The 110879-nt window shown below is 61.6% G+C and carries 112 protein-coding genes, 1 tRNA gene and 3 pseudogenes (2 of these 116 only partly in view); 63 read left to right on the top strand and 53 right to left on the bottom strand.

Annotated features, from left to right (window positions below; genetic code table 11):
* Window positions 1–1241, top strand: the 3' portion of a protein-coding gene (locus tag ACLGL5_RS32310) for a GcvT family protein (protein WP_069092913.1). The gene continues 1198 nt to the left of window position 1, outside the view; only the last 1241 of its 2439 coding nucleotides appear in the window; its start codon lies beyond the left edge, outside the window; it ends in the stop codon at window positions 1239–1241.
* A 26-nt stretch (window positions 1242–1267) separates the two neighbouring features.
* Here ACLGL5_RS32310 and ACLGL5_RS32305 read toward each other — a convergent pair whose 3' ends face one another.
* From ACLGL5_RS32305 to ACLGL5_RS32295, 3 genes are read right to left on the bottom strand one after another with little or no spacing between them, the layout of a single operon-like run.
* Complete coding sequence (locus tag ACLGL5_RS32305; protein WP_083246869.1) at window positions 1268–3562, bottom strand: xanthine dehydrogenase family protein molybdopterin-binding subunit; 2295 nt, start codon at window positions 3560–3562, stop codon at window positions 1268–1270.
* Window positions 3555–4919 (bottom strand): c-type cytochrome, encoded by a 1365-nt coding sequence (locus ACLGL5_RS32300; RefSeq protein ID WP_069092912.1) that lies wholly within the window; start codon window positions 4917–4919, stop codon window positions 3555–3557. Before ACLGL5_RS32300 ends, ACLGL5_RS32305 begins: the two co-directional genes overlap by 8 nt.
* Before the next feature lie 2 nt (window positions 4920–4921).
* The gene (locus ACLGL5_RS32295; RefSeq protein ID WP_019860467.1) at window positions 4922–5380 is read right to left on the bottom strand and encodes a (2Fe-2S)-binding protein; all 459 of its coding nucleotides are present in this window, start codon (window positions 5378–5380) and stop codon (window positions 4922–4924) included.
* A 429-nt stretch (window positions 5381–5809) separates the two neighbouring features.
* On the opposite strand from ACLGL5_RS32295, the gene ACLGL5_RS32290 reads away from it, so the two are divergent.
* Together ACLGL5_RS32290 and ACLGL5_RS32285 are read left to right on the top strand one after the other, a co-directional pair.
* Window positions 5810–6559 carry a DUF4142 domain-containing protein gene (locus ACLGL5_RS32290; RefSeq protein ID WP_064980460.1) on the top strand — a complete coding sequence of 250 codons (750 nt, stop codon included), beginning with the start codon at window positions 5810–5812 and terminating at the stop codon, window positions 6557–6559.
* A 25-nt stretch (window positions 6560–6584) separates the two neighbouring features.
* A complete protein-coding gene (locus ACLGL5_RS32285) occupies window positions 6585–7187 on the top strand; it encodes a general stress protein (protein ID WP_038648854.1) in 603 nt (200 codons plus the stop codon).
* Between the two features lie 53 nt (window positions 7188–7240).
* Here ACLGL5_RS32285 and ACLGL5_RS32280 read toward each other — a convergent pair whose 3' ends face one another.
* From ACLGL5_RS32280 to ACLGL5_RS32250, 7 genes are all read right to left on the bottom strand, one after another.
* Window positions 7241–8407: an extracellular catalytic domain type 1 short-chain-length polyhydroxyalkanoate depolymerase gene (locus ACLGL5_RS32280; RefSeq protein WP_069092911.1), complete on the bottom strand. Its 1167-nt coding sequence runs from the start codon at window positions 8405–8407 to the stop codon at window positions 7241–7243.
* Between the two features lie 136 nt (window positions 8408–8543).
* Window positions 8544–8777, bottom strand: a complete 234-nt coding sequence (locus tag ACLGL5_RS32275) for a hypothetical protein (RefSeq protein ID WP_027047260.1) — start codon at window positions 8775–8777, stop codon at window positions 8544–8546.
* A gap of 114 nt (window positions 8778–8891) precedes the next feature.
* Window positions 8892–9686 (bottom strand): ATP-binding cassette domain-containing protein, encoded by a 795-nt coding sequence (locus tag ACLGL5_RS32270; RefSeq protein WP_019860462.1) that lies wholly within the window; start codon window positions 9684–9686, stop codon window positions 8892–8894.
* Complete coding sequence (locus ACLGL5_RS32265) at window positions 9686–10783, bottom strand: ABC transporter permease (RefSeq protein WP_019860461.1); 1098 nt, start codon at window positions 10781–10783, stop codon at window positions 9686–9688. Before ACLGL5_RS32265 ends, ACLGL5_RS32270 begins: the two co-directional genes overlap by 1 nt.
* 155 nt (window positions 10784–10938) lie before the next feature.
* Window positions 10939–11895, bottom strand: coding sequence for a rhizopine catabolism ABC transporter substrate-binding protein (locus ACLGL5_RS32260; RefSeq protein ID WP_019860460.1), 957 nt, complete (start codon window positions 11893–11895; stop codon window positions 10939–10941).
* 257 nt (window positions 11896–12152) lie between these two features.
* On the bottom strand, window positions 12153–13052 hold the full coding sequence (gene iolE / locus ACLGL5_RS32255; protein WP_069092910.1) for a myo-inosose-2 dehydratase: 900 nt from the start codon (window positions 13050–13052) through the stop codon (window positions 12153–12155).
* On the bottom strand, window positions 13049–14146 hold the full coding sequence (locus ACLGL5_RS32250; protein ID WP_245307213.1) for a Gfo/Idh/MocA family protein: 1098 nt from the start codon (window positions 14144–14146) through the stop codon (window positions 13049–13051). Before ACLGL5_RS32250 ends, iolE begins: the two co-directional genes overlap by 4 nt.
* Window positions 14147–14264: 118 nt before the next feature.
* Between ACLGL5_RS32250 and mocR the strand changes: the two genes are divergently transcribed.
* On the top strand, window positions 14265–15734 hold the full coding sequence (gene mocR / locus ACLGL5_RS32245; RefSeq protein ID WP_069092908.1) for a rhizopine catabolism transcriptional regulator MocR: 1470 nt from the start codon (window positions 14265–14267) through the stop codon (window positions 15732–15734).
* Window positions 15735–15783: 49 nt separating this feature from the next.
* Here the strand turns inward: mocR and ACLGL5_RS32240 are convergent, their stop codons facing one another.
* A complete protein-coding gene (locus ACLGL5_RS32240) occupies window positions 15784–17490 on the bottom strand; it encodes an AfsR/SARP family transcriptional regulator (protein ID WP_069092907.1) in 1707 nt (568 codons plus the stop codon).
* A 146-nt stretch (window positions 17491–17636) separates the two neighbouring features.
* On the opposite strand from ACLGL5_RS32240, the gene ACLGL5_RS32235 reads away from it, so the two are divergent.
* Both ACLGL5_RS32235 and ACLGL5_RS32230 read left to right on the top strand, forming a co-directional pair.
* Entirely contained in the window at window positions 17637–18305 is a 669-nt protein-coding gene (locus ACLGL5_RS32235; RefSeq protein WP_038648836.1) for a peroxiredoxin, read from the top strand.
* Window positions 18306–18342: 37 nt separating this feature from the next.
* Window positions 18343–19476 carry an NAD(P)/FAD-dependent oxidoreductase gene (locus tag ACLGL5_RS32230; RefSeq protein WP_069092906.1) on the top strand — a complete coding sequence of 378 codons (1134 nt, stop codon included), beginning with the start codon at window positions 18343–18345 and terminating at the stop codon, window positions 19474–19476.
* A gap of 53 nt (window positions 19477–19529) precedes the next feature.
* On the opposite strand, the gene ACLGL5_RS32225 is transcribed toward ACLGL5_RS32230, so the two are convergent.
* Window positions 19530–20732: an MFS transporter gene (locus ACLGL5_RS32225; RefSeq protein ID WP_069092905.1), complete on the bottom strand. Its 1203-nt coding sequence runs from the start codon at window positions 20730–20732 to the stop codon at window positions 19530–19532.
* A 144-nt stretch (window positions 20733–20876) separates the two neighbouring features.
* Complete coding sequence (locus ACLGL5_RS32220) at window positions 20877–21335, bottom strand: Lrp/AsnC family transcriptional regulator (RefSeq protein WP_064980448.1); 459 nt, start codon at window positions 21333–21335, stop codon at window positions 20877–20879.
* A gap of 171 nt (window positions 21336–21506) precedes the next feature.
* On the opposite strand from ACLGL5_RS32220, the gene ACLGL5_RS32215 reads away from it, so the two are divergent.
* Complete coding sequence (locus tag ACLGL5_RS32215) at window positions 21507–22241, top strand: AzlC family ABC transporter permease (protein WP_069092904.1); 735 nt, start codon at window positions 21507–21509, stop codon at window positions 22239–22241.
* The gene (locus ACLGL5_RS32210) at window positions 22238–22537 is read left to right on the top strand and encodes an AzlD family protein (protein WP_038648827.1); all 300 of its coding nucleotides are present in this window, start codon (window positions 22238–22240) and stop codon (window positions 22535–22537) included. The genes ACLGL5_RS32215 and ACLGL5_RS32210 overlap by 4 nt, the downstream gene beginning before the upstream one ends.
* A 54-nt stretch (window positions 22538–22591) precedes the next feature.
* On the opposite strand, the gene ACLGL5_RS32205 is transcribed toward ACLGL5_RS32210, so the two are convergent.
* On the bottom strand, window positions 22592–23224 hold the full coding sequence (locus tag ACLGL5_RS32205) for an FMN-dependent NADH-azoreductase (RefSeq protein WP_019860448.1): 633 nt from the start codon (window positions 23222–23224) through the stop codon (window positions 22592–22594).
* A gap of 107 nt (window positions 23225–23331) precedes the next feature.
* Here ACLGL5_RS32205 and ACLGL5_RS32200 point away from each other — a divergent pair, with 107 nt between their 5' ends.
* Window positions 23332–24291 (top strand): LysR family transcriptional regulator, encoded by a 960-nt coding sequence (locus ACLGL5_RS32200; RefSeq protein ID WP_038648821.1) that lies wholly within the window; start codon window positions 23332–23334, stop codon window positions 24289–24291.
* 72 nt (window positions 24292–24363) lie between these two features.
* Here ACLGL5_RS32200 and ACLGL5_RS32195 read toward each other — a convergent pair whose 3' ends face one another.
* Window positions 24364–24969, bottom strand: coding sequence for a TetR/AcrR family transcriptional regulator (locus tag ACLGL5_RS32195; protein ID WP_027047256.1), 606 nt, complete (start codon window positions 24967–24969; stop codon window positions 24364–24366).
* 66 nt (window positions 24970–25035) lie between these two features.
* On the opposite strand from ACLGL5_RS32195, the gene ACLGL5_RS32190 reads away from it, so the two are divergent.
* The gene (locus tag ACLGL5_RS32190) at window positions 25036–25461 is read left to right on the top strand and encodes a VOC family protein (protein WP_019860445.1); all 426 of its coding nucleotides are present in this window, start codon (window positions 25036–25038) and stop codon (window positions 25459–25461) included.
* Between the two features lie 3 nt (window positions 25462–25464).
* Here ACLGL5_RS32190 and ACLGL5_RS32185 read toward each other — a convergent pair whose 3' ends face one another.
* Window positions 25465–26415: a S1C family serine protease gene (locus ACLGL5_RS32185; protein WP_027047255.1), complete on the bottom strand. Its 951-nt coding sequence runs from the start codon at window positions 26413–26415 to the stop codon at window positions 25465–25467.
* A gap of 225 nt (window positions 26416–26640) precedes the next feature.
* On the opposite strand from ACLGL5_RS32185, the gene ACLGL5_RS32180 reads away from it, so the two are divergent.
* The 3 genes from ACLGL5_RS32180 (at window position 26641) to ACLGL5_RS32170 (ending at window position 29125) form a co-directional block, all read left to right on the top strand.
* Window positions 26641–27513, top strand: a complete 873-nt coding sequence (locus tag ACLGL5_RS32180; RefSeq protein ID WP_069092903.1) for a S1C family serine protease — start codon at window positions 26641–26643, stop codon at window positions 27511–27513.
* An 8-nt stretch (window positions 27514–27521) separates the two neighbouring features.
* Window positions 27522–28157: a helix-turn-helix transcriptional regulator gene (locus ACLGL5_RS32175; RefSeq protein WP_038648811.1), complete on the top strand. Its 636-nt coding sequence runs from the start codon at window positions 27522–27524 to the stop codon at window positions 28155–28157.
* A gap of 101 nt (window positions 28158–28258) precedes the next feature.
* Window positions 28259–29125: an SDR family oxidoreductase gene (locus tag ACLGL5_RS32170; protein ID WP_069092902.1), complete on the top strand. Its 867-nt coding sequence runs from the start codon at window positions 28259–28261 to the stop codon at window positions 29123–29125.
* A gap of 82 nt (window positions 29126–29207) precedes the next feature.
* On the opposite strand, the gene ACLGL5_RS32165 is transcribed toward ACLGL5_RS32170, so the two are convergent.
* Together ACLGL5_RS32165 and ACLGL5_RS32160 are read right to left on the bottom strand one after the other, a co-directional pair.
* Complete coding sequence (locus ACLGL5_RS32165; protein ID WP_494372834.1) at window positions 29208–29726, bottom strand: TIGR00645 family protein; 519 nt, start codon at window positions 29724–29726, stop codon at window positions 29208–29210.
* 314 nt (window positions 29727–30040) lie between these two features.
* The gene (locus ACLGL5_RS32160) at window positions 30041–32227 is read right to left on the bottom strand and encodes an OmpA family protein (protein ID WP_069092900.1); all 2187 of its coding nucleotides are present in this window, start codon (window positions 32225–32227) and stop codon (window positions 30041–30043) included.
* 198 nt (window positions 32228–32425) lie between these two features.
* Here ACLGL5_RS32160 and ACLGL5_RS32155 point away from each other — a divergent pair, with 198 nt between their 5' ends.
* Window positions 32426–32872, top strand: a complete 447-nt coding sequence (locus ACLGL5_RS32155) for a YcgN family cysteine cluster protein (protein ID WP_019860437.1) — start codon at window positions 32426–32428, stop codon at window positions 32870–32872.
* Between the two features lie 205 nt (window positions 32873–33077).
* Window positions 33078–33464 (top strand): hypothetical protein, encoded by a 387-nt coding sequence (locus ACLGL5_RS32150; protein ID WP_083246865.1) that lies wholly within the window; start codon window positions 33078–33080, stop codon window positions 33462–33464.
* A gap of 303 nt (window positions 33465–33767) precedes the next feature.
* On the opposite strand, the gene ACLGL5_RS32145 is transcribed toward ACLGL5_RS32150, so the two are convergent.
* Complete coding sequence (locus ACLGL5_RS32145) at window positions 33768–34478, bottom strand: SIMPL domain-containing protein (RefSeq protein WP_494372833.1); 711 nt, start codon at window positions 34476–34478, stop codon at window positions 33768–33770.
* Between the two features lie 135 nt (window positions 34479–34613).
* Here ACLGL5_RS32145 and ACLGL5_RS32140 point away from each other — a divergent pair.
* Window positions 34614–34689 (top strand) — tRNA-Ile (locus ACLGL5_RS32140).
* Window positions 34690–34805: 116 nt separating this feature from the next.
* Here ACLGL5_RS32140 and ACLGL5_RS32135 read toward each other — a convergent pair.
* The 8 genes and pseudogenes from ACLGL5_RS32135 to ACLGL5_RS32100 form a co-directional block, all read right to left on the bottom strand.
* Window positions 34806–35996 carry a tyrosine-type recombinase/integrase gene (locus ACLGL5_RS32135; protein ID WP_069092899.1) on the bottom strand — a complete coding sequence of 397 codons (1191 nt, stop codon included), beginning with the start codon at window positions 35994–35996 and terminating at the stop codon, window positions 34806–34808.
* A gap of 24 nt (window positions 35997–36020) precedes the next feature.
* On the bottom strand, window positions 36021–36227 hold the full coding sequence (locus ACLGL5_RS32130; protein WP_083246863.1) for a helix-turn-helix domain-containing protein: 207 nt from the start codon (window positions 36225–36227) through the stop codon (window positions 36021–36023).
* 57 nt (window positions 36228–36284) lie between these two features.
* Window positions 36285–36536: a hypothetical protein gene (locus ACLGL5_RS32125; RefSeq protein ID WP_069093505.1), complete on the bottom strand. Its 252-nt coding sequence runs from the start codon at window positions 36534–36536 to the stop codon at window positions 36285–36287.
* A 474-nt stretch (window positions 36537–37010) separates the two neighbouring features.
* Complete coding sequence (locus ACLGL5_RS32120; RefSeq protein ID WP_069092898.1) at window positions 37011–37550, bottom strand: hypothetical protein; 540 nt, start codon at window positions 37548–37550, stop codon at window positions 37011–37013.
* A gap of 3 nt (window positions 37551–37553) precedes the next feature.
* Window positions 37554–37940: a hypothetical protein gene (locus tag ACLGL5_RS32115; protein WP_141700975.1), complete on the bottom strand. Its 387-nt coding sequence runs from the start codon at window positions 37938–37940 to the stop codon at window positions 37554–37556.
* 623 nt (window positions 37941–38563) lie between these two features.
* Window positions 38564–39217, bottom strand: a complete 654-nt coding sequence (locus tag ACLGL5_RS32110; protein ID WP_069092896.1) for a hypothetical protein — start codon at window positions 39215–39217, stop codon at window positions 38564–38566.
* A gap of 225 nt (window positions 39218–39442) precedes the next feature.
* Window positions 39443–41071: an ApeA N-terminal domain 1-containing protein gene (locus tag ACLGL5_RS32105; RefSeq protein WP_069092895.1), complete on the bottom strand. Its 1629-nt coding sequence runs from the start codon at window positions 41069–41071 to the stop codon at window positions 39443–39445.
* Window positions 41068–41154 (bottom strand): annotated as a pseudogene (locus ACLGL5_RS32100) (sunset domain-containing protein); the annotation flags it as partial. The gene ACLGL5_RS32105 and the pseudogene ACLGL5_RS32100, both read right to left, overlap by 4 nt.
* A 502-nt stretch (window positions 41155–41656) precedes the next feature.
* Here ACLGL5_RS32100 and ACLGL5_RS32095 point away from each other — a divergent pair.
* Entirely contained in the window at window positions 41657–42409 is a 753-nt protein-coding gene (locus ACLGL5_RS32095; protein WP_069092894.1) for a DUF5677 domain-containing protein, read from the top strand.
* A gap of 13 nt (window positions 42410–42422) precedes the next feature.
* Window positions 42423–43286 (top strand): hypothetical protein, encoded by an 864-nt coding sequence (locus ACLGL5_RS32090; RefSeq protein ID WP_141700974.1) that lies wholly within the window; start codon window positions 42423–42425, stop codon window positions 43284–43286.
* 465 nt (window positions 43287–43751) lie between these two features.
* Here the strand turns inward: ACLGL5_RS32090 and ACLGL5_RS32085 are convergent, their stop codons facing one another.
* Window positions 43752–45080 (bottom strand): AlbA family DNA-binding domain-containing protein, encoded by a 1329-nt coding sequence (locus tag ACLGL5_RS32085; protein ID WP_069092891.1) that lies wholly within the window; start codon window positions 45078–45080, stop codon window positions 43752–43754.
* Window positions 45081–45150: 70 nt separating this feature from the next.
* Window positions 45151–45372, bottom strand: coding sequence for an H-NS family nucleoid-associated regulatory protein (locus ACLGL5_RS32080; protein WP_069092890.1), 222 nt, complete (start codon window positions 45370–45372; stop codon window positions 45151–45153).
* Between the two features lie 47 nt (window positions 45373–45419).
* Here ACLGL5_RS32080 and ACLGL5_RS32075 point away from each other — a divergent pair.
* The 3 genes and pseudogenes from ACLGL5_RS32075 to ACLGL5_RS32065 form a co-directional block, all read left to right on the top strand.
* A pseudogene (locus ACLGL5_RS32075) lies at window positions 45420–45770 on the top strand (transposase); the annotation flags it as partial.
* Window positions 45771–46665: 895 nt separating this feature from the next.
* Window positions 46666–46932: a metal-sensing transcriptional repressor gene (locus tag ACLGL5_RS32070; protein WP_069092888.1), complete on the top strand. Its 267-nt coding sequence runs from the start codon at window positions 46666–46668 to the stop codon at window positions 46930–46932.
* On the top strand, window positions 46929–47966 hold the full coding sequence (locus ACLGL5_RS32065; RefSeq protein ID WP_083246860.1) for a cation diffusion facilitator family transporter: 1038 nt from the start codon (window positions 46929–46931) through the stop codon (window positions 47964–47966). The genes ACLGL5_RS32070 and ACLGL5_RS32065 overlap by 4 nt, the downstream gene beginning before the upstream one ends.
* 276 nt (window positions 47967–48242) lie before the next feature.
* Here ACLGL5_RS32065 and ACLGL5_RS32060 read toward each other — a convergent pair whose 3' ends face one another.
* Both ACLGL5_RS32060 and ACLGL5_RS32055 read right to left on the bottom strand, forming a co-directional pair.
* Window positions 48243–48671, bottom strand: a complete 429-nt coding sequence (locus tag ACLGL5_RS32060) for a rhodanese-like domain-containing protein (RefSeq protein ID WP_069092887.1) — start codon at window positions 48669–48671, stop codon at window positions 48243–48245.
* Between the two features lie 21 nt (window positions 48672–48692).
* Window positions 48693–49358: an ArsR/SmtB family transcription factor gene (locus ACLGL5_RS32055; RefSeq protein ID WP_069092886.1), complete on the bottom strand. Its 666-nt coding sequence runs from the start codon at window positions 49356–49358 to the stop codon at window positions 48693–48695.
* Between the two features lie 121 nt (window positions 49359–49479).
* On the opposite strand from ACLGL5_RS32055, the gene ACLGL5_RS32050 reads away from it, so the two are divergent.
* Both ACLGL5_RS32050 and ACLGL5_RS32045 read left to right on the top strand, forming a co-directional pair.
* Window positions 49480–50211: an MBL fold metallo-hydrolase gene (locus ACLGL5_RS32050; RefSeq protein WP_069092885.1), complete on the top strand. Its 732-nt coding sequence runs from the start codon at window positions 49480–49482 to the stop codon at window positions 50209–50211.
* Window positions 50208–51467 carry an MFS transporter gene (locus tag ACLGL5_RS32045; protein ID WP_069092884.1) on the top strand — a complete coding sequence of 420 codons (1260 nt, stop codon included), beginning with the start codon at window positions 50208–50210 and terminating at the stop codon, window positions 51465–51467. Before ACLGL5_RS32050 ends, ACLGL5_RS32045 begins: the two co-directional genes overlap by 4 nt.
* On the opposite strand, the gene ACLGL5_RS32040 is transcribed toward ACLGL5_RS32045, so the two are convergent.
* The 3 genes from ACLGL5_RS32040 to ACLGL5_RS32030 are packed head-to-tail and all read right to left on the bottom strand — an operon-like array spanning window position 51464 to window position 53055.
* Window positions 51464–52132, bottom strand: coding sequence for a tetratricopeptide repeat protein (locus ACLGL5_RS32040; protein ID WP_069092883.1), 669 nt, complete (start codon window positions 52130–52132; stop codon window positions 51464–51466). The genes ACLGL5_RS32045 and ACLGL5_RS32040 overlap by 4 nt on opposite strands.
* Before the next feature lie 53 nt (window positions 52133–52185).
* Window positions 52186–52548 (bottom strand): hypothetical protein, encoded by a 363-nt coding sequence (locus tag ACLGL5_RS32035; protein ID WP_069092882.1) that lies wholly within the window; start codon window positions 52546–52548, stop codon window positions 52186–52188.
* A gap of 12 nt (window positions 52549–52560) precedes the next feature.
* Window positions 52561–53055: a winged helix-turn-helix domain-containing protein gene (locus tag ACLGL5_RS32030; protein ID WP_494372832.1), complete on the bottom strand. Its 495-nt coding sequence runs from the start codon at window positions 53053–53055 to the stop codon at window positions 52561–52563.
* Between the two features lie 133 nt (window positions 53056–53188).
* Between ACLGL5_RS32030 and ACLGL5_RS32025 the strand changes: the two genes are divergently transcribed.
* The 4 genes from ACLGL5_RS32025 (at window position 53189) to ACLGL5_RS32010 (ending at window position 54798) form a co-directional block, all read left to right on the top strand.
* Window positions 53189–53407, top strand: coding sequence for a hypothetical protein (locus ACLGL5_RS32025; RefSeq protein WP_069092880.1), 219 nt, complete (start codon window positions 53189–53191; stop codon window positions 53405–53407).
* Window positions 53408–53514: 107 nt separating this feature from the next.
* A complete protein-coding gene (locus ACLGL5_RS32020) occupies window positions 53515–53832 on the top strand; it encodes an ArsR/SmtB family transcription factor (protein WP_069092879.1) in 318 nt (105 codons plus the stop codon).
* Complete coding sequence (locus tag ACLGL5_RS32015) at window positions 53829–54332, top strand: SRPBCC family protein (protein ID WP_069092878.1); 504 nt, start codon at window positions 53829–53831, stop codon at window positions 54330–54332. The genes ACLGL5_RS32020 and ACLGL5_RS32015 overlap by 4 nt, the downstream gene beginning before the upstream one ends.
* A 52-nt stretch (window positions 54333–54384) precedes the next feature.
* Window positions 54385–54798, top strand: a complete 414-nt coding sequence (locus ACLGL5_RS32010; RefSeq protein ID WP_069092877.1) for an MAPEG family protein — start codon at window positions 54385–54387, stop codon at window positions 54796–54798.
* 238 nt (window positions 54799–55036) lie between these two features.
* On the opposite strand, the gene ACLGL5_RS32005 is transcribed toward ACLGL5_RS32010, so the two are convergent.
* Complete coding sequence (locus tag ACLGL5_RS32005) at window positions 55037–55264, bottom strand: helix-turn-helix domain-containing protein (protein ID WP_069093504.1); 228 nt, start codon at window positions 55262–55264, stop codon at window positions 55037–55039.
* A 245-nt stretch (window positions 55265–55509) separates the two neighbouring features.
* Between ACLGL5_RS32005 and ACLGL5_RS32000 the strand changes: the two genes are divergently transcribed.
* The 4 genes and pseudogenes from ACLGL5_RS32000 to ACLGL5_RS31985 form a co-directional block, all read left to right on the top strand.
* Window positions 55510–55938 (top strand): hypothetical protein, encoded by a 429-nt coding sequence (locus ACLGL5_RS32000; protein ID WP_069093503.1) that lies wholly within the window; start codon window positions 55510–55512, stop codon window positions 55936–55938.
* Between the two features lie 208 nt (window positions 55939–56146).
* On the top strand, window positions 56147–56407 hold the full coding sequence (locus tag ACLGL5_RS31995; protein WP_141700969.1) for a hypothetical protein: 261 nt from the start codon (window positions 56147–56149) through the stop codon (window positions 56405–56407).
* A complete protein-coding gene (locus tag ACLGL5_RS31990) occupies window positions 56404–58116 on the top strand; it encodes a recombinase family protein (RefSeq protein WP_494372831.1) in 1713 nt (570 codons plus the stop codon). The genes ACLGL5_RS31995 and ACLGL5_RS31990 overlap by 4 nt, the downstream gene beginning before the upstream one ends.
* 153 nt (window positions 58117–58269) lie before the next feature.
* Window positions 58270–59397: pseudogene (locus ACLGL5_RS31985) on the top strand (IS30 family transposase); the annotation flags it as partial.
* A gap of 227 nt (window positions 59398–59624) precedes the next feature.
* On the opposite strand, the gene ACLGL5_RS31980 reads toward ACLGL5_RS31985, so the two are convergent.
* Genes ACLGL5_RS31980 through ACLGL5_RS31970 form a run of 3 tightly spaced genes read right to left on the bottom strand, consistent with a single transcriptional unit; the run spans window position 59625 to window position 61617 of the window.
* Window positions 59625–60395, bottom strand: a complete 771-nt coding sequence (locus ACLGL5_RS31980; protein ID WP_210184890.1) for a molybdopterin-dependent oxidoreductase — start codon at window positions 60393–60395, stop codon at window positions 59625–59627.
* Complete coding sequence (locus tag ACLGL5_RS31975; protein ID WP_210184889.1) at window positions 60311–61357, bottom strand: cytochrome b/b6 domain-containing protein; 1047 nt, start codon at window positions 61355–61357, stop codon at window positions 60311–60313. Before ACLGL5_RS31975 ends, ACLGL5_RS31980 begins: the two co-directional genes overlap by 85 nt.
* Before the next feature lie 44 nt (window positions 61358–61401).
* Window positions 61402–61617 carry a hypervirulence associated TUDOR domain-containing protein gene (locus tag ACLGL5_RS31970; protein ID WP_069092875.1) on the bottom strand — a complete coding sequence of 72 codons (216 nt, stop codon included), beginning with the start codon at window positions 61615–61617 and terminating at the stop codon, window positions 61402–61404.
* 198 nt (window positions 61618–61815) lie between these two features.
* Here ACLGL5_RS31970 and ACLGL5_RS31965 point away from each other — a divergent pair, with 198 nt between their 5' ends.
* Window positions 61816–62382, top strand: a complete 567-nt coding sequence (locus ACLGL5_RS31965; RefSeq protein WP_069092874.1) for a DUF488 domain-containing protein — start codon at window positions 61816–61818, stop codon at window positions 62380–62382.
* 29 nt (window positions 62383–62411) lie between these two features.
* On the opposite strand, the gene pgm is transcribed toward ACLGL5_RS31965, so the two are convergent.
* The 5 genes from pgm to ACLGL5_RS31940 form a co-directional block, all read right to left on the bottom strand.
* The gene (pgm, locus tag ACLGL5_RS31960; protein WP_210184888.1) at window positions 62412–64073 is read right to left on the bottom strand and encodes a phosphoglucomutase (alpha-D-glucose-1,6-bisphosphate-dependent); all 1662 of its coding nucleotides are present in this window, start codon (window positions 64071–64073) and stop codon (window positions 62412–62414) included.
* Between the two features lie 10 nt (window positions 64074–64083).
* The gene (gene tkt / locus ACLGL5_RS31955) at window positions 64084–66195 is read right to left on the bottom strand and encodes a transketolase (RefSeq protein ID WP_069092873.1); all 2112 of its coding nucleotides are present in this window, start codon (window positions 66193–66195) and stop codon (window positions 64084–64086) included.
* A gap of 105 nt (window positions 66196–66300) precedes the next feature.
* Window positions 66301–67956: a glucose-6-phosphate isomerase gene (gene pgi, locus ACLGL5_RS31950; RefSeq protein ID WP_069092872.1), complete on the bottom strand. Its 1656-nt coding sequence runs from the start codon at window positions 67954–67956 to the stop codon at window positions 66301–66303.
* Window positions 67953–69056 (bottom strand): transaldolase, encoded by a 1104-nt coding sequence (gene tal, locus ACLGL5_RS31945; protein ID WP_069092871.1) that lies wholly within the window; start codon window positions 69054–69056, stop codon window positions 67953–67955. Before tal ends, pgi begins: the two co-directional genes overlap by 4 nt.
* Before the next feature lie 62 nt (window positions 69057–69118).
* Window positions 69119–69397, bottom strand: coding sequence for a DUF982 domain-containing protein (locus tag ACLGL5_RS31940; protein ID WP_245307211.1), 279 nt, complete (start codon window positions 69395–69397; stop codon window positions 69119–69121).
* 602 nt (window positions 69398–69999) lie between these two features.
* On the opposite strand from ACLGL5_RS31940, the gene ACLGL5_RS31935 reads away from it, so the two are divergent.
* On the top strand, window positions 70000–70602 hold the full coding sequence (locus ACLGL5_RS31935; protein WP_494372830.1) for a carbonic anhydrase: 603 nt from the start codon (window positions 70000–70002) through the stop codon (window positions 70600–70602).
* 162 nt (window positions 70603–70764) lie between these two features.
* Here ACLGL5_RS31935 and ACLGL5_RS31930 read toward each other — a convergent pair whose 3' ends face one another.
* Both ACLGL5_RS31930 and ACLGL5_RS31925 read right to left on the bottom strand, forming a co-directional pair.
* Complete coding sequence (locus ACLGL5_RS31930) at window positions 70765–73329, bottom strand: membrane-bound PQQ-dependent dehydrogenase, glucose/quinate/shikimate family (protein WP_069092869.1); 2565 nt, start codon at window positions 73327–73329, stop codon at window positions 70765–70767.
* A 602-nt stretch (window positions 73330–73931) separates the two neighbouring features.
* Complete coding sequence (locus ACLGL5_RS31925; RefSeq protein ID WP_245307209.1) at window positions 73932–74969, bottom strand: LacI family DNA-binding transcriptional regulator; 1038 nt, start codon at window positions 74967–74969, stop codon at window positions 73932–73934.
* A 199-nt stretch (window positions 74970–75168) separates the two neighbouring features.
* On the opposite strand from ACLGL5_RS31925, the gene ACLGL5_RS31920 reads away from it, so the two are divergent.
* Genes ACLGL5_RS31920 through ACLGL5_RS31900 form a run of 5 tightly spaced genes read left to right on the top strand, consistent with a single transcriptional unit; the run spans window position 75169 to window position 79889 of the window.
* Window positions 75169–76212 carry an ABC transporter substrate-binding protein gene (locus ACLGL5_RS31920; RefSeq protein WP_069092867.1) on the top strand — a complete coding sequence of 348 codons (1044 nt, stop codon included), beginning with the start codon at window positions 75169–75171 and terminating at the stop codon, window positions 76210–76212.
* Window positions 76213–76248: 36 nt separating this feature from the next.
* The gene (locus ACLGL5_RS31915; RefSeq protein ID WP_069092866.1) at window positions 76249–77286 is read left to right on the top strand and encodes an ABC transporter ATP-binding protein; all 1038 of its coding nucleotides are present in this window, start codon (window positions 76249–76251) and stop codon (window positions 77284–77286) included.
* On the top strand, window positions 77283–78170 hold the full coding sequence (locus ACLGL5_RS31910) for an ABC transporter permease (protein ID WP_069092865.1): 888 nt from the start codon (window positions 77283–77285) through the stop codon (window positions 78168–78170). The genes ACLGL5_RS31915 and ACLGL5_RS31910 overlap by 4 nt, the downstream gene beginning before the upstream one ends.
* Window positions 78163–78954 (top strand): ABC transporter permease, encoded by a 792-nt coding sequence (locus ACLGL5_RS31905; RefSeq protein WP_069092864.1) that lies wholly within the window; start codon window positions 78163–78165, stop codon window positions 78952–78954. Before ACLGL5_RS31910 ends, ACLGL5_RS31905 begins: the two co-directional genes overlap by 8 nt.
* Before the next feature lie 14 nt (window positions 78955–78968).
* Window positions 78969–79889, top strand: a complete 921-nt coding sequence (locus tag ACLGL5_RS31900) for a phosphorylase family protein (RefSeq protein WP_069092863.1) — start codon at window positions 78969–78971, stop codon at window positions 79887–79889.
* Between the two features lie 357 nt (window positions 79890–80246).
* Here the strand turns inward: ACLGL5_RS31900 and ACLGL5_RS31895 are convergent, their stop codons facing one another.
* Window positions 80247–81275, bottom strand: coding sequence for a LacI family DNA-binding transcriptional regulator (locus tag ACLGL5_RS31895; RefSeq protein ID WP_069092862.1), 1029 nt, complete (start codon window positions 81273–81275; stop codon window positions 80247–80249).
* Between the two features lie 356 nt (window positions 81276–81631).
* Here ACLGL5_RS31895 and ACLGL5_RS31890 point away from each other — a divergent pair, with 356 nt between their 5' ends.
* The 15 genes from ACLGL5_RS31890 (at window position 81632) to ACLGL5_RS31820 (ending at window position 97307) form a co-directional block, all read left to right on the top strand.
* The gene (locus tag ACLGL5_RS31890) at window positions 81632–83245 is read left to right on the top strand and encodes an extracellular solute-binding protein (RefSeq protein WP_069092861.1); all 1614 of its coding nucleotides are present in this window, start codon (window positions 81632–81634) and stop codon (window positions 83243–83245) included.
* A gap of 82 nt (window positions 83246–83327) precedes the next feature.
* Complete coding sequence (locus tag ACLGL5_RS31885) at window positions 83328–84188, top strand: carbohydrate ABC transporter permease (protein ID WP_023769530.1); 861 nt, start codon at window positions 83328–83330, stop codon at window positions 84186–84188.
* A complete protein-coding gene (locus ACLGL5_RS31880) occupies window positions 84185–85141 on the top strand; it encodes a carbohydrate ABC transporter permease (protein WP_069092860.1) in 957 nt (318 codons plus the stop codon). The genes ACLGL5_RS31885 and ACLGL5_RS31880 overlap by 4 nt, the downstream gene beginning before the upstream one ends.
* Window positions 85138–86229 carry an ABC transporter ATP-binding protein gene (locus ACLGL5_RS31875; RefSeq protein ID WP_069092859.1) on the top strand — a complete coding sequence of 364 codons (1092 nt, stop codon included), beginning with the start codon at window positions 85138–85140 and terminating at the stop codon, window positions 86227–86229. Before ACLGL5_RS31880 ends, ACLGL5_RS31875 begins: the two co-directional genes overlap by 4 nt.
* A gap of 1 nt (window position 86230) precedes the next feature.
* Entirely contained in the window at window positions 86231–87292 is a 1062-nt protein-coding gene (locus ACLGL5_RS31870) for an ABC transporter ATP-binding protein (RefSeq protein WP_069092858.1), read from the top strand.
* Window positions 87293–87327: 35 nt separating this feature from the next.
* Window positions 87328–88413, top strand: coding sequence for a Gfo/Idh/MocA family protein (locus tag ACLGL5_RS31865; RefSeq protein ID WP_069092857.1), 1086 nt, complete (start codon window positions 87328–87330; stop codon window positions 88411–88413).
* Window positions 88414–88468: 55 nt separating this feature from the next.
* Complete coding sequence (locus tag ACLGL5_RS31860) at window positions 88469–89383, top strand: sugar phosphate isomerase/epimerase family protein (RefSeq protein WP_069092856.1); 915 nt, start codon at window positions 88469–88471, stop codon at window positions 89381–89383.
* A gap of 66 nt (window positions 89384–89449) precedes the next feature.
* On the top strand, window positions 89450–90394 hold the full coding sequence (locus ACLGL5_RS31855; RefSeq protein WP_069092855.1) for a sugar ABC transporter substrate-binding protein: 945 nt from the start codon (window positions 89450–89452) through the stop codon (window positions 90392–90394).
* Window positions 90395–90452: 58 nt separating this feature from the next.
* On the top strand, window positions 90453–91457 hold the full coding sequence (locus ACLGL5_RS31850; protein ID WP_245307207.1) for an ABC transporter permease: 1005 nt from the start codon (window positions 90453–90455) through the stop codon (window positions 91455–91457).
* Entirely contained in the window at window positions 91454–92236 is a 783-nt protein-coding gene (locus tag ACLGL5_RS31845) for an ATP-binding cassette domain-containing protein (RefSeq protein ID WP_171903331.1), read from the top strand. The genes ACLGL5_RS31850 and ACLGL5_RS31845 overlap by 4 nt, the downstream gene beginning before the upstream one ends.
* A 10-nt stretch (window positions 92237–92246) precedes the next feature.
* Window positions 92247–93428 carry an aldose 1-epimerase family protein gene (locus tag ACLGL5_RS31840; RefSeq protein ID WP_069092853.1) on the top strand — a complete coding sequence of 394 codons (1182 nt, stop codon included), beginning with the start codon at window positions 92247–92249 and terminating at the stop codon, window positions 93426–93428.
* An 85-nt stretch (window positions 93429–93513) separates the two neighbouring features.
* Window positions 93514–94596: a fatty acid desaturase family protein gene (locus ACLGL5_RS31835; protein WP_494372962.1), complete on the top strand. Its 1083-nt coding sequence runs from the start codon at window positions 93514–93516 to the stop codon at window positions 94594–94596.
* A gap of 27 nt (window positions 94597–94623) precedes the next feature.
* Window positions 94624–94935, top strand: coding sequence for a MocE family 2Fe-2S type ferredoxin (locus ACLGL5_RS31830; protein WP_069092852.1), 312 nt, complete (start codon window positions 94624–94626; stop codon window positions 94933–94935).
* A gap of 31 nt (window positions 94936–94966) precedes the next feature.
* The gene (locus ACLGL5_RS31825; RefSeq protein WP_069092851.1) at window positions 94967–95767 is read left to right on the top strand and encodes a 3-methyl-2-oxobutanoate hydroxymethyltransferase; all 801 of its coding nucleotides are present in this window, start codon (window positions 94967–94969) and stop codon (window positions 95765–95767) included.
* A 496-nt stretch (window positions 95768–96263) separates the two neighbouring features.
* Window positions 96264–97307, top strand: coding sequence for a LacI family DNA-binding transcriptional regulator (locus ACLGL5_RS31820; protein WP_069092850.1), 1044 nt, complete (start codon window positions 96264–96266; stop codon window positions 97305–97307).
* A 15-nt stretch (window positions 97308–97322) separates the two neighbouring features.
* Here ACLGL5_RS31820 and ACLGL5_RS31815 read toward each other — a convergent pair whose 3' ends face one another.
* Both ACLGL5_RS31815 and ACLGL5_RS31810 read right to left on the bottom strand, forming a co-directional pair.
* Window positions 97323–98354 carry an L-idonate 5-dehydrogenase gene (locus ACLGL5_RS31815; protein WP_069092849.1) on the bottom strand — a complete coding sequence of 344 codons (1032 nt, stop codon included), beginning with the start codon at window positions 98352–98354 and terminating at the stop codon, window positions 97323–97325.
* A 14-nt stretch (window positions 98355–98368) separates the two neighbouring features.
* Window positions 98369–99289, bottom strand: coding sequence for a 2-hydroxyacid dehydrogenase (locus tag ACLGL5_RS31810; RefSeq protein ID WP_069093498.1), 921 nt, complete (start codon window positions 99287–99289; stop codon window positions 98369–98371).
* A 174-nt stretch (window positions 99290–99463) separates the two neighbouring features.
* Between ACLGL5_RS31810 and ACLGL5_RS31805 the strand changes: the two genes are divergently transcribed.
* From ACLGL5_RS31805 to ACLGL5_RS31765, 9 genes are all read left to right on the top strand, one after another.
* Window positions 99464–100201 (top strand): SDR family oxidoreductase, encoded by a 738-nt coding sequence (locus ACLGL5_RS31805; protein ID WP_069093497.1) that lies wholly within the window; start codon window positions 99464–99466, stop codon window positions 100199–100201.
* Window positions 100170–100748, top strand: a complete 579-nt coding sequence (locus tag ACLGL5_RS31800; RefSeq protein ID WP_069092848.1) for a gluconokinase — start codon at window positions 100170–100172, stop codon at window positions 100746–100748. Before ACLGL5_RS31805 ends, ACLGL5_RS31800 begins: the two co-directional genes overlap by 32 nt.
* On the top strand, window positions 100745–101629 hold the full coding sequence (locus ACLGL5_RS31795) for an NAD(P)-dependent oxidoreductase (RefSeq protein WP_069092847.1): 885 nt from the start codon (window positions 100745–100747) through the stop codon (window positions 101627–101629). Before ACLGL5_RS31800 ends, ACLGL5_RS31795 begins: the two co-directional genes overlap by 4 nt.
* A 78-nt stretch (window positions 101630–101707) precedes the next feature.
* Window positions 101708–103204 carry a sugar ABC transporter ATP-binding protein gene (locus ACLGL5_RS31790; protein ID WP_069092846.1) on the top strand — a complete coding sequence of 499 codons (1497 nt, stop codon included), beginning with the start codon at window positions 101708–101710 and terminating at the stop codon, window positions 103202–103204.
* A 19-nt stretch (window positions 103205–103223) separates the two neighbouring features.
* Window positions 103224–104279 (top strand): ABC transporter permease, encoded by a 1056-nt coding sequence (locus ACLGL5_RS31785; RefSeq protein ID WP_069092845.1) that lies wholly within the window; start codon window positions 103224–103226, stop codon window positions 104277–104279.
* Between the two features lie 28 nt (window positions 104280–104307).
* Complete coding sequence (locus ACLGL5_RS31780; RefSeq protein WP_069092844.1) at window positions 104308–105243, top strand: SMP-30/gluconolactonase/LRE family protein; 936 nt, start codon at window positions 104308–104310, stop codon at window positions 105241–105243.
* Between the two features lie 60 nt (window positions 105244–105303).
* A complete protein-coding gene (locus tag ACLGL5_RS31775) occupies window positions 105304–106419 on the top strand; it encodes an ABC transporter substrate-binding protein (protein ID WP_069092843.1) in 1116 nt (371 codons plus the stop codon).
* 81 nt (window positions 106420–106500) lie between these two features.
* Window positions 106501–106845: a hypothetical protein gene (locus ACLGL5_RS31770; RefSeq protein WP_069092842.1), complete on the top strand. Its 345-nt coding sequence runs from the start codon at window positions 106501–106503 to the stop codon at window positions 106843–106845.
* Window positions 106846–106998: 153 nt separating this feature from the next.
* A complete protein-coding gene (locus ACLGL5_RS31765) occupies window positions 106999–107412 on the top strand; it encodes a DUF6538 domain-containing protein (protein ID WP_494372829.1) in 414 nt (137 codons plus the stop codon).
* Here the strand turns inward: ACLGL5_RS31765 and ACLGL5_RS31760 are convergent.
* The 5 genes from ACLGL5_RS31760 to groES are packed head-to-tail and all read right to left on the bottom strand — an operon-like array spanning window position 107407 to window position 110373.
* Complete coding sequence (locus tag ACLGL5_RS31760; RefSeq protein ID WP_081295965.1) at window positions 107407–107655, bottom strand: DUF982 domain-containing protein; 249 nt, start codon at window positions 107653–107655, stop codon at window positions 107407–107409. The genes ACLGL5_RS31765 and ACLGL5_RS31760 overlap by 6 nt on opposite strands.
* Window positions 107656–107680: 25 nt before the next feature.
* Window positions 107681–108052: a DUF982 domain-containing protein gene (locus tag ACLGL5_RS31755; RefSeq protein WP_494372828.1), complete on the bottom strand. Its 372-nt coding sequence runs from the start codon at window positions 108050–108052 to the stop codon at window positions 107681–107683.
* Window positions 108053–108085: 33 nt separating this feature from the next.
* Window positions 108086–108316, bottom strand: coding sequence for a hypothetical protein (locus ACLGL5_RS31750; RefSeq protein WP_019859969.1), 231 nt, complete (start codon window positions 108314–108316; stop codon window positions 108086–108088).
* A 58-nt stretch (window positions 108317–108374) separates the two neighbouring features.
* A complete protein-coding gene (groL, locus tag ACLGL5_RS31745; RefSeq protein WP_064982207.1) occupies window positions 108375–110003 on the bottom strand; it encodes a chaperonin GroEL in 1629 nt (542 codons plus the stop codon).
* Window positions 110004–110058: 55 nt separating this feature from the next.
* A complete protein-coding gene (gene groES, locus ACLGL5_RS31740) occupies window positions 110059–110373 on the bottom strand; it encodes a co-chaperone GroES (protein WP_027047173.1) in 315 nt (104 codons plus the stop codon).
* Between the two features lie 340 nt (window positions 110374–110713).
* Between groES and ACLGL5_RS31735 the strand changes: the two genes are divergently transcribed.
* Window positions 110714–110879, top strand: partial view of a hypothetical protein gene (locus ACLGL5_RS31735; RefSeq protein WP_020628966.1) — the 5' end (the start) only. The gene runs 179 nt beyond the window's last position; the window shows 166 of its 345 coding nt (coding positions 1–166); its start codon is at window positions 110714–110716; the stop codon falls past the right edge of the window.

Here is a 110879-nt window from a genome sequence, read left to right as displayed (position 1 = left end):
AGGTGCGCGAGGCCTGGGGCACGCATGCGGAGCAGAAATATCCGGGACAGGACATGCCCGCCGCCCGACCGCAGAAGACCGCACCGTCCTATGCGCGGCTGACCGAACTGGGTGCGGTCTGGGGCGTGCTCAACGGCTGGGAAATGCCCAACTGGTTCGCGCCCAAGGGCGTCGAGGCCAAGGACCAGTACAGCTGGCGCTGGACCGAAAAGGGCGTGTTCGTCGGCGAGGAGGTGCAGGCCGTGCGCAACGCCGTCGGCCTGGTCGAGATGACGCCGATGACCAAGTTCGAAGTGTCGGGGCCAGGTGCGGCCGCCTGGCTCGACAGGATTCTCGCCAACCGGTTGCCTGCGACCGGACGGGCCGTTCTGGCGCATCACCTCACCGCCGCCGGTGGCGTGCAGGCGGAATATATGGTGGCGCGGCTTAGCGACGATAGTTTCTACCTGATTTCGACGCCGCGCGCCGAGCGCTGGAATTTCGACGATCTCACAAAACTGCTTCCCGCCGATGGCAGCGTCAGCCTGAAGAACGTCACCAACGAGCGCGGCTGCTTCACGGTCGTTGGGCCAAAGGCACGCGAAGTTCTACAGCCGCTGACCGAGATCGACCTGTCGAATGCGGGCTTTCCCTGGTTCGGCGTGAAGAGCGGCAGCGTGGCGCTTGCCAGCGACGTGCGGCTGTTGCGCGTCAACTACGAAGGCGAGCTCGGCTGGGAACTCTATCATCCCATGGCCTACCAGCGGCAATTGCTCGACGCGATGCTGGGAGAGGGCGAGAAGCATGGCATGCGCCTCGTCGGCCTGCATGCGCTGGAATCGCTGCGGCTGGAGAAATCCTACCGCGCCATGTATCGCGACATGAATCCCGAGCTCAACGCGCTGGAGAGCGGGCTTGAACGCTTCATCCGTCTCGACAAGGGCGATTTCGTCGGCCGCGACGCGGTCCTGAAATACAAGGCGAGGAACGATCAGCGCAGATCGGTGACGCTCAGAATAGAGACCGACGGCGCCAGCACGCTCGCTTCCGAAGGTCTGTACATCGGCGGCGAGCTGGTCGGGCGCATCACGTCGGGCGGCTATGGCTACACGCTCGGACATGATGTGGCGCTGGCGCTGCTGCCGGAACGTCTCGGCACGCCCGGCACGAGGCTCGACGTCGCGATCCTGGGAGAATGGAAGACCGCTGAGGTCATCGCGGATTCGCCCTATGATCCCACCTCGGCCAGGGCGCGGATGTAGCGCGCCCGCCATGAAGCGTTGATGCCTCAAACCGCCAGCGAATAGCCCAGATCGCGCAACGGCAGCCGGCGCACGCGTTCTCCGGTGGCGGCGAAGATGGCATTGCCAAGGGCTGGCGCCAGCGCCGGGAAGGCGGGTTCGCCCATGCCGGTCGGCGGATTGTCCGACTGGATGAAATAGGGATCGATGGTCATCGGCGCGAAGGGCATGCGCAGGATCGGATAGGCGTTGTAGTTCTGCTCCTGTATCAGGCCATTTTCGATGTTGATCTTGAGCCCCATGGCGGTCGAGAGCGCGTCGGTCGACGCGCCCTGCGCCTGGGCTTCGGATCCGGCCATGTCGATGATCGGGCCGACATCGAGCACCACCAGGATGCGTGCGATCTTGATCCGCTTGTTGGCGTCCACGCTGAGTTCGACCGCCTGCGCGACATGGCCGGCATGGGAATAACACCAGGCCAGGCCCAGTCCGCTGCCCTTCGGCAGCGTCTTGCCCCAGCCAGCCTTGTCGGCGCACATCTTGATCACGCCGGTGGCCCGGCTGGGGCTGAAGTTGACGGTTCTGTCCTTGGGCACCAGTTCAGGCACGTCGCGGTTCACCGCGTCGAGAAGGAATTCGACATGGTCGCGACCCGATGCAAGCGACAGTTCATGCATGAAGCTTTGCGCGGCGAAGACCTGGGCATTGTCGCCCGGCGCGCGCCAGGCGCCGGTGGGGATCCTCAGCGGGAACATGGTCTTGGCGCGGCGCAGGTTCGGCGCCTTGATCGAGTATCTCAGATTGTCGGTAAGGTTGGCGCCTGAAGCCTCTTTCTTCCCGTCGGCGGTGAAGGTGATGAAGTGTTCCTGCCAGGCGTCGAGCCTGCCCCCCTTGTCGATCGCGCCCTTGAACTGGTGGTAACCGGCGGGCCGGTAGAAGTCGTGGGCGAAATCGTCTTCCCGGGTCCACTGCAGCTTGACCGGGTCCTTGACCCTTTTGGCGATGGCTGCGGCCTCGCAGGCATAGTCGTTGACCAGCCGCCGCCCGAAACCGCCACCGACCCGGGTCTGGTGCATCACCACTTTTTCCGGCGCAATGCCTGCCACCTTGGCGACTATCGGCAAGCCCCGATCGGGTTGCTGGGTGGGCACCCACATTTCCATCACCCCGTCATGCCAATGCGCGGTGGTGTTCATCGGCTCCAGCGGCACATGCGCGGCGAAGGGATATTCGTAGTAGGCCTCCACGGTCTTGGCGGCATTGGCGAAGGATTTGTCGACGTCACCGATGTTGTCGTCGGGCTTTTGCGGGAAATTGGCCGCCTGCTTTCTAGCCTCGGCAGAGAATTGCGACGTCGAGTCCTTTGAAGCTTCGCTCAGATCCCAATCCACCTGAAGCTTGTCCTTGGCCTGGAACGCGCTCCAGGTATCCCTGGCGATGATGGCGACGCCCGGCATCACTTCGACCATCATGCCGGTGCCGTCCACAGCGAAAGCGTCGAGGACGCCGTGCAGGGCCTTGATCTCGTTCGCATTGAAGGACCTGACCTTGCCGCCGGCAGCCGGACATTTGGTGTAGGTGGCATAGACCATGCCGGGAAGCTGGACATCGATACCGAACAACGGCTGGCCGCTGACCACCTTGGGATCGTCGACGCCGCGATAGCGCTTGCCGATCAGGCGGTAGTCGGCGCGGCTCTTAAGCTTGAGGCTCTTGGGATCGGGCACGGGCATTTTCGCGGCGGCGACGGCAAGCGACCCATAGGTCGCGGACCTGCCGCTGGCGGCATGGGTCAAGACGGAATCCCTGGCGGTAATCTGCGAGGAATCCACCGCCCATTGCCCGGCGGCCACGGCGACCAGCATCGCCTTGGCACCGGCACCGGCCTGGCGCAGCTGGTCCCATGCATGCGGGATGGAGGTCGAGCCGCCAGCGCCCTGGCTGCCATAGACCTTGGGATTGATATCGGCCTGTTCCATGACGACATGGTTCCAGTCGGCGTCGAGTTCGTCGGCAATGATCACGCCGAAAGAGGTCTTGATGCCCTGGCCGATCTCCGGGCATTTGGAATAGATGGTGATCGTGTTGTCCGGAGCGATACGGATGAAGGCGTTCATCGCCTGGTCCTTGCCATCAGGCTCATCGACGTTCGCCGTTTCGGCGGCGAACGCTGTACCTCCCAGACGGAACCCCAGCACCAGCCCTGCGGCGCTTGCGCCGGCCAGCTTGAAGAAGGTGCGCCGTCCCATGGTCAGCGACACCCCGGCTGGCGGCACCGAACGGACCTCGCGTATCAGTGCCGAGAGGTAGGCGTCGGATTGGGCAAACTGTGTGTCAGCCATTGGGTGCCTCCTTGGATTGCTGCGCCGCCTGCTGTCGCAAAGCGCTCACATCCTTGCCTGTTAAGTCAGCGCCTTTGGCGCCGAACCGAGCGGTGACGTAGTTGGCCACCGCCGCGATGTCGTCGTCCGAATAGCCAGCGCCAAAGGCCGGCATGAAGATCCTGCCGTCGGTGGTCTTGCGGTTGACGCCGTTGATGACGGTCTGCGCCACATTGGTGGCGCTGGGGTCGTTCACCGCGCGCACGCCGGTCAGCGTGGCAAAGCCGGTGACCGGGCTGACACCGGTCCAGTCGTGGCAGGAGGCGCAGGCGCCGGCGAAGATCTTTTCGCCCCGCGAATTGGCATCCGCCGCCACGCCTTCCCTGTACGAGGCAGGTGCTGCGGTGGTGACGGTGCGCGGCAGGTCGCTCGCATGGGCGGGGATGCTGCGCAGATAGGTCACCAGGGCACGGGTGTCGTCCGGCACGAGATAGCTCAGACTGTCGTCGGCGGCTTCACCCATCGGGCCGGCGGCGCCGCCATGACCCTTGGCATGACCGGTGGACAGATAGGAAGTGAGATCCTCGTCGCTCCAGTCGCCGAGGCCGGAAACGTTGTCGCCGGTGATGTTGTAAGCGCGCCAGCCGGCGGTAAGGGTGCCGGCGAATTTGCCATGATTGTCCAGCGCAAAGGCCAAATTGCGCGGAGTATGACATTCGCCGCAATGGCCCATCGCTTCGGCAAGATAGGCGCCCCGGTTCCATTGCGGGCTCTCACTGGTGTTGGGGCGGAAGCGTTCATCGGGATTGAACATGACGTTCCAGAGCGCCAGCAGGCTGCGCTGGCTGAAGGGCCAGGAAAGCTGGTTTTGCCTGGCCGGGGCATTCACCGGCGCCAGCGTGAAGAGATAGGCCTTGATGGCCAGCGCGTCGGCATCCGTCATGTAGGTGTAGGAGCTGTAGGGCATGGCGGGATAGAGTTTCGCGCCGTCGGCGCGAATGCCCTTGTGCACGGCCGCGAGAAACTGGGTGTCGGTATAGTTGCCGATGCCGGTCTGCTTGTCCGGCGTGATGTTGGTCGAATAGATCGTGCCGAACGGCATGTTGAAGGCGAACCCGCCCGCAAAGGGCGCGCCGCCCGGAGCGGTATGGCAGGCCTGGCAGTCCGCCGCATGAGTCAGATATTCGCCGCGCTTCACCAGATCGGCGCTGGCAAGCTGAGCGGGGACGCCGGTGACATCGGCGCCATGGTAATCCGCCAACGCCACGGTCGAGCCGCCGGCAAAGGACATCGGATCGCGGCCGAGATAAAGCCAGCCCGCGAAACCAAGTGCGACGACGACGATGACCGCAACGACGATGCCGATGATTTTCTTCATGGTCAGGCCGATTTGGCGGCGGCGTTCTTGATGGCCCGGCGGATGCGGATATAGGTCCCGCAGCGGCAGAGATTGCCCGCCATGGCGGCGTCGATGTCGGCATCGTCGGGCTGCGGGTTCGCGTCCAGCAGCGCCGTGGCCGACATGATCTGGCCGGCCTGGCAATAGCCGCATTGCGGAACCGCGGCTTCCATCCAGGCCTTCTGCACCTTGGCGCCGTTGGGCGTGCTGCCGATCCCTTCTATCGTGACGATGGCGCGGGTGCCGACATCGCCGACGGTCAACTGGCAGGAGCGCACCGGCTTGCCGGCCACATGCACCGTGCACACGCCGCATTGGGCGATGCCGCAGCCATATTTGGTGCCGACGAGGCTAAGATGGTCGCGCAGCACCCACAGAAGCGGCATGTCTTCCGGCACATCGACGTCTCGCGACTGTCCGTTGATTGTAAGCGTGAGCATGTGTCCATCCCTGGCTGACGGCGTAATCGATCGAACGACAGATTTGCTCGTCAAAATGATAGGGGAGGGATGGCCGGCAAGTAGGGGACGGATCGTACACATTTCCGGCATCGCCGCTGCCGGGCGGCCGAGCAGAAGCAGAGGGTTGGCTTCGTCAGCCGCGGTTCTTTTGCTATCCCGTGCCGCGCGTCTCCGGCCCACTTCGCCAGTTCCCGTTCCAGGCCCACCAGAGCTGATACCAATGCAAGAAGGGGACCGTTAGCAAAAATCGTGCGCCAACCAGTTTCGCACACGTCAATTTCAGTGCCCCGCGCCCTCGTTAGATAAAACCAAAGCCGGCCACCGCCGGATAATCTCCGGTCGCCCGGAACAAAGCTGACTGGCGCAGGTTAGGTCCCCAGCACATGTGTGCATGAAAGGATCCTTCCCATGAAAACGCGCATACTTCTGGCCTCACTGGCCACAGCTACAGCCATGGCTTTTGCCTTGCCCGCGCTTGCCGCCGACAGCGCACAGGACTTCGTCGACAAGGCCGCGGCCGGCGGCATGTTCGAGGTCGATTCCAGCAAGCTTGCCGAAAGCAAGGTGCAGGATAAGAGCGTCAAGGATTTCGCCCGCAAGATGATCGACGATCACGGCACCGCCAACGCAAAGTTGGAAACAATCGCCGGCGAGCAGAAGCTGACGGTTCCGAAGGAGCTGGATGCCAAGCACAAGGGTGACGTCGACACTCTGCAGAACGGCAAGGATCCGATCGACGGCCCCTATGTGCAGATGCAGCGCGACGCGCATGCCGATGCCGTCAAGCTGTTCGAGAGTTACGCCAAGGACGGCGACAACGTCGAGCTGAAGACATTCGCCCAGCAGACCGTGCCGACGCTCAAGATGCACCAGGAGATGATCGAAAAGATCGCGGCGACCATGGGCACCCAGTCGTCAAGCTCGCAGACGCCAAAGGTCACGGTTGGTGACAAGCCCGAGCAAGCTCCTCCGCTTCCCGGTGCAAACAGCTTCACCGAAGACCAGGCGAAGGGCCGCATCCAGGATGCCGGTTTCGCCGATGTGTCAAAGCTGACCAAGGACGACCAGGGCATCTGGCGTGGCCAGGCCAACAAGGACGGCAAGAACACCACCGTGGCGCTGGACTACAAGGGCAACGTCGTTGCCGGCACCAACTGAAACTAAGATCCAGGAGATCGAAATCATGAAGACCGTAACCGGACTGTTCGACAATTATGACGATGCTTCCGACGCCGTCGGTGAATTGGAAGCCAGCGGTGTGCCGCATGACGATATCAGCATTGTTTCCAGCAATGCCGACAATCAGCACGACGATGACGGCTCCAAGGCCGCGGATGACGCCGCCGGCGGCGCAGGACTGGGAGCAGCGATCGGCGGTGCCGGTGGACTGCTCGCCGGACTTGGCCTGATGGCTATTCCCGGCGTTGGTCCCGTGGTGGCTGCCGGATGGTTGGCTGCCACTGCGGTTGGAGCCGTTGGCGGCGCGGTGGTTGGCGGCGCGGCTGGCGGCATCGTCGGAGCGCTCACCGATTCCGGTATCCCCGAGAATGATGCCCACGTCTACGCCGAGGGCGTGCGTCGCGGCGGCACGCTGGTCACTGCCAAGGTCGATGATCAGATGGTGCCGGCGGCCGAAAGGATCCTGGGCCAGGCTAAGTCCGTCAACCTCCAGGAACGGCGTGGCGAATACCAGGCCGACGGTTGGACCGGCTTCGATCCGGACGCGGAGAATTACCGCTCGAACGAAATCGGCCGCGACGGCGCTCGCGACGTGAACCGAGTTTGATCGACAGGGCCTCGCTGCCGAAAGGCGGCGGGGCCTTTCTGCCGAAGCTTGGGTCAGCGCATCAAGCCGGCCGCACGAAGCGCATCTTCAATGACCTTGCCAACGCCTGTAGCAGAAGCGCGTGAACCATCGGCCTCCGGTTGTTCGACAGGTTCCACACGCGCTGGCCTCGGCCTTTCCGGCGCAACATAGGTGCGCAAGGCCGCAGCTGCCGTGGGATGCGTCGCCGTAGCGTCAACTGTCGCCTCGCTTCGGGCATCGGCGCCTGCGAGATTCCAAAAAGCCGCCATGCGTCTCGTCGACGATATTCCAACATCCAGCATGAACGGCGCTGCGTGGCCCAAACCGTCCGGTCCCACCGTGTTCAAGGGGGTGCCATGGCCCATGCCGGCAATGGTGTATTTTTCGATCACCTCATTGCCATCGGCGTCGCACCAGACCTGCCGCGTTTGCACGTCGACAGTCTCCGTTCGACCATGGCCCGCATCGACGCGGTGAACGCCTTGCCATTGGGCGACAAGGGCATCCGCGTTGGACGGCGCCACCGTGCGATCGGCCGTGCCCTGCCAGATCGAAATCTTCGGCCAACGCCCTTTGTGCGATGACGCCTGCACCAGGCGCCGCTGGAGTTCCGACTTAGTCGGGCCACCATGCCCGCGCATGCGATCGAACGCTTCCGGAATCGTCGATGCGCTGCCATAGGCAAGGCCCGCAATGATCGCGCCGCCGGCGAACACGTCCGGATAGGTTGCCAGCATTGCCGCTGCCATGGCGCCGCCCGCTGAAAGACCGGTGATGAAAATGCGCTCTCGGTCCAGGCCATGCTTCGTCACCATGGCTTCGATCATCCGGCGGATGGAAAGCGCTTCACCGCGATCGCGGGTTACATCTTCGGGCACGAACCAGTTGAAGCAGAGATTGGCATTGTTGGCTCGCTGCTGTTCGGGGAACAACACCGCAAACCCTTCTTCGGCCGCCAGGCGCGACCAGCCAGCGCTGTGATCGTAGCCCGCCGCGGTCTGCGTGCAGCCGTGCAGGACGACAACCAAGGCTGCTCCCCTCGGCAAGTCCTCGGGTGCGTACAAACGCGCCCGCAGGGCACCCGGATTGGATCCGAACTCGGCGAGATCGCACAGACTGTCGGGGTGGTTTTGTTGGGAAAATGCCGTCCTGCCTCGCATGGCCGAAAGGCGAGCGATCGTATCTGAGATATTCCGCAAATCGAAATCCTAGCCGCCGGAGTGGCGGAAGCCCGAGCACAATGCACTTGCAGCAACATCGTTGCTGCACTGCACAATAACAAGCTTACGCAGGGGTAGGTGAGAGGCGGATGCTCCGTTCGAGGCCGTTCCGATTCTACTGGTCCGAAAAACTCACGCTCACGCCGCGCTGGCGAAAATAGGCCTGCATCAATTTGCGGCCCGAGCGGTTGTTTTGCGCCAACTTGGCCGGATCGAACACAGCCTGTTTCATCCCCTCGCGTGTCAGCGCGGCCTTGAGTGTCGCGATATGTGCGTCGATGTCGGCATTGTCCGCCCGAAGCGATGCATAGATATTCTCGGTCGCCTCGGCCACGGTCAGTTCGCTCACAGCTGTCGTCCTCTTGTTGATTGGGCGGCGGCTTAGCACAGATTCGCGGCGCCGCCGATACTGATGCGTAGCGGCCAGACTGGTCAGCCACACGGATCCGATCGGCGCCGCGCCCTAGGCCGGGCTGCTCCTGGCCGATTTGGCCAGTTCCTGCTCCAGATCCACCAGTTCCTTGCCGCCTGCCATCAGGTTGAGCAGCTGGTCGCGGGTGATTTCGCCCTTGGCGTAGGTGCCGGTGCTCCGACCTCGCTTCAACAGCGTGAAGCGGTCGCCGACGACATAGGCGTGATGGACGTTGTGGGAAATGAAGATGACGCCGATGCCGCGCGCCTTGGACTGCACAATGAGCTTCAGCACCACCGATGCCTGGTGGACACCCAGCGCCGAGGTCGGCTCGTCCAGGATCAGCACCTTGGCGCCGAAATAGACGGCGCGCGCTATAGCCAGGCATTGCCGTTCACCGCCCGACAGCGTGCCGACCGGCTGTTCGGGGTCGCGCAGTTGGATGCCCATCGCCGACATTTCGTCATAGGCGGTGCGGTTGGCGAATTCGGCGTCGAACTGGCTGATCGGCCCGAATTTGCGCATCGGCTCGCGCCCGAGGAAGAAGTTGCGCGCCACGCTCATCAGCGGCACCAGCGCCAAGTCCTGGTAGACGGTCGCGATGCCGCTGTCGCGCGTATCGGCGGGCGAGGCGAACCGCGTCGGCTTGCCCTGCACGCGGATTTCGCCTTCGTCCGGCGTGTAGACGCCCGACAGGGTCTTGATCAGCGTCGACTTGCCGGCGCCATTGTCGCCGAGCAGGCAATGCACCTCGCCGGGGCAGACATCGAAGGACACGTCCTTCAGCGCCACGACTGAGCCGAAATATTTGCTGACCGATTTCAGTTCGACATAGGGCTCGGCCATCACCGGCTCCTCATGGCGCGGTTGCGCACATAGCTGTTGAACAGTACCGCGATGACCATCATGGCGCCCATGAACAGCTTGAACCAGTCGGTGTCGATGCCGGTGTAGAAGATGCCCATCTGAACCACGCCGAAGATGAGGGCGCCGAACATGGCGCCGATGGCTGACCCGTAGCCACCGGTGAGCAGCGTGCCGCCGATGACGACGGCGATGATGGCCTCGAATTCCTTTTGCGTGCCGCGCAGCGTGTCGGCGGAGCCGGTGACCAGCACCTGGATCGCCGCGAACAGGGCGGCCGCGAGTGCCGTCATGACGAACAGCGTGATCTTGGTGCGCGCCACCGGCACGCCGAGATTGCGCGCGGCATTGGCTTCGCCGCCGGCGGCGAAAATCCAGTTGCCGAAGCGGCTCCGCGTCAAGAGCCAGGTGCAGGCCAGTGTCAGCACGATCCACCACACGATCGACACCGGAATGCCTGATATCGACGGCATTCCGTCCGCCCGCTTGCCGATCAGGCCGAGGTCGGCCAACCAGGCGATCAGGCCTGAGAATACCTGGCCAGAGAACAGGCTGTTGAGCGGATCGTTCTGCGCCAGCTCGTGCACGCCCGACACCTGGGTCCGCCCTGAAATGCCGCGCGTGAGGCCAAGAGTGAGGCCGCGCAGCATGAACAGGCTGCCAAGCGTCACGATGAAGGAGGGCAGTCCGGTCCTGACGACGGCGAGTCCGTTCAGAGCGCCGATGCCGCCGCAGACGGCGAAGGTGAACAGCAGCGAAAGCCAGATCGGCCAGCCCCAGAACACGGCGGGGATGGCGATGAGGATGCCGGCAAAACCGATCATCGAGCCGACCGACAGATCGAACTCGCCGGCGATCATCAGCAAGGCCACGGGTGCGGCGAGAATGCCAAGCTGGGCCGAGACTTCGAGGAAGTTGACGATGCCCTTGGCGCTGAACAGTCCCGTGTTTCCCGCCGTGATGGCGAAGAACACGAAGACCAGCACGGTGCCGGCGGCCGCGCCAAGCTCCGGCCTGCTCAGCAGGCGGCTGAGGCGTGAGACGGACCGGACCCGCTCGTCGCGAATCTCTGAAACCATGGCTGCTTGCCCTTCACATAGAGCCGTTCACCGTTTCACGGAAACGCCGAACAGGACTATCTCCTTGCCTTGACGCAATTCCGGACGGAAAACCGTTCACACTTTTCCTGGAATTGCTCTGATGAAACGGCCGGGGCGGGACCCGGCCGTCTGTGTTAGCGCTTGCCTTGTTTCGACAGCTCGATGACCGAGGCGGCGGTGTCCTTCGTGACGAAGCCTGGGCCGGTCGGATAGTCGGCGATCGGCATGATCTTGTACTTCTTCCAGAGATCGAACATCGCGACCGGGATATAGCCCATGGCATATTGCTGGGCGTCGATGCCCCATTCCATCTTGCCGCCGACGACGGCCTGCAGGATCGTGGGCGAAAGATCGAACGTGCCGGTCTTCACCTTGCCCGACAGGCCCAATTCATCAAGCGCGGCCAGCGTCGGTTCGGCGCCGCTGGCGCCGACGGCGAGGATGAATTGTGTATCGGCATGAGCGGTCATGTAGGCGATCACGCGGTTCTTCATTTCGGTCGGGTCGATGACGCCGTTCATCACCGGCACGTCGACGCCCAGACCCTTGGCGAAGCCGGCGCAGCGGTCGTCGAGGCTCGAATTGCCGACCTCGTGGTTGGCGCAGACCGCCTTGGTGAGGCCGAGCGCCTTGATGCGCTCGCCGGCCATGACGCCCGCCTGGAATTCATCCTGCCCCATGAACAGCAGGCCGCCAAGGTCGTGGGTGAGCTTCGAGCCGCCGGAATCGATGACGATCACCGGGATGCCGGCGGCGACGGCGTTCTTGACCGGAGTTGTAAGGGCGGCCGCGTCGGGGATCGAGACGACCAAGCCGTCGGGCTTCGAGGCCGCGATGGCGTCGATCATTTGCCCCATCTTGGCCATGTCGAAGGTCTCGGGCGCCAGATATTCGGCCTTGACGCCGAGCGTCTTGGCGGCATCGTCCATGCCGTTCTTGACGACCGACCAGTAGGGATCGCCGCTCTGGCCATGGGTGACGAACACCACCCGCGTTTGGTCGGCGGCCGCAAGGGTCGTGGCCGCCGCCATCATCGTGAAGCCGGCCAGCAGGCCGAGCGCAGGCTTTATTAATTTCGCAAGCACAGACATAACAACCTCCTGTTTGTTTTTCGCCGCCGCAATTACGGTCGGCAGTCCAGTTGCTCCTTTAAGCTGTGTTGATATTCAGCTGATGCCGGCCTGCAAATGGCAGCTTTCTGCGCTTCCGGTGCTCACGGACCTAATGTCCGCTCCGCTCCGGTTCTCGAAAGCCCTCATTTTCGGCTCGGCCTGACCTGAATCTCAACACACCTTTTCCAGTTTCATTCCTCAGCACTGGTTCCCTGGAGGCCGAATAGTGGCCTCGATCATTCCATGACGGTAAATCCGGCTTGCCTCGCCATGCGCGACAGGTTCTTAAATCCCATCGTCGCATAGGTCAGCGGGTTGGCCTTGTTGGGGTCCTGCTCGGCCTCGACGACCAGCCAGCCCCTGTAACCATTATCGGCCAGCACGCGCAAAATGGCGGGATAGTCGATGAAGCCGTCGCCAGGGACGGTGAAGATCCCTTCCATGACGGCGCCCATGAAACTCATGTCCTCGGCGCGGGCACGCTCGAGCACGGGTTTGCGCGCGTCCTTGCAATGCACATGCACGACGCGTTTGACCTGCGCCTTGATCAGGGCGAGCGGGTCGCCGCCCGAGAAGATCGAATGGCCGGTGTCGTAGAGCAGACCGACCGCCTCGCCGGTATGCCGCATCAGCAGGCCAACCTCGGCATCGGTCTCGACGATGGTTCCCATATGATGATGAAAGGCCATGCGCACGCCGAAATCCGCCATCCTTTCGGCGAGTGCCGTCAGCTTGCGGCCATAGGCCGGCCATTCTTCCGGGCTCAGGGCCGGGCGTTGCGAGATCGGTCCCCAGATGGCGTTGTGGCGCCCGCGCGAGGTGTCGGCATAGACGACATGGGTAGAGCCCATATCCTTCAAGAGCTGGAGATGCGGCGTGATCGCATCCATTTCCGCGCTGACGTCCTTCTCGTCGCAGCGGCCATCATACCAGCCGGAAATCACCGCGAGGCCATAGCGGTCCATGATCGGCTTCAGCTCGGCCGAGCGGCGCGGAAACTTGCCGCCAAGTTCGGTGCCGGCATAGCCGGCCTGCCTGGTTTCGCTGAGGCAGACTTCAAGCGGCGTATCGCCGCCGAGTTCCGGCACGTCGTCATTGGTCCAGGTGATCGGATTGATGCCGATGCGAACCGTCACGGGCGAACTCCTGATTGCTTCGATTGGGCGAGGTGGTGGCGGGTCAGCCCAGCCAGCAGCGTCATGTCGCGGCGCGCATGCTCGGCGGTGTTGCGCACCGGCGTACCCTCGACGATTGCCGACCAGAAACCCTTCAGCTCCTCGACGAAAGCCTCTTCATAGCCGCTGCGGATGTCGCGGCTGGAAAGCGTGTGGCCGTCGCCGGTGCGGACGGTCAGCCGCGTCGGCTGGTGGTTGAGATAGGGCGAGGGAAATTCCAGTTCGAGCGAGGCGTCGTCGAAATGGAGCGTGATGCGCTCGCGGTAATCGGGCAGGCCCGGAGTGGCGATATGCGCCATGGTCCACAATGCCTGGCCGCCGAGCAGCCGGACAGTGCCCTGGCCAGCTTCGCCTTTGGCGAAGAGCGAGGCACCGACGATTTCGCCATCGGCGACGCCGAGCGCATCGAGCAAGCCATGGACGGCGTTGACGTCGTGCACGATCGACGAGGAATAGGCGCCGACAAAGCCGCGAAAGGCGTGGGGATCGTCGATCCCGGGCACCGCGCGGTTGACCTGCTCGCGCTGCCTGGCTTCGGTCGAGGCAATCAGTTCCGGCGCGACGTCGTCACCCCGGCAAGTGGAGGCGTGCCGGATGAAGGGCCAGGCGTCGGGATCGTTGACCTCGACCGAAACGGAGCGAAGCGTCCGCGCCGTGCCGGGCAGCATGTTCAGCGCCGCCTCGTAGCTCGGGTCGAAACGCTTCATGTAGCCGACCTGGAGCACCTTTCCAGCGCGATCCCTGGCGGCGATCAGTTCGTCGATGTCCTGCGCGCCGTAGCAAAGCGGCTTTTCGCAGAAGACATGCAGGCCCCTGGCAAAGGCAGCGAGGCTCTGTTCGCGGTGCAGCGCATCCGGCGAGGCGATGACCACGGCGTCAAGCGGCATGGCGAGCAGCGCGTCGAGATCGGAAAATGTTTCGAGGCCGAATTCCTGTGCGACGAAAGCGCGGACTTTTCGCGACGGATCGTAGACGCCAAGGATCTTGAACTGCCGGTGCAGCTTGAGCAGGTTCGGAATGTGCTCGACCTGGGCGACGCCGCCTGCCCCGATCACTCCCACCCTTATGCACTGCATCGGCCAGCCCCATCTGAACCCGAACGCTTTTTTCTTGAGGGTAGGCCTCCTTTGGTTCCATTGTTAGAACCAGATTCTATTGATTTTCGGGAACCAGATGAAGACCAGCTTTCCCGTCGACGGCATCGCCCTGGATCGCGACAGCCCCGCCAATCTGCACCGGCAGCTCTATGTCCAGTTACGCGGCCTGATCGAACGGCGCGTGCTGCCGAGCGGCCACGCACTGCCCTCGACACGGGTCATGGCGCGGGATCTGAATGTCGGGCGTAACACGGTGATTGCCGCTTGCGACCAACTGGCGCTGGAGGGCTATCTGGCGATACGTCCGCGCAGACCCTCAGTGGTGATGGACCTACCGACGCGTTCGGTAGTTGCGGAACAAATGTCGGTCGAGGACGCCAATCCGCTATCGCGGCGCGGGCAGACCATGCTTGCCCAACCCTATCATCATGGCCGGCCGGGTATGCTTGCCTTCCATCCCGGCATGCCGGATCCGGACAATTTTCCGTTCAACACCTGGTCGAAACTGCTCAGCCGCCGCGCCAAGTTCGCCCATATCGATCTTTTCGGCACCTATCACGTCAAGGGCTATCCGCCGCTTTGCGAAGCCATAGCGCGCTATCTCACCGCCTCGCGCGGCGTGAAGTGCACCGCCGAGCAGATCGTCGTGACCAATGGCGCACAGTCGGCTTTCGATCTCCTGGCCCGGCTGCTGATCGATGATGGCGACACGGTGTGGATGGAGGAGCCTGGCTACTACGGCGCCGGCTCGGCCTTCGTCTCAGCCGGGGCGAAACTGGCGCCGCTGCGTGTCAGCAATGCCGGCTGGGATCTCGATCCGCCTGATGTCGTGCCCCGCATGATCTTCGTGACGCCCTCCTGCCATCACCCGCTCGGCATAACCATGCCGATGGAGCAGCGGCTCAACCTGCTGCACATGGCCGAGACCTGGCGCTCGTGGATCATCGAGGATGATTACGACGGCGAATATCGTTTTCAGGGCCAGCCCATTCCGGCACTGCAGGGCATCGGCGCGTCGAACCGCGTGGTCTATGTCGGCACTTTCGCCAAGATCCTTTTCCCGGCCATGCGTCTGGGCTTCATGGTGGCACCCAAGGCGATCGACCATACGATCGTCTCGGCGCTGAGCGTGAGCGGCCAGTTTGCCCCCTTGCTGACCCAGGCCGCGCTGGCGGACTTCATGAATGAGGGGCACTTCACCCGCCATCTCAGGCGGATGCGGCGGCTCTATGCGGAGAGACGGCAGTTCTTCCTGGAAAGCGCGCAACGGCACCTCGGAGAATGGCTGGATTTCCACGCGACCGAATCCGGCATCCAGGTCGTCGGCATTTTCCGCGACACATGCAGCGACAGGGCGGTTGCCGAGGCGGCGCTCCAGCAAGGCATCAACGTGTCGGCCCTGTCGATCCAGTACCGCCACGGCACGCAGCAGAACGGCCTTGTCATGGGCTTCGCGGCCGCCGATGCGCAGACGACCGAAAAGACGATGCAAAAGTTTCGCACCGTGCTGCAAGGCCATTTTTCGCGAATGAACAATTCAAGATAAGAAATTGAGATTATGTGCTTTTTAAGCCTGCATCGTGCTGCTGGCGGTGCTAGCCTAGATCTGCCATCCGTTCCCGACAGCGCACCTCGTCGATCGGCCTGCCAAGCGCAGCGAAGCGTGTGGCTGCTTCCTCGAACGCCGCGACGGCCCGGGTTTTGTTACGCTCGGCCCGGCGCTGCACGCCGCGTGCTTCCCAGACGGCCGCCACCCAGGGGCCGCCGTTCCACATGCCGGCGACCCGCTCAGCCTCGTCGAGCCGGCGATTGACCTGTTCGATCTCGCCCGCCTCGGCCAGGGCAACGGCGGCCGCCGTACGGAAGGTCATCGAGCAAGGCTGGCAATTGCAGCCCGATGACAGCATGCGGTCACCTTCGCGAATGGTCTCGGCGATCCTCTCGGAGGTGGCGGCGGCGCGCACCTCAAGCCCTTTCAGGCTGATCAGCAGGTGCGGCGCCAGCCAGGAAGAACGGGCAAGGTTGGTGGCGCGGTGGATCAACCGTCCTGCCTGCCATTTCTGGTGGCGGGCAAGCGCGAGTTCCGTCAGGCGCTGGAGCGCCAGTACGCGGCCGGCCACGGTTCCCACCTGCGCGTAGAGTCTTTCGGCGTCGGTCAACATGCGTTCGGCCTCGGCCAGCTGGCCCGAGAAGAGCGCTGCCTCGCCCAGCACGAGCGAGGCCAGGCCGCGCCCGGCGACCGAGCCGGCGCCTTCGGCCACCGACAGGAGCTCTCGTGCAGAGGCGGCTATGTCGTGGTGGCCCTTGGCACTGCAGAGGCAGAATTCGGCCAGGCATAGATGCCCGTCAAAAACGTTGGAGACGAAGGCTGGCTTGGAGCGGACCCATTCGATGAACTCCGCCCTGAACAGTTCGCGCCACTGGCCCTGCATGTGCGCCACCAGGCCGATCAGGGCGCTGGCCTCGCCAACCTCGCGAGCCAACCCCGCGCCCATGGCCAGTTCGCGGGTTTCCCGGCCAACCTGGCCGGCCTTGGCGAAGTCGCCGCTTTGCAGGTGCAGCAGGCCCCAGGCCAGCGAGGCGCGGATGCGGTCGCTCAAGCCGACGGGGTCCACAGAGGGCACGGCCAGCGCCTTTTCGAACAGCTTCACGGTTTCGGCGCCCGGGCCGACGCCGAGGTCGATCCGCAGGCTTTCGCTCAGCTGGTTGAACAGCCGGATCGCCTCGGCGCGGTTGCCGGCGTCGAGCGCCGATTGCATCAGGGCGCATTGTGCCTGCTCGTCGGCCGGGTCCAGCGCGATCAGGCGCTGCCAGAGCTTGCCGGCCCGCAGCACCTCGGCATAGCGCTGCCGCAGGGACTGGCGGGGCGTTTCGAACCAGTCGACATAGGGGTCGTCCGGCAGCAGGTCTCCCGTGTAGAGATCGGCGGCCGCTTCACAGGCGGCGGGATCTTCGCCGCGCAAGGCAAGCCTGGCGGCGGCCTGGAAGGTCTCGACGTCGATCTCGAGGTCGGCGGCCGGGGCGAGGGCAATGATATCGGCCGCCTGCTCGATGAGGTCATGGGCGCCCAGCGCGCGGCGGGCAAAGTGGATGGCCTTGCGCAGATTGGCGCCCGCGGCCTCCGGATCGAGATCGGGCCAAAAGGCCTCCATGACCTGTTCGCGGTGGATACGGTGGGAGCGGGCGACGGCCAGCAGCTTCACCAGCGCGGCGCCTCGATCCCGGCGCCACGCCGCGGCCGCTACGACCTGATCGTCCAGACTGACGCTGAAGCCGCCAAGCAATTGAATTCGGACACGCAATCGAAAGGCCCTTTCAGGATGCGAGGCCCGCGCGTGCCCGAAATCCGGCCGTCACAAACACCTGCGCGGCGGGGAACGCTGGCGGAACATAGGTTGCCTAGTCTGCACCCGTAGTCAATTCCAACCGTCTCTCGCAGGAGGATCAAATGTCTCTTCGTATCGCCGACATCGCGCCCGACTTCACCGCCGAAACCACCCACGGCCCAATCAGCTTCCACGACTGGCTAGGCAATTCATGGGGCATCCTGTTTTCTCATCCCAAGGATTTTACCCCCGTCTGCACCACTGAACTCGGTTACATGGCCAAGCTGAAGCCCGAGTTCGACAAGCGTAACGTCAAGATCATTGGGCTTTCCGTCGATCCGGTCGAGCGTCATGCCGGATGGGCTGATGACATTGCCGAGACCCAGGGACACGCGCCGAATTTCCCGATGATCGGCGACCCGATGCTGGCCATTGCCAAGCTCTACGATATGCTGCCCGCCACGGCCGGCGACAGCGCCGAGGGGCGTACGGCGGCCGACAACCAGACGGTGCGCCATGTCTACGTCATCGGGCCCGACAAGAAGATCAAGCTGATGATCGCCTATCCGATGACCACCGGCCGGAACTTCGACGAGATCCTGCGTGTGGTGGACTCCATGCAACTGACCGCCAAGCATCGCGTCGCCACGCCGGTGAACTGGCGGCAGGGCGACGACGTGATCATCGCGGGTTCGGTATCGAACGACGAAGCCAAGGTGCTCTATCCCGAGGGCTGGAAGCAGCCCAAGCCTTATATCCGCATCGTGCCGCAGCCTCACAGCAACGCCTGAGCGTTCCCGAAGACATCAGGCAACAGGAGGTGACAGTATGAAAACCCGTATCCTTATCCTCGGCGCCGGTTTCGGCGGGCTCGAGCTCAGCACGTCCTTGTCCGAAGCTTTGGGTGACAGCATTGCTGTCACCCTGATCGACAAGTCGGATTCCTTCGTGTTCGGCTTTACCAAGCTTGATGTGATGTTCGGCCGCGCAACCGAAGCGGCTGTGCGGCTGCCCTACGCCGACTATGCCAAGGCTGGCGTCACGATGAAGCGCGAGACCGTCACCGCCATCGACCCGGAACGGCGGCGCGTGACGACGGATAAAGGTGTGCATGAGGCGGACATATTGGTGATCGCTCTCGGCGCCGACTATGATGTCTCGGCCACGCCAGGCATCACGCTCGGCCGCAACGAATTCTACTCGGTTCCGGGCGCCGCCCATATGGCCAAGGTGTTGCCCGGTTTCACCCACGGTCATGCCGTGATCGGCGTCTGCGGTGCGCCTTACAAATGCCCGCCCGCGCCCAGCGAATGCGCCTTGATGCTGCATGACTACCTGACCGAGAGGGGCGTCCGGGGCGACTGCCAGATCACCTATGTGAACTCAATGTCGAGCCCGGTGCCGCCTTCTCCCGAAACGTCGAAGGCGCTTCTGGCCGCCTTCGCCGAGCGCGGCATCACCTTCATCCCCAGCACCCGGGTGGTTTCCGTGGACGAGGGCCGCAAGGTTGTGACGCTCGACAATGGCGGCGAACTGCCCTGCGATCTGTTCCTGGGCGTGCCCCGGAACCGCGCGCCCGATGTCGTCGTCGAGGCCGGCATCACGGAGGGTGGCTGGGTCACAATCGATCCGCGCACACTCGAAACCCGCTTTCCCGGCGTCTACGCGCTGGGGGATCTGGCCAATACGGGTGCGCCGAAGGCGGGCGTCTTTGCCGAGGGCGCCGCACGCACCGTTGCTGCGAACCTGATCGCCAAGCTCCGCCATGAGGAACCGACGGCCAAGAACCCGGGGGCAGGATCCTGCTACATCGAGTTTGGTGCCAACCGGATCGCCAGGGTGGATGTCGATTTCTTCTCCGGCCCAAAACCCACCGGTGCTTTCTATGAACCGTCTGAGGCTTTGCGGGTCGACAAGGTGAATTTCGGCTCCAGCCGCAAGGCCCGCTGGTTCGGGCATTGAGCTTCGACAAAAGCGGGCGCCGATGAATTGTCACCAGCGCCCGTCCATCCGCTTCAGGCCAACTGCAACTGCCTGCGCGGCAGGGGTGGGAAGGCGATCGCTATGCCCGCGGCGCCCAGGCCGACAAGGGCCGAGCCGATGAACAGCCAATGGTAGCTGGCATAGGCGTCGAACACCATGCCGCCGGCGAGCGGGCCGAGCGCCATGCCGAGGCTGGACAGCATGGTGGCGGCGCCGAACACGGTGCCGAGGATGCGCTGGCCGAAATATTCGCGCGCCAGCACGGCATAGAGCGGCATGACGCCGCCATAGGTGGCGCCGAAGATGACGGCCAGCACATAGAACTGGTCGAGCTGGCTGACCGAGAGATAGGCGGCAATGACGATCGCCTGGATTACCAGACCCGCGATCAGCACCGGCTTGACGCCGAGCCTATCGGCCAGCACGCCGTAGAGAAGCCGGCCGCCCAATCCAGCGAGGCCCTCGACACTATAGATTGTGACGGCCGCCATGGGGGCGACGCCGCACAGCATGGCGTAGCTGACCATGTGGAAGATCGGCCCGGAATGGGCGGCACAACAGGCAAAAAAGGTCAGCCCGAGCACGATGAATTGCGGCGAGCGCAGTGCCTGGGCCACGCTCATCCCGGTGCCCTCGGCGACCGGCGCGGAAGCCCCGCCCGCCATAGCGGGCTTTGGCGGCTGACGCACCAGAAGCACCGCCGGCAGCAGCAGCACCCAGGCCATGATGCCGATGTCGAACATGGCGGTGCGCCATTCATAGGCCGAGATCAGCCAGCGGGCGAAAGGCGAGATCGTCATCGGGGCAACGCCCATGCCGGCCGAGACCAGCGAAACCGCAAGGCCGCGGTTGGTGTCGAACCAGGCCGTGGTCAGCGCGATCATCGGTGCGAAGAAGGCGCTGGCGGCAAGCCCGACGAGGACGCCATAGCTGATCTGGAAGGTCAGCAGCGAGCCGGCGCGGCTCGCCACCACAAGTGCCAGGCCGAGCAGCACGGCACCGATCGCCACGACGATGCGGGCGCCGAAGCGGTCGGACAGCGCGCCCCAGGCGAAACCGCCGAGGCCCATGACCAGGAAGTTGAGCGTCATGGCGCTCGAAATGCCGGCGCGCGACCACTGCGTGTCGATCGCCATCGGTTCAAGAAAGATCGCCAGCGAAAACATCGTGCCGATGGCGACACAGGACATCAGCGCGCCTGCCGCGACGATGACCCAACGATAGGAAAGTTCCATGCAAATCTCCCATGCCAGAGGGCAGCGCTGCGCGCTGCTTGCGTCCGAAGGACGATGGCACCGAAACCGATCCTACAATCTGGTTGCATTTTTTATCCAGTCCGAAACGCTGCTCCAGGCATGCGGGCCGCTCTGTGGCACCAGTCAGATCGGCAGTTCCGACGTGTACTTGATCGTCCAGCTCGGCACGTCGGTCTTGACGTTCTGGACGCCCTTGATGCGGCTCAGATGCTCCGACTGGAAGCGGCGATAGTCGTTGACGTCGGCCGCCACCACGCGCACCAGGGCATCGCAGTCGCCGAGCATCAGGTAGCATTCCATGACCTGCGGTAGCTTGGCCACTTCGGTGGCGAAGTGCTGGATCGTGTCCTCGTCCTGCGTCTTCAGCCAGATGCGGGTGAAGAAGGTGAGGCCCTTGTCGATGCTGGCCGGGTTGAGCACGGCGACATAGCGGTCGATGACGCCTGCCTCCTCCAGCAGCTTGACACGACGCAGGCAAGGCGAGGGCGACAGGCCAACCTCGTTGGCCAAATCGTTGTTGGCCATGCGGCCGTTACGTTGCAGCGCCCGCAGGATGCGCCTGTCGATGTCGTCGAGTTTCATGGCTCTAGATTCCATATTTTTGATAATATGTGACATTCAGTGCCAAAAATGGATGAATTGCAACAATCTTCGCAACCAAATTGCGGAGAGGTGGGGGTATGTTTGCCGCCGGTATCATGAGAGTTCAAAACCCAGGGAAGCGGCGGCCGCGAGGCCGGCCAGCGGCAGAGCATGAGCATTTCACAGGCAGTCGAAGCGGCGGGCGATGGTTCGGGATCCGAGTTCCGCCGGGGCGTGGCGTCCTGCGCGCCGGTGCTGTTGGGCACCATCCCCTATGCGCTCGTGCTTGGCGCGCAGGCAACCCAGAAAGGGTTGAGCACGCTCGAACTGTCCATGATGACGGGGCTGAACTTCGCTGGCGGCTCGGAATTCGCTGCGATCCAGTTGTGGACAGCGCCGCCGCATATCCTGCTCATCTTCGTCATCACCTTCCTGGTCAACAGCCGCCATCTGCTGATGGGCGCAGCACTTGCGCCGTTCCTGCGCGATCTGCCGCGGCGCAAGGTGTTTCCAGCACTTTTCGTCCTGTGCGACGAAAGCTGGGCGCTGGGCTTGGCCGATGCCAAACAGCGCGCCGCGGCGGGCATCACGCCGGCCTTCAGCCCGCGCTACTATATGGGCGCGGCACTGGCGATGTACCTGACATGGTTTTCCTTCACCACGCTTGGCGCCTTGCTCGGCCCGATGCTCGGTCATGTCGAGACCTATGGTTTCGACATGGCGTTTCCAGCCGTCTTCCTGGTGCTGATGCGCGGCATGTGGAAAAGTGTTTCGGCGGCGCGGCCCTGGCTGGTCAGCCTGGTCATTGCTGCCCTTGTCTATCTCTTCATTCCTGGTGCCTGGTATGTCGCGGCGGGCGCGGTGTCGGGGCTGCTTGCCGCCTGGCTGATGGCAGGTGACGCATGATCGACACGGCGACCCTTCTCACCATCGTGCTGATGGCCGGCGTCACCTATCTCACCCGGATCGGCGGCTATGTCGTGCTGCGCAACCGCGTGCTCAGCGCGCGTGCGACCGCGGTGATGGAGGCAGCACCCGGTTGCGTGCTGATCTCGGTCATCGCGCCGGCCTTCGTGTCGCGCAATCCCGCCGACCTTCTGGCGCTGGCCATCACCTTCATCGCGGCGACGCGGCTTCCCATGCTGCCGACCGTGCTGATCGGCATCGCTTCGGCGGGGCTGCTCAGGCATTTCATCGGCTAAAATGAAAAAGGCAGGCGCGAACGCCTGCCTTTCGAGTTCAGATGATCGAGAGCCTTACGCGGCAACTGCGGCCTGCTGGCTGGCGACCACGGCGTCGACCTTGGCGGTCGCCTTGGCGAGCGCCGCGGTGACCGCGTCAGGACCCATGCCGACGCCTTCGATGCGGATGACGTCGACATCGGTCATGCCGAGGAAGCCGAGCACGCCGCGCAGATAGGGAATGGCGTGATCGAACTGAACGGCCGCACCTTCCGAATAGATGCCGCCCGAAGCCAGCACGATATAGACCTTCTTGCCGGTGACGAGGCCCTTGGGGCCGTTCTCGCCATAGGCAAAGCTCCGGCCGGAGCGGGCGATGTGGTCGACCCAGGACTTCAGCGTCGAGGAGATGTTGAAGTTGATGAAGCCGGTGGCGAGGATCACCGTGTCGGCGGCGAACAGTTCGTCGAGCACGACGTCGGAGACGCCGACGACTTCCGCCTGGCGCGGGGTGCGCGCTTCAACCGGCGTGTAGATGCCGGTCGCGTAGTCGGCATCGATATGCGGCAGCGGGTTGGCGACGAGGTCACGCACGACAAGCGTGTTTGACGGATCGGCGGCGAGGAGCTTTTCGGCGAATTCGGTGGCGATGCGGGTCGAGTGCGAGGCGGCGCCGCGCGGGCTCGAGGTAACGAGAAGAATGGACATAGCGGGTTTCTCCAGTGGAATGAATTGTCCCGCTAGATATGGGATATCCATCCATCAGATAAACTGGTATATTTTATATACGATCCATCCACAAAATAGATACAGCGATGCAGCCCAACCCGACACTCGACCAGCTTCAGATATTCGTTGCCGTCGCCGACAGCGGGAGTTTCTCGGCGGCCGGCCGCAGGCTCAACCGGGCGCAATCCGTCATCAGTTATGGCATCGCCAATCTCGAGGCGCAGCTGGGGCTGAAGCTGTTCGAACGCGAGGGCACGCGCGAGCCGCAACTGACCGAGATCGGCCGGTCGATGCTTGAGGATGCAAGGCGCATGATCGGGGTCCTGCAGCGTATGCGGTCGCGCGTCGATGGCCATCATCATGGACTGGAGGCCGAAGTGGCGCTGTCGGTCGACGCGACGTTGCCATCGCCCGTGCTGGTGCGGGTGCTGAAGGCGTTCGAGGCGCAGTTTCCGACCGTGATGCTGCGCCTGCATATAGGCTCGCTTGGATTGATCCCGGACCACGTCGTCAATGGACAGGCCGATCTCGGCATTGGCGGTCTGCTGGGCGAGGTCGACGTCCATCTCGTGCGCATCGGCTTCATGTCGATGGTGCCGGCGGCGGCCCCCGGCCATCCCCTGGCGCTGCTGCCGAAGCCGGTGAAGATCGAGGATGTGCGCGAGCACACGCAACTTGTCGTCACCGATCAGTCCGAACGCACCAAGGGGCGCGACTATGGCGTCTTTGCCTACCGCACCTGGCGGCTTTCGGACATGCGCACCAAGCATACGCTGATGCGCGAGGGGCTGGGCTGGGGTGGGCTGCCGCGCTGGCTGATCGCCGACGATCTGGCCACCGGCCGTTTGGTGGAACTTGATCTCGAACCCTACGAGGAAATCAGTTCGCCACTGTTTGCCATGCATCGCAACGATCGCAGCCCGAAACCGGCAGCCGCCTGGCTGATCGAACGGTTCAAAAGCGAACTCGGCTGCTTCAACGAGTTCAAGCCGGGCGAGGTGCCTACAGCGCCGCGCGTCCCTGGGGACGCGCAAAGGACGCTGTAGAACCTTGATTTTGCGCATGATCCCCAGCGAACATCGATTCCGATTTTGCTGATGCGAACCTTTGGTTCGGGGTCATGCGCTGGGACGAGCCGGAGACAATCCATCAATCAGCGCCATAAGCACGGCGCGGTAATCCTGCGCCGCGGCGCCGGCCTCGATGGCAAGTGCGGCGCGGTCGAAGGCGGAGGCAAGCAGCGCGGTCAATGCATCCACCGGCAATCTCGTCATCGTGTTGGCCCGCATCGCCGCGACGAGGCCCTCGCGCAGCGAGCGGTTGCCATGGCGGCTGTCGATCGCATCCATGGCGGCACGGCCAAGCACGGCCGGGCCATCAAGCAGCAGCAGCCGCGTGCGGCCGGGCGCGCGCATGGCGGCAAGATAGGCGTCGGAGCCGGCGATCAGCGCATCGCGGGCCTCGAGCGAAGGTGGCGAAGCGCGGTCGATTTCTTGCGCCACCGCCTGCGCCTCCTGCTCCACCACGGCGGCGAACAGCGCCTGCTTGTCGGCGAAGTGGTGGTAGAGCGCGCCGCGCGTCACGCCTGCCGCGGTGACGATCTCCGGCGTGCCGGTCTCGGCATAGGATTTTTCCGTGAACAGCTTTCGCGCCGCCGCGATCAAATCGGCGCGCGTCGCCTCGGTGCGGTCGCGGTTGGAACGGCGCGCGGATTCCTGTTGCATACATGCAGCCTGTATGTTATTTCGATTTACATGCAGACTGTATGTTATGTCCAGGGAGAAGGAAAGATGAAGACCACGAGCTATTACCCCGTGCTGATGACCGGCGACGTCGCCGGGACGGCGGCCTTCTATGTCGAGCATTTCGGCTTCCGGCCGTTGTTCGAAAGCGACTGGTATGTGCACCTGCAATCGGTGGATAATAAACGCGTCAATCTCGGCATCGTCCAGGGCGACCACGAGACGATCCCGGAGGAGGGGCGGGGGCGCAGTTCGGGCCTGTTGATCAATTTCGAGGTCCGCGACCCCGATCCGGTCTATGAGCGGATCCTCGCCGCTGGCCTGCCGATCCTGCGAACGCTGCGTGACGAGCCCTTCGGCCAGCGCCATTTCATCACCCGGGACCCCAACGGCGTGCTGATCGATGTCATCAAGCCGATCCCGCCCAGCGAGGAATTTCTGGCGCAATATGCCGAGGGCGCAGCGGGGGTTTGACCCTCAGCCCGCCCTTGCCACCGGCGTCACCGCCACCTGGCTGACGCCGGTGCGGCGTACCACCGTGCACAGCGTTTCGCGGCCGATGCGCTCGGCGTCGAGCATGCGCACGAGGTCGTCGACGCCGGTGACCGGGCGCCCATCGATAGCCGCGATGATGTCACCTTCCTTGAGGCCGGCCTTGGCCGCCGGGCCGTTCTTTTCGACGCTGCGCAGCCGCACGGCGGTGCTGGTCGACACTTGCGACAACAGCGCCGCGCGGCGCGGGAGATTGGTTGTATCGGCCGAGACGCCGATGAAGGCGCGCCGCACGCGGCCGAAGCGGATGATCTCCGAAATGACGAAATTGGCGGTGTTGGAGGCGACCGCGAAGGCAATGCCTTGCGCGCCGTGGATCATGGCGGTGTTGACGCCGATGACCTCGCCGGCCGACGACACCAGCGGCCCGCCGGAATTGCCGGGATTGAGCGCGGCATCGGTCTGGATGACGTCGTCTATCAGCCGGCCCGTAGAAGCGCGCATCGAGCGGCCGAGCGCCGAGACGACACCCGAGGTGACCGTCCATTCGAAGCCGAGCGGATTGCCGATGGCGATGGCGATCTGGCCGCGCCGCAGCCGCTTGGAATCGCCGAGCGGCGCGACATCAGTGAAGCTGCCGTCGGCGCGCACCAGCGCGATATCGGTGTCGGGATCGCGGCCGAGCACGCGGCCCTCGCTTGAGGCGCCGTCCGGCATCGACACGCGCACCGTCCTGGCATCTCCGACGACATGGAAATTGGTGACGACCAGCCCGTCCGGCGCGATGACGAAGCCCGAGCCATGTCCACCCTGGCCGCCAATGCGCTCGATGCGGCAGACGGCCGGACCGATGCGGTCGACTGCGTCGGCGACCGTCATCGAATAGGCGTCGAGCAACGTCTCGTCAGATTGGAATTTGGCGGCGGCGAGGGCCATGGATGGGCTCCGTGTTTTCAGGCTTGATCGTGATTTTTTCCTGTTCGTGCCGTTATCCCGAAACCGCTGAGCACTTTTGGGCGGCACGCACTATATGTGCGGAGCGGCCGGAACGGCCGCGACCTGACCAGATGGCCAGTCAAACCGCCAACTAGCCGTCAGGCGAGTACCTCCAGGGGCGCCGTCGGGCGATATCTGGGACATGACGAACCCCAGGAGACATCCATGAGTGATTTCAATCTGAATGCGTTTTCGCAAGCCGTTGCCGACCTTGCCGGGAAGGCTGCGCCGGCAATGGCGAGCTTCGCCACCCATCACCACCGCACGGCAAGCGCCTTCCACTGGAGCGACGGCTATTTCGTCACCGCCGAGGAGGCTGTCGAGGCCGGCGAGGAGATCGAGCTGACGCTGGCCTCTGGCGGGACGGTGAAGGCCGAATTGGTCGGTCGGGATCCGTCGACGGGCGTTGCCCTGTTGAAGCCCGCGGATGCGGCCGGCGCGCCTGTCCTTGCCAGGGCGGATGCCGTTCGACCTGGTAACATCGCCATTGCCATCGGCAACAGCCAGGGTTCCGCGCTGGCGGTGTCGGGCTCGGTCGGCGAAGTCGGTCCGGCCTGGCGCTCGATGCGCGGCGGCACGATCGACCGCCGCATCCATCTGGCTGTCGGCGCCGGCGGCCGCTTCGAGGGCGGCCCGGTGCTGGACGCCAAGGGCGCGCTGATCGGCATGCTGTTGTTCGGGCCGCGCGGCCGTGCGCTGGTCATGCCCTATGAGACGATCGAGCGGGCAGTGGCGACATTGAGCGAAAAGGGCCATGTCGCGCGCGGCTATCTCGGCGCCGGCCTGCATCCGGTGCGCGACCGCGACGCCCATGGTGCGATGGTGATGAGCCTCGACGACGCCGGTCCGGCCAAGGCCGCCGGCCTGTCGCTGGGCGACATCATCGTGGCCTGGAACGGCGAGGCCGTGCATGGCCCGCGCGACCTGATCCGTCGGCTCGGCCCTGACAGCGCCGGTGCTTCCGTGACGCTTGGCGTTGTGCGTGGCGGTGAACAGCGCGATGTGACATTGGCCATCGGCGAAAAGCCGCTGAGCTGAGAGGATCGATGGAAACGCTCGCCGGCGACCGGATCGTGAGCAACAGCGCCGCTTCGCGGCGGCTGGTGGTGCTGGTTGCGCTCGGCGATGCCGCGCGCGCCGAGCGCCTGGCCGCCACGCTTGCCGCCAGCGACGACCTGCTGCCAGTGGTGGCCGGCGGCGGCAGGGCCGATGTCGCCATCATCGATGACAGGAGCGGAGATGCCGCGCCGGCCTCCATACCGCGCGTGCTGCTGTCAGGACGCACCGGCGGCGAGCGGCCCGCCGGCGAGGTGTTCGCGGTCATGCCCGCGAGCGCCGACGATCTGCTGATCGCCGCGGCGGTGCGGCTGGCGGCGGCCGGCTATCGCGTCACGGGCGAGGGCAGAAGCGGGCGCCATGAGGATTTCCATGCCGGCCAGGACGAGCCGTTCGAGGATGAGGTCCTGGACGAGCATGCCGCCCGTCCAGCGCTGTCGCCGCGCGAGGCCGAAGTGCTGGCGTTGCTCGCCGAAGGCGCGCCCAACAAGGTGATCGCTCGGCGGCTCAACATTTCCGTGCACACGGCGAAATTCCATGTCGCGGCGATCCTGATCAAGCTGGGGGCGGCCAACCGCACCGACGCCATCGCCATTGCGATGCGGCAGGGGCTGGTGCTGGTTTAGCCTCCGCTGCGTAACCCACATCCGGGCATCTCGGGCCTTGCGCTGTGGTCGCCCGCCGCGCAAAGGTTCGCGCCTGCCATGTTGCAAGGGAGGCGCAAGGAATGTCGCTCAAGGGAAAGACGCTGTTCATCTCCGGCGGGTCGCGCGGCATCGGGCTGGCGATCGCGCTGCGGGCGGCGCGCGACGGCGCCAATGTGACGATCGCCGCCAAGACCGCCGAACCGCATCCCAAGCTGCCGGGCACGATCTACAGTGCGGCGCAGGAGATCGAGCAGGCCGGCGGCAAGGCGCTGCCTGTGCTTTGCGACATCCGCGAGGAGGCGCAGGTGGCCGAGGCTGTTGCAAAGACGGTCGAGAAATTCGGCGGCATCGATATCTGCGTCAACAATGCCAGCGCCATCCAGCTCACCGGCACGCTGGAGACCGACATGAAGCGCTACGACCTGATGCACCAGATCAACACGCGCGGCACCTTCCTGGTCTCCAAAATGTGCATTCCACACCTGAAGTTAGCCGATAATCCTCACATCCTGAATCTGGCGCCGCCGCTCGACATGAAGGCCAAGTGGTTCAAGAACCATGTCGCCTACACCATGGCCAAGTTCGGCATGTCGATGTGCACGCTCGGGATGAGTGCGGAGTTCGCCAAGGACGGCATCGCGGTCAATTCGCTGTGGCCGATCTCGACCATCGACACGGCGGCGGTGCGCAACCTGCTCGGCGGTGCGACGGTCGCGGCGATGAGCCGTTCGCCCGACATTATGGCCGACGCCGCGCATGCCATCTTCATGCGGCCCTCGCGTGAGACATCAGGCAATTTCTACATCGACGAAGAGGTGCTGCGCGCCGAGGGCGTCAGCGACTTTGCAATCTATGCGCCCGGCGCGACCGGACCGCTGGCCGGCGACTTTTTCGTGCCGGACGAGGTGTTTGCGAATTCGGAGACGAAGGTCAGAAGCATTTACTGACTGGAACCACGCCCTGCCGGCGCTGCCCTTCATCCGCCTGCCGGCACCTTCTCTCCGTATAGTGACGGGCGAGAAGGGAGCCTCACACCTCTTCCTTCTTGCCTTTGCTCAAACCCATCAGCCTGTCGATATAGGCCAGCATCAGCGCCGAGACGACGAAGGCAAGGTGGATCATGGTCAGCCACATCAGCTGGTCGGTCGAATAGGAGGATGAGTTGAGGAACACCTGCAGGAGGTGAATGGAGGAGATCGCGACGATGGTCGAGGCGACCTTGACCTTCAGCGAGCCGACATCGATCGTGCCCAGCCAGTGCACGCCGCCGCCGTCCTGGTCGTCGAAGCGGCTGACGAAGTTTTCGTAGCCCGAGATGATGACCATCACCACCAGCGAGGCGACCAGGGCGGCATCGATCAGGCCGAGCATCTTCAGGATGGTGTCGGTGTCGCCGAGCATGAATACCGTGGTGATGAATTCGTAGAGCTTCTTGCCGAAGGACAAGGCATAGACGGCCAGTGCCAGGCCGAGCCCGATATAGAAGGCGACCAGCAGCCAGCGCGAGGCGAGGATGATCAATTCGATGGCGAGTTCGAGACGCTTCATGAATGGTTCCGGTTGTTCCCTGGTCGGTGGCCGTATTTCGGCCAGGCCGATGCTTTTTGCAAGAGAGCAAAAAACCCCGCCGGAGAGGGCCGGCGGGGCTCAATGCATCCCGCTGGAGTCGGGACGGGGCAGGGAACGCCCAGCCCTGAATCTGGGGTCAGCAAGCCTGTGATTCAATGAGCCGGTTCCGATGCCGGTACAAATCTTCTTGAGCCCGGTGCCGGGATCCGAAGCTTTCCCATCCCCGATCGAGTCGGGGATGGGTGCTTCTCGCCTTGAGTCCGCAAACCAGGTCATGGTTTTGAAATCATGACCTAATTGTTGCTGGCGACCGGTGCCACCAGCGAGGTGATGCGGCGGATGGCGACGCGCCGGTTCTCGCGGTTGGGCGCCGAGGTGTTGACCTTCAGATACTGCTCGCCATAGCCCTGCGTCGTCAGGTTCTCCGGTGGGATGCCGAAGGCATTGGTCAGCGCTTCGGCAACCGCTTCGGCGCGGCGGTCCGACAGGGCAAGGTTGGCTTCCGGCGTGCCGACGGCGTCGGTGTGGCCCTCGATCAGGAAGGTCTCGGCCGGGTTCTTCTTCAGCAGTTTCTCCATGGCGCTAGCGACGCCCTCGAGCTTCTGCACCTCGGTGTCGGAGATCGAGGAGGAGCCGAATTCGAAGTTCAGCGTGTCGAGGTCGACGCGGCGTGCGATGTCGCGCACGCGGGCCGAACGCTTGACCTCGTCGATCGAATAGAGACGCTGGACCCTCTCCACTGGCGGCTGGTCGAGGAAGGTGTAGTAGTCGTCATCGCTTTGGACATCCTCGGAATCGAGGATGTACTGCCGGCGTGGGATGTTGAGCCGCATCGGCGGCAGGTCGTCGCCGGGATCGCGCCAGTCGCCGTCATCCTGATAGTTCCGCTCGTCGACATAGCTCAGCACATATTCGCGCCCATCCGGCGTGATGCGCGAACGCTGGATGACATCGCCGTAACGGTTGCGGATGGTGACGATCTGGACGCCATTGTCGCGTTGGACCGTCTCGCGTGTACGGCCCTGCGACAGATCCTCGTAATAGACGTCCTTGGCGCCGCGGTTCATCCGCGAGCCCTCATTGCTCTGGACGATCGTCTGGCCGCCGAGCTGGATGATGACGCGGTCGCCAATCTCCTTGAGCACGTCGACGCCCTTGGGACGACGGCGGTCGCGGATGTTCTCGTCGGGCGCCCGGTCGAGGCGCTTGCCCTTCTCTTCCGTTACCGGGACGAGCTTTTCAGGCTTGATCTCCTGCTGGGCTGCCTTGTCGTCGGCTGGAGGCGGACCCTGGTCGACAGGAGCAACCACCGGCTTCTGGCCCTGGTCGCCGCCTTGCTGGGCGTTCTGGCCACCATTCTGCTGTTCGCCATTCTGCTGGCCGTTCTGGTCGCCATGCTTGCGGCCGCCGCCCTTGCGCTGGGCATCCTTCTGGCTGTCGAGGATGGGTGCAGCGTTCTTGTCGGCGGGCGCTTCGCCCTGCACGGGGTTTTCCCCCTGGGCAGGCGCGGCCGTGTTGCCATTGGCGGGCTGTTCACCGGTTGCCGGCTTCACGCCATTGGCCGGTTGCTCGCCCGTCGCGGGCTGCTTGCCCGCCTGCGGTTGTTCGCCTGTCGCCGGCTGCTCGCCATTGGCGGGCTGTTCGCCCGCGGGCTTCCTGCCGTGCTTCTTTGTCTTGTCCTGGGGCTGCTCGCCCTGGGTCGCGGGCTGTTCGCCGGCAGGCGCGGGTTCAACCTTCGGCGTCACGGCTTGGCCAGCCGGAGCTTCCTTCGGCGTGGGTGCGGCTTCCGGCGTCACCGCCGGGGCAGTAGGCGCCTCCTTCTGCTGCTCCTGCTTGTGTTTCTTGCCGGGCTTGACTGGCTGGTTGTCGTTGGCGGGCTGTGTCTCACCAGCCGGAGCCTGTTCGGCTGGCGCCTGCTCGGTCTGCTGCTGCTGATCGCGCTTCTTCTTGCGCGGCTGCTGCTCTTCTGCGGGTGCCGCCTGTTCGGCCGGCGCCTGCTCGGTCTGTTGCTGCTGGTCGCGCTTCTTCTTGCGCGGCTGCTGCTCTTCTGCGGGTGCCGCCTGTTCGGCCGGCGCCTGCTCTGTCTGCTGCTGCTGGTCGCGCTTCTTCCTGCGTGGCTGCTGCTCTTCGGCGGGGGCTGCCTGTTCGGCCGGCGCCTGTTCGGCCTGTTGCTGCTGTTCGTGCTTCTTCTTGCGGGGCTGCTGCTCCTCGGCGGGTGGAGCAGGCTGTTCGGCAGCCGGGGCTGCCTGCTCGGCCGGCGCCTGTTGGGCCTGCTGATCGCGCTTCTTCTTGCGCGGCTGCTCCTGGTCGGTCGGCTGTGCCTCGTCGGTCGGTGCGTCCTGTGCCAGGATCAGCGGCGTTCCACCGCCTTGCGTGGGGTCGAACGCGGCACTTCCCTGAAGCGGGAACGCGCCCAACGGCGCGGATGCCATCAACAGGCCAAGTGCGGTGCCTGCCAGAATCCGTGGTTGGCGTTTCATCGAAAACTCTCCTTGTGGGGTCCCATCCTTGCCGAAACCGATCTTAGCCCGATTGGTTCCAGTTTGGCGGGGATAGACGCCGTAAAGGGCGTTTGGCCGGCCTTTTGAAGGCAACTTCGTGTCATTCGGCCCGGTTGCGGCCGCATTTCAACCGTTGTCGCGCTTGACCTTGGCGATGGCTGGGGCCACATCCCCAAAATGGAAACGCCGTTCTGGAAAACAAAGACGCTGGAGCAGATGAGCCCGGCCGAGTGGGAATCGCTGTGCGATGGCTGCGGCAAATGCTGCCTGTCGAAGCTCGAGGACGAGGACACCGGCGAGATTTACTGGACCAGCGTCGGCTGCCGGCTGTTCGACGCGCAGACCTGCCGCTGTTCAGACTACGCCAACCGGCTGGCGCGCGTCCCCGATTGCGTTGGGCTGACGCCGCAGAATGTGCGCACCATCAGCTGGTTGCCAAGCACCTGCGCCTACCGGCTGGTGGCCGAGGGCCGCGATCTCTATTGGTGGCACCGGCTGGTGTCGGGCAGCGCCGAGACCGTGCACGAGGCCGGCATCTCAATGCGCGGCCGGGTGAAGGCGAGCGAGACCGACCTGGCCGAGCCTGAAGACTATTTTGATTATATGCTCGACCACGAGCCTTGAGGTCCGTTCCGCACAGCTCCGAACAAGGAATACGAGCAACAACGTTTTGAGCGCGCATTGCTCGAAACCTGGCGAAGATTTCTTTTTCCCGCCATATGAACCGCAGATGAACGGCGGGTTCGTAAACAGTTCAGACAGGCTGGTGCATTCTCCCATCATCGCTTTCAAGAGGACGGGCACAAGCCCGCAACAAGGAGAGAAGACCATGTTCAACACGGTGAAAACGGCAGCCCTCTCGGCCCTGGTCGGCCTCAGCGCGCTGACAGCCATTCCCGCCCATGCCGACAGCCTCTATCTCGGCTTCGGCAACAACCAGGATCCGCGCTTCGGCGTCTACGCCGGCGACGACGGCTATCGGCATCGCCGCGATGAGCGCCGTGACGACTGGCGCGGTGACGATTGGCGCCGCGACGGCTGGCGCCGCGGCTGTTCGCCGGATCGCGCCCTCGACAAGGCGGAGCGCATGGGCCTCTACCGAGCCCGCATCGTCGACGTCAACCGCCGCGTGGTCAAGGTCATGGGCCGCCAGGACGGCGACCGCGTCGTCGTCGTGTTCGCCAACCAACGCGGTTGCCCGGTTATCTATCGCTGAGGCTTCAAATCGGAGTGGCATCATCTTCTTCGAAGATGAGCCTGGAGACGTGATCCCTACGGGGTCAGTCTGGAGACACGACCTTCTATGAAGGTCGGTCTGGAGGCATCATCTTCTTCGAAGATGAGCCTGGAGACATGACCCCTACGGGGTCAGTCTGGACTAGCGGAGCCCCCCTGTCCCATCGGGCGGGTGCGGCTCGAAAAAAAACCCGCGGGAGCGATCCCGCGGGGTTTTTCATGGATGCGCCGGCGGACAATCCACGGCTGGGCGAAGAGCCCGGCCATGGATTGTCGAAGCTGGTTACTTCAGTTCGAAGGTGACGGTCACCTGGACGTTATAGGCGTTCTCGCCGGCCTGCACCGGCGCGGCGCCTGCCGCGGCGTCGAAAGCCTTGGCGTTGATCGGCATCGGTGCCGGCCTGATGTTCTGATCCGTGATCTCGAGCACCTTGCCGAGGCTGACGCCGGCCGCCGCGGCAAGCGTCTTGGCCTTGGCCACGGCGTCGGCCACCGCTTTCTTGCGCGCCTCGGTGACGGTGGCCGCCGGATCGTCATTGGTGAAGGCGATGCCGCCGCCCTGGTTGACACCGAGCGAAACAGCCTTGTCGAGGATCTCGCCCGTCTTGTCGATGTCGCGCACGCGGACCGAAAGCGTGTTGGTCACCTGGTAGGCGACGAGCTCGCCTTCCTGGCTGCCATCGGGTTTGTTGGTGTAGTTGTAGCGCGGGTTGATCTGGATGCCCGCCGTCTGCAGGTCGCGATCCTTGATGCCTGCCGCCTTCATCGCCGCGATCACGGCGGCCATGGCGTCGTTGTTGGCATCGAGTGCGGCCCGCGCCGTCTTGGCTTCGCGCATCACGCTGAGCGACAGCAAAGCCAGGTCGGGAGGGGTGGTCGCTTCGCCTTCACCCGAAACAATGATGCGGGCGGGCGTCGGCGAATTGGCGGCTCCAGCCATCGCCGGAAAAGCGATTGCAGCGGCGAGCGCGAGGGGCAAAAGATGTCTGGTCATGAAAATCTCCTTGGTCTGCGATCCAGTCGCAAGAGCTCGCGTAGAGCGCGATTATGGGTTGATTTGGGCGTTCCGCGAAAGCCCGTCGGGAAAGCCTTGTGCCGGAAAGCGAAAGACATTAATCCAGCCCACGTGGGGCCTGTAGCTCAATGGTTAGAGCCGGCGGCTCATAACCGCTTGGTTGGGGGTTCGAGTCCCTCCGGGCCCACCATAAGCTTTGATTTTATTATATAAAAGGTGCCTTGGCCCAAAACGTTATGGGCCCATTATGGGCCCAACGAAAAAGGCGGCCAGAGGCCGCCTTTCAATTCGGTTCTGTTCAATCGCTCATTTGATGACGCGCAGCGGTGTCCTTTGGCGCATGGCATCGCGTTTTGCTTCTCGCTGGTTGATAGCTCGGGCGATATCGACGGCCATCCGCTTCTTGTTCGCCTGTCGCACGTATTCGTCGGTCACGGTCATCGAGGAATGGCCCATCGCGTCCATGATGGCACGCGCCTGAATGTTGCATTCGGCAAGGTAGGTGCCGAAGGTGCGACGTAGCCCATGGAGGGTGAATCCTTCGGGAATGCCGGCCTGCTTGTTCCAGTGCGCGATCATTCCAGTAAGGCTCTTTTCCGCGAACGGAAGCCCATAGGCATTCTTAAGTACCGCACCGCCTTCTGAACGATCCAATGGCGCCAATGTCTCGGCGAGCTTGTCGACGATTGGAATGAACATCTCGCGGCCGCCGTGGCGGTTGCGGTTCTTTTTTTGCCGAAAGTCGAAGGCCTCGATCACCTCGATCGAGCCGTCAAACAGCTCGACTTCCTGGACTACAAGATGCTCCCAATCAAGCGCCGCCACATCGCCGCGCCGGTTGCCCAGCCAGAAGCCCAGCGCATAGCACGTACGAGCAGCAGATCCGATCGGGTGGTGTGCTTCGAATTTCTCGCGGATAGCAATTGGCCAAGCTGGATTGGCCGTGGATTTGGGTATGCGGACACGGATGGACAATGACGGGTCGTTCTGCGGTTTGACCCATTTCTCGACATGAATCGCCACCCACAGGAGCTTCTTGATCGCAACCAGGATGTGTTTCGCAACAGTCCGATTGGTCGCGAAAATGGCCTCTACGATTACACGCAGCTGGTCGGCATCGAGATGTTCCACAGGGGTGTCGCGCCACTTCAGTGGGTAATCAGGGTCAACCTTCATCTCAAGGAAACGTTCAATCAGGCGCGCGTTTTTCCGCCGCGTGGCTTCATCGAAATCAAGCCACTCCATCGTCGTTTCAAGTCGTCGCGCAGCATGCCCAAAAGTTTTAGGCAGTGCCCGGCCTGGCAGGTCGATAATAATTGCCTTCAGGCCTTGGCCTTGCGTCGCTTTCTCATAGGCAGCCTCAAATTCGGGATCGCCTGGGCGCCCGGGCAAATGGATTTCGGGCATTCCCTTCGCACGATAGCGATAGACGGCCTTTCCGTTCTTGAGACGAAATGAAAGGCCGGGGTAGGTGGCATTCTTGAACGGCCGCGCCATCAAACCTCCTTCCAGTTTCCGCCGCTACTTTTTTCGGGACACCTGCGGCGAAAGAGTTTTGCTTTCGAAGGCAATGCGGAGGAGTTGCGGGTATGGGAATCCCCGACCTTGCTCTATGCCCTCGTACGTGCGTTTGGGTATCCCCAAGACCGTAGCTGCATTTTCAGCAGTGAAACCTTCCTTCGCCCGCCAGTTTTTTAGGTCCCGCGCGAGTTCTTCATTCTCATTCACGTGATCTTCCCCAACCGCTATTCTACTACGCTAACAGCGTATACGCAATATGCGTAGTCATCGTGGCTCTCTGTTTTGCATACTCCGCTCCAACAGCGTTTGGAGATTACTCTCCTTGTCGGGCAAGGAGGAGAAAGAGATGTCGAGATTGACACGATCCCAAATCGTGCGACTGTTGATGAGCTTGGGCTTCGGCATGCGACCATCAGCGACCATTTCGTCGAACAACGTCGGTCCAACGCCGACATAGCGCGCTGCTTCCTCGCGGGAGAGACCTCGCGGCGGATACGAAATTGCATCGCTCTTCACAATCCTTGCCTCGTAGACTGCGGGGGCGCCGTTGTGCGAGGCCTGATAACCTTGGCTATGGCTGATCTCGATGAAGATCGCCATAAAGCCGTTGATCGTCTAAGCCATACATCCCGCAATAGTCGGTCATCCATACGGGGATGCATCTTTGCCTGGTAGCTGCCCAACACTTCATTCGGCAAAAGGCAACAGTAGCGTGCAAATCGGATAAATAGCGTTCGGTCTCAACAAGACACCGACGCATCAAACTGGCGCCATGTCGTCCTAGGCAATGGCACACGACGGGATACGGCTGAGTCAATGAAATGACTGAAGATTCGAGGGGCAAGTTTTGTTCGAAACTGAAACCCAATATCGTGCGTCGGGGGTGCATTTCGGTAGACCGCTACATCGCGAGACCCACTATCGAAGAAGCACTCTTCTGCTATCGGCGACGATCAGCTTAGAGCGTAAACGTCGCCGAAATCGGTGCGATCAGCTTTGGACCCTACGCTGATCAAGCCAAGGCGGATCAGGCCTCTTGAACACCTCTCGGCCGGTTTGCTCGATTGCTTCACCGACGGCGAGCTCCAGCGCGTAGATGGTCTTTTCAAGCGGCAGCGTCGAGCGCGTGGCCTTCTTGCCAGTTCCCGGATCGAGGTCCAGTTCATATTCATATCGAATGCCGACTAAGGCGTTGTTGAGCGCGCATAGTCGGATGTACTTTTCAACATTGGCGGGGATCACGAGGCCGTAATTGTTACAGCAGTCCAGCATGTCACCCCACCTATGCCCAAACCCTTGGATCTTCTCCAGTTCTTGACTGTTCAAACGCAGGAAGGTCCGGAGGAAATGCTCGATCGCCTGGTAGTAAAGAAAGCGCCGGGGATGGTTCGATGTTCGGGGCAGAACGAGGATGTTCTCAAGGGCGTCAGCGGTGGCCCGGTAGTTTTGAGCCATCAAATACATGCCGTACGGCGTGACGCCGACGCCATAGACGACCTTTGGCTTTTTCTCTGTCTTATTTTCATCCATGACCTATTCCTTGGGCCAGCGATCTGTGTCGATCGGCATAAGAAATTCGAAGTCGTTGAGGCCGTCTTCGCCATCAATCCGATAGACCGCATCCTTTCCAACCAGGACAATGAGCGGCAGGAGATCCTCATGGTGGATGACCCACCAATAGCCTGGGCGGACAGCGGCGGGATCGACCGCGTAGTTTTCGTCAAGTAGTTCCCGCTCCGTCAGCTTTCCCTTCTGCGGCCAGGCGCTGGTATCGATATGCTGAAGCAGCTCGAATTCGCCGACATGGTAGGGCCAGTCATCGGTCATGCGTGACGCTCCCAAACCGTGCACTTCGATAATCTCCGGCTTGCGGTCCTCGTGTAAGTGGCTTGCCCACCAGTAGCCGTCGCTCGTCTGCATCGATCTCTCCATATGATCTATAAGGGCCGCGACACCTATAGGAGGGTGGCGAGAGCCAGTTGACTTGTGGGAGTGTCGTGGGGGCAGCCGTGCTGCTCGTTCTCTACGACGTAAGGGCTCCCCCATCGTCGGTTATCACGCGGCTTAGTCAAAGGCGCCAAGGGCCGCTTCTCTCAAGGCACGCCGTGGAAGGTATCTGAAGGGTTCAGGCAGTCAAGATGTGCGCGGTTCTCTCGAAATTTTCAGCCGGCCCGCGATACGATCCGCGCTACCCATGGACAACGAGATTACAGATTCAGTTGTCGACAAAGTTGATTGATGCACTCGCTTGGGGGCGAGCGTCTTTTCCCATCGGTGACGACAAACCGCCGCCCGCGGCAGCGCTGCCAACAATCCACTGAGAGCCAGAACCCATGGACAATGAACCCCTAGCTCGCCTTCACCCCTTACCGCTGGCGTCGTACTGGCACTGGCTTGGCCGTTCTGAGGAGATCCTGCATATAATCAGCTCTGCCGTTTCCGGCTGGTGGCTGCCGGCTGACGGTGGGCCGCTTTCGGTGCCGCCTGCTTCGCCGTGGCGGGCGCGGTCTTCTTGGCGGGCGCAGCCTTCTTCGCGGCAGTTATCATGACTGATCCGGATTGCGATGCCATCCGAATATGCGGGCTACTGCTCCGAGATGGCTTTTCTCGGTAGCTCGGATGAGGCTTTCAATTCTTTCCGATTGGCGCGACCCCTCGAACGGTCGAGCCATGACAAATAGATCTTCGGACCTTCCGACTGCAGCGTGACTCCATCGGTCGACGCCCGAAGTGTCAGTTTCCTCATCGTCAATACGAGCGATCAGTCCGTCAAAATAGAATCGGAAGGAACGCACTTGCTGTTCAGGAACTCCATCAACAGCTTCATAGGTTACATAATCCACTGTGGGACTGGCGGTGTGCCAAGGGCCGCGCGTTGCCAGTTGAGTGAGTGTTATTGGAAACACCGTCTGAGGCTCTGGATCACCGTCTGCCACCATCCTCCGAAGAACTTCTAGGCGGATGTCGCTCAGGGTTATCGAGGTGAACCCTGGGAGTTTTGTGATCGCTGCTCGCCAGAGAAGGCTAAGAAAGAACAGCCGAAGAAGCTTGAAATGTGGCGTCTTCAATCTTCGAAAGCCCCACTCCGGAACGGGCCATTCGATCTCTGAACCGTCGAGCCTGTCAGACTCACCGAAGGATTCCCATAGCAACTTAAGGCGCCTGAGCTCGACGATAGCGCGGTCGTCGTAGCGCATCAGGATATCCTCACCAGTTCGCGTAACGATTCCGCTGTCGTGCCAAGCGTCGAAACGTTGGCTTGGCCGGCGTCCCTCGCCAGCCTCGACCCTCGGCTCACCGGGGACCGGAGACTTCGTCAGAGCTTTCGGAAGCAGATGACTTCTCACAAGCTTGCCTGATTGGCCGGTTAGTTTGCAAATGCCATAGCGGCTTGATGCAGGTTTCAAGGGTGGTCGCGGCCTCTACTGTTTGTTGAACAAGAGTTTGAGCGCTGCCAGGTCGTCCTTATAGCCGTACTTAAATTCATAGGATGGATGCGACAGGCTGGAGCTTCGTGATGCCCAGCCCTTGATATCCCACCCAGCCTCGACCAGATCTGAGGTCGCGAATACGAACTCCAGGGTCTTGGTGAAGAATCCTGCTGTGTCAAGGAAGTTGGCGGCGTAGTCGACCTTTCCCTCCGTTCCGTGAACGTAGTGATTTCGGCAGTTCACAGCTTCGTCCAAAACCCAATTCAGATCCGGGAATTTGTCGCCGATTTCCGCTATGATTGGTGCTGCACGCCAACGGACTTTATTTTTCAACGCACTTTTGCCTAGCCTTCCGAGAGCGCTGAGAATGCTGCCGCGCTCCGCGCTTTCTGGAAGGTCCAAAAACAACTCCCTACTCTTGTCTCGGGCAGCTTTGAGATCGTCCGACAACTCGGCATCCTTTGGCACTGCCGATGCTGGAAGGATGTCAAACATGTTGGCAGAACCGACCAGTCGGTCGATATCGAAAACTTGGGTGCGCAACGAATTCGAATACCTCATACGCGCATCCATCCATGATGACGACCGTTTGACCCAGTCAGCCAAAACGTTCGAGTATTCTTGCGACCTTCGCACGGGATCGATCGGCAAATCCGAAGGCCGAGGCGCTGTCCCTGGGAAGCGCACAAATGGCTTCATTGTGCTGTACACTTCGAAAATCTTGGGCACGTCCGGCGCCGACGATACTATCAGCCGCATTTCTTCCATGCGCTGCGGTCTTCCAGCGATCATTGAAAAGAACGGCTCAAGCTCTTGGGCGGATGTCAGAGCTTCGCTGAAGGTTTGTGCCGATTTGAATTCGATCTCAACCCAAATCGAATTGACAAACCCGCTTCCTCCGGATCCTCCCATGGATACTAAAGGCCGGTGCTCTGCTGAAATTTTGCCGAGGGCGGTTGGAACTTGAATGATGGTGTGCTTGCCGGTGAAGTACGCAATTTCCGGATGCTCTCCCTTCGGGATCTCGCGGCCAATTGTTTTCGAGTCGGCAGCCAATATTTGATCGATAAACATATTTGGCTCTAGTGCGAGACCGAAAGCGTCGAAATCATAAAACAAACTTTTCGCGTCGGTCAATTTAAACGAAATTGAGGAAAATATCGACGCACTCTCATGGACGTGCTCGTCGCCAAATATTATGTGATGTGGAAATAACTCGATTCGATACTTTGACGCGTCGCCTTGGGAATCGACCCTGCGATCGGAACTCATCACAACGCAGTCGAGTAACGAAAGCTTAGTGGTATGGTCGATGACGCCATGTATTGTCGGGTAAGGCAATCCAAACTCATCAACATCGTGCAGCATCAGCTTGGAATCATTGTCCTCCAGTATAAGCTCGCCATACACCCCTTTTTGCCCCGGTAAGTCGAACTTTCCGAGCCCTCTAAAGCCGTCGATCCATTTGTTGGCCAACTGGTTTCTCCCGCTCCTACCTTCGCCGGCCTGTTTCGCCAGCTGTTTTGGCTGGGACAGAGCCGCCGATTGGGTGCCTGCGTACTTCCAGTACCAGATTGAAATCAGCACAAGGGCCGCCAAGGCGAGCCAAACGAATATCATCTTCTCGCTCGGCTCCAGCCGGAGGCAATCGCTTCGACCTCTGAGCAGAACCAGCGTTCGCCGTATTGAGGGCTGATCTTCGTCGTGTAATCTGCGCGATTAGCATCTTCTAATGTACAGTTTTTGCAAGCAAAATTTCCGATGAAATACATCGCAGGGCAGCGCGCTACGCAAACATGACTAGCGGACGCTGGTGCAGCGCATGGTTGGTGAGCTGGAGAGCGTTGGGCTCAGGCGGGCGAGGGCGCTTGCCCAAAATGCGGAGGAGCAAGGCGAAGAGGTGTTGCCTGTGGTTCATTGCTGGACCTCCTGATTGTGCCGAGTGATGCGCGAAACACAGCCGGAATGGCTTGGGAGTCGTCTGCACGTTGCCCCATCCCCTGACCGGCACGCGGATGATGAATTTCGGCTGGGAAGCAACAGCGTTCACTGGTATCCGGAAACACCACCAAACAGCCTAGCGCGGCTAAGCGGTCCAGATGGGTACGGTGAATAGTAGAGCGGCCTATCTTCCGCACAGACGGTAGTTCATGTGACTATTGGCCGCCGAAATCACGGCTTCGTCAATTATTTCCAGGTGGTCGAATGAGCAAAATCGAAGTGATGTTCGCCCTCCTGGTCGACACGATGAAAGACACGGTGCGCCTTGCGCCGGATATCAAGTTTGATAAGGGGAAACAGGTGCATCGCGCCATCATGGCGTTATACGTATCCATCATCGAGAACACCGACAGCGCCATCGTCCTTCACCGGGCCAAGAGGTCGGCAGGGCTGGAAACCATCCTGCGGACGAACCTCGAGGCCTTTGTCGACCTCAGTAACATGTGCAACGACCCGGCCTACTACAACCAGATGCTGGCGCTCTATCACAAGGACTCGCTTGACCTGATGCAGCACGGCTTGGCGGGCAACCCCTACCTTGATTTTTTCAAGAAGGACCCAGAAGCAGCCCACACGCTGGAGGAACACAAGACGGCGCTGGCCGAGCTGCAAAAGCTTGGGCCGACGTTGAATATATTCGACCGCTTTCGTTTGGCCGGGTTGGAGAACGAATATCGCGCGGTCTACAAGGATCTCTGCAGCCACAGCCACAACAACATCAAAGCCCTGTCCGACAAGCATTTTGCCGGGGAAACTGAGGCCGAAATCGAGGTGGTCCTTTTTGCTGACATCGGCAAGGAGGCTCTTCTGGCGTGCCTGGATTACTACGTGACAATCCTCAGCCAGGCGGCCTTTTTCGTCCACGACTATTTCAAATCCTCCAGCGCCGATGAGGTAAAGGCGTTTATGAAGCGGCGCACCGACCTAGAGGCGTTCTTTGCGAAGGATGGGGACTAAAGGAATTCTGCGGATGACATATCATGCAGTGACGCCGAACGCGCTGGAACAGGAGGCCATCATCCTCGGCGCTGTTTGGGGTATGATCGACAACATGGTGAACTACGGCCTCTTTATGAAAAATGAGAGGTTCTACGACACCAACCTCATGTTCGAGACACGCGTCTGTGCCAAGATGTTCAACATCCTGCTGGTGGACTTCCTGTCGCCGATCCAGATCAGGAATAAGGAAGGGATGCCATTCGGGCTTCCGACCCCGCCACCGGACACAAAGCCCAGCAATCTCACTTATCTGTTTTATGTTCGTCAGGTTTGCGCAAATCCGCAGCTGGGGGGCGTAGTCACAGAGCTCTCACGCGAGGTCGAAGCGTTCGGAGACTGGCTGGAGGCGACGGCGTTCGTGCCCAGGGTCTGGTTGCCATCGATCGACACCGAACTCGACATGCGAGTTACCCGAATTGAATTCTTGCGGATATGCGGCGACATCGCGAAGCACAATTTTTCGCGGATGAAAGGCAACGTCGTAAAAATCTGCAGAATAATGGCTGAAAACGGCCACCCTATCAGCGAGCGCGACGGCTATCTTATGCTGGAGGAGTTTTTCGAGTGGTTTCATACCCACCTGTTCATGTACCACTCCAGCACGATCGCCGAATTCCTGAACAACATCAGGTGGGAGGTTTTCGCGTATCTCAGGCCGGAATTCGAACGCTCGTACAAGCAGCTTCCTGAACCGCAGATGTATACCTACGATGTGCCGCCGCTCATCACTGATGAAATGGCAAGATCCATGTATTGGGACATTATGAACAAGAGCCGATCACGGCCATGGTTTCCGAGGTTCTCGGTCACGGAGTCATTGAAAAAAGAGTTTTAGCTGCGGCGTCGACGCCCGCCTGTCAGCTATATCCGGCAAACTTGTTCGGTGTTGACTTCCGCCGCCACTTCTCCCAGCCGCTGCCTTTGCCGCGATCGAGCTTATCGTAGGTTTTGCCACCGAACTCCTGTGCCATTTTCTCCGCCTGGAACGGCTCTTTGAAACGAAAGCCGAGGGTAATCCCTGTCTTCGCGAAGAATGAACACGTAGCGCCCAACGCGGTTCATCTCATGCGCCCGACTGTGGGAGGGTCGTAGTTTTCCTCGCAGCAGTTCCCCCACGGGACGACGGCGTGGTGGGGATAAAAAGTGGTCGAGGTAGGAATCCGTGTGAATTCCCTTGTGTCTGGAACAAGCTCGGGAGGGACCCGAGGCCAGCAGGGTGAACGTTGGATTGTCGCCGCTTCTAAGGCAAGTCCCACCGGAGGGCGCCCAGATTGCCGCCTCACCAGGGCATTTTGTATGCCTAGAAATTGCCCCCGCGCAGCCGGGCAACTTCTTGTGCGACTACATCCATGCGCAGTTCGTAAAGGTCGAAGGACTCGTAGAGTGGCAGCAGTATCGGGTGCAGCACCTCTGTGAGGTTGTCGTTGATTTGGAGCGCTGTGGCCATGAATTCCGTCTCGATCCAGTCGGTATGGCCCACGCGGTGGTTCATGGGCGCCCTCGATCCGGCATAGGTGCCAAGGACTCGACCTTGTAGACCGTAGTACCCGTACCGCGCCAGAATAGTGGGGTTTTCAGCGTATTGCATGGCGAACCGCGCGACATAAAGCAGCGCCTCTCCAAGCCGCCAAATCGGCATAGTGAGATCGAAGGCGAGGCCGGGAGTTGTGCGCTGCATGAAATCTTCATCTAACGATCGAAGAAGAAACAAGCGCCCATCTGGGTGAGCGCGCCAAAAATCCGAATGGCGCCCGTCTCGGCCTGCCTCATCCGGGTGACCTATCCACGCCTCTATAACGCCGTTGACTGGCACTGGGCCGATAGGCTTGCGATCGAACCATACAAAAGGCCCCCATCCGGTGTGCTTGATTGCCGATGCCGCGTCCAGCCGATCCTTCAGCTGTTTGAGTGATGCCGCCGGTGGGACATCCCTTATTTCGAATGTGTATTCGTAGCGGCCGAGCGGGATGTGGGCCGGATCATCGTTCGGCAGTGAGCGCTTCAGCACCGTCCAGCGGTCATGGGATTCCTTGGCAAATTCCAACAGCCGGTTGGCCAGTTCCACCTTGGCCGCTGCCGGCGCCGGTATGCCTTGGATGATGTTCCTAATGCTGTCTAGAAGGTTTTCACGGCCGGCGAGGACACAGCGGTTGAGAAGCGCCCGCCACTCTTCTGAGGTGTGCGGTTCTTCGCTTTGCGGGCCAGGCTTCCGGATATAGCAGCGGTGCTTGTAGATGGTCGTTCCCTGGTCCCGGACAGACATTATCGGCACGGTCGATAAGCCCGGCACGCTGACGAAGGCGTGTTCAACTCCAGTGTGCGGATGTTGCTTGAACTGGATGTCGCAATGGATTTTGGGGTCGGCGTAGCGGTTCACCGCCGAATTAATAAGGTCGGTGTCATACCGCTTCATGCCAGCCGGTAACGGAACGGATTGGAGCGGGGAGCCGGTGGGAGCGACCATCCCCAAAACGATCGTTCCGCCGCCATGGTTGGCGAGGGCAATCGCTGCCTTGGCCAGCGTCGCCTTGCCTTCGTTGGTGGTAAGATCCAGCCAGTTCTTATATTCGTTGGAGAGCGTCTCGTTCGGCAGCAAAAGCAAATTGATTAAGTCGGATTCGGTAGCCACGATCTATCCCTCAAAGAAAAACCCCGCCTGAGCCGGGGACATTCTGTGAAAATCGAAGGGGTGACCAGCGCTATACGGCGAAGTCCCCACGATTCCGGCCTTCCGCCTCATAGGCAGCCAACCACTTTGGCGTCGCGCCACGGCCCGTCCAGGCGTTGCCCTTGTCGTCCTTGTATTTCACACGCGGCTTGGCGCGCGTCCTGCCGTTGCCGCGCGCATCGTCCACAGTCTTTCCTTTTCCCTTGCCGCTGCCGACGAGCCGGACACCCGGTTTGCTGACGACATGGCTCAAGCTCTTGCCGTGCGTAGCGACGCCAATGCCACGCGGCAACAGCGGGAGCCGGCTTCGGGCTGACCTCGCGGCCCTGGCAGTCGGGCATCTCGATCGACGTTCAGGGTCGCATATCGAAAGCCGGCGATGCCGATGTACGACGCTCGTTTTACGAGGCGGCGTCGGGGTTGATGACGCGCTTGAAGGGCTCCGACAAGATCAAGAGACGGGGCCAGGCGATCGCCAAACGCTCCTGCCATCGCAAGGCCTGCGTGGCTGTGGCGCGCAAGCTGGCGGTGATCATGCACGCGATGTGGCGCGACGGCACGTTCTATGTCGGCGATCCGGCGGCAAGCCAGGCGGATGCCGGCCGGCGCGCGCACGACAAGGCCCGCAAGCTTTTGGGAGCGCATCGATGAGCAGAAGGCCGACAGTTGAAACGCATGGCGCCGGCACGCTGACGGACGCCATCTGAACCAGGAGATTCGCTCCGGCGGATGAGGACCGATGCAGATCAGGAACGACGGAACGCACGTTATCCTGCCTGCGGCCGCGCCAATCGACAGACGGCCGGACCGCGCCCGATTGCTTGTGACGATGCTCCGTCAGCCCGATGAAAAAATGCGCCACGACGGTTCGAGCGCTGCATTTGTGCAGCCAAAACACCCCGTCGCAGAGCGCGGAAGACTACACGGCGCATCGGAACTCAACGCCAGACTACGGAATCGTTGTATCGAGTATAGAATAGTGTATTATCGTACATTGGAGGTGGAACGACGATGGAAAGAAAGTCGCGAAAAATACGACCGATTAAGACGGCAAGATAAAAGGGCGCACATTGTGCGGCGGTCGGTTGGTTGTATTCGTTGGTATTTTCGTCGTTTTTCGCACATTGCTAACCTTTGCTGAAATGTGCGATTTCATAGTAAGCTATTGATCTGGTGTGAGAATCTGCAGGGTGCGAGGCGCATCCGTTTGCCAATACCAAGTTCGCCGCTTGTCGTTCAAACGTCTGCAATAGGGCCGAAAACGGAATGTGCCGTCTCCGGATAGCCGGCCAGAAACCTGACACTACGCCCATCACATCGCAGGTGGCTTTGCTTGCTGCTCATATAGCCGGCCTGCTGTCCTGCGGAGGACCGCTTTCGCGATCCTTCGCTATCGTTCGTGCTAGGCTCGCACGTCCATCGGCGCATCGGCCGCCCTCTTAAACGGACCGACGGATGGGCGATCTGAAAATAGAGACCATCGCGTCCACTTAGCGCATCTGGAACGGCTTGACTCTATCCTCCTGGGGAGGATATCAGGCGGCGCATGTCACACCCGATCCATGCCTCCCACCCCGCCATCGTGAAACGGCTGAAGCGTGCCCAAGGCCACCTCGCGGCGGTGCTCTCGATGTTCGAGGCGCATCGCCCCTGTGTCGACCTCGCGCAGCAGCTCCACGCTGTCGAAAGCGCCATCAGCAGCGCCAAGCGCGAACTCATCCACGACCACATTGAGCATTGCCTGGACGACACCGCCGAGGGAGGCTCGCATGACTCCTTGGCGGAGCTCAAGCAGTTGGCGAAGTATCTATGAGCGGTCTCGGTGGGTACATCCTTGACTGGCTTGGCTTCGGTTCACACGATCATGCCGGCCATGGCCATGATCATCACGGCCCACACGGCCACACCCACGGTGTGATCGATGCGACGATCGCGACGACCAACCGCGGCATTTGGGCGATAAAATGGTCCTTCATAATCCTGGCGGTGACGGCTGCGCTGCAGATGGTCGTGGTGGTCCTGTCGGGCAGCGTAGCGCTGCTTGCCGACACCATCCACAATATCGGCGACGCCACCACCGCCATTCCGCTATGGATCGCCTTCATGCTGGCAAGGCGCAAGCCGTCGCCGACCTTCACCTATGGCCTTGGTCGGGTGGAAGACCTCGCCGGCATCGTTATCGTCCTGGTCATCCTGTTCAGCGCCATCGTCGCCGGCTACCAGGCCGTCGAGCGCCTGATTCATCCGCAGACGGTGACACATCTCGGCTGGCTCGCGGCGGCTGGCCTGGTCGGGTTCCTGGGCAATGAAGCGGTCGCGATGTTCCGCATCCGTGTCGGCCGAGAGATCAACAGCGCCGCGCTCATTGCCGACGGCTATCATGCCCGCACCGATGGCCTTACTAGTCTTGCCGTGGTCATTGGTGCGATCGGTGTCTGGCTCGGCTTCCCGCTTGCCGATCCGATCGTCGGCCTCGTTATCACCATTGCCATCTTCGGCATCGTCTGGCAGTCGGCGCGCTCTGTGCTCACCCGCATGCTCGACGGCATCGAGCCGGGCATGATGGTCGAGATTCGGCATGCGGCGGAGCATGTGCCCGGCGCGCGGATTGTCGATGCCAAGGCCCGCTGGATCGGTCACAAGCTGCATGCCGACATTGCCATTGCCGCTGACGAAGCCTTGCCGCTGGCCGAAGCGAGCAAAATCGCCTCGGCACTCGAACAGGAGCTTTTCGAACACCTGCCAGCTTTGGCAGCTGCCAATATCCGGTTCTCGTCAGACGATGATCGCCCGAATGCGCATGGTCATCATCACGATCATGGCGACCATCCCGGCCACACCCACTGACGGTGGCGGGCGGTCGGCGGTTAGTCTCAGCCGAAATTCGGCAACGGGGCCACCATCATCCGCCTAGGCTCGCCACAAAGTGCGGCTTTTGCACGTCTCAGGCCTGTGAGCGCCCGAGGCTGCGACATTGGGACCGCTCGGCTCGATGTGGCCCGGTCCCGTCAACCATGACAATCTGCCCTCGCAGGGCAAGAGCTATGCGCCGGTGATCGATGCCCTGGCGAGCCGCCCACATGCCACAGCTTGCTTGCAAAGATGGCAGACTTCATGTCGGGACTAGCTGCCCGATGCCACCAAGAGTGCCCGCAGCCTGGAGGTCTCAAAGGGCACCACCGGGAGGCCGTCTGAAAGCCAGCCCTGCATGCCACCCTCGACGTCAGTAACATTGCTGAAACCAATGCGCACCAGGTTCGCTGCAGCAAAACTAGACTGATAGCCTTGGTTGCAGAGCACTAGAATGCGCTGCTTGTAGTCGTCTCTGTTGATCATCTCGTGGCGCCACGGAGCGCTAGGATCGCAGCGCCACTCAAATTCGTTGCGGCTGATAATCGCCGCGTTGGGAATCTCGCCGTCGCGGGCTCGCTGCTCGAGGTAGCGGATGTCGACCAGCAGTGCACCTTGCTGCATCTCCCCATAGGCTGCGGCCGGCGAGAGGCGCGGTGTCAGCATGGCGCGAGCTTCACTGAGCATTTCATCGACTGTCATGTTCAGCCCCCAGGGCGGTCGTTACATCGTCACCTCAACAGGCAGTCCCGCTGCTTTCCATTCCGGCAGTCCATCTTCCAAGCGCCGAGCCTGGAAGCCGCGTTTGCGAAGCGCCGCGACAGCTTCAAATGACATCACGCACCAAGGCCCACGGCAGTAGGCAACGATTTCGCGATCCGGGTCGAATTCCGGCAGACGCGCTTGAAGATCGGCGAGCGGCACGTTGATCGCGCCCGGCACGTGACCAAGCGCGAACTCGTCCGATGGGCGGACGTCGATCACGGTAACCAGCCCGTCGCGCATCCGGGCAGCCAGCCCCTCTCGCGTTACCGGCTCCATGCTGTCACGGGCTTCAAAATAGCCTTGCACGATACGGTCGACCTCGGCGAGGTGGCGCTCCGCGACGGAGCGGACCGACGCGAACAGCGACAGCACGGTGTCGTCGGTGAGGCGGTAGTTCACGAACTTCCCCTCGCGTTCTGCCTGGACCAGCCCAGCTCGGCGCAGGGTCTGCAGGTGCTGAGAGACGTTGGCGATTGGAAGCCCGACCTTGGTAGCCAGCAGGTCGACGCTGCGTGCGCCCTGCGCCAGATGTTCGATCAGCTCCAGCCGCTGCGGATTGCCGAGCGCCTTCGCGACAATCGCGAACTGCTCATAGAGTGCCTGTTTCGGTTTGCGGATTGACATCAGCTTCGAGTCAACGTTAGATCATTCAATATAACTTTTGAATGACACGCGTAGGCCGCCCTGTCAAGCTTCGACCCATTTCGCTGGGCCGATGACGGCTGCCCATGAAGGACACATCCCCATGATCCTGCGCCAGTTTCTTCATTCCGACCCCGTCGCCGTGTCCTACCTCTTTGGCTGCGGCGGCAAGGCATCCGCTGCGGTCGTTGATCCCGTTGGCGACGTTCAACCCTATCTCGATGCGGCCAAGGCCACCGGCATGCGCATCCTCTATGTGATCGATACGCATATCCATGCAGATCATGTCTCGGCCGGCCGCGCCCTCGCCCAAGCCGCCGGCGCGGAATACGTTCTGCATGAGAGTGCAGCTGCCGACTTTCCGTTCCGTGGGGTCAAGGACGGCGAGGTGCTTGAACTCGGCAATGTCACCGCGCAGATCATGCACACGCCCGGCCATACGCCCGAGCACATTGCATTGCTGGTGACCGACCGCACACGTACCGTCGAACCGTGGTTCGTGCTGACCGGCCATACGCTGATGGTCGGCGATCTTGGCCGCACCGAGCTCGCCTCGAGCGCGCAGGATGGCGCGCGTCGCCTGTTTGCCAGCGCCCAGCGCCTCAAGGACCTGCCCGACCACGTCGAGATATTGCCCGGCGCCTTTTCCGGGTCGGTATGCGGCCGGTCGCTCAGCGGCAAGCCGACATCGACCATCGGTTTTGAGAAGCGTTTCAACAAGGCTTTTCGCATCGCTGATGAGGACGAATTCGTCGCGGCCATGGTGGCCGATATTCCCCCGCCACCACCGGAGGCGGCACGCACCCGGGCGCTGAATGCCGGAGCCGCCCAGTGAGTGAAGCCGGCCTTGCGCCGCGCGTTGCCCTCGGGCTCAAAGCCAACTGGCAGCAGTTCTCGCTCCTGGTGCTGATCAACGCCTTTGTTGGCGGCATGGTGGGCATCGAGCGTACTGTCGTGCCGCTCATCGGCTCGGAAGAGTTCGGTATCGCTTCGACGACGCTGGTCGTCTCCTTCATCGTCAGCTTCGGCGTGGTGAAGGCCTTCGCCAATCTCATCTCTGGTCAGCTAGCCGATACATGGGGCCGCAAGCGCGTGCTCATTCTTGGCTGGCTGTTTGGGCTGCCGGTGCCGCTCATCATCATCTGGGCGCCGAGCTGGGGCTGGATCATCGCCGCGAACGCCTTGCTTGGCATCAGCCAGGGGTTTGCCTGGTCGATGACTGTGATCATGAAGGTCGACCTTGTCGGCCCCAAAGGACGAGGCATGGCAGTCGGCCTCAACGAGTTCGCCGGCTATTTCGCAGTCGGCGTCACGGCCTTTCTCACCGGATATCTCGCTGGGCAATACGGCCTACGGCCGGTGCCGATCTATCTCGGCGTGGCATACGCCCTGCTTGGAACCATCCTCTCGCTCGTACTGGTGCGCGACACGCGGGACCATGTTCGGGTGGAGATGGACAGTCACGTCAAAAAAGCCTCGCCGATTTCCTTCCGAGAGGTGTTCGCCCTCACCACCTTCCGAGACCGCAATCTGTTCGCCGCCTCACAGGCAGGGCTGGTCAACAATCTCAATGACGGCATGAGCTGGGGCATCTTCCCGCTGTTCTTCGCCGCCAACGGCCTGGGCATCGAGCGCATTGGCATCCTGAAGGCCGTCTATCCCGGGGTGTGGGGACTGTTGCAGGTCGCCACAGGCCCTTTAAGCGATCGCTGGGGGCGCAAGGGCCTGATCGCGGCAGGGATGTGGGTGCAAGCAGGCGCGCTGCTCCTGACTGCCTTGACGCGTGACTTTCGCTGGTGGCTGCTGGCGAGCGTTCTGCTCGGGCTCGGCACCGCCATGGTGTATCCAAGCCTGATTGCTGCGGTATCGGACGCCTCGCACCCTTCGTGGCGCGCCCGTTCGCTCAGCGTCTATCGGTTCTGGCGCGATCTTGGCTACGCAATCGGCGCGCTCTCGGCCGGCCTCATCGCCGATTTCTTTGGTCTGGCCTCGGCGATCGCAGCGATTGCGGGTCTGACCTTCGTGTCTGGCGTGATCGTAGCCGCATTGATGAAAGACCATCCGACCGGCGCGCCGCTCGTCAACGCCTAAACGCTGCTTGTGGGATGTCCGCTTCGCTCCGAAAGCGACTGCTGCGCGGCTCGCTCCGGCAGGCCGGCATTACGGAGATTCTTGCAGAAGTGCTCACGGTAAGCGGCATCACTATAGGGCGCGAGCTTCCGATCGGCCCATTTTTCCAACGTGGCGCCGGAATCTAGTTCGAGAGCGCGTTGCACCGATTTCTGGGCCTGCTGCTGATTCCCGGCGGCGGCGAAGCTGGCGCCCTGATAGATCCGCATGATGGCGCTATCCAGCGAGCGCAGGCTGGCGAAGGTGGCGACGGCCTTGTCATACTGGCGGGCATCGAAATAAATCTGGCCCAGTTGGGAAGTGTACCATTCATAGTGAAACGGATTGAGGCGCATGGCCTTTCGTGCGTGCTCGATGCCCTCTTCCGCCCTGCCCGCATAGCTCAGGCAAAGAGCATAGTCGGTCGTCACGTCGGCGTCGTTAGGATTGCATTCGAGGGCCTTCCGGAAGACCTCAAGCGCTACACCATGATTCAATGAATACAAATGATAGTTAGCAAAAGCCCAATAGGACCAGGAATCGCCATCGTCGCAGGCAATCGCCTCCACCGCCCATCGGCGGGCCAGTTCCATCGAGACGTCATGGTCGTCGGCCCAGCCGCAACAGGCGTCGACTATGTGACTCATGGCCATTTTGCTATAGGCCTTGGCAAACCTCGGATCACATTCGATTGCCCTGGTCAGATGCTCCCTGGCAAGGCTCTCTCTCCTTCCTTGGTCAAACGGCAGGCATCAATGGCGCGCTGGAGATGGTCCAGGGCGACGAAACTCTCGAGTCCGGCGGACTTGCTTCGGTCACGCCAGGCCTTGCCGAGCCTGCCGCCATAGCCGGACGCAAGCGTACCGATGATCGTCCCGGTGATTTCGTCCTGGACTGAGAAGATATCCGTCAGTTGCCGGTCATAGGTCTCGGTCCAAAGCTGCCGGCTCTCGGCTCCGTCGACAAGTTGGACCGAGACGCGGATGCGATCACCAGCTTTCTGAACACTTCCCTCCAGAATGTAGCGAACCGAAAGTTCACGCGCGGCCTCAGCCGATGTCACCGGCCGGTTCCGCTAGGCCAGGGTGGAAGACCTGTCGATGACGAACAACTCGTGAAAGCGCCCGAGGCTGGCGACGATGTTGAGCGCCAATCCTTGGCAGAACATGTCCTGCGCCGCATCGCCGCTCATGTTGTCGAAGGGAAGAACGGCGATGGACGGCCTGGGCGGCGCCCGAGCTTCCGCAGGGGTCGCGAAGGGCCTCGGACCGGCATATTTATAGCCGCGACCATGCACGGTTACGATCATCTCGGCGGGCAGCTGTTTTCGCAGCGCCGAAATGTGGACCTGCAGTGTGTTCTCCTCCACCACTACGCCGGGCCAGACCGCATCGAAGAGTTCGGTCTTGCCGATCACTTCGTCGGGCCGCTCCAGCAACGTAGCGAAGATGTCGAAGCCCCGCGCCGAAAGTTCCATTGGCCCGTTGGGGCCAAGCAGCAGTCGTTCGGCTCGTTTCAGGCGATAGTTCCCAAACTCCAAGTCCATCTGGCCAAGAACCTGTGTCACCACAGCAGGATACTCCAAGAGGGTGCAGAAGGCGAACGTCCGTTCAGGCCTATTCAGGAGTGTTCAGGACTTTCCAGATCCAAGCCAAGGACGTGAGTGGGCAGCGGCGTCATTCTTCCGGCCGCAGGAGGACACCATGGCCGACATTTCCGCAAAGACCCCGGTCACCATCCGCCGCCTTAGCCCGGCACGGTCAAGCTTTCCGAGGCTCGAAATCGGCGCATCGCTTGCCGCCATATCCAGCTTGGTGGGCGATGCGCTAAACTTGGCCTACGTGGCCCCCTACATCAGCTTCCGTCGCCAGCCGCAAGTCGTTGCGGACGATGGTCTCAAAGGTCGGGATCCCACTTGGTGAGGAGATCCTTGCCTGGCGATGGCCGTGAGGTCCGGAGCGGGCCAAGGTTCCGGAGTGTCGACCGCGCAGGTTGACAAAAGGGAGCCCGTCGATCTAAGTTCGCGTTAGTGGCCACTAATGCGAAATATTGGGCAGCGCTCGGCGACCCGACACGGCGCAAGATCTTCGAACTGCTGGTCGACCAGCCCAGTTCGGTCAGCGGGCTGGCCAATGCGCTGCCCGTGACAAGGCCGGCGGTCTCGCAACACCTGAAGGTCCTCAAGGAGGCCGGGCTGGTCGGTGACACGCGCTCCGGCAAGGAACGCATCTATCGGATTGATCCGGATGGCCTCGCGGCCTTTCGGGCAGAGATCGACCAGTTCTGGGTGAAGACGCTCGCGGGCTACAAGCTGGCAGTCGAGCAACCGACGAAGGACGAGACATGATCAAGCAACCAGGACCCGCTCCCGTCAGGCATTCCGTCCTCGTCGAAGCGACAATCGCGCGCGCCTTCAAAGTGTTCACCGAAGATTTCGGCAGCTTCAAACCACGCGAGCACAATCTTTTGGGGGTGCCAATCGCCGAGACGATCTTCGAACCTCGGGTCGGCGGTCACGTCTACGATCGCGGCGTCGATGGCAGCGAATGCCGCTTCGCCCGGGTGCTGGCCTACGATCCGCCCAACCGGCTGGTTCTCAGTTGGGACATCAGCCCGCGATGGCAGATCGAGACCGACCTGAGCAAGACCAGCGAGTGGGAAGTCCGGTTCACGGCCGAGACAGAAAAAAGAACCCGGGTTGAGATCGAACATCGGAATTTCGAACGCCACGGCGAAGGCTGGGAGGGTGTGCGCGGTGGAGTTGGTAGCGATCAGGGTTGGCCGCTGTACCTACAGCGGTTCCAGGACCTTTTCACCGTCGAGCGGCCTGACAACGCAGCCGGTTAAAGGGCGCGCACGCTCGATTTTGCCCACCGCGATTCTTGGGAGCGGAGATGAAATGGAAGTCTATTGGTTAAGCATCCTCGGCGTGCTCACGCTCTGTTTGCTATCGGTAGTGTTGGCAATCTACTCCGGTTCGTCAAAGGGATTTGCAGGGGCACTTTCAGGGCCGGTGATCCCGGCAGACGACGAAAACTTGCTCTATAGGGTCGACCGCGTCCACATGAATTCGGTCGAGGCACTGGCGCCCTTTGTCGTGCCCGCGGTGCTAGCGATGATGGTTGGTGTTAGGCCGGCCATTTTGGCGGCGCTTGTGGGCGCCCACCTAGGGATCCGCCTGCTCCATTTGGGAATCTACCTGCGTGGCGGAAACGCCGCCAAGGGAGGCAGCGTCAGGACGATTCTGTACGTCTCTGGAGCACTGGTTACGCTTGTTCTCATACTTGCGACTGGATGGGCAGCGCTCAATTGACGCGTTGGTCTCACGCCTCCGCAGGTTGCTCGCGTTTGTCAGAGACTCAGAGACTCAGAAGCTCTGTCGCGCGATGCTGGCCCCTAGCACATCCCCCCACCCAAGCGTTGACCGCCAGCAATGTCTGCTTGCATGAGTTGGCAAAGCCGGTCCCAACCGCTGACATGAGGTGCAAAGCCGCCGCTCGCTCGCTACGGCGCCCGTTTTGAGGCGCGCGCGCGAGCGGCTACGCGCGCGCCTAGTCCAAACGACCGCTCTTCGATTTACGAATGAGAACCTCCGGCTCCATTCCGAGCGCGTCGGCGATGCGTCCGAGAACCGTGACACTGGCCGAAACGTCAGCGCGTTCAATCGCGCCTATGTAGCGAGAGCTCAAACCTGAGCGCTCTGCTAACTCCTCTTGCGTCAGATGCCTCTTGTTCCTGGCGTGCCGCAAATTGATAGCGAAGATTTCCTTCAGGTCCATCCCGAGACATAACTCGCGAATGGAACGATCATTCCAGGAACGATAGTTCCTATTCGTAGTTTTGTATGCTATGAAGTGAACCCCCTTCGTCAGCATGATGGTCATGTGAAATGAACGACGCCTCTGAGATTCCAGTCGATAGCGGTCGCTCCCTCGATCGCGTTCTGGCTCTGTGGAGCGAGTGGCAACAGGCCCGATATGTTTCGCTGGTGCTATGTCGGATGCAGCAGCGGTTAGAGGCGCGAATGATGGTCGATACCGGAATTCAGGTATTGACTGCAGGCGCATCCGCGCCGCGTCGAAGATCAGCAGCGACGTCCGCGGCAGGCGCTCAATACGCCATAGCGTGTGAAGCCGAGGTTTTTGCCATGACAGAGGTGCTCAAACTTCAGGACGCGATGATCGACCTCCGGTCTTCATCGCTCCGTGGCATTGTCGCTAAGTTGGAGATGATTATTGGTGCGGACCGCGATATCGGTGATCTCACCGATTTCCCATGGCCGCATATTGCATCCATCCTACGAGATTTGAAGGCGATCACGGGGGATCCAGGTTACAGTCGACCAGACCGCGCTATTACCCGTGCTGACGTGTTGCGCCATTGGAACAAAGCCACCAATCTCATGATGGCACTTTCGGACGAGGATCGCCGACGGAATGCGCCTGTCTTGTGAACGTCTCGTGGCCGTTTTGGGCATGGGCGCCCAGCCGAGGAGTACTATCCCGTGAGGAATGGTGCGGATAGGGGCAGCTTGGAAAGCCCGGCGACGCCCCGCAACGAGCTTCGTTATATGCGCAGTGCCGAAACCAGATCGCCGTCCAACCTCGTTAAGTCGACCTTTGTCCGAATTCTACGCTGCAGGGTACCAACTGCACGATTGATTGGACGTGTCTCTTTGCTCGTCGTTCGTCATCGCGATGCTAGCGTTCGTGAAGCCGGCACCAGACACAGGCGATGGTTCTTTTCTCCCCGAAACCGCCCCTTCGGTGGCGCCGGAGGAGCTTCGCAAAGCCATGCTTGAATTCGTAGAAGCGCTTGCTGTTGCTGACGCCAGACGCGATCATCTCGTCGCTGCCAGCTTTTCGATTGAACGCAGCTCCGTGCTTCATTCAGAGGGCATCCAGAAGGTTCCGGAAAAATGAGGCGAGCCGCTATCTATGCTCGCTTTTCGACCGAGCTCCAAAACGAGAGATCCACCTCCGATCAAATTGCGCTCTGCAGCGCTTATGCAATGCGCAATCACCTTAATATTGTTGCGGTCTATGAGGACAAAGCCCGCTCCGGGGCTTCAATGTTCGGTCGTGACGGACTCATGGACTTGATGGAGGCTGCACAGCACTCCACGTTCGACACCATTGTTGTAGAAGCGCTCGATCGTCTGTCACGCGATATGGCTGATCTCGCGGGTCTTCACAAACGACTATCCTTTCTGGGTATCGAAATTCAAGCTGTTCACGACGGCGTTGCCGATGCGGTGCTCATTGGTATTCGTGAACTCGTCGGTCAGATGCAAAGGGAGGACGGTGCCAAGAAGGTTCGAAGGGGCATGGCCGGCGTCGTCCGTGACGGACGTCATGCCGGAGGCCGAGCCTACGGTTATCGACCTGTCGTGGGCCGTCCTGGCGAACTGGAGATCATGGAACAGGAGGCAGAAGTTGTCCGGCGCATTTTTGCCGCGTATGCGGCCGGTCGAACTCCACGAGACCTAGCGGGCGATCTCAACCGGGATGGTATAGCGCCACCGCGGGGAATTCGCTGGAACGGTTCCACCATCAATGGAAATGCGCAACGCGGGGTAGGATTGCTCTTCAACGAGCTTTATGTGGGTCGGATCGTTTGGAACAAGGTCCGGATGCTGAAGAACCCTGATACTGGCAAACGGGTCTCCAGGCCAAATCCACAAGACCAATGGCAGACGAACGAAGTTCCGCATTTGCGCATTGTAGATGACGAAGTCTGGCGCAAGGCACAAGCGCTCAAAGCGGCGAGGTTGAAAGCGTCGTCTCATATCAAGCGTCGCCCGGCACATCTTTTATCCGGCCTACTCCGCTGCGGCGTCTGTGGATCGGGCATGTCAGTTCACGATCGGGATAAGACAGGCAAGACGCGCATCCGGTGCTCGGCAGTTCGCGAAAGCGGTAGTTGTTCCAACCGACGCATCATCTATCTGCCTGAGATTGAGAGCGCGGTCCTCGACGGCATGCGCGAGCAGTTGAACGCGCCGGAGCTGATCGAGGCATACATTCGGAAATATAACCAGGAGCGCCAAGAATTGGCCGCACAGGCGAATTCGACGCGCATTGCCTTAGAAGGCAAGCGCGATCGGACAGAAGGCGAACTTCAGCGAACCATCGACCTCGTGATCAGAAACGTTATTGCTGAGGAGGATGCCAAGCAGCGGATTGCGCAACTCAAGACGCAGCTTTCTCTAATCGAGGCGCAACTCTGCGGTCTCGATGAGCCACCATCGATTGTGGTACTCCACCCAGCCGCATTGCAGCGCTACACCGAAACCGTCGATGGTCTCTCAATGGCGTTGGCCGATCACGCGACTGCCCCAGATGACCGCGGCCCACTCGCCCAAAACTTCCGGGAGCTTGTTCACAGCGTCATTGTGCACCCAAAACCTGCCCGCAAAGGCTTCGAAATCGAGGTTAAGGGCAAACTTGCTGCTCTCATTGGCGGGGCCGCATTCCCCACCTCACGGCATATTGGAAAGCCCGCTCCGTTGGGCGGCCGCTATGGGGCGGCCGTTGGACACGATAGTGGGTTTGAAGTGGTAGCGGGAGAGCGCTACCGCCTTTCCCCCCATTCGGAAACCCCGCGATATTCTCTACGGTGTTGGGCGTGATGACCTACAGCGGTGCTGCAAAGACCGGCGGAGAACGGGAAAGTCTGACCCGAAGCCGATGTCCGTTTTCCACGACGCGAACGGCAGCTTTGCGCCGGTGGGTTCAATAGGTCGCCGCAACACTCTTAATCTGAGAGGATGAGGAGGTGTTGCATGGTGACTTCACGGATCTGGTTTACGTCAGCGCAGAAGGCCGAGCTTTGGGAGCGATGGAAGCAAGGTCAGAGCATTTTGTCGATCTCGCGGGCACTGGATCGCCGGAACAAGACCGGCGTTCAGCGGATCGTATCCTTACACGGCGGCATTGCTCCGTCAGCAAGGCGTAGAGCGGCCTCGGCGCTCGGGCTGGCGGAGCGCGAAGAGATCTCTCGCGGGATCGCGGCGGGTCTCGCAATACGCGCTATTGCACGAAGTCTCGGGCGATCCCCATCGACAATATGTCGCGAGATCTCGCGCAATGGCGGTGCACAAACGTATCGTGCAACCCGGGCTGACAAGCATGCTTGGGAGCGAGCGCTGCGCCCGAAGCAGTGTCGCCTGGCATGCTCTGGACGGCTACGATGGCGGGTGGCGCAAAAGCTGGCGCTGCAATGGTCGCCGGAGCAGATAGCGGGCTGGTTGAGGCGAGAGTACCCGGGCGATCCAAGCATGCGGATATCTCATGAAGCGATCTATCGCAGTCTATTCATCCAGTCGCGAGGGGTGCTCAAGAAGGAACTGACAGCGCACCTGCGTACCAAACGACAGATGCGCCTCGCCAAAGGCGCACAGAGCCGGACGGGGCAAGGACAAATACTCGATATGATCTCCATCCGCGACCGCCCCGCCGAGGCGGAGGATCGTGCCATCCCAGGTCATTGGGAGGGTGATCTGCTCACCGGTGCTAACGACACGAACATCGCCACCCTCGTCGAGCGACACAGCCGGTTCACTATGCTTGTGAAGTTGGCGAGAAGGGACTCGGCGACCGTCGTGAGGGCCATCGCCGAGAAGATCGGCACATTGCCCGAAGAGTTGCGGCGCTCGTTGACATGGGACCAGGGCAAGGAGATGGCTCGTCACAAGAGCTTCACCGTTGCCACCGACCTACAGGTCTACTTCTGCGATCCGCGCAGTCCCTGGCAGCGCGGCAGCAACGAAAATACCAACGGTCTGCTCAGGCAGTACTTCCCCAGAGCAACCAACTTCTCCCACGTCTCGCAGGACCAACTCTACGCCGTCGCCCTGCGGCTCAATCAGCGCCCCCGAAAAATCCTGGACTTCGAAACGCCGGCCGATAGGCTACAGAGAGTGTTGCGGCGACCTATTGAACTCACCGCCTCAATTCGGTCGTTCAGGCTGCTCTGCCCGCTACCTCAAAGCCGACATCCGACGGCAAGCCTGCAAATCGACGCAACATCATGCTCGTGCCTGAGGAAGAATTATCGCTGCATTCAGTTCGCGTCGCGCGGCGTCTGAAAACAGAAGAGAACGAAGGAACGGTCGGCGGCAATTTGCGGCTATTTCGATCAGATCGGCATGCGATAGCCGTAGAATTCATGATCCTCATTGTAACCGCCCTGACCCGCACCAAGGTCGGCGAAATCGCGCACGAACTCGATCGCTGCGACCCACTTGACCATCTTGAAACCAAGCTCGTTTTCGCAACGCAGCCGCAAAGGCGCGCCGTGCAAAACGCTCAGTGGCGCGCCATTCATCTCATAGGCTAGGATAGTCAGGTCGTGCCGCATATTTTCGATCTTGTGGACGTCGTAGTAGCGACCTCCATCGGCGCCGTCAGCCAGCGAGTAGAACACGGCGTAGAGGGCCGCCGGTGTCGGCTTCACTAGATTCAGAATATCGCGCATGGGCACGCCGCCCCATTCGGCAACGCCGGACCAACCCTGGATGCAGAAATGCGTCGTGATCTGGTCCTGTTTTGGCATTGCCTTTAGTTCGGCCAGGGAGAGCTGCCTCGGCGTCTCGACGAGCCCACTGATACGCAGCGCGTAGTCCGCGAAATTCTCGGCCACCAGATCGTCGAATTCCTTGGAATTAGGCATCGTGCCGTTCGGCCAGAAATAAGGCGAGATATCCCTCTTCGTCAGTTGGGCGCGCGGATCCCAGCCTTCTGCGACCCCCATCAGCCAGCCGATCATGAACGCGCCGGTGCGCTGCACCAATCGGGCGTGGCGAATGGTGAAGGGTGAGACGACTAGCCATGCTGCGAGGAGGATGGCCATCGCCACGAGGAACAGGGGGAAACCCGTCCATGAAGCGTCGTCGATGCCGGCGAACATATGGTTGGTATTCTGCCGGATGCCGGTGACGAAGACCATCGCGCCATGCGCCAGGATGAAGCCGACGAACCAGCCGAACGAGATGAAATGAACCGAGCGCATCGCCTGCCTGTTGACAACCGTCCGAATGAGCCCAATGCATTGGAGATCGCTGGGCTTTGCATGAGGCCGGTGAAGATCGAAACTGGTGCGGCGACGAAAACCGTGATGAAATAGCTGAGCTGCTGCAGGCCATTGTAGCGGGTCCAGCCCTCGTCGACCGGAAAGTTCAGTGAGGCATATTGGATAGCCGTCGAGAGCGCGGCCGGGAATACTTCCCAACTCATGGGCACCAGCCTGCGCCACTGATCGGTTGAAAAGAGGAGAATGTAGAAGGCTACCCCGTTGATCAGCCACAAGGGATTGACCGAGAAATGCCACCAGCGCGATAGGCCGAGCGTGTACCGGAGGCCCGGAATCCCAAGCCATGTCGGCAGCGTGACGGAATCATCCTTCGCCGTCCAGACGCGGTCCTTCGGCACCGGCACCTGGAAACGAAACCAATCGGTTCCCGGCGTGCAGTCTCGCCCCCAATACAGTCGTGGATGGTCGGCCAGGATTTGCAGGCCGGACCGCATGATGAAGAGCATAAAGAACATGTTCAGGAAATGTTGGACTTGCAGCCACCAGGGAAAACCAGAATCCACCAATGGGGTCGATTGAGCGATGCCCAGATGGTTCTGGATGAAGGCAGTCACGCCCGGAAGCTCGCGCAAGCTCTGTGCCACGGCAATCATGCAGAGCAGCGCGGCGGTGCCGATCGGCAGCGCCCACAGCGTATTGATCCAGTGAGTCCCAATGCGGATGCGTGGGAATATCCCCTGTTGCGGCGACATCCAATGATTGAGACGGATGCAGTCGTCGGCGTCGCTGAGCTTGGCGCGGAGCGGTTCGGACGAAGGAGGCTGCGAGTTGGTGGGCATCAGTCAACTGCCTTCTTTCGATCGATCGGCGTCTGGCGAAAGCGTCAGCCGCGAAGTCTGGTGAGCGCCGAATCCTTGTGAAAGGCGATGTGCTCGGTCTTGCTGCTTTTGATTTCGTATTGCGGTGCTTCCGCACTTGCATGGTGCATGTAGCCATGGACCTCGAAGTCGCGTGTGTGGACACGGACGATCGTGCCATTGACGCGCCCGGCTTCGGAATTCCAGCTCACGTGATCGCCGACTTTGAACCTATCCGCCATGAAGCTCGACCAGGGGTAACGTGGGTTCTCGCGGAACCTCTACGCCGTTCCGCACCTGGATGGAGCGGGTTGCACGGCGAGGAAGTGTAACTCAACCGTCGCGCTCGAATTCGGTTCCGGTGAATCGCTTCCCGATGTAGGCCTTTTTTGATCTGGACGATAAACCGGCTACGATCCGCAACGAGGTGGCCGGTCGCAATGCGCCGCCAGATTGGAATCGAAACGAACAGCTTCTTCACCGTAGGCCATTCCACGCGCACGATCGTCGAGTTCGGCGAACTGCTTGCGGAGTCTCGTGTCGATTTGGTTGTCGATGTGCGCTCGATGCCGCGTTCGCGTACCAATCCGCAGTTCAACGGCGAAAGCCTTCCGGCAGCGTTGGCGCCGTGGCGCATCGGCTATGAGCATATCGCTGCGCTTGGTGGCTTGCGGGGCATAGCGCGTGGGTCGGAACCTTCCCCTAATAGCTATTGGCGCGTACGTGGTTTTCGCAACTACGCAGACTATGCGCTGACCGAGCCGTTCGCCAAAGGCTTGGCGCAACTGCGAGAGCTCGGCAGCCGGCATCGCTGCGCAATAATGTGCGCGGAAGCCGTCTGGTGGCGGTGCCACCGCCGCATCATTTCCGACTACCTGCTCGCAGAGGGCGAACGCGTCATGCATATCCTTGGGGCCGATCATGTCGAGGAGGCCAGCCTGACACCAGGTGCTGTTGTGCGCGATGATGGAACGATTGTTTATCCCGGGGAGCTCCTCGGGAAATAGGTATCGATCACCGCCAGCGGTAAGCCGATTCAGTTTCCTTTGGTTGCCCCGAGCACATGGCCGACGATCGTCTGTGCCTCGGAGAGGATGGCGCGCAGATGGTCCTGTCCGCGAAAACTCTCCCCGTAGATCTTGTAGATCTCCTCGGTGCCTGAAGGGCGCGCGGCAAACCAGCCGTTTTCCGTGGACACCTTGACGCCGCCGATTTCGGCATTGTTGCCCGGCGCTCGGCTGAGCACCGATCGGATCGTTTCCCCGGCCAAGGTCTTAGACGTGATCTCATGCGGTGAAAGCTTCGACAGTTTCTCTTTTTGTGCTGGGGTTGCGATTGCCTGGAGCCGATCGGCGACGGGTTCACCCAACTCCTCCGTCAGGTCGCGATAGACCTCGCCGGGATCGCGACCCATCCTTGCCGTGATCTCGGCCGACAGCAACGCCGGAACGATGCCGTCCTTGTCGGTCGTCCAGACGGCACCGTTGCGGCGCTTGAACGTCGCTCCAGCACTTTCCTCGCCACAAAACCCCAGGGAGCCGTCCTGAAGGCCCTCGGCGAACCATTTGAAACCGACCGGCACTTCATACAGTCTGCGCTTCAACCTCGCGCTGACGCGATCGATCATCTGGCTGCTCACCACCGTTTTTCCAACTGCGGCGTCCTTGCGCCATTCAGGGCGATGCTGGAACAGGTAGTCTATCGCAACCGACAAGTAATGATTGGGCGGCAGCAGTCCGGTACTGCGCGTGACGATGCCGTGCCGGTCGTGATCGGTGTCGCATGCAAAGGCGATGTCGAATTTGTCTTTCAGGCTGATCAAGCCTTGCATGGCGTAGGATGAAGACGGGTCCATACGAATCTGGCCATCCCAATCGACCGTCATGAAACGAAAGGTAGGATCGACCTGCCGATTGACCATGGTCAGGTCGTGCTTGTAGCGGTCGGCAATGGCGGGCCAGTAGTGGACTCCCGCGCCGCCGAGCGGGTCGACGCCCATGCGGATATGCGCTCCGCGAATGGCATCCATGTCGATGACATCGCCGAGATCGTTCACGTAAGTGTTCAAGAAGTCGTGGGAATGGACTGTAGGCGCGTGGAGGGCCTTCTCGAACGGCATCCGCCGCACACCTTTCAGGCCGTTGCCAAGCAGATCATTGGCCTGTTTTTCGATCCAGCCGGTGACATCGGTATCCGCCGGCCCGCCATTGGGCGGGTTGTACTTGAAGCCCCCGTCGCGGGGTGGATTGTGCGACGGCGTGATGACGATGCCATCGGCAAGCCCGGTCTTGCGGCCGTTGTTGTAGTTGAGGATTGCGTGGGAGATGGCCGGGGTGGGCGTATACTCGCCACCGGTCGCCATCATCACCTCCGCTCCGTTCGCGGCCAGCACCTCAAGGGCGCTTATAAAGGCTGGCTCCGACAGAGCATGTGTATCGATGCCGACGAATATGGGACCGTCGATTGCCAGTCGCTTGCGGTAGAGGCAAATGGCCTGGCTGATTGCCAGCACATGCGCCTCGTTGAACGTGTTCTCAAACGCTGTGCCGCGATGCCCGGATGTCCCGAACGCCACACGCTGCAAGGGGTTGGCAGGGTCGGGTGCCTGGCTGTAATAGGCGGTGACGAGCTTGGCGACGTTGACCAGCAGGTCAGCCGGGGCCGGCTTTCCGGCCAATGAACTGATTTTCATGGTCATACTGGTCGCCTCATTCGGTTCGGGCAATCCCGACCTGTGCGGTTGACGGGCGGCCCGCAATTTGCGCCTTGGCAGCCGCAACGACGTGTGCCGGCTCGAATCCGAAGTGTTGTGCGACGACCTTCGATGGAGCGGACAGGCCGAAACTATGCAACGCGAGGATGGTGCCGTCGAAGCCCGTATAACGCTCCCATCCGAAACCGGACGCTTCCTCCACTGCCACGCGGGCGGTTATCGTTGGCGGCAGGACGGTGTCGCGATACTCCTTTGGTTGGCTTTCGAACAATTCCCATGACGGCATGCTGACGACGCGTGCCTTGATGCCCTCCACTTTCAGCTGTTCATAGGCGGTCACGCACAGCGCGACCTCACTGCCGGTCGCCAGCAGCAGGACGTCGGGTCTGCCGTTGGGAGCGTCGGCCAGTACATAGGCGCCCTGCGCCACGCCGTTTGCGCTTGCGTAGGTCGAGCGATCGAGTGTCGGCACCGCCTGTCGCGTCAGCACGAGGCAGACAGGCCTGTCCTTGAGATGAATGATGACTTTCCATGCCTCTATGACCTCATTCGCATCCGCTGGGCGCAGCACGATCATGCCGGGCATGGCGCGGAACGAGGCAAGCTGCTCGATGGGCTGGTGCGTTGGTCCGTCCTCGCCGAGGCTGATGGAATCATGGGGCCAGATGGAGATCAGCGGGAGCTCCATCATCGAGCTCAGCCGTAGCGCCGCGCGGCAGTAGTCGGTGAAGATCAGGAAGCTGGAGACGAACGGCCGCAGCTTCGACAGGCTCATGCCGTTGCCGATGGCACACATGGCATGTTCGCGCAGGCCAAAGTGGAAATTCCGCCCGCGGTAGCTGACCGCCTGTTCACCCTCGGAGCTCTGAAAGTCGCCGGCAAAGTCAAAATCGAGGTTTGTCTTGGTTGACGGCGACAGGTCCGCCGCGCCACCCAGCAGCCATGGCAAATGTTCCGCAATGGCGTTCAACACCTGGCCGGACGAGTCGCGTGTCGCGAGGCCTTTCGCATCGGCTGAGAAGGCGGGCAACGTGGCGTCCCAGGCGGAGGGAGCTTCGCGTCGCTGTATCTGGTCGATCTGTTTGGCCAGGTCGGGATATTGCAACCGGTAAGCGGAAAACAATTTCCGCCAGGCGGCATGAGCGGCGTCCCCACGCTTGCCCATATATGCGCGGAAATGCGCCACGACCCCTTCCGGAACCTTGAAATCGGCGTCCGGATCCCAGCCGTAGAATTCCTTCGTCAGCCGAACTTCTTCGGCGCCCAGCGGCTCTCCGTGCGCTTTGTTTGTGTCCTGCTTATGCGGCGCGCCATAACCGATATGGCTTTGAACGATGATCAGCGTGGGGCGGTCATGCCTATCGATGAACGTCTGATAAGCCTTGTCCAGCAACATCAGATCGTTTGCATCGCTTACCCGCTCGACATGCCATCCGTACGCGAGGAAGCGGGTTGCCACGTCTTCGGTGAATGTAAGGCCAGTCGGCCCCTCGATGGTGATGTGGTTGTCGTCATAAATCCAGCAGAGGTTCGACAATCTGAGGTGTCCGGCCAGCGATGCCGCCTCGTTGCTGAGCCCTTCCATCATGTCGCCGTCACTGCACAGCGCATAGACGTTGTGCGAGAACAGATCATAGTCGGGTCGATTGTAAGTAGCGGCCAGCCACCGTTCCGCAATTGCCATTCCGACGCTTGTTGCCGCACCTTGTCCGAGTGGCCCCGCGGTGGTTTCCACGCCCGACGTCCAGCCATATTCTGGATGCCCCGTGCAATGGCTTCCTGCCTGGCGAAAACTCTTGAGATCGTCCAGCGTCACGGCAAGCCGGTCGCCCGATGGATAGCTCGCGCCCTTTGCCTTGACGCCGCACAGGTGAAGCAGGCTGTAGAGCAGGGCGCAGGCATGGCCGGCCGACAGCACGAAGCGGTCGCGGTTCGGCCAATCGGGGTCGGCAGGGTCGTAGCGAAGGAAGCGTTGCCACAGGCAATAGGCCATCGGCGCGGCATCCAGCGGCGTTCCGGGATGACCGGATTTTGCTTTCTGGACCGCATCGATTGAAAGCATTCGCAGCGTGTTGATGCTGAGCTGGTCGAGTGGCACCTGTTTCATGGGGATCCTTTGATCGGATGTAGGCAACCCGATCGTCCAAGTGCTGGCTGGGTTGCGCCGCAGTATGTTGGTCGGGGCCGGAGGCGCGGCCGGGCTTAGCGCCCTTTACCTCTTTCGTTTTCGGAACCGGCGATAGCGCTCGATCAAAGCGTTGGTCGAGCTGTCATGTTGGAGATTTGGGGCTTGGGAGGTTTCCAGTTCAGGGGTTGTTTTCTCGGCCAGGGCCTTGCCCAGCTCAACGCCCCATTGGTCAAAAGAGTCGATGTTCCAGATGACGCCTTGCGTGAAGACGCTGTGCTCGTAGAGCGCGACCAGGCTGCCCAGGGTCCTTGGGGTCAGGCGCTCGGCAAGCAAGGTATTGGTGGGGCGGTTGCCTTCACAGGTGCGGTGCGGAACCAGCCAGTCCGGGGTCCCTTCGGCCCTGACCTCCTCTTCCGTCTTGCCGAAGGCCAGAGCCTCGGTCTGCGCGAACAGATTTGCCATCAGGAGATCGTGGTGCCGCCCAAGCGGGTTCAATGCCCGACAAAACCCAATGAAGTCGCATGGAACCAGTTTGGTGCCCTGGTGAATGAGTTGGTAGAAGGAATGCTGCCCGTTGGTGCCAGGTTCGCCCCAATAGATCGGCCCTGTCTGGTAATCGACTTTCGTGCCGTCAAGCGTGACGTGCTTGCCATTGCTTTCCATCATCAGCTGCTGGAGGTAGGCGGGAAAACGCTTCAGATATTGCTCGTAGGGCAGCACCGCGACCGTCTGCGCTTCGAAGAAATTGGTGTACCAAACTGCGAGCAGGCCCATCAGGACCGGCAGGTTCTGATCGAACGGCGCGGTGCGGACGTGCTGGTCCATGTCGTGGAAACCCGACAGCATCGCGTGGAAATTCTCCGCGCCGATGGCGAGCATGGTGGACAGGCCGACTGCTGAATCCATCGAATAGCGGCCGCCGTCCCAATCCCACATGCCAAACATCTGATTGGTGTCGATGCCGAATTCAGCGACCCCTTCGGTACTGGTCGAGACGGCGACGAAATGCCGGGCCACCGCCTGCTCGTCGCCTAACTTTCGCAGGATCCATTCCCGTGCGGTGTGGGCGTTGGTCAGCGTTTCCAAGGTCCTGAACGTCTTCGAGCAGATGATGAACAGCGTTTCTTCAGGATTCAAATCCCGCGTCGCCTCCACGAAGTCGGTACCGTCGACGTTCGAGATGAAGCGGAAAATCATGTCGCGCCGGCTGTAGTGGCGCAGCGCTTCATAGGCCATGACCGGCCCGAGGTCCGAGCCGCCGATGCCGATATTGATGATGTTGCGTATCGGCCGGCCTGAATGGCCGCGCCAGGCGCCTCTGTGAATCTTGTCCGTGAAGTCGGCCATCTTGCCGAGCACCTCGTGAACTTCCGGCACAACGTCGATACCGTCGACAAAAATTCGCTCGCCAATAGGCGCGCGCAGGGCCGTATGAAGCACCGCGCGCCGCTCCGTCACATTAATCTTCTGACCGCTGAACATCGCTTCGAGGCGCTCACGCAACCCGCAGGCCTCGGCAAGTTGAACGAGAAGCTGGACCGACTCGGCCGTGATGCGGTTTTTCGAATAGTCGAGATAAAGTCCGCAGGCTTCGATGGCGAAACGCTTGCCACGCTGGGGATCATCGGCGAAGAGCTGCCTCAGATGCAAAGGGCGCACTTCCTGGCAATGCGCCAGCAGCGCCTGCCATGCTGGAAGTTCCGCAAGCGGCAACGTCCTGGTCGCATGAGACTCTCTCATGATCCCAGCGCCGAACCGCGAGAACGATGCAACTGCTCGCTCTTCGAAGCGATGACGGCCATCAGATCGTTCCATGATTTGGTGAAGGATTGGGCGCCTTCCAACTGGAGCTGCGCGGCAAGCGCCTGAATGTCGACGCCGGCTTTTGCGAAGCCGGCAAGAACGGTTTCGCTGTCGCCGCCATCCTCCCGCATGATGCCGCGCAAAACACCCTCTTTCGAAAACGCATGGAGTGTCTTCTCTGGAACGGTGTTTATGGTAGCCGGCGCAGCGAGCGCTTCGATGTAATAGGATTGCGGAAGCTGCGGATCCTTGGTCCCGGTGCTCGCCCATAGCAGACGCTGGGAAAGTGCGCCGGCATCGGCCAGCTTGCGCCATCCGGTAGAGGCAAGCCGCTCCCGGTAGGCTTTATAGACTTGCCCGGATATGGCGATACCGAGACGGTTCCGCAGCGCGGGGCTAACCTTGTCCATGACCGCCTTGTCCCAGCGGCTGACGAAGATCGAGGCGACAGAGGCGATCTTCGGGTCGAGCCTGGCGTTGATCCGCCGCTGAATGCCTCGGCAATACGCGTCGGCCGCCGCTATGTACTGCTCGCACGAAAACAGCAACGTCACGTTCACAGGCACGCCGGCGAAGATCGATTCCTCGATGGCCTCGACGCCTGCGCGGGTGCCGGGAATCTTGATGAACAGGTTGGAACACCGCGCCTGCTTGTGCAGCCGCTTGGCGGCTTCGACGGTAGCGCCGGCATCATTGGCCAGCAAAGGCGACACTTCCAGGGAAACCCAGCCATCAATGCCGCCCGTCGCCTCATGGACTGGCCTGAACAGCGCTGCGGCCTCCGTCAGGTCTTCGAGTGCCAATTTGAAGAACAGCTGCTCACCGTTTTGCCCTTCCTTGTCTTTTCGGTGAAGGGCTTCGTCGTAAGCAGTGCTGTTCTTAATCGCCTCATCGAAAATCGTAGGGTTCGACGTCAATCCTGTCACCGAAAAGTCGGTGCAATAGCGTTTAAGAGTGCCGCTGCTCAGCAGATCGCGGGTAATGTTGTCCAACCAGAGGCTCTGGCCGAGTTCATGCAATCGGGTTGTTGCGTTCATGGCGACCTCGCTGGTGGGCGAGAAAGTGATTCACCTCGCCAGTCTCATAATCGGCGCGCAGCTCACTCTACCAATATGCGCGCTTCCCGAGCTGCGTCGATGAAGGCGTCTCTCGCGACGTCAGCCGAAACACTGCCGTTCAAGGCCTGCTGGCATGCCCGTTTCGCGGATCGGTGCTTATCGCTACCTCCGTCACGCCAATGCTCGTTAAGCAGGTCAAAAGCTTGTCGAGCGTTGGTCAGGTTTCGGATGTCGCCGCTTATGCCGGTGGCAACGGATATTGGCTTGGAAAACCACGCATCGTACATGGGGCCCGCCTCGAACTGGCTGAACTGTTCCAACGCGCTTCGCCAGGCGAAGTTTCATCGACAGGCATCACCCTTGCGTGAATAGCAGCGGCGCGTTTGAGAGCGGTCGCGCCGGAAAAGGCAGCAAGGAGGCTATGGTGTGGAAGAGCGGACCGGATGCGCTCATCTCTTGCTACTCTGATCGGGAAAGAGTTATCTGCGGAATACAACGCAGTTTGCTAGTCAATAGAAGCGCCGTGTCGAGGACCAGATCGCTATCGAGTGTGATATTCCCGCGAATGACTGTCTGTTGCCTTCCAGATGCAAACGGCGAACGCTGCCGCACTTTTCGTTGGAACCCAAACGCCGCAGGCGCAGTTGGCCGCGAAGCGCGGAACTTCGGCCTTAGTCGCAGTGCATGCAATCGCGGATTGCGAACCGAGAGGAGCCAACCATGTCCCAATTACTGAACCCGAGAACCCCCCCTCGATCGACGGGCCCGTAAACAAAAAACCAAGCCGAACAGATCCAGGATGCGAGCTCGAAGTTGATCGCGAAACTGGGGCCCGCTAGACTTCGAGGCGATACTGTAAGACTAGGGCCGCCGACTTTCACACGTCGCCGCAAGCAAGCGGAAAGCCTTGCCGGAATTAATGATGATTGAAGACCTTTTTGTCCGAAACAAAATTTGGTCAGACGCACGGAAAGCCGAAAGGGTTGATTATTTTCAACGTCTTTCGAGTCTGCAAAATCCTGAATACCTCTGGATCGGCTGCTCTGATAGTCGCGTACCAGCTAATGTCATTGCCGGGTTGGAACCTGGCGAGGTTTTTGTGCATCGCAACGTCGCCAACCTCATCCATCCCACCGATCTGAATATGCTCTCCGTCGTCGAATATGCTGTAAATCAACTCGGCGTGCGGCACATCATTGTTTGCGGGCATTACGGCTGCGGTGGCATCCGTGCCGCTATAAGCGGCCAACGTCTGGGGCTTATCGATCATTGGCTGCAACCAATCAGAGATGTTGCCGAGGTCGAATTCGAATGCCGGGAGTTGGGTACTTGGAGCGACACGGATCTTGACCGGCTCTGCGAGTGCTCAGTCGCGTCCCAAGTGAAACGTCTTGCACGCACGCCCATCCTGCATGCGGCATGGAGGTCAAATAAGAGCGTATCGATCCATGGTTGGATATATGGATTGAAGGACGGTTTGCTCTCTGACCTGAACTGTACCATAGCCAGCAACCAGGGTATCTGAGTTCGTTTAGCTGGGGCACGTACCCTTTCCTGGGCGCGATCTTGCACGCAGACAGCCCGAAAATCTCAAAACCCAGCGGCAAGCTGACACCCGGTTGGCTTGTCCCCAGGTGTCGTCATGACGCTCTCCTTGTTGCCAGTCCGAACGGACTGGTCCTCGCTGTCAAAGCGCGTTTGGGAGGGCGTAAGCGATGATCGCATCGCCGGCCTCTGTGCCCGTCGATCCGTGGCCGCCGGCAACAACGACGAGGTACTGCCGCCCATCCGCGCCCTTGTAGGTGGAGGGCGTCGCCTGTCCTCCCGCCGGCAACCGGTCGCGCCAGATTTCGGCTCCGGTTTTTAGATCATAGCCGCGGATGTAGTAGTCGAGAGTGCCGCTTAGAAAGGCAACACCCCCTTTGGTGATGATCGGCCCGCCAATGCCGGGCACTCCCATCTTGAACGGCACTGGAACAGGCGACAGGTCACGCACCGTGCCGTTAACGTGCTTGTAGACAATCTGGCCGTTGGTCAAGTCGACGCCGGCGATATAGCCCCAGGGCGGCGACTGGCAGGGCAGGCCTAGGGGTGACAGGAAGGCACCCATCTTGGCCGCATAGGGCGCACCAAAATTCTCGTTGAACACGTCCTGTCCATCCTTGCTGATGACCCGAGCATAGGCGTCGGGACGTGGCACGAGCTTGGACGTGAAGGCCAGATAGACCGGCATGGCGAACATCACTTGACGGTCCGGGTCTACGGCCACCCCGCCCCAGTTGAACGTGCCGAAATTCCCGGGATAGATGATCGAGCCTTTTGTCGTGGGGGGCGTGTAGCGCCCATCGTAGGTGAGACTGCGGAAGGCAATACGGCAGGCAAGCTGGTCGAGTGGGGTCGCCCCCCACATATCCTTTTCCGTGAGCGGCACGGGTTTGAACGAAATGGTCGACACGGGCTGGGTTGCCGCAGTGGTATCGCCTTTGACAGCACCACTCGGTGCCGGCTCCTCGGTAACCGGCAGAACCGGCACGCCGGTCTTCCGGTTGAGCACATAGACCTCGCCTTGCTTGGTAGGAGCCACCAGCGCCGGCACCTGCTTACCGCCAATGGTGAGATCGACAAGGCTTGGCTGTGCCGGCACGTCCATATCCCATAAATCGTGGTGCACACCCTGGAAAACCCAGGCCACCTTGCCAGTGTTCACGTCGAGCGCGAGGATCGAGGATGAGAATTTCTCGACTTCTGCGCTGCGATTGACGCCGTACTGGTCGGGCGACTGGTTGCCCATCGGGAGATAGATCAAGCCGAGCTTCGCATCGTAGCTGGACACACTCCAGGAATTCGGCGCGTTTTCCGAGTACGTCTGGCCATTAGAGATCGGCGATGTCGCATCGGGCTTCTTGGAGTCAAAATTCCAGACAAGCGCTCCAGTGTAGATGTCGAATGCGCGAATGACGCCAGATGGCGAGGTCGTCGAGACGTTGTCATTTACCGCCCCGCCTACGATTACAAGATGGTCGGCGACGACGGGCGGCGAGGTTGAATAGACCGATCCCGGGGTTATGTTCGGCATGTTGGCCCACAAATTGATGGTACCGTCGTCGCCCCCAAAGCCGGGGCAAATCTTGCCAGTCTCGGCACTGAGCGAGATCAGCCGACCATCGGATGTCGGAGCGAGAAGCCGCTTCACGCAGGAAGGATCAATCGAGGCGGTAATGGTTGAGTCCTTGCGGTCGACTTCGGGATTGGGCGCGCCCCGTTTGGCCTGGCCTGTCACCACGTTCTGCGGCACGCCTGCCGCTTGCGTCGTCACTTCGGCCACACTGGCCGCGAGACGCTGTTCTTCCGTCAACACGGTCTTAGGTGAGCCGCTGACCACGTTTGCCGAGGCGGGCTGCGTTGCGCTGCTGGGCCAAGGGCTCGAAGCCGAGCCATCGAAATAAGAAACACCCCGGCATGTAAGGTGCTGAGTGGTCTGCTTCACCGTCTGCTGAAGATGCGGATCGAAGCGCCACTTCTCCTTGCCTGAAACCGCATCGAGGGCAATCACCAGATTGTGCGGTGTACAGACATACACGGTGTTGTCGATCATCAGCGGCGTGACCTCATAGGTCGCTTCGCCGGGATCGTTTGGGCCGCGGATGTCCCCGGTATGATAGGTCCACGCGACTTTCAGATTCCCGACGTTCTGCGGGGTAATCTGCGTTAGGGGCGAGTAACGGTCGCCGGCAGCCGTTCGGCCATAGGCTCGCCATTCCCCGTCAGGGACGACTGTTTCTACAGCTCGCGAGGCCGACATTCGGTTATCGGCGAAGTTGCCGCTGATATCATGGGGGGACTGCAACATTGCATAGATGCCGGCCAGCGCCGTGATGACGAGGGCGCCAGCAAGGCTTCCGCTGTAGCCATCATAGCGCGCCAGACCAGTGCTCGGCCTGTGCAGTGAGCGAACCATGGGCGGCAGCAGCAAAAGTGCGCCGAGCACGATGAGAAGGCTGCCCCGCGCCGAAAGCGCCCACCAGTCGAAACCCACTTCCCACAGCGACCAGCCAAGAGTCACCAGCAGGCTTGCGCCATAGAGTGCGAGGCCGACGGGATTGCAGCGATAAGTCAGGACCGCCGAAATCACAAGGGCAATTCCAAGGCCTATGTAAAACCATGAACCGCCAAGCGACGCGAGCCAGATTCCCCCGGCGAGCAGAGCAGCCCCTATGACCAATATTATGACTGAAAGAATTAACCTATACATGACGTTACCACGCGTTTTTGCCGCATGGTTCTTTCACCAAGAGCTAAGGAAAAGACGTCTTCGCTACGACGCCCTGCCTGCCAGGGTACCAATCACGCGGGAGATTATTCCCCCAAACGGCCAGCCTCTGATAACGTTCCCGATACGGACGTTAACAATCCGTCATAACTAAGAGTCGGGGCCGCACGGAGGATCAAAAGTGGCGTGGCCAAATCCGGCGTAAGGGCTCGAAGTACGGCATTGGTTCCGAACCTTCAAAAGAGCTACGGACATAGCCACCTCACAAAGCCTTGTTGCGTGGTCCCCAACGGGAGATCCGTCAGGCGCGCGAATCCCGAGGGCGTTGCGTTTACAATCTTCGCGACCCTCATTGGCGCACTTCAGCTAGCCCGTGCCGTGGAGGGAACGGAATTGTCGGATCGTATCCTCGCGGCAGGAGCAGATGCCGCAAAGGCGCTGATCCGGCAGGTCCAAGACGAGGTGGCGGCCTGATGGCCGAATCTGCGGAACGGTGCTCGGCACCATTGGGAACCGCACCTGTCAGGTTCGCCAAGGATTGTCGGGCAGTACGGCTGTCTGCTTTCCCTCTTTGAGTATCGAACTCAGTCCGACTTCTTCCGGTCCAAATCTTCGCCAGGGTCGAACTCACCTTTGAACAAGACTGTCTCCACTGACCCGAGGGGATTCACGATCCTTCTCTCCAGGACTTCAACAAGTTTGCGTCCGACACCCGCCATGTCGACGGAATGAACGCCGATCTTCGCCGGCAGGAAGCGCGCCAGACGCGTGTTGTCACGCGTAATGATGTGAACGTCGCGGCCCGGCACCAGACCTCGTCTACCGAGAGCGTGCAGGGCTCCCAGAAGGCCTAGTTCGTTGGCGCATGCCAGGCCCGTCGGTGGATCCGGCGACGTCAGCAGGCGATCGAACCAGACTGCACTCGATTCCATCGTGAACGTGCCGTCACCGATCAGCGACTGGTCGATCGGAATGCCGGCCTCGGCCATCGCCCTTTGATAGCCGGCGAGGCGCGTGGCGCTCGCCTGATCCTTCTGCACGAGAAGTTGTAGAGCAATGCGTCGACAGCCCTTGTCCATGAGCCGCCGGGTCGCCTCATATGCGATCTGTTCATTGTCGATATCGACATAGGGATAGGCGATGTCCAGGTCGGTTCTTCCAAACGCGACGAACGGTATGCCCTGATCCAGCAATAGCTTGACGCGCGGATCACCCGACACCAGGCGCGTGATGATCAGGCCGTCCGCGCTATGCGCCTGAAGCAGGCGCTGCACACTTTCGACCGGGTCGTCGTCGGGCGTGGTTGAATAGATCGACAGACTATAACCCGCTTGCCGCGCGGCCAGCGTCATGCCTTCGATCAGAGGCAGCTTCGCCAGATCGGACAGGTAGTCGCGTGTCTCCATCGGCAGCACTGCCGTCAACGTCAGGGTTCGTCCGGTTTTCAGCGCGCGACCATGATGGTTCGGGACGTAGCCGAGCCGCTTCGCCGCCTCCTTGACGCGGGCTATAGTGGAGGGCAGCACTTCCGGCCCATCCTTCAGAGCGCGGGACACCGTGGTCACCGAAAGGGAAAGTTCCGCCGCGATCTGTTTTAGATTGGCCATGTCGCCCGACTTCATTTGCGAAAGCGCCGGCTGATCTTGCTGGGCATCGCAACGTTACCGGATTCGATCCGAGGGTCAAACCCAAGCTCGTAGAAGCAAACGAACCTGCCTGGCACCCGCTTGACTCGCGGCCTATTTTCAGCAATCGTAACGTTACGATTAACAAAAAGCCGATGTTATCGGCATTTTTGATGGATCTGGAGGAGGAGAAACCATGTCCCGTTTACTACGTATTTCCCTGGCAGCGATCGCGGTCTCGGTTGCCTTGCCCGTCTATGCGCAGACAGTCACCATCACCACCGCGGGCGGCGACTATGGCAATGCCATGAAGGAGGCCATGTGGGCTCCCGCTGCAAAAGAGCTCGGCTATGATGTCCGCGAGGAGACGCAAAGCGACGGCCTCGCGGCCGTGAAGATGCAGGTCACCTCCGGTGCGGTTACTACCGACATCATCCACCTGGGCTCGCCGGAAGGCGCGCAGGCGGCGGCACAGTCGCTGCTGGAGCCGCTCGACTACAAGATCATCGATCCCAATTCCGTGCCGGCCGGGGCAAAGTCCGACTACTGCTATCCGTTCGACTCCTATGGCACCGTCATGTCGTGGAACACCAAGACCTATGGCGAGAATCCGCCGAAGACCTGGGCGGAGTTCTGGGACGTTGCCAAATTCCCGGGCCGTCGCGCTCTGCGCGCCAATGCGCAAGACCTGATCGAGATCGCGCTTCTCTCCGATGGCGTAGCGCCTGCCGACGTCTATTCCGTGCTCAGCACGCCGGAAGGGCTAGAGCGCGCCATCAAGCGGCTCGAAGCGATCAAACCAAATGTCGCCGTGTGGTGGACCTCGGGAGCGCAGTCCGCGCAGTTGCTGAAAGACGGCGAGGCGGATCTGGTCGTTACCTGGAACGGACGGGCGCAGACCGTGAAAGCGGATGGCGGCGCCGTCGATTACACTTTCAAAGGTTCGGTCATCGGCACGGATTGCCTCGGGGTGCCGAAGGGTGCACCGAACAAGGAAGCGGCCATGAAGCTGATCGCGGCGATGACGCAGCCCGCGCGCGTGGCGAAGCTAACCGATTTCATTGCCTACGGTCCGGTCAATCCTGCGGGCTACGAGGGGGGCCTCATCCCAAAGGACCGTCTCAAGACCCTGGCGACCGCGCCTGAAAATGCCGGCACTTCGGTGTTCTCCAATGCCGACTGGTGGCTCAAGAACGGCGAGGCCGCACAAAAGGCGTTCGATGAAATGATGAACCGCTGAGTCTCGAATTCATCAGCCCCGAGGCTGCAGCACATGATGAAGTCGCTCCCGATCACAATCGACAGCGTGCGCAAGGCCTATGGGTCCTACGTCGCGCTGGATGATGTCTCGCTCGACATTCGTGGTGGCGAGTTCCTCACTTTGCTGGGGCCGTCGGGGTCCGGCAAGACCACGCTTCTCATGGCTCTGGCCGGTTTCGTCCGGCCCGATTCCGGCAAACTCCTGTTGGGGGATCGGGACATCACCCGCCTGGCTCCCAACAAGCGCGACATCGGCATCGTATTCCAGAACTACGCCTTGTTTCCCCACATGAACGTTTTGGCGAATGTCGAGTATCCGCTGGCGCTGCGCAAGACGCCGAAAGCCGAGGCCCGGCAGCGGGCGCTTGACGCTTTGGCACGTGTCAAGCTCGAGGGTCTGGCGGAGCGCAACATTGCTGCACTATCCGGCGGCCAGCGCCAGCGGGTGGCCCTGGCGCGGGCCATTGTCTTTGAACCACGCGTGATGCTGATGGACGAGCCGTTGTCGGCCCTCGACAAGAATCTGCGCGAAACCATGCAGTACGAGATCCGGCGTCTGCACGATGATCTGGGGATCACCACAATCTATGTGACGCATGACCAGCGCGAAGCACTGATTATGTCAGATCGGGTAGCTGTTATGAATTCCGGCCGCATCCAGCAGATCGATACGCCACAGCAGATTTATGATCGTCCATCGACCCGCTTCGTCGCGGAGTTCATGGGTGAGGCCAACATTGTGGCCCCGGGCTCGGTACGCAGAATAGACGGCGCCGATGCATCACGCGAAGCGCTGATGATCCGCGCGGAAAGTTTCCATCTTGATGCGAAGCTCGTCGGGCGAGACGGGGTAGCGCTCGATGGAGTATTGCGCGCCAAGGCGTTTCGCGGCGAGAACTGGCTTTTGACGCTGGCGCTCGACGGCGGGCAAGAGATTCTCGTCTCCATTCCGGCGGCGCTGGCCAGTGGCTGCGACGAACTTGCCCCTGGCCGACGACTGACAGCCTATGCGCCGGCGGCAAAAGTTCACGCGATGCCGGGAGCAAAAGCGTGACCGTAATCGCCGATCCTTTCCTTGCAGCAGACGCCCGACGCGAGCGGCGGTTCTTTCTCTCGCTTTCGCTGCCGGCGCTATTCATCGTTGGGCTGGCGGCGATCCTGCCCATCGTCTGGATCATTCGGCAATCCTTCCTGACCACAGGGGGTGAATACACCGTCGGCAATTACGAGAAGGTCCTATCGAGCGGACTGACATGGTCGGCGCTTGTCACAACCCTTGAACTGTCCCTGGGCACGCTGGCGATCTGCATTCTTCTCGGCACCCCGCTGGCCCTTGCTCTGGCCAGCGTCAGGCCAAGGGTGGCCAATTTGCTGATGGCCTTCGTCATGCTGCCGCTGTGGACCTCTATCCTGGTGCGCACCTATGGCTGGCTCGTGCTCTTGCGGCGCGATGGGCTGATCAATGCGGCTTTGACAGGTTCGGGCCTGACAGCGGAACCATTGCCATTGGTCTACAACTTCACTGGAACGCTCATCGGCATGGTTCACTACATGCTGCCGCTCTTCCTGCTGCCCGTCTATGCCGCGATGCGCGACATCGACGCGAACCTCGTCCGCGCGTCAGCGAGCATGGGCGCCACTCTCGGGCAAGCGATCCGCACGGTCATTCTGCCTCTTTCTGCCGGCGGCATCTTCTCGGGTTCGACCATCGTCTTCATCTACACGATAGGTTTCTTCATTACGCCGGCGGTGCTTGGCGGCGGCAAGGTAAATCCTCTCTCCATCCGGATCGAGCGCACGCTGTCGACGTTTCAGGATTGGGGGTCGGCGAGCGTCCTGGGTATTCTGCTGCTCGTTCTCATGGCGCTGATCGGCGTGATGTTCCTGGCGGCGCGACGACTGATTGCGCGCAACAATGTCAGTACAGCCCATGCTTGAGGCCTATCCAGACAACAGGCCGGCCCGCATCCTCCTGTGGAGCTTTTGCGCACTCGTAATGGCGTTTTTGATGCTGCCGACGCTTGTGGTCGTCCCGCTCTCCTTTTCGGCGTCCAATCTTCTCGAGTTCCCACCGCGCGCATACTCCTTGCGCTGGTACGAGGCTTTCTTCGGCTCGGCCACATGGATGGCCGCACTCAGGACGAGCCTGATCCTTGGCACATTGACCGCGATGGTCGCGGTGCCCCTGGGGCTGCTGGCCTGCATCTCGATAAATCGGCTCGGCGGAAAGGCCGCCGCAACCATTCAGGCTATTCTGCTCACCCCGTCCATCGTGCCGGGCATCCTGCTTGCGATCGGTCTCTTCTTTGTCCTGGCAGCGCAACATCTGGTCGGAACGCTGTTCGGCGTGCTGGTGGGACATGTGGTACTGGCCATTCCGGTTGCGTGCATTGTGCTGTTGCCTGCCATGGCCCGCTTTGATTGGAACCAGGTCCAGGCGGCGCGCAGCCTTGGCGCGGACTGGGCGAAGGCCATCGGCGGAATAATCGTTCCGCAACTTCAGATCAGTCTGTTGTCGGCCACGCTGATGGCCTTCCTGACGTCGCTCGACGAGTCCGTGATTTCGATCTTCGTCGCGAGTGGCCGCAACAGCACGTTGCCGAAGCTCATGTTCCTGTCGCTGCGCGATCAGATCGATCCGACCATCGCGGCTATCTCAACATTGTGGACCGCCATCGTCGTGGTCGCCGTCCTGATCGTGACCCTTCGTCAAAAATCCTGACCGAGACTGGAAACATGCCTATCAATCATCACGCAGCCGACGATCCGGCGTATCATTCGATGGACATACCGCAGGTGGGATTGGCGATCATCACCGGGTCGGCAAACTGGGGCCTTGCCTTTCCGGAAGATGTCGAAGTCGATGGTATCAGCACCTTGCGGCGCGACATGAGTTTTGAAACGCCTTTCGGACGCAGCGACAACTGGAAGCTGCTCGAGTTCGATGCGTCGATTACCGTCGAACGCAAGACGAAACGTGCCTTGTGCATGTATTCGCACGGCAATCCCCGCGACCATATCGATCACTCCTGCCATCGCCGTGCGTTCTGGGTGTTGATGCAAGCCGGTGTCCGGCAAGTCTTGTCCTGCTCGACCATTGGCGCCGTCAACAAGGCGATCAAGCCCGGCGACATGGTGGTGAACGCCGATATAATCGAGCTGACGCAGACGCCGTTTTCGTTGCTTCCCGGCCGACAGAGCTTCGACTGTTCGGGCAAGCAGATTGTTTGCCCGAGATGCGCGGCAGTTCTTGTCGAAACGGCCCGCCGTCATTGGCCGGCCGAATGCCGCGTCCATGGCATCGAACAGCAGTTGGTGGCCGCCCACTGTTACGGGCCGCGACTGACAACCCCGGCCGAGGCCCTGGCGTTTCGAAGCATGGGGGCGGATGTGCTCAACCATTCGATAGCCCCTGAGGCTACCTTGTCGCGAGAGATCGGCGCGTGTTTCGTGCCTTGCGCTTTCGTGACGGCGGGCTTCAACGATTACATGGACCGCAATCGCCAGCAGTTGCTGCAGGAGGACGTGTTGCCGAACCTGTCCATGACAGCCTCGCGGGTCGCGCTGGAGACTGCGGCGCGACTTCCGGTTAATCCGGAATGCTCTTGCCACGGTTTGAAGTCGCCTCAACCTGAAGAACGTTCCAGCCGGTTTTGAACCAGCGGGAGAGTCTGCATTGGTTGCGCACCGCGATGCTCTTGCAGACGGGCGGATGTCTTGCCCCCGTTAGGCTTCGGGACGAATTTGCAGACTGCCACAATGCGCGGCGATGAAGTCAAGCACCTTCGCCCGGCGCAGCCGCTTCGAGAAACGCCTCGACCACGTGAATCCGAACCAAGAGCATGGAACACATTCTTCGCAATATCCAAACCGATCGTAGTATCTTCAGGCACGGACACCTCCCTTCGAATGGTTGCAACACTCCATTCTGGCACAGCGATGCCGTCGGGGAGCGTCCACCCCATCAGCCTTGCGCCTCAAGTGGGAGGATTGCTTGCGATTGTACTATCCCCTTCAAATCTCCGGGATGCTCTCGCGAAAAATTACCTGCAGCCGTGGCTGATGCAGTTCATAGGGCAGTCCCCGGACCGCGTGGGTCAAGGTGTTGAGCGCCTCGCGGGCCTCGACGCGCGGGTTCTGGTCGATGACCGCGTCGAGCGTGCCGTCGAGCAGAAGGTCCTTGGTGCCGTCCGTCACCTCGTGACCGAGGAATATGATTTCCTTCGCGCGCCCGCGTTCCTTGAGCGCACGGGCGATGCCGGTGTTGCCGGCGCCGACATTGTAGATCGCAGCGAGATCCGGATGCCGCTCGAGCAGGGCTGACGCCTCTGAATAGGCCTTCTCGCGGTCGTCGAGCATTTCGCGCATCTCGACGATTTCGAGGTTGGGGGATTCCTCGGCGACGATATGGCGAAAACCCATCTCGCGCTCCTCGTGGCCGCGATAGGCGAGCGAGCCGGCGAAGAGCGCCACCTTGCCGGGGCGCTCCGGCCCCATGAAACGGTTGAGCAGATAGCCGGCCAGCCGCCCGGCGGCGCGGTTGTCGATGCCGATATAGGCAACCCTCGGCACATGCAGGATGTCGGAAGCGATGGTCACCACCTTGATGTCGTTGGCCGACAGCGAGCGGATCGCCTCGCGCACCGTCGGATGGTCGAGCGCGATGACGCCGACGCCTTGCGTCTGTCCGCGCAAATCCTGTAGCAGGCGGGCGAGCCGGTCGGGATTGAAGCCTTCTATGGTGGCGATGTGGACGTCGAGATCCGGTCGCGCCAAAGCCTGCGCCTCGATGTGCCGGTGCAGCATCTTGATGAAGGAATTGGTGCCGGCTGGCAGCGCGAAGTCGAGCCGGATGACCTCGCCGTGCAAAGCACGAGGCGGCACCCCGTTCGGGCTTTCGGCGATGTAGCCGAGGCGCTGCGCCATCTCGAGCACGATTTCGCGCGTGCGTGCCCGTACGCCAGGCCGGTTGTTGAGCACGCGGTCGACGGTGGCGGCGGAAACGCCGGCTTCCCGGGCAACGTCAGTCAGGGTGGTACGCACCGTTTTTCATCTCCTCAACGCATCAGGATCACCCAATGCCGGCAGCCGGCTGATGGCCACGATTCCTCGCCATCGGCGATTCTGATGGGAAATGATGTATCCGGCCTTGGCCGAAGCGCAAGCCGTCGGGCGAAATCAGCTCGACTGGCACGGCTATTCCGGGATGGGAAGATACATTTCCCATCAAATCGAGGCATCTGGAGCGGTGTATGGACCCCGGTATGACGCATTTCCTCGCCCCATTGCGATGTTGTGAGGTGTTTTGATTATTTATGATGTTGACAGCCTTCCGATACTGCCGTCAATATCCCTCATGGGCTCGTGGAGGAAACGTGAGCCCTGAGGGAGGAATTCCAATGTCTGATCTGATCCGCATATCGCGACGCCGGTTGCTGGCGTCCGGAGGAAAGGCGGCGGTGTTCGTTGCCGCCACAGGTATCGCACCGCAATTCATTCGTCCGGGCCGTGCCTTCGCTGCCGACGCATTGGCGCCAGGCATGATCGGCGGCCCGACCGGCTTCGAGGGCGCTGAGCGTTATCAATATGGCGCCGACACGCCGGAAGGCCGCGCCATCGAGGCGGCCAAGGCGCTTAAGGGCGCCGGCAAGGCGCCGGCGAAGATCGTGCTCGGCCTGTCCGATGGCTCGATCGGCCAGCTGACTCAGCCTTTCCCGGCCGGCGCGCCGTCAATCAAGGATCTCTGGGAAAAAGAGACCGGCATTCCGATCGAAATCGTCGGCCTGCCGAACGGCCAGGAATTCACCAAGACGATGCAGGACATCTCCACCAAGGGTGGGGCCTATGACATCTATTCGACCGAATGGAATCGCCTCGGCGACCTCGCCGAAACAGGCGGCATCGCCAAGCTCGATGACTTCGTTGCCCAATACAAGCCTGAATGGGATAATCCTAAGACCGGCTATGTCGACGGCGCCAAAGGCGTGTCGCTACTCAACAAATATCGCGGCTCGAACTATGGCGTGTCGCTCGACGGCGACTTCCAGACCTGGGTCTACCGCACCGACCTGTTCGGCGACGCCGCCGAACAGAAGGCCTTCAAGGACAAATATGGCTACGATCTGGCGCCGCCGAAGACCTGGAAACAGCACGGCGATATCGCCGCCTTCTTCCAGCGTCCGGACAAGGGCCTGTTCGGCTCGACCGATTTGCGCAACCAGGGCTGGGGCTACACCAATTGGTACCAGCGCTATGTCTCGATGGCCTCGCCCAATCAGTTCCTGTTCGGCGACGATGGCAAGCCGCTGATCAATTCCGAGCACGGTATCGCCGCCACCAACGAATATGTAGCTTCGCTGGCGCACCATTCCCCGGATGCGATCTCGTGGGGCTGGCCGGAGCAGTACGGCAATTTCGCCAAGGGCGGTGCAGCGATGACCTGCGCCTTCTCCAACCTGCCGAAATTCCTCGACAATGCCGGCAACAAGGATTCGGCCGTCACCGGCAAGATCGGTACGATGCTGCCGCCCGGTCGCGAGATCGACCGCAAGCTGATCAGCCGCTCGGTGCTGTGGTTCTCGCTCACCGGCATGGTCTCGGCGCAGTCAAAGAACCAGGAGGTCGCCTATCTCCTGCTGCAATGGCTGGGCTCGGCCCGCATCTACGCCTGGATGAGCGCCAATCCCGGCGGCTATCTCGATCCATTCCGGCTTTCGGACTTCTCCGATCCGCTGGTGCGCCAGACCTATCACGCCTACCACATGGATGTGGTGCGCGAGACGGTCGCCCGCACGGTGCCGACCATCAACTATCCCGGCGCCACCGCCTTCCACAATGCGCTCGACGAAAACCTCATGGCCTCGCTGACCAAGGCCAAGACCGCCGAACAGGCGATGGCCGACACCGAGGCCGAGTGGAAGAAGATCGCCCGTCGCATCGGCGAGGACAAACTGCTCGAAGCCATCCGAACCAACAAGGAGGCCTGGCCGACCGTTCTCGATCCGATCAGCTGATCCGTCTCCCTGGATCAGAGCCGGAGGGGAGGGGCGAAAGCTCTTCCCTTCGGCACTCAACGCCACCAGCAAAAGCAGCCAGATGAAGCGTTCCGTTCCTTTCGAGATATTCCGCTACGCCGCGATCCTCGCGGCGATGGCGGTGACGCTGGTGCCGATCCTGTGGATGGTGTCGATGGCCTTCAAGCCGATCGCCGAATGGTCGGCGACCGGCGCCGACCTGACATGGTGGCCGAAGAACCCGACACTCAGCAATTTCCGCTTCGTCTTCGGCGAATCCACCAACAGCCTGATCGTCGCGCTCGACCGCACCGCGCTGAAGCCGATCCTGTCGTCGCTGCTGTCGGCCGTGTTCGGCACCGCGATCGCCATGTCGGCGGGCACGGCCGCGGCTTACGGGCTGTCGCGCTTCGGCTCGGGTCAGAACCTGCCGCTGGCACTGATCCAGCTCAGGCTGTTTCCGCCGATGGCGGTGATGATCCCGGTGATGATCATGTGGGCCTTCCTGAACTTCACTGACAGCTGGTGGGGCCTGGCACTGATCTACGGCATCGTCACCTTGCCGTTCGCCTTCTGGCTGATGAAAACCTTCTTCGACGACATGCCGCGCGAGATCGAGGAAGCCGCTCTGGTCGAGGGCTGTTCGCGGCTGCGCGTCTTCACCCGCATCACGCTGCCGATGATGCGCGCGCCGCTGGCCAGTGCTGCACTCTTCGTCTTCATCCTCAACTGGTCGGATTATCTGATCGCGCTGCTTCTGACGACGCGCGAATGGGTGACCATCCCGGTCTACATGGCCTCGCTGTCGTCCTCGATGACCGGCCAGCTTTACGGTGCCAAGGCGGCCCTTGGGCTCATCGCCGCTGTGCCGCCGGTGATCATGGGCATCGCCATCCAGCGCCATCTAGTGCGTGGGCTGACTTTTGGGGCGCTCAAGCAATGAGCGCGGTGATGACGACGATTTCGGAGGGCGAGATGGACGCGCGGACAAAGCCGGCCATGCGTGACGAAGGCGCGCGGCTCGGCTTCCGGCTGACGCTGCCGGCGCAGATCCTGGTGCTGTTCATCTCGGTCTTTCCTCTGCTGATGCAGCTCTACATCAGCGTCACCGACTGGTCGCCGCTCTCGGGCCTCGGTTGGTGGAATGCCTGGGAGATGTGGAACAGTTTCGCCAACTACACCGACCTAGCCGCCGATGCCCGCTTCTGGAGCGCGCTGAAGCGTACGGCCATCGTCATGATCGTCTGCGTGCCGGCGGAGTTCCTGCTCGGCCTCGCACTGGCGACGCTATTCGCCGACGATTTCCCCGGCAAACGCATCTTCTATTCGATCCTGCTGATGCCGATGATGGTGGTGCCGGCGGTGGCCGGCTACATGTTCTTCATGCTGTTCCAGTCGGGCGGCCCGGTGAACGACATCCTGTCCGCCATCACGGGCACACCAATCACCATCGCCTGGCTGTCGGACCCGACGCTGGCGCTGATCGCGGTGATGATCGCCGATATCTGGCAGTGGACGCCGCTGATGTTCCTGATCCTGCTGGCTGGCCTGGTCGGCGTGCCGGAAGACCAGATCAAGGCAGCGACCTTGCTCGGCGCCAATCCGTGGCAGCGCTTCGTCACCATCGTATTGCCGAAGATGAAGACCATCATCATCATCGCGCTGGCGATCCGGGTGATCGAGAACTTCAAGATCTTCGACACGCTCTACATCATGACCGGCGGCGGCCCCGGCGTCGCCACGGAAACGATCTCCGTCTATATCTACAAGGTCACCACGCAGGATTTGATCTGGGGCTATGTCGCGGCGATCGCGCTCGCCATCCTGATCGTGCTCTCCATCGTCGCCGTCTTCGCCATGAAGCGCATGGCGCGGGCAAGGCAGGTTGCGGCATGAGCGCGATCCAGCTGCGCAACCTCACCAAGACGTTCGGCGACTTCACCGCGCTGAAGACGATGGACCTCGATATAGCGGATGGCGAGTTCATGGCGCTGCTCGGGCCATCGGGCTGCGGCAAGTCGACGACGATGAACATGATCGCCGGCATGGAGGAGCCGACCAGCGGCAGGATCCTGTTTGGCGAGCGCGACATGGCCGGCGTGCCGATGGGCCGGCGCGGCGTCGGTTTCGTCTTCCAGAACTACGCCATTTTCACCCATATGAGCGTGCGCCAGAACCTCGCCTACGGGCCAAGGATGCGCGGTGCTGCCAAGGCCGAGATCGACCAGCGCGTCGGAGCCATCGCCGAGTTGCTGCAGCTGACGTCATTGCTTGACCGCAAGGCCGACCGGCTGTCGGTCAACATATTGCAGCGCGTGGCGATCGGCCGCTCGGCGATCATGGAACCGGCGATCTTCCTGCTCGACGAGCCGCTGTCCAATGTCGACGCGGCCTTCCGGGCCGTCATGCGCACCGAGCTGAAGCAGCTGCAGCGCCAGTTCAGGCAGACCATGGTCTATGTCACCCACGACCAGCTCGAAGCCATGACCATGGCCGATCGTATCGCCGTTATGGATCACGGCGTGCTGCAGCAGGTCGGCACGCCGCTCGAAGTCTACAACAATCCGGCCAATGTCTTCGTCGCCCGCTTCATCGGCGCGCCGGGCATGAACCTGCTCCACGGTAAGCCGGCGGAGAGCGATCGGGGCCTTGTCATCGATCTCGGGCCGCTGGGCATCACGCCGCCGTTACCGGACGAATTGGCGGCATCCTTGCGCGGTGCACGTGGCAACGTGCTCTACGGCTTCAGGCCGGAGCAGGTGGCTTTGGCGCAAGACGGGCGTGGGCTCGCCATGCCGGTCACCTTTGTCGAGCGCATCGGTGCGCGCACCATCGTCCATCTCGGCGAGGGCGGGGGCGCCGTGAAGGCGGTCTTCGACAATGATGTCGGGCTGGCGATCGGGCAAACCGCGGTTGTCGCCCCCGACGCGTCGTCGGTACGCGTCTTCGATGCCGCCTCTGGCGTTGCGATGAAGGCAGGTTGAGATGGCCGACATCGTCTTTCGCAATGTGACCAAGCGCTACGGCAACACACTCGCCGTCGACGACGCCTCCTTCACCGTCAACGACAACGAATTCTTCTGCTTCTTCGGGCCGCCTCTGTCGGGCAAGTCGACGATCCTGCGCCTGGTGCTCGGGCTGGAGGCACCGGACACCGGCGAAATCCTGATCGGCGGCAAGCCAGTCAACACGGTGTCGCCGGCCGAGCGCAATGTGGCGATGGTGTTCCAGAACCTGGCGCTGTTCCCGCATATGAGCGCGCGCGACAATGTGCGCTTCCCGCTGGTCGAGCGCAAAGTCGCCGAGGCCCAAATTGAAAGGCGCGTCGCCGATGTCGCCGCCAAGCTGCATATCGGCCATATCCTGCACAAGCCGCCGGCGCAGCTTTCCGGCGGCGAGCGGCAGCGCGTGGCGATCGCGCGTGCGCTGGTGCGCGACCCCAACGCCTATCTGATGGACGATCCGATCTCGGCGCTCGATGCGCGGCTGCGCGAGGAGACACGGGTCGAGCTGAAGCGCATTCAGCGCGAGCTCGGCAAGACGCTGATCTATGTCACCCACGACCAGGAAGAGGCGATGTCGATCGCCGACCGCATCGCCATATTGGAGAATGGCAGGATCAGGCAGATCGGCGCGCCGGCCGAGATCTATGACCGTCCGGCGAGCACCTATGTGGCGCGGCTGCTCGGCTCGCCTGTCATGAACATCCTGAAATCGGCCCGGGGCGATGGCGGCGTCGAAGCGGCCGAAGGAACGATCCGCATTGCCGACAAGGCGGCTCCCGCCGATGCCGTCGAGATCGGGTTGAGGCCGGAGGATATCAAGGTCAGGCCGTGGGCGGATGGGGGCCAGGGCCGCCCGGCGCGGGTGTTCGAGGTCGAGCCGCTCGGCGGCTACACCGTGGTGACACTCGCCGCCGGGCAGGCGCGGCTGAAGGCGCTGTTGCGCGGCCAGCCTGACATCAGGCCTGACGCGATGGTGGCGATATCCTGCGAGCCGGCCCGCGTGCATTATTTCGGGCAAAGCGGAGGCGCGTTGGCGAGATGATTGCAACCGCAAGGACAGAATTTCGGGAGGAAAGCATGGCAGGCAAAGGCTTCGAGCCGGACGTTAAGGTCCGCACCAAGGAATACCGGATCGGCTGCGTTGGCGCCGGCATGATCATGGCCGAGTGCCATCTGGCTGCCTACAAGGAGGCCGGATTTCCCGTGGTGGCGATCGCCTCGCGCACCCCTGCGAACGCGCAGAAGGTCGCGACACGCTGGGGCATTCCGACCGTGCACGACACGCCGGAACAGCTGATCGAGGACTCCAATGTCGAGATCATCGACCTGGCCTTTCCGCCCGATCTGCAGCCGGCGCTGATCCGCCATGCGCTGAAGCAGAAGCACATCAAGGCGATCCTGGCGCAAAAGCCTTTGGCACTGTCGGTGGAGGAAGCCGTCAAGCTGCGCGATGAAGCGGCGAAGGCCGGCAAGATCCTCTCGGTCAACCAGAACATGCGCTACGACCAGTCGATGCGCGTACTGAAGCAGATCATGGACAGCGGTGCGCTGGGCGACATCGTCTTCGCGCAGATCGACATGCACGCCATCCCGCACTGGCAGACGTTCCTTCAAGGCTACGACCGGCTGACGCTCGCCAATATGAGCGTGCATCATCTCGATGTGCTGCGCTTCCTGTTCGGCGACCCCGACGAGATCACGACACTCACACGCAAAGACCCGCGCACTACATTCGATCATTCCGACGGCATCACCGTCTCGACGCTGCGTTTCCCCTCGGGCGTGCTTGCCGTATCGCTGGAGGATGTCTGGTCCGGCCCGCGCCAGGACGGCTACAAGGACGACCAGCACATCAACTGGCGTGTCGACGGCACCAAGGGCGTCGCCAAGGGCACGATCGGCTGGCCGACGGGCTCCGCCTCGACGCTGACCTACGCCTCGACCGAGACCACCGACGGCAAATGGGTGACCCCAAGCTGGGACACGATGTGGTTCCCGCATGCCTTCATCGGCGTCATGGAGCAGCTGCAGCACGCGGTGAAGATGGGCACGCCGCCGGCGCTCTCCGTCGCCGACAACGTCAAGACCATGGCACTGGTCGAGGCAGGCTACCGTTCGATGGCGTCGGGCCGCACCATCAAGCTTTCCGAGATCGCCATCTGATCACCGCAACTGAAACACCAGACAACTGAATCGCTTACAGGGAGGAATTCACACCATGATGCAGGCAGGTATTTTCACGGGCTATTTCCCATACGGCCTCGAAGAGACGGCGAAGAAGATCCGTGGCCTCGGTTTCAACACGGTGCAGCTCGATCTCCACTTCAAGGATGTCGACCTGTCGGCCGGCCAGATCACCAAGGACAAGGCGAAGAAGGTGCGCGACGTCTTCCGCGACCACAATCTGCCGGTTTGCTGCGTGTCGGGCTACACCAACATCATCCATCCCGACAAGGCCGAGCGCGACAAGCGCGTCGGCTACCTCAAGGAGATCATCCGCAACGCGCGCGAATTCGGTTCGCCCTACGTGATCTCGGAAACCGGGACCTACAACACCGAATCCGACTGGGTGCATCACCCCAAGAACAAGACCGAGGAAGGGTTCGAGGAATGCCGCAAGGTGATCGCTGACCTTGCCCAGACGGCCTATGACCACGGCGCTGTGTTCCTGCTCGAAACCTATGTCAACAACGTCGTCGGCTCGGTCGAGGAGACGGTAAAGATGTTCGCGCAGGTCGACCATCCCGGCCTTGGCCTGCTGATGGATCCGACCAACTATTTCGAGACGCACAACATCGACAAGATGGACCAGATCCTCAACCAGGTGTTCGACACGCTGACCGACAAGATCAGAATAGCCCACGCCAAGGACGTCAAGCGCTCGGGTGGCGACAAGTCCGAGAAGCACGCCGATATCGGCGACGAGGATGCACTGGAGAGCCACACCTTCCGTGGCGTCGGCGAGATCGAACTGCCGGCGCCCGGCCTCGGTTCGCTGAACTACGACCTCTATCTCAAGCGGCTGTCGGAAAAGCATCCGAACATCCCGGTCATCATCGAGCATCTGTCGGAAGACGACGTGCCGCGCGCCAAAAAATTCCTCGACGGCAAGTTCCGCGCCAACGGGCTTTGAGATGCAATGGCGCTGCCTTTGAAAGGCGGCGCCGGCACTTGCACGATACGAAGTGGAGGAAACAAGATGTTGAAATTAGCATTGAAATTGGCGGTTGCGGCGACCGTGCTTGCCGGCGTCGCGTTCGGCTCGGCCGCGCAGGCTGCTGACGGCCAGAAGACGTTTTACCTGCTGTCGCATGGTGGACCTTCTGATGCCTTCTGGATCGACTGGAACGCCGGCGCGACCAAGGCGTGCGAGCAGCTCAAGGTGACCTGCAAGATCTCCTTCAGCGGCGGCGACATGGCGGCGCAGAAGGAGGCTTTCAACTCGGCATTGGCTGCGAAGCCCGACGGCATCGCCACCACCTCGGCGCAGCCCGGCCTGTGGACCGAGGAAGTGAAGGCCGCGAAAGCCGTCGGCATCCCGATCGTGTTCTTCAACACCGACGATCCGGCGACCGGACGCCAGGCCTATGTCGGCGCCGATCTGAAGGAGGCCGGCGCGATCTGGGCCAAATATCTCGTCGACCACAAGATGGTGAAGCAGGGCGACAAGGTGTTCCTGCCGGTGGAAGTTCCCGGCGCCAGCTACCAGCAGCTGGAAACCGAGGGCATCGCCAGCGTGTTCGACCCGTTGGGGATCAAATATGACGTCGTCGATTGCGGCACCGATCCGGCCGGCATCATCGCCAAGATGACCGACTATATGGTCGCCAACAATCCGCCGGCGATCATCGCGCTCGGCGATTCCGTGGCGGCCAGCGTCAAGCGGGTGTTCGACGGTGCGGGCGTGCCGGCCGGCAAGATCCCGGTCGTCGGCTGGGGCAACTCCAAGGAGACGGCGCAGGCCGTCAAGGACGGCTTCGTCAACGCCGCCGCCTGGCAGTATCCCTCGGCGCAGGGCTTCATGCCGGTGGCGCTGCTCGGGCTCGCCGCCTCGGGCGAACCGATCGGCTACGACATCCACACTTTCGGTCTCTACGACGCCTCCAGCGTCGACCCGATCCTGAAGCTTTACGACAAGAAGTGAGAAAGGCCGCGCCCGCTGCGAAAGCGGCGGGCGTCTTTCAAGCATGGTTCAAACAGTCATGACGATCGCCGCAGAAGACGAGATGCCTGTCGGGAAACGCAGATCGAGCCTGATACGCTCGCCGCAATTCTCCTCGCTCGTCATCCTCATTGTCCTGCTTGCGGTGTTCGCCATCGCTGACCGCAACTTCCTGTCGCCGCTCAACATCTCCAACATGATGGCGTTCCTGCCCGAGCTCGGCATCATCGCGCTCGGCATGACGCTGCTTCTGACGGCGGGTGAATTCGATCTGTCCGTCGGCGCGGTGTTCGGACTGGCGCCGGTGGTGGTGATGCTGCTGGTGCAGAACGGCGGCTGGGATATCGGCGCAGCCCTTCTGGCTGGGCTTGTCCTGTGCATCGCGATCGGCGCGATCAACGGGCTGATCGTCACCAAGATCGGAATTTCGTCTTTCTTGGTGACGCTGTCGATGCTCCTCGTCGTACGCGGCGCGGCGCTCTACATCACGCAAGGGTTTCCGCTGAAATCCTGGGACCAGCCCGGCTTCTTCGTGACGCTGCTGGCCGGCAGCTTCAATGTCGGCTCGTTCCGCTTCTACACCTCGCTGTGGTGGTTCATCGGCCTGTCGCTGTTTGCCATCTACATCCTGCGCTACGCCAAGCTCGGCAACTGGATCAGCGCCATCGGCTCCAATCGCAACGCGGCGGTGGCGCGCGGCGTGCCGGCGGACGCCGTCAAGATCTGGCTGTTCATCGCGACTTCGGTGCTGGCCGGTCTTGCCGGCATGATCAGCGCCTTCCGCATCTCCGCCGCCTCGCCGGTGGCCGGTACCGGCTACGAGCTGGAAGTCATCGCCATGGTGGTGGTCGGCGGCACGGCGCTGACCGGCGGGCGCGGCACCATCCTCGGCACCATCGTCGGCGCACTGATGCTGCGCGCCATCCGCAACGGCATCGTGCTGATCGGTGTGCCAGGGCTCGCCTATAACATCTTCGTCGGCCTCATCATCCTGGCCATGCTCATCCTGCACGCTCTGCTGCAGAAGAACGCCGCGAGGAGCTGACGATGGACGTGCTTCGGCTGCAGAACCTGCAAAAATCCTTCGGCAGCGTGCGCGCGCTGAAGAATGCCTCGCTCACATTGCGGGAAGGCGAGGTGGTGGCGCTGCTCGGCGACAATGGCGCCGGCAAATCGACCCTGATCAAGGCGATCTCGGGCGTGTTCCCCATCGACCGTGGCGATATCTTCGTGCGCGGCGAGAAGGTCTCGATCCGCTCGACCCGCGATGCGATGGACCTCGGCATCGAGACCATCCACCAGGACACGTCGCTGGCGCCGGACCTCAGCATCGCCCGCAACCTTTTCCTCGGCCGTGAGCCGGTCAATTTCGGCTGGCTCGGCGTGTTCGCGCCGCTCGATCTGGCGAAGTTGCGCAAGGCCGCTTCCGAACTGCTCAAGCGCGTCGGCATTTCGAAGAAGCTCGACGCCGATGCGCTGGTCTCGACGCTGTCGGGCGGCGAACGCCAGTCGATCGCCATTTCGCGCGCCATGCAGTTCGCCGCCAAGGTGATCATCCTCGACGAGCCGACCAACAATCTCGGTGTCGAGGAAACCCATGGCGTTCTGCGCTTCGTCAAGGAGGTGCGCGAGGCCGGCCATTCGGTGCTGCTCATCACCCACAACATCCACCATGTGTTCCAGGTCGCCGACCGCATCATCGTCATGCGCCGCGGCGAAATCGTTGCCGAACAGATCGTCGCCGACACTGACCTCTTGACCGTGGAAAGCATCATCACCGGCGCCGACATGTCGGCCTTGCTCAAGGAGGCGAGGGCAAAGTGAAGGGCGTCGCATGGTAGAGCTTTACGGCAAGACGCTGTCGCGAAGGCAAGTGGCCGAGCGGTCCGGCATGCTGTCGCAATTCGCCGGCGTGCGGCTGATGACGCTGGGCGACGGCGTGGAGCGCGGCATCCGCATGCTGGAATTCCGCACCGGTTCGGGCCTGCGCTTCACCGCGCTGGTCGACCGGGCGCTTGATATCGCCGATTGTGACTTCAAGGGTCAGGCGATCGGCTGGCATTCGCCGAGCGGCTTTCGTCATCCCGGCCTGCACGATTATGAGGGGGAGAGCGGGCTCGCCTGGGCACGCTCCTTCTCCGGCCTGCTTGTCACCTGCGGCCTCGACCATATACTGGGCCGCGAAGAGGTGCCGGCCGAAAACTACAACTACCCCGGCAAGAAGACCGTCACCCATTCGCTGCACGGCCGCGTCGGCACCATCCCGGCGCGGCTGACCGGCTATGGCGAGCGCTGGGACGGCGACCGCTGCGTGCTGTGGGCCGAAGGCATCATCCAGCAGGCGGCGGTGTTCGGCGAGGATCTGCATCTCATCCGCCGCATCGAGGCTGATGTCGGGGGCAACGAGATCCGGCTTACCGACCGTGTCGTCAATCACGGCTTCAACCGCACGCCGCATATGTATTTCTACCACGTCAATGTCAGCCATCCCTTGCTCGACGCGGGCTCGCGCTATCTGGCGCCGATCCGCGACGTCGTCTGGGCCGGCCATGCCGGCGAGCGCTACGAGGCGCAGAAGGTCGGCTACCGCACGGCGCCGGCGCCGCGAATGGGGTTCAGCGAGCAGGTCTGGCAGCATGAGATGGGTGCCGACGCAAAGGGGGAAGTGCCGGTGGCGGTGGTCAATGACCGGCTCGGCCTCGGCTTCGAAGTGGTGACGCGCAAGGATCAGCTGCCTTGCGCCTATCAATGGCAGAATTTCCAGGCCGGGCAGTATGCGCTGGGCATAGAGCCCTCGACCCATCATGTGCTCGGCGATCTCGCTGCACGTGACCGCGGCGAGATGATCTGGCTGGAGCATGGCGAAGCCCGTGCCTACGATGCGGTGTTTCGCGTGCTCGACGGTGCCGGCGAGATTGCAGCGGCCGAGGGCAGGATCGCGGCCATCGCCCGCCAGCCTGAGCAGGATTATCCTCAGCCTTCCGGCAGCTTTCCAAGACTGGTGGGCAGGGCATGAGCGATACCCTTATCCGGAGCAAGCCCTCCGGCCGGCGGACCGGATTGCCAGCGGTGCGTGACGATTGGAGGTCGATGTGACGACGATGGCAAAAAAGCGCGATTACAGCCTGGTCGGCGAAAGCACGCGGGCCGCGATCGAGACCGGCCTGGCCTCGGCCGAGTGGTACCACACCGACGTGCCGCGCAAGACGATGAAGGAGCTGATGCAGCGCTCGGACGGTCCGGCGATCCGCGACACCATCATCTGGCTCGCCGCCATCCTGGGCTCGGCCGCCGGCACCGTCTGGTTCTGGGGCTCGTGGTGGGTGGTGCCGTTCCTGTTCGTCTATGGCGTGCTCTACGGCTCGTCGAGCGACTCGCGCTGGCACGAATGCGGCCACGGCACGGCCTTCCGCACGCGCTGGATGAACGATGTCGTCTACCACATCGCGTCGTTCATGCTGATGCGCAATCCCGTGCAATGGCGCTGGAGCCACGCCCGCCACCACACCGACACCATCATCGTCGGCCGCGACGCCGAAATCGCCGTCATGCGCCCGCCGGATCTGTTGAAGGCGGCGCTCGCCTTCACCGGCATTCTCGATTTCCGCCATTCGCTGCCGACGCTGGTGCGCCAGGCCTTCGGCACGCTGTCGGAGGAGGAGAAGAGCTACATCCCCGAGATGGAACAGCACAGGGCGGTCGTCGCCGCCCGCTGGCACATGGCCGTGTACGTTGCGACGATCGCTTTCGCGATCGCGCTGGGATCGTGGGTGCCGCTGGTGCTAGTCGGCCTGCCGCGCCTCTACGGCACCTGGCATATGGTGATGACCGGCCTGCTGCAGCATATCGGCCTGGCCGACAATGTCGTCGATCACCGGCTCAACACCCGCACCGTCTACATGAACCCGATCAGCCGGTTCATCTACTGGAACATGAACTACCATGTCGAACATCACATGTTCCCGATGGTGCCGTATCACGCGCTGCCCAGGCTGCATGATCTGATCAAGCACGATCTGCCCGAGCCGAACCCGTCGATGTGGCATGCCTATCGCGAGGTTTGGCCGGTGCTGCTGCGGCAGCTGAAATACGAGGATTATTATCTCAAGCGCGAATTGCCGCCGACGGCCAGGCCCTATCGCGGCGAGTTCCACGAGGTCGATATGTCGGATGCGGCCGAATAGCGATCGCGACTTTTGCAGGAGACCGAGATGGCCGATTGGGTTGAAGCGTGCGCGGTGGACGATGTCGAGGAAGAGGATGTCATCCGCTTCGACCATGGCGGCCGCAGCTTCGCGGTCTACCGCTCGCCCGACGACGAGTTCTTCGCCACCGACGGCCATTGCACGCATGAGAAGGCGCATCTGGCCGACGGGCTGGTGATGGACGACATCATCGAATGCCCCAAGCACAATGGCCGCTTCAACTACAAGACAGGTGCCGCCAAGGGCGCGCCGGTCTGCGTTAATCTCGTGACCTATCCGGTCAGGATCGAGGCCGGTAAGGTGATGATCCAGATCTGACACATGGCAACCGATCCAGGGGGATGTTCCAATGAGCCGAAAGAGACCGTCCGTCGCCGATCTGCGCGCGATGAAGGGCAAGCGCCAGCTGACCATGTTGCGCGTGCTCAACCTGGACGAGGCGGAGGCCGCCGAGCGGGCAGGGGTCGATATCGTCTCGGTGCCGCCCGAACTGGTGCTCAACCCGCAATATCGCGATGCCGCGCCCACCCTGTTCACCATGCCGGGCGAGAATTTCTTCGAGATCGGCACGGCGGATGATTTCGTGCGCTGGGCCTTCCGGCTCTACAAGGCAAGCGCCGACGCGGTCTATTGCAGTGCCGGCTACGCCACGATCAAACGGATGGCGGACGATGCCATCCCCGTCATCGGCCATGTCGGCCTCATTCCATCGCGCGCCACCTGGACCGGCGGCTTCAAGGCTGTCGGCAAGACCGCCGATACAGCCCTCCAGGTTTTCGAAGCGGTGAAGCAGCTGGAGGCCGCCGGTGCTGTCGGCGCCGAGATCGAAGTGGTGCCGGTCGAGGTCGCCAAGGCGATTTCCGAGCGCACCTCGCTGATCATGCTGTCGATGGGGGCGGGCACCGGCTGCGACGCGCAATATCTGTTCGCCGACGACATTCTCGGCCAGAACCGGGGCCACATGCCGCGCCACTCCAAGGTCTACCGCAACTTCGCCGCCGAGTATGACCGGCTGCAGGCGGAGCGGGTGGCGGCGTTCTCCGAATATGTCGCCGACGTCAACAGCGGTGCCTATCCCGAGGACAGGCACGTCGTGCATATGGGCTCCGACGAGTTTGCGCTGTTCATGAAGAAGGTCGATCGCACTTAGCCACGCTTCCTCCCAAGAGCAGACAGCCCGCTTCCGGGCCCATTGCGGTCATCTTGGAACAGGACTCCGAAGGGCCGCGTATGTTCGCAAAGGAGGCATTAGGGTTAGCTAAAGTCGACTTTATGGCGTCACGGAACCATGCGGAACGATACGGGAAGACTTCTGATTTTTGCCGACGAAAAACTCAACAAAATCAATGTTCCTAAAACGCCGTTGCCAACCACCATTCAGTCCGCCAGTTTGGGCGCCTTTTTGACTGCCTCAGAACAGTGTCGACATTCCCGTAGGTTAGTGGCGGCCCAACCGAGGCTCATGATCATGACACAATTGGGCCTCGTGTGTGGCTGTTGTCTTGTCGATTTGGTATCGATAACATGCCTTTGCGTGAAATTGATTCCAATGGGTGGTTCATGAGCGATGCTGGACGCCGCAGAGACCGTGTGCCCGAGCGTCTAGGGCTTTCCTTGGGCAGACCGCAGCCGGCCGGTGGAGCGGCATGATGGCCAAGGCAGCCGCATCGAGGCCGGGCGAAAGCCACACGCCGACGATGGTCGACGTGGCGCTGCGGGCCGGTGTGTCGACCATGACGGTGTCGCGAGCCTTGAAAGAGGGCAGCCGGGTTTCGAAGGCAACGCGCGAAAAGATCATGACAGCGGTCAACGATCTCGGCTACGTGCTCGACCAATCGGCCGGCAGCCTGTCCTCGCGCAAGACGGGGTTCGTCGCGGCGATCGTCCCCTCGATCAACAATTCCAACTTCGCCGATACCGCGCGCGGCATCACTGACGAACTTGAAAGCACCGGGCTCCAGCTCCTGCTCGGCTACACCGACTACACGGTCGAGAAGGAAGAACAGCTGATCGAGGCGATGCTGCGCCGGCGGCCGGAAGGCATCATCCTGACCGGCGGCGCTCATACTGATCGCGCCCGCCGCCTTCTGAAAAGCGCCGGCATTCCCGTGGTCGAAACCTGGGAGCTGCCGGCCAAGCCGATCGATCAGGTGGTTGGGTTTTCCAACGAAGAGGCGATGGGGCTGCTGGTCAAGACGCTCGCCAAAAAGGGCTACCGGAAGTTCGGTTACATCGGCGGCACGACCTCGCGCGACACGCGCGGCAGCCAGCGGCGCGAAGGCTTCGTCAGGGCAATCGAGGAACTCGGCCTGCCGACCGGCCGCCTCGTTTCCTTCGGCGTGCCGCCGATCTCCATCGAGCAGGGCGGCCAGGCCGTCGTCAGTATGCTGGAACGCTGGCCGGACACCGAGGCAGTGCTTTGCGTCTCGGATCTTTCGGCCTTTGGCGCGCTGATGGAATGCAAGCGCCGTGGCATGCGGGTGCCGCAGGACATCGCCATTGCCGGTTTTGGCGACTATGAGGTCGCCGCCTTCTGCCATCCCGGCATCACCACCGTGAATGTCGACTGCTATGGCATCGGGCAACAGGCTGCCCGAAGATTGATCCAGGTGATCCGCGGTGACGGCAAAAGGCACGGCCAGGAAATCGTTCTGACCGGCTACCGCGTCGTCGAGCGCGAAAGCACCTGACGTTGCGGTGTCGGTTCAGAACGCGATCTGGACCTTCATCGCTTTGTTGCGGTCGCCGGCGATCTCGAAAGCCGCAACTGCCTCGTCGAGCGGATAGATGCCTGATAGTAGCGGTTTGACATCCACCCGGCGGTGATTGATCAGGTCGACGGCGAGTGCGAACTCGTCGTGGAAGCGGAAGCTGCCGCGAATCTCGATCTCCTTGGCGACGATGAGATTCTGGGGGATAGATACGTCGCCGCCGAGACCGAGTTGCATCAGCACGCCGCGCGGCTTCAGAACATCGAGGCCGGCCCGCACGGCGCGTTCGTTGCCGGAGGCTTCGAACATGACGTCGAAACTGCCCTTGTCGACATTGTAGGCCGCCAGCTTTTCGCCGCTGGTCGCGACATTGATGGTGCGGTCGGCGCCGATCTCCAGGGCCTTTGCCAACACGCCGTCCATGACATCGGTGGCGACGATTTCGCGCGCGCCGTGGGCTCTGGCTGCCAGGATGCAAAGCGCGCCGATCGGCCCGCAGCCGGTGACCAGAACGCGCTTGCCGAGGAGCGAGCCGGCGCGGTTCATGGCATGCAGCGTCACTGCAAAGGGCTCGGCGAAAGCAGCTTCGTTGATGGAAACGTGGTCGGCTATTCTGTGGCACTGCCACGCTTCGGCGACCAGGCGCTGGCGGAACGCGCCCTGGATGTGCGGCATTGGCATGGCGCTGCCGTAGAAGCGCATGTTCAGACACTGGTTCTGCATGCCTTGCAGGCAGTAGCGGCAGGCATTGCAGGGACGGCTGGGCGAGATGGCGACGCGGTCGCCTATGGCAAGCGCCGAAACGCCATCGCCGATGGCCTTCACCGTGCCGGCGACCTCGTGGCCGAGGATCATCGGTTCGCGCAGGCGGATCGTACCGAAGCCGCCATGGTTGTAGTAGTGCAGATCCGAGCCGCAGATGCCGCCGGCTTCGACTGATATCTCCACCTGCCCATCGCCGAGGACGCCCGGATCGGTCTCCTCTATTCTCAGGTCCTTTGCCGCGTGGATGACGATCGACTTCATGATGTGATCCTCTCTCAGGCGACCGGCGTCAGCAAGGTCCGTCCACTGAAATGAGCCGCGAGGTTGTCGCGAACCAGCTGACCCATGGCCTTGCGCGTCTCCACCGTGCCGCTGCCATGGTGCGGTTGCAGCACGACATTGGAAAGTTTTCCGAAGCGCTCGTCGATTCTCGGCTCGTTCCAGAACACGTCGAGCCCGGCGCCCTTGATCGCACCGGATTCCAACGCGGCGAGCAGCGCCGTTTCGTCGACCGTGCTGCCGCGCGCGATGTTGATCAGGATGCCGTCCGGCCCGAGCGCTGCCAGAACCTCTGCATTGACGATGTTTTTGGTGCCTTCGCCACCGGCCAGCGTCACCATCAGGAACTCGCTCCGACGCGCCAGCTCGACCAGATCGCCGACGAAGTCGTAAGGCAGCTCGTCGTGTTTGCGGGTGCCGAAATAGGCGATCTCGCAGTCGAACGCAGCCGTGCGCCGGGCCACCGCCTTGCCGATGCGGCCCATGCCGACAATGCCCAGCCTTTTTCCGTAGACGCGCGTGACCAGCGGCATGTTGGCCTTGCGCCAGCTGCCGTCGCGCACATAGGTGTCGGCCTGCGGAATCTGGCGCGCCACGGCGAGCAGCAGCCCGATGCCGATATCGGCCACATCCTCGGTCAACACATCAGGCGTGTTGGTGACGCGGATGCTGTTTTCCCTGGCGTAGGCCAGGTCGATGGCGTCGGTGCCCATACCGTAGCAGGAGACGATTTCGAGCTTCGGCAGTTTTGCCATCAGCGCAGCACTGGCGCCAAGTTCGCCGCGCGTCGCAATGGCGCGGATGGCATCCGCATGACTTGATATCAGCGCGTCCTTGTCTTCGGCCTGCCAAAGCTTGTGGACGCGATACTTCGCTTCGAGGTCTGCCATGTCCCAGTCCGGATAGGGGCCGGTCATCAATATGTCGGTCACTGCATCGTCTCCTCGCCAAGTGAATTTTTTCCATTGACTATGTTATCGATAACATTCATGTCAATAGGCACTGGCGGCGGCGCGGCGGAAATCGTATCCCGCTTCAGGGACATTCCTCGGGAGGAGCACTTGAGCAGTTCGTTGTTCGATTTGACCGGCATGCGGGCGTTGGTCACGGGGTCGGGGCAGGGCATCGGCCTGGCGCTGGCGGAGGGGCTGGCGCAGCACGGCGCCGAAATCGTGATTAACGGCCGCAGCGCAGAAAAAGTCAAAGCAGCCGCGGATGCGCTGGCGGCGAAGGGATACAAGGCCCATAGCGCCGTCTTCGACGTCACCGATCACGCGGCGGTAGCGGATGGCGTTGCCGAGATCGAGACGACGATCGGCGCCATTGACATCCTTATCAACAATGCCGGCATGCAGTTTCGCATGCCGCTCGAGGATTTCCCCGCCGACAAATGGGACGAGTTGCTGCGTACAAACATCTCAAGCGTGTTCTTCGTCGGGCAAGCGGTGGCGCGGCACATGATCCCGCGCAAGCGCGGCAAGATCATCAACATCGCTTCGGTGCAGAGCGAGTTGGCACGGACCAACATTGCGCCCTATACGGCCACGAAAGGCGCGGTGCGCAACCTGACGCGCGGCATGTGTGCCGACTGGGCCAAGCACGGGTTGCAGGTCAATTCCATCGCACCGGGCTACTTCAAGACGCCGCTCAACCAGGCGCTGGTCGACAATCCCGAATTTTCAGCCTGGTTGACCAACCGCACGCCGGCGGGACGCTGGGGCGACGTCGGCGAACTGGTCGGCGCGGCGGTGTTCCTGGCCGGACCGGCCTCATCCTTTGTCAATGGACACACGCTCTATGTCGACGGTGGCATCACGACCTGTCTTTGAACCCGCACTCATCGTCGTGATGGGCGTCAGCGGCTGCGGCAAGACCAGGGTCGGTGTCGAAATCGCCGCGCGGCTTGGTCTTGCCTTCGTCGAAGGCGATACGCTGCATCCACGCAGCAATGTCGAAAAGATGTCGGCGGGCATCCCGCTTGCCGATGAGGATCGCTGGCCCTGGTTGGATCTGGTCGGTGCAGCCTTGCGCCAGGCGCGTGAGGAGGGCCACGGGCTGATCGTCTCTTGCTCGGCGCTGAAGAAGTCCTACCGCGATCGGCTTCGCCATGCGGCGGGCGGGCCGCTGTTTTTCGTCTTCCTGGAGGGGTCGCGCGCACTGCTGCAAGCCAGGCTCGCCGCACGCCGCGACCACTTCTTCCCGCCGGCGCTGCTCGACAGCCAGTTCGCCGCGCTGGAACATCCTGGCGAAGAGAAGCTGGTGGTCACCGTGGACGTCGACGCCCCGGTCGACAGCATTGCCGATGTGGCGTTGAAGGGCCTGGACGCCTTTGGGATCGCCCCTGCCAGGATCAAGGAAAGAGGCTCGTTGAGATGACACAAGCTGCAAGAGTCGCCGTTGTCGGCGCCGGCATCATGGGATCCGCAATCGCCACCCGCCTGATCGAGACCAAGCAGGCGGTCACCGTGTTCGATCTGGACAAGGCAAAGGTTGCTGCCCTGACCGCGAAGGGTGCGTCTGCCGCAGCGTCGGTCGCCGAGGCAGTGCAAGCGAGCGACTTCGTCATCCTGAGCCTCAACCATGCCGATATCGTGCGTTCGGTGGTGTTCGGCGATGCCGGTGTCGCGGCTGCGGCATCGTCCGACAAGCTGCTGATCGACATGTCGTCGATTGACCCGGCCGACACCGCGCAAATGGCGAAGAAACTGGCGGCCGAGACGGGCATGAAATGGCTCGATTGTCCGCTTTCAGGCGGCGTTCCCGGCGCGCTGGCCGGCCGGCTGACCGTCATGGCGGGCGGCGAGGCGGCAGACTTCGAACACGCGCGTACGGTGATGCGGCATCTCTGCGCCAACTACACGCTGATGGGGCCGAGCGGGGCAGGGCAGACCACCAAGCTGATCAACCAGCTTTTCTGCGCGGTGCTGTTCCAGGCTGTTGCTGAAGCCGTGAAACTCGCCGAAGCCGGCGGCGTCGATCCGAAGGCAATCCCGGCGGCACTCAAGGGCGGACGCGCCGATTCCAGCATCATGCAGGAGTTCATGGCGAAGTTTGCCGCTCGCGATTTTTCAGCGACCGGTCGCATCGACAACATGCTCAAGGACCTGGATTCGCTGCAGGCCTTTGCGCTGAAGACCAAGACGCCGATGCCGATGACCGGGCAGGTGGTCGAGATCCACCGCCTGCTCTGCGCGGCTGGATTGGGGCCCGGGGATTCTGCCGAAATGATGCGCCTGCTCGACGGCAAGACCAGCTAAGCTAAGTGCCAAATTTGTCGCTTGACGCTCAGAAATGTTATCGATAACATCCTTTGGCGATCTCGGGAGGAACGCTTTGTGTCTGAGGAAAAACTGATCGAGTTCAAGTCGATTACCAAGGAGTTCGGCGGCACCCGCGCGCTCTCCGACGTGTCGCTCGATCTGCATAAGGGCGAGATCCTGGCACTGCTCGGCGAGAATGGCGCCGGCAAGTCCACGCTGATCAAGACGCTCGCCGGCATCTACCGTCCCGATGGCGGCAGCATCCTGTTTCGCGGCGAGCCCTATCATCACCGCCCGCCGCGGCCGAACCAGCGCCAATCCGTCGCCTTCATTCACCAGGATCTCGGTCTGATCGAATGGATGACGGTCGGCGAAAATGTCGGCCTCGCGCAGGGATTTTCGCTGCGCTCCGGTCTCATCGACTGGCGTTCCACCGAAAAGCGGGCGCACGAGGCGCTGAAGCTGGTCGGCTGCGATTTCGATCCGACGACGCGTGTACAGGATCTGACGCGCACCGAGAAATCGCTGGTCGCCATCGCTCGCGCTCTGGCCACCGAGGCCGATGTGCTGGTGCTCGACGAGCCGACCGCCAGCCTTCCGGCTGACGAGGTCGACCGCCTGTTCGACGCCGTCCGCCCGCTCAAGCAGCGTGGCGTCGGCATGATCTATGTCTCGCATCGCCTCGACGAGATCTTTCGCATCGCCGACCGCGTCGCCGTGCTGCGCGATGGCAGGTTGGTTGGCCAGAAGAAGGTCGCCGACACCAGGCCGGACGAACTGGTCGAGATGATCGTCGGCCGTCCGGTCAGCCAGGTTTTCAGCAAGGCCCAGACGCAGGCCGGCGAGACGGTGTGCGCCGTCCGCGACCTGGTCTGTGCCGGCGCAGGGCCGGTGTCGTTCGATGTGCGCAAGGGTGAGCTGCTCGGCCTGGTCGGACTGCGTGGCGCCGGGCAGGAACTGGTCGGCCGGGCGCTATTCGGCTGCCAGCCTTTTTCCGGCTCGGTGACGATCAATGGCGTTTCGCCCGATCTGTCGAGTCCGATCGCGGCGATGTCGGCCGGCGTCGGCCTCATCGCCCGCGACCGGACCGAGGAATCCATCGCGGCCTCCTTGTCGATCCGCGAAAACAGTTTTCTCAATCCCGGCGCCGGCAAGCGCGGCCTGTTCTCCTTTCTGGCGCCACACAAGGAGGCCGCCCTGGCGCAAGTGATCGGCGGCTCGGTCGGGCTGCGCCCCAACGATCCGAACCTGCCGATCGAGGCGTTGTCGGGCGGCAACCAGCAAAAGGTGGTCGTCGGCCGCTGGCTCCACACCGGCCGCACCTTGCTGATCGCCGAGGATCCGACGGCCGGCGTCGATGTCGGCGCCAAGGCCGAGATTTACCGGTTGATCGGCCGGGCGCTCGAAGCCGGCCTCGCCGTCGTCGTGGTGTCGACCGATTTCGAGGAGATTGCCCATATCTGCCACCGCGCCTTGGTGTTTTCGCGCGGACAGATCGTGCGCGAACTCACCGGCGACAAACTGACCACATCCGCCGTCATCACCGCGGCATCGGCTTCCGAAGCCGCCTGATTTTACTGGGAGCGAGTTCATGCAATCGATCGAATCCAGCGCACTCGAACCGACCCGCGGCGAAATGGCGGGTTTATCGTTGGGGCAGAAGATCATCCGGCTGCTGCCGGTGTACGGGCTGGTGATCCTGACGGCGCTGCTGATCCTTTTGTTTTCGATCCTGCTGCCGAACACGTTTCCGACGCTGCTCAATTTGCGCTCGATCATTTCCGACAAGGCGATCATCGCGCTGCTGTCGCTGGCGGCGATGATCCCGATGGCGTCCGGCCGTATCGACCTCACCGTCGGCTATGGCATCGTGCTGTGGCACATCCTCGCTATCAGCCTGCAGACCATGTTCGGCGTTCCGTGGCCGCTGGCGGTGATCATCGTGCTGCTTCTTGGTGCTGCAACCGGCTTCCTCAACGGGCTGCTGGTCGAAGTCGCCCGAATCGACTCTTTCATCGCCACGCTCGGCACCGGCACCGTGCTCTACGCGCTGGCGCTATGGCACACTGGCGGCAGGCAAGTGGTTGGCGTGCTGCCGAACGGGTTCTACGCGCTGAACGGCACGATGGTGTTCGGGTTGCCCATCACCGGCCTCTATGTTTTGGCGATTGCCGTCGCGCTGTGGATCATCCTCGAATATCTGCCGATCGGTCGCTACGTCTATGCCATCGGCGCCAACCCGAAAGCCGCTGCGCTGAACGGCATTCCGGTGCGCCGTTTCGTCATCGGCGCCTTCATCTCGTCGGGTTTCCTGACGGCGCTGACAGGCGTGCTGCTTGCCTCCAAGCTGCGCATCGGCCAGGCCAGCGTTGGGCTGGAATATCTGCTGCCGGCCCTGGTCGGCGCCTTTCTTGGTTCAACCACCATCAAGCCCGGGCGCGTCAATGTCTGGGGCACGATGACCGGCGTCATCATCCTGGCGGTCGGCATTTCCGGCATCCAGCAGTTCGGCGGCTCGTTCTTCGTCGAACCGCTGTTCAACGGCGTGACGCTGCTCGTCGCCATTGGCATCGCCGGCTACGCCCAGCGCAAGCGCGGCGCGGCGCACAGGGGCAGGACCAAGACCGACACGCAGTCCTCGAAGTGACCTGCCGAACCCTTCCGGGAACAATGGAATGAGCGACTACGAGATTTTGGACGATCGCTTCCGAAAGCTGACGATCGGGCATGCCAAGCTCGAACGGCTGTGGACCGGCAGCCGCTGGGCCGAGGGGCCGGTCTATGTTCCCTCAGCAAGGCATTTGCTGTGGTCTGACATCCCCAACGACCGGTTGCTGCGCTACGACGAAAGCGACGGCTCGGTCAGTGTCTTCGAAGCCAGTTGCAACAACCAGAACGGTCACACGCTCGATGGTGAAGGCCGTGTCGTCGCTTGCGAGCATCGCGGCCGGCGCATTTCGCGCCTCGAGCATGATGGGCGTTGGCAGCCGCTTGTCGAAACCATCGACGGCAAGCGGTTCAATTCGCCGAACGATGTGGTGGTCAAATCCGATGGGACGATCTGGTTCACCGACCCGGTCTACGGCATCGACAGCCATTACGAAGGCATGATTGCCCGGCCGGAGATCGGCGGGTCCCATGTCTACCGGTTCGACGAAGTTACCGGTGAGGTGGGTGCGGTCATCACCGATCTTGCGCAGCCGAACGGGCTGGCTTTTTCGCCCGACGAGAACATCCTCTACGTGTCGGATACCGGCGCAAGCCATGTGCCCGGCCTGCCGCGTGCGATCAAGAGCTATGATGTCACCGCGGATGGCCGCTCGCTGCGGTCGCGCGGCACCCTGGCCGAATGCGAGGCAGGATTCTTCGACGGGTTCCGCGTCGATCGCGATGGCAACATCTGGGCCTCTAGCGCCGATGCGGTTCGCGCCTACGCGCCGGACGGGACGCTGATCGGGCGTATTCTGATTCCCGAAATCGTCTCCAATTTGTGCTTCGGCGGTCCGAAGCGCAACCGCCTCTACATCACCGCCCAGACGTCGCTCTATGCCATCTATGTCAACGCGCATCCCGCCGGTTTGGGCCCGGTGGCTGGGCATATCAGCCAGTGACCCGGCGCGAAGTCGAGTTCCGGAAGACCAAATTTTTTTGAAACCAAGGGAGGTACCAACATGCAACGCAGAACATTTTTGAAATCATCCGTCGCCTTGATGGCCATCACAATCGCTGCTCCGGTCCTGTTCGCCGGCCAGGCACGGGCGGATGCGATGGCCGACGCCATGGCGGTGGTCGAAAAATATGCACAGAAGGTCACCGCCTGGGACGGCCCGACCACCGGTCCCAAGGCGCAGCAAGGCAAGACGATCGTCGTGCTCGCCGGCGACCTCAAGAACGGCGGCATTCTGGGCGTCACCAATGGCGTCGAGGAAGCGGCCAAGGCGATCGGCTGGGAGGTCAAGGTGATCGACGGCGCCGGCTCGATCGGCGGCCGCACCGCTGCTTTCGGCCAGGCCATGGCGCTGAAGCCGAATGGCATCGTCATCAACGGCTTTGACGCGGTCGAGCAGGCGCCGGCGCTGGAACAGGCGAAGGCCGCCGGTATCCCGTTGGTCTCCTGGCATGCCGGACCGGTGATCGGGCCCGACGAGAAGAACGGTGTGTTCGCCAACGTCTCGACTGATGCCATGCAAGTTTCCACGGCCGCGGCCGACTGGGCCTATGCCGATGCCAAGGGCAAGCCCGGCGTCGTCATCTTCACTGATTCGACCTACGCCATTGCCATCGCCAAGGCCGACAAGATGAAGGCGGAGATCGAGCGGCTGGGCGGCAAGGTGCTCGAATATGTCGACACGCCGATCGCCGAGACCTCGCAGCGCATGCCGCAGCTCACCACCTCGCTGTTGCAGAAATACGGCGATGCCTGGACGCATTCGCTGGCGATCAACGACCTCTATTTCGACTTCATGGGGCCTTCGCTTGCCGCCGCCGGCAAAGCCGGAACCGACGCACCGATGAATGTCGCCGCCGGCGACGGTTCGGAATCGGCCTATCAGCGCATCCGCGCCGGCCAGTTCCAGAAGGTGACGGTCGCCGAACCGCTCAACCTGCAGGGCTGGCAACTGGTCGACGAATTGAACCGCGCCATCGCCGGCGAAAAATGGTCGGGCTACCTGTCGCCGCTGCATGTGGTGACGGCCGACAATGTCGAGTTCGACGGCGGCCCGAAGAATGCCTTTGACCCAGAGAACGGCTACCGCGACCAGTACAAGAAAATCTGGGGCAAATAGATGCAAGAAGGCGGGCGTATCACCTGATGCGCCCGCAAAGCCGACAGACATCTCAAGCGCACAAAGTCAGGAAAGCCTGCCATGATCATTCGCTACGCCCTCTTCGAAGGTGAAATCCATCCCGGACAAGAGAGCGAATTCCGGCGCTTCGTCAGGGACAGGCTGGTGCCGCTGTGGACGCAGTTTCCCGGCGCCGAGGAAGTGCGCGTTCTCGACGGCACGGTGCGCGACGAAGGTGCGCCCACCTACGCGATGGCGCTGGCAATTCGTTATCCCGACATGGACGCCTGCAGCCGGGCGCTTCAATCCGACGTAAGATTTCAAAGTCGGGAGGTCACCGGTGAACTGCTGAAGATGTTCACCGGCCGCGTGCATCACCATGTTTTCGAGGCAAATGAGTACGCACCGGTCTGGTTGGGATCTTGATCGGCAACGCTCTCAATTGCTGCGATCGGCGAATGCCGGTATCGGTGGTTGCAGGTCCATGATTTGAACCTGCGGACCAGACGTCGGCCATTGGCCGCGGGACCGTACGGAACGATACGGAAAGCTTTCTGATTTTGGCCCACGAAAAAGACAATGAAATCAACAACTTTAAGACGTCCTCCGGGCCCACCATTGTCCTCTAGACCCTGTGTAAATCCTACAAACTGCTGTTTCCAAAGCGCTTTCCGCCCTGTATGGTTCCAACATCGGCTCCAACATTTTGGTGGTTTGCGTGGCAAAGTCGCTGGTCTTGTACGAAAGAAAAGCGCCTATTTTTACGTGCGCAGGATACCCGAAGAGGTCCGCTCGCTGCTTGGCGGCAAGCAACAGGTAACCCGGAGCCTCAACACCACGGACTTTCGTGTCGCTTCCGATAGGGCGAGGAGGAAGGCAGCGGAAACGGACAAGGTTTTCGCTGATGCGCGTCTGGGCAAAGCGCCAAGCGCGGCGGCAAGCCGTCGCGTCACGCGCGAACAGCTTTTCGATGCTGCCCGGCTGCACCTATGAGGCCTGGACCAAACCTGCACGACGGGCCGCTTTCAAAAATGCCCTTCTTGCTTGTTGCGGAGCCCGCCATCCGTCCAAGGAGTCGCGGCAAGTGCGGCAGGCAGCTCGATAGCTTGGTCCTCTCGCCCATTCTGGCCATTGGTCATGAAGGCACTCAAGTGCTTCCCAACTGCTGGCAACCACCCGCTCCCTTGAGGGTCTCACGCGCAGTCTCACTGGTTCGGAAAATCGAATATCCCTCATAGCTTTCTCCGTTCCCACGGACAGATTACATCGACTTGTTGTAGGGGCCTGTCGAAGCGGCTCCGAAAGCGCCGACTGCCTTGGCCGCGACGATGTCGCCTGCGTCCGGTACAAGCAGATCCATGCGGCGGGCGAAGGCAATAAAAGTGCTGCGAGCGGTTTCGGCATCCACCTCGCCCGCGAGGGCTGCCCGACAGGCATTGAGCGCCACGCCATGAGCAGGGTTTCGCTTCGATGGCGGCCATTCATCCAGCAGGACAAAGGCGTCTTTTACGCTTTGAATGTTGGTCGGAAACCCAAGACCCACGAGCACCCTCACGGGATGCTGAAATTGATTGTGTTCCATGCTTTCCTCCGTTTCACGTGATTGGCTCAGTCGATCGGAAGCCGTTCCCACGGCGCGTGCGCGATAGATTGCGTGCGTCGCGCCTTAGCCTGCCGAACTCCCGTTTCCAGGAGGGCCTTTGCTGTCGGTAAGATTCCGCGCAGCCAGAAACATCACAGTGTATGCCGCTTTGCGCCGGTCCCAACCCGCGGCCTCTGCTCTGTCGAGCAACTCGACCAGTATCGGGTCGAGCGCAACCTTCAGGTCTGCTTCGTAGTTCAGATCGGTGGCCGCACGCGACGGCGGGGGGATTACGTTCAAGTTCATCACGTTCATGGCTCTACCCATTTGTCAGGGTGTCCGCGCCCACCGGGCGCGGACACAGCCGTTACCATCAGAAGTCCATGCCACCAGCCGGCATTGCCGGAACGGCGGGTTCCTTCTTCGGCTTCTCGGCAACCATCGCTTCCGTGGTTACCAGCAGGCCGGCAACCGATGCCGCATCCTGGAGTGCGGTCCGCACCACCTTCACCGGATCGATGACGCCCTCGTTGTAGAGGTCGCCGAAGGCGTTGGTCTGCGCGTTCCAGCCCCAGCCGAACTCCGGTTTCTCACGCAGCTTGCCGACGATGATCGAGCCTTCCGCGCCGGCGTTCTCGGCGATCTGGCGCACGGGCGCCTCGATCGCGCGGCGCACGATCTCGATACCGTGTTTCTGGTCCTCATTCTCGGCCTGCACGCCGTCCAGTGCCTTGGCGGCGCGCAGAAGCGCCACGCCGCCACCTGGCAACACACCTTCCTCGACCGCAGCGCGCGTCGCATGCATGGCATCGTCGACGCGATCCTTGCGTTCCTTGACCTCGACCTCGGTCGAGCCGCCGACGCGGATGACGGCGACGCCGCCGGCGAGCTTTGCCAGCCGCTCCTGCAGCTTTTCCTTGTCGTAGTCGGAGGTGGTCTCCTCGATCTGCGCCTTGATCTGACTGACGCGGCCCTGGATCTCGTCCTTCGAACCGGCGCCGTCGACGATGGTGGTGTTCTCCTTCTCGATCGACACCTTCTTGGCGCGGCCCAGCATGTTGAGCGTGACATTCTCAAGCTTGATGCCGAGATCTTCCGAGATCGCGGTGCCGCCGGTTAGGATGGCAATGTCCTCCAGCATCGCCTTGCGGCGGTCGCCGAAGCCGGGCGCCTTGACGGCGGCGACTTTGAGGCCACCGCGCAGCTTGTTGACGACCAGCGTCGCCAACGCCTCGCCCTCGACATCCTCGGCGATGATCAGCAGCGGTTTGGACGACTGCACAACAGCCTCCAGCACCGGAAGCAGCGCCTGCAGATTGGACAGCTTCTTCTCGTGGATCAGCACATAGGGCTCTTCCAGCTCCACGCGCATCTTGTCCTGGTTGGTGATGAAGTAGGGGCTGAGGTAGCCACGGTCGAACTGCATGCCTTCGACGACTTCCAGCTCAGTTTCCGCGGTTTTCGCTTCCTCGACGGTGATGACGCCCTCATTGCCGACCTTCTGCATCGCTTCCGCAAGGAAGCGGCCGATCTCGGCATCGCCATTGGCCGAGATGGTGCCAACCTGGGCGATCTCATCATTTCTGGTCACCTTGCGGGCGTTGGTCTTCAACTCCTGGACAATCGCCTCGACGGCCTTGTCGATGCCTCGCTTCAGGTCCATCGGGTTCATCCCCGAGGCAACGGCCTTGGCGCCTTCCTTGACGATCGCCTGCGCGAGAACGGTCGCGGTCGTGGTGCCGTCCCCGGCGATGTCGTTGGTCTTCGAAGCGACTTCGCGGACCATCTGCGCGCCCATGTTCTCGAACTTGTCCTCAAGCTCGATTTCCTTGGCGACGGTGACGCCGTCCTTGGTGATGCGCGGGGCGCCGAACGACTTGTCGATGACGACGTTGCGGCCCTTGGGGCCGAGCGTCACCTTCACCGCGTCGGCGAGGATGTTGACGCCGCGCAGCATGCGCTCACGGGCGTCGGAATGAAATTTCACTTCCTTGGCAGCCATTGGATCACTCCTTCAATAGGCAGCTTCATTGACTGGATTGCGGTTGAAGCCTCGGTCAGGCGGCCTTCTTGACCGCCGCGATCTGCTCGATCACGCCCATCACGTCGCTTTCCTTCATGATCAGCAGGTCCTCGCCGTTGAGCTTGATCTCGGTGCCGGACCATTTGCCGAACAAGATGCGGTCGCCGGCCTTGACATCGAGCGGCGTGAGCTTGCCGCTCTCGTCGCGCGCACCCGGGCCGACGGCGATGACTTCGCCCTCCTGCGGCTTCTCCTTGGCAGTGTCGGGGATGATGATACCGCCGGCCGTCTTCTCTTCGGCCTCGATGCGGCGAACCAGGATACGATCGTGCAATGGACGGAACGTCATGTCGTTCTCCTTCAGGACAAACAGATTTTTGAGGTTCCTCCACACCGGACCGGCAATATCGGACCGGTGCAGGGCGTCGCGACCCCTTTCTCAGGCATCGCGCGCATATCGAGCTAGTTTTGGAATTTTCGAGTTTCAAGGGCTCGCCAGAAAAATTTTGGCGCTCTGCATTCGAGAGTGCTAGGGACATGAATTCATGAAGCTATTTTCGCTGGGACGCGCGATTTCAGGTCTTGAAATTCGACCCGAACTCATCGAAATTTTTTGCGGTTGGAGTCCCGAAAGGGATCACTGCAACACCAACGGTGCCAAGGAGATTGTCAGGAAACGGAGACCATCGATGGAACGAACCTTGTCGAAAATGCCCTTGATCGCCCCTGAGGCCTCTGATCCTTCGCTTGACCGCCTGCTGTTTCCGGCGCGGCACTTTAATCACCCCGATGAGGTGGTGGACGACCGCACGCTCGACACTCAGGAAAAGCGCGCCATTCTTGCCTCATGGGCTT

This window comes from Mesorhizobium sp. U510 (assembly GCF_059180695.1).
This window is presented reverse-complemented; position numbering and strand designations above follow the sequence as displayed.

What these genes read in the sequence shown, in the direction of transcription:
- ACLGL5_RS32050 (WP_069092885.1), top strand. Translation starts at nt 49,480, where the DNA reads ATGATCCTGCGCCAGTTTCTTCATTCCGACCCCGTCGCCGTGTCCTAC.
- ACLGL5_RS31965 (WP_069092874.1), top strand. Translation starts at nt 61,816, where the DNA reads ATGCGCCGCCAGATTGGAATCGAAACGAACAGCTTCTTCACCGTAGGC.
- ACLGL5_RS32070 (WP_069092888.1), top strand. Translation starts at nt 46,666, where the DNA reads ATGTCACACCCGATCCATGCCTCCCACCCCGCCATCGTGAAACGGCTG.
- groL (WP_064982207.1), bottom strand. Translation starts at nt 110,003, where the DNA reads ATGGCTGCCAAGGAAGTGAAATTTCATTCCGACGCCCGTGAGCGCATG.
- ACLGL5_RS31775 (WP_069092843.1), top strand. Translation starts at nt 105,304, where the DNA reads ATGCAACGCAGAACATTTTTGAAATCATCCGTCGCCTTGATGGCCATC.
- ACLGL5_RS32105 (WP_069092895.1), bottom strand. Translation starts at nt 41,071, where the DNA reads ATGATATTCGTTTGGCTCGCCTTGGCGGCCCTTGTGCTGATTTCAATC.
- ACLGL5_RS32120 (WP_069092898.1), bottom strand. Translation starts at nt 37,550, where the DNA reads ATGGATGAAAATAAGACAGAGAAAAAGCCAAAGGTCGTCTATGGCGTC.
- ACLGL5_RS32290 (WP_064980460.1), top strand. Translation starts at nt 5,810, where the DNA reads ATGAAAACGCGCATACTTCTGGCCTCACTGGCCACAGCTACAGCCATG.
- ACLGL5_RS32165 (WP_494372834.1), bottom strand. Translation starts at nt 29,726, where the DNA reads ATGAAGCGTCTCGAACTCGCCATCGAATTGATCATCCTCGCCTCGCGC.
- ACLGL5_RS31900 (WP_069092863.1), top strand. Translation starts at nt 78,969, where the DNA reads ATGCCTATCAATCATCACGCAGCCGACGATCCGGCGTATCATTCGATG.
- ACLGL5_RS32135 (WP_069092899.1), bottom strand. Translation starts at nt 35,996, where the DNA reads ATGGCGCGGCCGTTCAAGAATGCCACCTACCCCGGCCTTTCATTTCGT.
- ACLGL5_RS32065 (WP_083246860.1), top strand. Translation starts at nt 46,929, where the DNA reads ATGAGCGGTCTCGGTGGGTACATCCTTGACTGGCTTGGCTTCGGTTCA.
- ACLGL5_RS32205 (WP_019860448.1), bottom strand. Translation starts at nt 23,224, where the DNA reads ATGTCCATTCTTCTCGTTACCTCGAGCCCGCGCGGCGCCGCCTCGCAC.
- ACLGL5_RS32150 (WP_083246865.1), top strand. Translation starts at nt 33,078, where the DNA reads ATGTTCAACACGGTGAAAACGGCAGCCCTCTCGGCCCTGGTCGGCCTC.
- ACLGL5_RS32235 (WP_038648836.1), top strand. Translation starts at nt 17,637, where the DNA reads ATGTCTCTTCGTATCGCCGACATCGCGCCCGACTTCACCGCCGAAACC.
- ACLGL5_RS32265 (WP_019860461.1), bottom strand. Translation starts at nt 10,783, where the DNA reads ATGGTTTCAGAGATTCGCGACGAGCGGGTCCGGTCCGTCTCACGCCTC.
- ACLGL5_RS32025 (WP_069092880.1), top strand. Translation starts at nt 53,189, where the DNA reads ATGGCCGACATTTCCGCAAAGACCCCGGTCACCATCCGCCGCCTTAGC.
- ACLGL5_RS32190 (WP_019860445.1), top strand. Translation starts at nt 25,036, where the DNA reads ATGAAGACCACGAGCTATTACCCCGTGCTGATGACCGGCGACGTCGCC.
- ACLGL5_RS32295 (WP_019860467.1), bottom strand. Translation starts at nt 5,380, where the DNA reads ATGCTCACGCTTACAATCAACGGACAGTCGCGAGACGTCGATGTGCCG.
- ACLGL5_RS32175 (WP_038648811.1), top strand. Translation starts at nt 27,522, where the DNA reads ATGGAAACGCTCGCCGGCGACCGGATCGTGAGCAACAGCGCCGCTTCG.
- ACLGL5_RS31830 (WP_069092852.1), top strand. Translation starts at nt 94,624, where the DNA reads ATGGCCGATTGGGTTGAAGCGTGCGCGGTGGACGATGTCGAGGAAGAG.
- ACLGL5_RS31765 (WP_494372829.1), top strand. Translation starts at nt 106,999, where the DNA reads ATGAAATCAACAACTTTAAGACGTCCTCCGGGCCCACCATTGTCCTCT.
- ACLGL5_RS32215 (WP_069092904.1), top strand. Translation starts at nt 21,507, where the DNA reads ATGAGCATTTCACAGGCAGTCGAAGCGGCGGGCGATGGTTCGGGATCC.
- ACLGL5_RS32115 (WP_141700975.1), bottom strand. Translation starts at nt 37,940, where the DNA reads ATGCAGACGAGCGACGGCTACTGGTGGGCAAGCCACTTACACGAGGAC.
- ACLGL5_RS31750 (WP_019859969.1), bottom strand. Translation starts at nt 108,316, where the DNA reads ATGAACGTGATGAACTTGAACGTAATCCCCCCGCCGTCGCGTGCGGCC.
- ACLGL5_RS31770 (WP_069092842.1), top strand. Translation starts at nt 106,501, where the DNA reads ATGATCATTCGCTACGCCCTCTTCGAAGGTGAAATCCATCCCGGACAA.
- groES (WP_027047173.1), bottom strand. Translation starts at nt 110,373, where the DNA reads ATGACGTTCCGTCCATTGCACGATCGTATCCTGGTTCGCCGCATCGAG.
- ACLGL5_RS31815 (WP_069092849.1), bottom strand. Translation starts at nt 98,354, where the DNA reads ATGAAGTCGATCGTCATCCACGCGGCAAAGGACCTGAGAATAGAGGAG.
- ACLGL5_RS31890 (WP_069092861.1), top strand. Translation starts at nt 81,632, where the DNA reads ATGTCTGATCTGATCCGCATATCGCGACGCCGGTTGCTGGCGTCCGGA.
- ACLGL5_RS31805 (WP_069093497.1), top strand. Translation starts at nt 99,464, where the DNA reads ATGCGGGCGTTGGTCACGGGGTCGGGGCAGGGCATCGGCCTGGCGCTG.
- ACLGL5_RS32270 (WP_019860462.1), bottom strand. Translation starts at nt 9,686, where the DNA reads ATGGCCGAGCCCTATGTCGAACTGAAATCGGTCAGCAAATATTTCGGC.
- ACLGL5_RS32210 (WP_038648827.1), top strand. Translation starts at nt 22,238, where the DNA reads ATGATCGACACGGCGACCCTTCTCACCATCGTGCTGATGGCCGGCGTC.
- ACLGL5_RS32230 (WP_069092906.1), top strand. Translation starts at nt 18,343, where the DNA reads ATGAAAACCCGTATCCTTATCCTCGGCGCCGGTTTCGGCGGGCTCGAG.
- ACLGL5_RS32000 (WP_069093503.1), top strand. Translation starts at nt 55,510, where the DNA reads ATGATGGTCGATACCGGAATTCAGGTATTGACTGCAGGCGCATCCGCG.
- pgm (WP_210184888.1), bottom strand. Translation starts at nt 64,073, where the DNA reads ATGACCATGAAAATCAGTTCATTGGCCGGAAAGCCGGCCCCGGCTGAC.
- ACLGL5_RS32305 (WP_083246869.1), bottom strand. Translation starts at nt 3,562, where the DNA reads ATGGCTGACACACAGTTTGCCCAATCCGACGCCTACCTCTCGGCACTG.
- ACLGL5_RS31810 (WP_069093498.1), bottom strand. Translation starts at nt 99,289, where the DNA reads ATGACCGGCCCCTATCCGGACTGGGACATGGCAGACCTCGAAGCGAAG.
- ACLGL5_RS32145 (WP_494372833.1), bottom strand. Translation starts at nt 34,478, where the DNA reads ATGACCAGACATCTTTTGCCCCTCGCGCTCGCCGCTGCAATCGCTTTT.
- ACLGL5_RS32225 (WP_069092905.1), bottom strand. Translation starts at nt 20,732, where the DNA reads ATGGAACTTTCCTATCGTTGGGTCATCGTCGCGGCAGGCGCGCTGATG.
- ACLGL5_RS31870 (WP_069092858.1), top strand. Translation starts at nt 86,231, where the DNA reads ATGGCCGACATCGTCTTTCGCAATGTGACCAAGCGCTACGGCAACACA.
- ACLGL5_RS32300 (WP_069092912.1), bottom strand. Translation starts at nt 4,919, where the DNA reads ATGAAGAAAATCATCGGCATCGTCGTTGCGGTCATCGTCGTCGTCGCA.
- ACLGL5_RS31905 (WP_069092864.1), top strand. Translation starts at nt 78,163, where the DNA reads ATGCTTGAGGCCTATCCAGACAACAGGCCGGCCCGCATCCTCCTGTGG.
- ACLGL5_RS31885 (WP_023769530.1), top strand. Translation starts at nt 83,328, where the DNA reads ATGAAGCGTTCCGTTCCTTTCGAGATATTCCGCTACGCCGCGATCCTC.
- ACLGL5_RS31915 (WP_069092866.1), top strand. Translation starts at nt 76,249, where the DNA reads ATGAAGTCGCTCCCGATCACAATCGACAGCGTGCGCAAGGCCTATGGG.
- ACLGL5_RS32060 (WP_069092887.1), bottom strand. Translation starts at nt 48,671, where the DNA reads ATGACAGTCGATGAAATGCTCAGTGAAGCTCGCGCCATGCTGACACCG.
- ACLGL5_RS32180 (WP_069092903.1), top strand. Translation starts at nt 26,641, where the DNA reads ATGAGTGATTTCAATCTGAATGCGTTTTCGCAAGCCGTTGCCGACCTT.
- ACLGL5_RS31925 (WP_245307209.1), bottom strand. Translation starts at nt 74,969, where the DNA reads ATGAAGTCGGGCGACATGGCCAATCTAAAACAGATCGCGGCGGAACTT.
- ACLGL5_RS31975 (WP_210184889.1), bottom strand. Translation starts at nt 61,357, where the DNA reads ATGCCCACCAACTCGCAGCCTCCTTCGTCCGAACCGCTCCGCGCCAAG.
- ACLGL5_RS32220 (WP_064980448.1), bottom strand. Translation starts at nt 21,335, where the DNA reads ATGAAACTCGACGACATCGACAGGCGCATCCTGCGGGCGCTGCAACGT.
- ACLGL5_RS31860 (WP_069092856.1), top strand. Translation starts at nt 88,469, where the DNA reads ATGATGCAGGCAGGTATTTTCACGGGCTATTTCCCATACGGCCTCGAA.
- ACLGL5_RS31990 (WP_494372831.1), top strand. Translation starts at nt 56,404, where the DNA reads ATGAGGCGAGCCGCTATCTATGCTCGCTTTTCGACCGAGCTCCAAAAC.
- ACLGL5_RS31865 (WP_069092857.1), top strand. Translation starts at nt 87,328, where the DNA reads ATGGCAGGCAAAGGCTTCGAGCCGGACGTTAAGGTCCGCACCAAGGAA.
- ACLGL5_RS32260 (WP_019860460.1), bottom strand. Translation starts at nt 11,895, where the DNA reads ATGTCTGTGCTTGCGAAATTAATAAAGCCTGCGCTCGGCCTGCTGGCC.
- ACLGL5_RS31800 (WP_069092848.1), top strand. Translation starts at nt 100,170, where the DNA reads ATGTCGACGGTGGCATCACGACCTGTCTTTGAACCCGCACTCATCGTC.
- ACLGL5_RS32185 (WP_027047255.1), bottom strand. Translation starts at nt 26,415, where the DNA reads ATGGCCCTCGCCGCCGCCAAATTCCAATCTGACGAGACGTTGCTCGAC.
- ACLGL5_RS32200 (WP_038648821.1), top strand. Translation starts at nt 23,332, where the DNA reads ATGCAGCCCAACCCGACACTCGACCAGCTTCAGATATTCGTTGCCGTC.
- ACLGL5_RS32055 (WP_069092886.1), bottom strand. Translation starts at nt 49,358, where the DNA reads ATGTCAATCCGCAAACCGAAACAGGCACTCTATGAGCAGTTCGCGATT.
- ACLGL5_RS32195 (WP_027047256.1), bottom strand. Translation starts at nt 24,969, where the DNA reads ATGCAACAGGAATCCGCGCGCCGTTCCAACCGCGACCGCACCGAGGCG.
- mocR (WP_069092908.1), top strand. Translation starts at nt 14,265, where the DNA reads ATGAAGACCAGCTTTCCCGTCGACGGCATCGCCCTGGATCGCGACAGC.
- ACLGL5_RS31840 (WP_069092853.1), top strand. Translation starts at nt 92,247, where the DNA reads ATGGTAGAGCTTTACGGCAAGACGCTGTCGCGAAGGCAAGTGGCCGAG.
- ACLGL5_RS31795 (WP_069092847.1), top strand. Translation starts at nt 100,745, where the DNA reads ATGACACAAGCTGCAAGAGTCGCCGTTGTCGGCGCCGGCATCATGGGA.
- ACLGL5_RS32095 (WP_069092894.1), top strand. Translation starts at nt 41,657, where the DNA reads ATGAGCAAAATCGAAGTGATGTTCGCCCTCCTGGTCGACACGATGAAA.
- tal (WP_069092871.1), bottom strand. Translation starts at nt 69,056, where the DNA reads ATGAACGCAACAACCCGATTGCATGAACTCGGCCAGAGCCTCTGGTTG.
- ACLGL5_RS31850 (WP_245307207.1), top strand. Translation starts at nt 90,453, where the DNA reads ATGACGATCGCCGCAGAAGACGAGATGCCTGTCGGGAAACGCAGATCG.
- ACLGL5_RS32010 (WP_069092877.1), top strand. Translation starts at nt 54,385, where the DNA reads ATGGAAGTCTATTGGTTAAGCATCCTCGGCGTGCTCACGCTCTGTTTG.
- ACLGL5_RS32170 (WP_069092902.1), top strand. Translation starts at nt 28,259, where the DNA reads ATGTCGCTCAAGGGAAAGACGCTGTTCATCTCCGGCGGGTCGCGCGGC.
- ACLGL5_RS32040 (WP_069092883.1), bottom strand. Translation starts at nt 52,132, where the DNA reads ATGAGTCACATAGTCGACGCCTGTTGCGGCTGGGCCGACGACCATGAC.
- ACLGL5_RS32090 (WP_141700974.1), top strand. Translation starts at nt 42,423, where the DNA reads ATGACATATCATGCAGTGACGCCGAACGCGCTGGAACAGGAGGCCATC.
- ACLGL5_RS31785 (WP_069092845.1), top strand. Translation starts at nt 103,224, where the DNA reads ATGCAATCGATCGAATCCAGCGCACTCGAACCGACCCGCGGCGAAATG.
- ACLGL5_RS32155 (WP_019860437.1), top strand. Translation starts at nt 32,426, where the DNA reads ATGGAAACGCCGTTCTGGAAAACAAAGACGCTGGAGCAGATGAGCCCG.
- ACLGL5_RS31820 (WP_069092850.1), top strand. Translation starts at nt 96,264, where the DNA reads ATGATGGCCAAGGCAGCCGCATCGAGGCCGGGCGAAAGCCACACGCCG.
- ACLGL5_RS31970 (WP_069092875.1), bottom strand. Translation starts at nt 61,617, where the DNA reads ATGGCGGATAGGTTCAAAGTCGGCGATCACGTGAGCTGGAATTCCGAA.
- ACLGL5_RS31780 (WP_069092844.1), top strand. Translation starts at nt 104,308, where the DNA reads ATGAGCGACTACGAGATTTTGGACGATCGCTTCCGAAAGCTGACGATC.
- ACLGL5_RS31760 (WP_081295965.1), bottom strand. Translation starts at nt 107,655, where the DNA reads ATGAGGGATATTCGATTTTCCGAACCAGTGAGACTGCGCGTGAGACCC.
- ACLGL5_RS31880 (WP_069092860.1), top strand. Translation starts at nt 84,185, where the DNA reads ATGAGCGCGGTGATGACGACGATTTCGGAGGGCGAGATGGACGCGCGG.
- pgi (WP_069092872.1), bottom strand. Translation starts at nt 67,956, where the DNA reads ATGAGAGAGTCTCATGCGACCAGGACGTTGCCGCTTGCGGAACTTCCA.
- ACLGL5_RS31980 (WP_210184890.1), bottom strand. Translation starts at nt 60,395, where the DNA reads ATGTTCGCCGGCATCGACGACGCTTCATGGACGGGTTTCCCCCTGTTC.
- ACLGL5_RS32005 (WP_069093504.1), bottom strand. Translation starts at nt 55,264, where the DNA reads ATGGACCTGAAGGAAATCTTCGCTATCAATTTGCGGCACGCCAGGAAC.
- ACLGL5_RS31825 (WP_069092851.1), top strand. Translation starts at nt 94,967, where the DNA reads ATGAGCCGAAAGAGACCGTCCGTCGCCGATCTGCGCGCGATGAAGGGC.
- ACLGL5_RS32015 (WP_069092878.1), top strand. Translation starts at nt 53,829, where the DNA reads ATGATCAAGCAACCAGGACCCGCTCCCGTCAGGCATTCCGTCCTCGTC.
- ACLGL5_RS31835 (WP_494372962.1), top strand. Translation starts at nt 93,514, where the DNA reads ATGGCAAAAAAGCGCGATTACAGCCTGGTCGGCGAAAGCACGCGGGCC.
- ACLGL5_RS32160 (WP_069092900.1), bottom strand. Translation starts at nt 32,227, where the DNA reads ATGAAACGCCAACCACGGATTCTGGCAGGCACCGCACTTGGCCTGTTG.
- ACLGL5_RS31920 (WP_069092867.1), top strand. Translation starts at nt 75,169, where the DNA reads ATGTCCCGTTTACTACGTATTTCCCTGGCAGCGATCGCGGTCTCGGTT.
- tkt (WP_069092873.1), bottom strand. Translation starts at nt 66,195, where the DNA reads ATGAAACAGGTGCCACTCGACCAGCTCAGCATCAACACGCTGCGAATG.
- ACLGL5_RS31935 (WP_494372830.1), top strand. Translation starts at nt 70,000, where the DNA reads ATGATTGAAGACCTTTTTGTCCGAAACAAAATTTGGTCAGACGCACGG.
- ACLGL5_RS32285 (WP_038648854.1), top strand. Translation starts at nt 6,585, where the DNA reads ATGAAGACCGTAACCGGACTGTTCGACAATTATGACGATGCTTCCGAC.
- ACLGL5_RS31930 (WP_069092869.1), bottom strand. Translation starts at nt 73,329, where the DNA reads ATGTATAGGTTAATTCTTTCAGTCATAATATTGGTCATAGGGGCTGCT.
- ACLGL5_RS31855 (WP_069092855.1), top strand. Translation starts at nt 89,450, where the DNA reads ATGTTGAAATTAGCATTGAAATTGGCGGTTGCGGCGACCGTGCTTGCC.
- ACLGL5_RS32110 (WP_069092896.1), bottom strand. Translation starts at nt 39,217, where the DNA reads ATGCGCTACGACGACCGCGCTATCGTCGAGCTCAGGCGCCTTAAGTTG.
- ACLGL5_RS31875 (WP_069092859.1), top strand. Translation starts at nt 85,138, where the DNA reads ATGAGCGCGATCCAGCTGCGCAACCTCACCAAGACGTTCGGCGACTTC.